Annotated in this window: 110 protein-coding genes, 1 pseudogene and 1 riboswitch (1 of these 112 running past the window's edge); of the genes and pseudogenes, 52 read left to right on the forward strand and 59 right to left on the reverse strand. The window is 51.7% G+C overall.

What is annotated here, in order from left to right; translation table 11 throughout:
- The 3 genes from narH to FDW97_RS05200 form a co-directional block, all read right to left on the reverse strand.
- Nucleotides 1–1,019 (reverse strand): nitrate reductase subunit beta (gene narH / locus FDW97_RS05190; protein ID WP_137350730.1); only part of this gene is annotated, 1,019 nt, incomplete at its 3' end.
- The gene (locus tag FDW97_RS05195) at nucleotides 1,016–4,759 is read right to left on the reverse strand and encodes a nitrate reductase subunit alpha (protein WP_137350731.1); all 3,744 of its coding nucleotides are present in this window, start codon (nucleotides 4,757–4,759) and stop codon (nucleotides 1,016–1,018) included. The genes narH and FDW97_RS05195, both read right to left, overlap by 4 nt.
- 515 nt (nucleotides 4,760–5,274) lie before the next feature.
- Entirely contained in the window at nucleotides 5,275–6,666 is a 1,392-nt protein-coding gene (locus FDW97_RS05200) for a NarK family nitrate/nitrite MFS transporter (RefSeq protein ID WP_085048089.1), read from the reverse strand.
- A 339-nt stretch (nucleotides 6,667–7,005) separates the two neighbouring features.
- On the opposite strand from FDW97_RS05200, the gene narX reads away from it, so the two are divergent.
- The gene (gene narX, locus FDW97_RS05205; protein ID WP_121529127.1) at nucleotides 7,006–8,802 is read left to right on the forward strand and encodes a nitrate/nitrite two-component system sensor histidine kinase NarX; all 1,797 of its coding nucleotides are present in this window, start codon (nucleotides 7,006–7,008) and stop codon (nucleotides 8,800–8,802) included.
- A complete protein-coding gene (gene narL, locus FDW97_RS05210) occupies nucleotides 8,795–9,445 on the forward strand; it encodes a two-component system response regulator NarL (protein WP_038641125.1) in 651 nt (216 codons plus the stop codon). Before narX ends, narL begins: the two co-directional genes overlap by 8 nt.
- A gap of 21 nt (nucleotides 9,446–9,466) precedes the next feature.
- On the opposite strand, the gene FDW97_RS05215 is transcribed toward narL, so the two are convergent.
- The gene (locus FDW97_RS05215) at nucleotides 9,467–10,852 is read right to left on the reverse strand and encodes a YchO/YchP family invasin (protein WP_085048087.1); all 1,386 of its coding nucleotides are present in this window, start codon (nucleotides 10,850–10,852) and stop codon (nucleotides 9,467–9,469) included.
- A 208-nt stretch (nucleotides 10,853–11,060) separates the two neighbouring features.
- Here FDW97_RS05215 and FDW97_RS05220 point away from each other — a divergent pair, with 208 nt between their 5' ends.
- Together FDW97_RS05220 and FDW97_RS05225 are read left to right on the forward strand one after the other, a co-directional pair.
- A complete protein-coding gene (locus FDW97_RS05220; protein ID WP_085048086.1) occupies nucleotides 11,061–11,414 on the forward strand; it encodes a DsrE/DsrF/TusD sulfur relay family protein in 354 nt (117 codons plus the stop codon).
- Between the two features lie 261 nt (nucleotides 11,415–11,675).
- Nucleotides 11,676–11,921 carry a DUF1883 domain-containing protein gene (locus FDW97_RS05225; RefSeq protein ID WP_038641131.1) on the forward strand — a complete coding sequence of 82 codons (246 nt, stop codon included), beginning with the start codon at nucleotides 11,676–11,678 and terminating at the stop codon, nucleotides 11,919–11,921.
- Between the two features lie 54 nt (nucleotides 11,922–11,975).
- Here FDW97_RS05225 and FDW97_RS05230 read toward each other — a convergent pair whose 3' ends face one another.
- Nucleotides 11,976–12,671 (reverse strand): gamma-glutamylcyclotransferase, encoded by a 696-nt coding sequence (locus tag FDW97_RS05230; RefSeq protein WP_038641133.1) that lies wholly within the window; start codon nucleotides 12,669–12,671, stop codon nucleotides 11,976–11,978.
- A gap of 196 nt (nucleotides 12,672–12,867) precedes the next feature.
- The gene (gene chaB / locus FDW97_RS05235) at nucleotides 12,868–13,098 is read right to left on the reverse strand and encodes a putative cation transport regulator ChaB (protein WP_038641135.1); all 231 of its coding nucleotides are present in this window, start codon (nucleotides 13,096–13,098) and stop codon (nucleotides 12,868–12,870) included.
- A 274-nt stretch (nucleotides 13,099–13,372) separates the two neighbouring features.
- Between chaB and chaA the strand changes: the two genes are divergently transcribed.
- Nucleotides 13,373–14,473: a sodium-potassium/proton antiporter ChaA gene (gene chaA / locus FDW97_RS05240; protein ID WP_038641137.1), complete on the forward strand. Its 1,101-nt coding sequence runs from the start codon at nucleotides 13,373–13,375 to the stop codon at nucleotides 14,471–14,473.
- A 55-nt stretch (nucleotides 14,474–14,528) separates the two neighbouring features.
- Here the strand turns inward: chaA and FDW97_RS05245 are convergent, their stop codons facing one another.
- Both FDW97_RS05245 and FDW97_RS05250 read right to left on the reverse strand, forming a co-directional pair.
- Nucleotides 14,529–16,220, reverse strand: coding sequence for an amidohydrolase (locus FDW97_RS05245; RefSeq protein ID WP_137350732.1), 1,692 nt, complete (start codon nucleotides 16,218–16,220; stop codon nucleotides 14,529–14,531).
- A gap of 28 nt (nucleotides 16,221–16,248) precedes the next feature.
- Nucleotides 16,249–16,839, reverse strand: coding sequence for a TetR/AcrR family transcriptional regulator (locus FDW97_RS05250; RefSeq protein ID WP_038641141.1), 591 nt, complete (start codon nucleotides 16,837–16,839; stop codon nucleotides 16,249–16,251).
- A gap of 72 nt (nucleotides 16,840–16,911) precedes the next feature.
- Here FDW97_RS05250 and bdcA point away from each other — a divergent pair, with 72 nt between their 5' ends.
- The gene (gene bdcA / locus FDW97_RS05255; protein WP_137350733.1) at nucleotides 16,912–17,625 is read left to right on the forward strand and encodes an SDR family oxidoreductase; all 714 of its coding nucleotides are present in this window, start codon (nucleotides 16,912–16,914) and stop codon (nucleotides 17,623–17,625) included.
- 46 nt (nucleotides 17,626–17,671) lie between these two features.
- On the opposite strand, the gene kdsA is transcribed toward bdcA, so the two are convergent.
- From kdsA to hemA, 6 genes are read right to left on the reverse strand one after another with little or no spacing between them, the layout of a single operon-like run.
- Entirely contained in the window at nucleotides 17,672–18,526 is an 855-nt protein-coding gene (kdsA, locus tag FDW97_RS05260) for a 3-deoxy-8-phosphooctulonate synthase (RefSeq protein WP_038641145.1), read from the reverse strand.
- Between the two features lie 35 nt (nucleotides 18,527–18,561).
- On the reverse strand, nucleotides 18,562–19,371 hold the full coding sequence (gene sirB1 / locus FDW97_RS05265; protein WP_006684256.1) for an invasion regulator SirB1: 810 nt from the start codon (nucleotides 19,369–19,371) through the stop codon (nucleotides 18,562–18,564).
- 3 nt (nucleotides 19,372–19,374) lie between these two features.
- Nucleotides 19,375–19,767, reverse strand: a complete 393-nt coding sequence (gene sirB2, locus FDW97_RS05270) for an invasion regulator SirB2 (protein ID WP_085048083.1) — start codon at nucleotides 19,765–19,767, stop codon at nucleotides 19,375–19,377.
- On the reverse strand, nucleotides 19,764–20,597 hold the full coding sequence (gene prmC, locus FDW97_RS05275; RefSeq protein WP_085048082.1) for a peptide chain release factor N(5)-glutamine methyltransferase: 834 nt from the start codon (nucleotides 20,595–20,597) through the stop codon (nucleotides 19,764–19,766). Before prmC ends, sirB2 begins: the two co-directional genes overlap by 4 nt.
- Nucleotides 20,597–21,679 carry a peptide chain release factor 1 gene (gene prfA / locus FDW97_RS05280; RefSeq protein ID WP_038641152.1) on the reverse strand — a complete coding sequence of 361 codons (1,083 nt, stop codon included), beginning with the start codon at nucleotides 21,677–21,679 and terminating at the stop codon, nucleotides 20,597–20,599. The genes prmC and prfA overlap by 1 nt, the downstream gene beginning before the upstream one ends.
- A gap of 40 nt (nucleotides 21,680–21,719) precedes the next feature.
- Nucleotides 21,720–22,976, reverse strand: coding sequence for a glutamyl-tRNA reductase (gene hemA / locus FDW97_RS05285; RefSeq protein ID WP_038641154.1), 1,257 nt, complete (start codon nucleotides 22,974–22,976; stop codon nucleotides 21,720–21,722).
- Between the two features lie 211 nt (nucleotides 22,977–23,187).
- Between hemA and lolB the strand changes: the two genes are divergently transcribed.
- The 4 genes from lolB (at nucleotide 23,188) to dauA (ending at nucleotide 27,679) form a co-directional block, all read left to right on the forward strand.
- On the forward strand, nucleotides 23,188–23,811 hold the full coding sequence (gene lolB, locus FDW97_RS05290; protein WP_003020792.1) for a lipoprotein insertase outer membrane protein LolB: 624 nt from the start codon (nucleotides 23,188–23,190) through the stop codon (nucleotides 23,809–23,811).
- Nucleotides 23,808–24,659, forward strand: coding sequence for a 4-(cytidine 5'-diphospho)-2-C-methyl-D-erythritol kinase (gene ispE / locus FDW97_RS05295; protein WP_137350734.1), 852 nt, complete (start codon nucleotides 23,808–23,810; stop codon nucleotides 24,657–24,659). Before lolB ends, ispE begins: the two co-directional genes overlap by 4 nt.
- 265 nt (nucleotides 24,660–24,924) lie before the next feature.
- Nucleotides 24,925–25,872: a ribose-phosphate diphosphokinase gene (gene prs, locus FDW97_RS05300; RefSeq protein ID WP_001518537.1), complete on the forward strand. Its 948-nt coding sequence runs from the start codon at nucleotides 24,925–24,927 to the stop codon at nucleotides 25,870–25,872.
- A gap of 124 nt (nucleotides 25,873–25,996) precedes the next feature.
- The gene (gene dauA / locus FDW97_RS05305; protein ID WP_085048079.1) at nucleotides 25,997–27,679 is read left to right on the forward strand and encodes a C4-dicarboxylic acid transporter DauA; all 1,683 of its coding nucleotides are present in this window, start codon (nucleotides 25,997–25,999) and stop codon (nucleotides 27,677–27,679) included.
- Between the two features lie 77 nt (nucleotides 27,680–27,756).
- Here dauA and FDW97_RS05310 read toward each other — a convergent pair whose 3' ends face one another.
- Nucleotides 27,757–29,220: an aspartate aminotransferase family protein gene (locus FDW97_RS05310; protein WP_137350735.1), complete on the reverse strand. Its 1,464-nt coding sequence runs from the start codon at nucleotides 29,218–29,220 to the stop codon at nucleotides 27,757–27,759.
- A gap of 15 nt (nucleotides 29,221–29,235) precedes the next feature.
- Entirely contained in the window at nucleotides 29,236–30,621 is a 1,386-nt protein-coding gene (locus FDW97_RS05315) for a diaminobutyrate--2-oxoglutarate transaminase (RefSeq protein WP_038641163.1), read from the reverse strand.
- 610 nt (nucleotides 30,622–31,231) lie between these two features.
- Here FDW97_RS05315 and lysC point away from each other — a divergent pair.
- Nucleotides 31,232–32,593: a lysine-sensitive aspartokinase 3 gene (gene lysC, locus FDW97_RS05320; protein ID WP_038641166.1), complete on the forward strand. Its 1,362-nt coding sequence runs from the start codon at nucleotides 31,232–31,234 to the stop codon at nucleotides 32,591–32,593.
- 121 nt (nucleotides 32,594–32,714) lie between these two features.
- Here lysC and ychH read toward each other — a convergent pair whose 3' ends face one another.
- Nucleotides 32,715–32,996, reverse strand: a complete 282-nt coding sequence (gene ychH, locus FDW97_RS05325) for a stress-induced protein YchH (protein WP_003833480.1) — start codon at nucleotides 32,994–32,996, stop codon at nucleotides 32,715–32,717.
- 275 nt (nucleotides 32,997–33,271) lie between these two features.
- Between ychH and pth the strand changes: the two genes are divergently transcribed.
- Entirely contained in the window at nucleotides 33,272–33,856 is a 585-nt protein-coding gene (pth, locus tag FDW97_RS05330; RefSeq protein WP_085048075.1) for an aminoacyl-tRNA hydrolase, read from the forward strand.
- 115 nt (nucleotides 33,857–33,971) lie between these two features.
- On the forward strand, nucleotides 33,972–35,066 hold the full coding sequence (ychF, locus tag FDW97_RS05335) for a redox-regulated ATPase YchF (protein WP_038641169.1): 1,095 nt from the start codon (nucleotides 33,972–33,974) through the stop codon (nucleotides 35,064–35,066).
- Between the two features lie 206 nt (nucleotides 35,067–35,272).
- Here ychF and FDW97_RS05340 read toward each other — a convergent pair whose 3' ends face one another.
- Complete coding sequence (locus tag FDW97_RS05340) at nucleotides 35,273–36,385, reverse strand: hypothetical protein (protein WP_085048074.1); 1,113 nt, start codon at nucleotides 36,383–36,385, stop codon at nucleotides 35,273–35,275.
- Between the two features lie 23 nt (nucleotides 36,386–36,408).
- Nucleotides 36,409–37,719: an MFS transporter gene (locus FDW97_RS05345; RefSeq protein WP_233593108.1), complete on the reverse strand. Its 1,311-nt coding sequence runs from the start codon at nucleotides 37,717–37,719 to the stop codon at nucleotides 36,409–36,411.
- A 367-nt stretch (nucleotides 37,720–38,086) separates the two neighbouring features.
- Between FDW97_RS05345 and FDW97_RS05350 the strand changes: the two genes are divergently transcribed.
- Nucleotides 38,087–39,883 (forward strand): glycoside hydrolase family 2 protein, encoded by a 1,797-nt coding sequence (locus tag FDW97_RS05350; RefSeq protein ID WP_085048073.1) that lies wholly within the window; start codon nucleotides 38,087–38,089, stop codon nucleotides 39,881–39,883.
- A gap of 1 nt (nucleotide 39,884) precedes the next feature.
- On the opposite strand, the gene FDW97_RS05355 is transcribed toward FDW97_RS05350, so the two are convergent.
- The 6 genes from FDW97_RS05355 to ycgZ all read right to left on the reverse strand — a co-directional run bounded on the left by FDW97_RS05355 (nucleotide 39,885) and on the right by ycgZ (nucleotide 43,595).
- Nucleotides 39,885–41,402, reverse strand: a complete 1,518-nt coding sequence (locus FDW97_RS05355; protein ID WP_137350736.1) for a hypothetical protein — start codon at nucleotides 41,400–41,402, stop codon at nucleotides 39,885–39,887.
- Between the two features lie 419 nt (nucleotides 41,403–41,821).
- Entirely contained in the window at nucleotides 41,822–42,373 is a 552-nt protein-coding gene (locus tag FDW97_RS05360; RefSeq protein ID WP_085048071.1) for a LuxR C-terminal-related transcriptional regulator, read from the reverse strand.
- Complete coding sequence (locus tag FDW97_RS05365; protein WP_085048070.1) at nucleotides 42,324–42,617, reverse strand: hypothetical protein; 294 nt, start codon at nucleotides 42,615–42,617, stop codon at nucleotides 42,324–42,326. Before FDW97_RS05365 ends, FDW97_RS05360 begins: the two co-directional genes overlap by 50 nt.
- Before the next feature lie 122 nt (nucleotides 42,618–42,739).
- Nucleotides 42,740–43,006 carry a biofilm/acid-resistance regulator YmgB/AriR gene (locus FDW97_RS05370; RefSeq protein ID WP_038641176.1) on the reverse strand — a complete coding sequence of 89 codons (267 nt, stop codon included), beginning with the start codon at nucleotides 43,004–43,006 and terminating at the stop codon, nucleotides 42,740–42,742.
- Between the two features lie 34 nt (nucleotides 43,007–43,040).
- Nucleotides 43,041–43,313, reverse strand: coding sequence for a hypothetical protein (locus tag FDW97_RS05375; protein ID WP_085048069.1), 273 nt, complete (start codon nucleotides 43,311–43,313; stop codon nucleotides 43,041–43,043).
- 45 nt (nucleotides 43,314–43,358) lie between these two features.
- Nucleotides 43,359–43,595 (reverse strand): regulatory protein YcgZ, encoded by a 237-nt coding sequence (gene ycgZ / locus FDW97_RS05380; protein WP_038641180.1) that lies wholly within the window; start codon nucleotides 43,593–43,595, stop codon nucleotides 43,359–43,361.
- Nucleotides 43,596–43,913: 318 nt separating this feature from the next.
- On the opposite strand from ycgZ, the gene FDW97_RS05385 reads away from it, so the two are divergent.
- The 7 genes from FDW97_RS05385 (at nucleotide 43,914) to FDW97_RS05415 (ending at nucleotide 53,047) form a co-directional block, all read left to right on the forward strand.
- Nucleotides 43,914–45,125, forward strand: coding sequence for a diguanylate phosphodiesterase (locus FDW97_RS05385; protein ID WP_085048068.1), 1,212 nt, complete (start codon nucleotides 43,914–43,916; stop codon nucleotides 45,123–45,125).
- A gap of 221 nt (nucleotides 45,126–45,346) precedes the next feature.
- Complete coding sequence (locus tag FDW97_RS05390) at nucleotides 45,347–46,078, forward strand: MerR family transcriptional regulator (RefSeq protein WP_038641185.1); 732 nt, start codon at nucleotides 45,347–45,349, stop codon at nucleotides 46,076–46,078.
- Between the two features lie 331 nt (nucleotides 46,079–46,409).
- Entirely contained in the window at nucleotides 46,410–47,684 is a 1,275-nt protein-coding gene (locus tag FDW97_RS05395) for a Glu/Leu/Phe/Val dehydrogenase (RefSeq protein ID WP_038641196.1), read from the forward strand.
- A gap of 326 nt (nucleotides 47,685–48,010) precedes the next feature.
- Nucleotides 48,011–49,081 carry a dihydroxyacetone kinase subunit DhaK gene (gene dhaK / locus FDW97_RS05400; protein WP_038641209.1) on the forward strand — a complete coding sequence of 357 codons (1,071 nt, stop codon included), beginning with the start codon at nucleotides 48,011–48,013 and terminating at the stop codon, nucleotides 49,079–49,081.
- Nucleotides 49,082–49,092: 11 nt separating this feature from the next.
- On the forward strand, nucleotides 49,093–49,725 hold the full coding sequence (gene dhaL, locus FDW97_RS05405; RefSeq protein ID WP_038641211.1) for a dihydroxyacetone kinase subunit DhaL: 633 nt from the start codon (nucleotides 49,093–49,095) through the stop codon (nucleotides 49,723–49,725).
- Nucleotides 49,726–49,735: 10 nt separating this feature from the next.
- Nucleotides 49,736–51,166 carry a dihydroxyacetone kinase phosphoryl donor subunit DhaM gene (dhaM, locus tag FDW97_RS05410; protein ID WP_137350737.1) on the forward strand — a complete coding sequence of 477 codons (1,431 nt, stop codon included), beginning with the start codon at nucleotides 49,736–49,738 and terminating at the stop codon, nucleotides 51,164–51,166.
- 168 nt (nucleotides 51,167–51,334) lie between these two features.
- Nucleotides 51,335–53,047 (forward strand): alpha,alpha-trehalase, encoded by a 1,713-nt coding sequence (locus tag FDW97_RS05415; RefSeq protein ID WP_137350738.1) that lies wholly within the window; start codon nucleotides 51,335–51,337, stop codon nucleotides 53,045–53,047.
- Nucleotides 53,048–53,093: 46 nt separating this feature from the next.
- On the opposite strand, the gene FDW97_RS05420 is transcribed toward FDW97_RS05415, so the two are convergent.
- A complete protein-coding gene (locus tag FDW97_RS05420) occupies nucleotides 53,094–53,348 on the reverse strand; it encodes a GlsB/YeaQ/YmgE family stress response membrane protein (protein WP_069324680.1) in 255 nt (84 codons plus the stop codon).
- Between the two features lie 198 nt (nucleotides 53,349–53,546).
- Here FDW97_RS05420 and ycgR point away from each other — a divergent pair, with 198 nt between their 5' ends.
- Complete coding sequence (gene ycgR, locus FDW97_RS05425) at nucleotides 53,547–54,281, forward strand: flagellar brake protein YcgR (protein WP_038641216.1); 735 nt, start codon at nucleotides 53,547–53,549, stop codon at nucleotides 54,279–54,281.
- 11 nt (nucleotides 54,282–54,292) lie between these two features.
- On the opposite strand, the gene emtA is transcribed toward ycgR, so the two are convergent.
- The gene (gene emtA, locus FDW97_RS05430) at nucleotides 54,293–54,904 is read right to left on the reverse strand and encodes a membrane-bound lytic murein transglycosylase EmtA (protein ID WP_016153365.1); all 612 of its coding nucleotides are present in this window, start codon (nucleotides 54,902–54,904) and stop codon (nucleotides 54,293–54,295) included.
- A gap of 98 nt (nucleotides 54,905–55,002) precedes the next feature.
- Here emtA and ldcA point away from each other — a divergent pair, with 98 nt between their 5' ends.
- Together ldcA and FDW97_RS05440 are read left to right on the forward strand one after the other, a co-directional pair.
- Nucleotides 55,003–55,917, forward strand: coding sequence for a muramoyltetrapeptide carboxypeptidase (gene ldcA, locus FDW97_RS05435; protein ID WP_069324682.1), 915 nt, complete (start codon nucleotides 55,003–55,005; stop codon nucleotides 55,915–55,917).
- A gap of 97 nt (nucleotides 55,918–56,014) precedes the next feature.
- Nucleotides 56,015–57,748: a potassium/proton antiporter gene (locus FDW97_RS05440; protein WP_038641221.1), complete on the forward strand. Its 1,734-nt coding sequence runs from the start codon at nucleotides 56,015–56,017 to the stop codon at nucleotides 57,746–57,748.
- Nucleotides 57,749–57,797: 49 nt separating this feature from the next.
- Here the strand turns inward: FDW97_RS05440 and dadX are convergent, their stop codons facing one another.
- Complete coding sequence (gene dadX / locus FDW97_RS05445) at nucleotides 57,798–58,868, reverse strand: catabolic alanine racemase DadX (protein WP_137350739.1); 1,071 nt, start codon at nucleotides 58,866–58,868, stop codon at nucleotides 57,798–57,800.
- A gap of 12 nt (nucleotides 58,869–58,880) precedes the next feature.
- A complete protein-coding gene (locus FDW97_RS05450; protein ID WP_085048063.1) occupies nucleotides 58,881–60,179 on the reverse strand; it encodes a D-amino acid dehydrogenase in 1,299 nt (432 codons plus the stop codon).
- A gap of 322 nt (nucleotides 60,180–60,501) precedes the next feature.
- Between FDW97_RS05450 and FDW97_RS05455 the strand changes: the two genes are divergently transcribed.
- Nucleotides 60,502–62,034, forward strand: a complete 1,533-nt coding sequence (locus tag FDW97_RS05455) for a SpoVR family protein (RefSeq protein ID WP_069324685.1) — start codon at nucleotides 60,502–60,504, stop codon at nucleotides 62,032–62,034.
- A 93-nt stretch (nucleotides 62,035–62,127) separates the two neighbouring features.
- On the opposite strand, the gene fadR is transcribed toward FDW97_RS05455, so the two are convergent.
- Entirely contained in the window at nucleotides 62,128–62,847 is a 720-nt protein-coding gene (gene fadR, locus FDW97_RS05460; protein ID WP_137350740.1) for a fatty acid metabolism transcriptional regulator FadR, read from the reverse strand.
- A gap of 237 nt (nucleotides 62,848–63,084) precedes the next feature.
- Between fadR and nhaB the strand changes: the two genes are divergently transcribed.
- The 3 genes from nhaB to FDW97_RS05475 all read left to right on the forward strand — a co-directional run bounded on the left by nhaB (nucleotide 63,085) and on the right by FDW97_RS05475 (nucleotide 65,754).
- A complete protein-coding gene (nhaB, locus tag FDW97_RS05465) occupies nucleotides 63,085–64,629 on the forward strand; it encodes a Na(+)/H(+) antiporter NhaB (RefSeq protein ID WP_137350741.1) in 1,545 nt (514 codons plus the stop codon).
- 141 nt (nucleotides 64,630–64,770) lie between these two features.
- Nucleotides 64,771–65,301 (forward strand): disulfide bond formation protein DsbB, encoded by a 531-nt coding sequence (dsbB, locus tag FDW97_RS05470; RefSeq protein WP_042307884.1) that lies wholly within the window; start codon nucleotides 64,771–64,773, stop codon nucleotides 65,299–65,301.
- A 111-nt stretch (nucleotides 65,302–65,412) separates the two neighbouring features.
- Nucleotides 65,413–65,754, forward strand: coding sequence for a DUF1971 domain-containing protein (locus FDW97_RS05475; protein WP_003020940.1), 342 nt, complete (start codon nucleotides 65,413–65,415; stop codon nucleotides 65,752–65,754).
- A gap of 29 nt (nucleotides 65,755–65,783) precedes the next feature.
- Here the strand turns inward: FDW97_RS05475 and FDW97_RS05480 are convergent, their stop codons facing one another.
- The 3 genes from FDW97_RS05480 to FDW97_RS05490 all read right to left on the reverse strand — a co-directional run bounded on the left by FDW97_RS05480 (nucleotide 65,784) and on the right by FDW97_RS05490 (nucleotide 67,345).
- Nucleotides 65,784–66,230 (reverse strand): YcgN family cysteine cluster protein, encoded by a 447-nt coding sequence (locus tag FDW97_RS05480; protein ID WP_003020944.1) that lies wholly within the window; start codon nucleotides 66,228–66,230, stop codon nucleotides 65,784–65,786.
- Between the two features lie 92 nt (nucleotides 66,231–66,322).
- Complete coding sequence (locus FDW97_RS05485; protein ID WP_038641240.1) at nucleotides 66,323–66,982, reverse strand: fumarylacetoacetate hydrolase family protein; 660 nt, start codon at nucleotides 66,980–66,982, stop codon at nucleotides 66,323–66,325.
- 69 nt (nucleotides 66,983–67,051) lie between these two features.
- Nucleotides 67,052–67,345 (reverse strand): YcgL domain-containing protein, encoded by a 294-nt coding sequence (locus FDW97_RS05490; RefSeq protein ID WP_038641242.1) that lies wholly within the window; start codon nucleotides 67,343–67,345, stop codon nucleotides 67,052–67,054.
- A gap of 126 nt (nucleotides 67,346–67,471) precedes the next feature.
- Here FDW97_RS05490 and minC point away from each other — a divergent pair, with 126 nt between their 5' ends.
- Genes minC through minE form a run of 3 tightly spaced genes read left to right on the forward strand, consistent with a single transcriptional unit; the run spans nucleotide 67,472 to nucleotide 69,285 of the window.
- On the forward strand, nucleotides 67,472–68,179 hold the full coding sequence (gene minC / locus FDW97_RS05495) for a septum site-determining protein MinC (RefSeq protein WP_038641244.1): 708 nt from the start codon (nucleotides 67,472–67,474) through the stop codon (nucleotides 68,177–68,179).
- A 23-nt stretch (nucleotides 68,180–68,202) separates the two neighbouring features.
- Nucleotides 68,203–69,015: a septum site-determining protein MinD gene (gene minD / locus FDW97_RS05500; protein WP_038641246.1), complete on the forward strand. Its 813-nt coding sequence runs from the start codon at nucleotides 68,203–68,205 to the stop codon at nucleotides 69,013–69,015.
- Between the two features lie 3 nt (nucleotides 69,016–69,018).
- Nucleotides 69,019–69,285, forward strand: a complete 267-nt coding sequence (gene minE / locus FDW97_RS05505) for a cell division topological specificity factor MinE (protein ID WP_003833739.1) — start codon at nucleotides 69,019–69,021, stop codon at nucleotides 69,283–69,285.
- An 86-nt stretch (nucleotides 69,286–69,371) separates the two neighbouring features.
- Here minE and FDW97_RS05510 read toward each other — a convergent pair whose 3' ends face one another.
- The gene (locus FDW97_RS05510) at nucleotides 69,372–70,289 is read right to left on the reverse strand and encodes a LysR family transcriptional regulator (protein ID WP_038641248.1); all 918 of its coding nucleotides are present in this window, start codon (nucleotides 70,287–70,289) and stop codon (nucleotides 69,372–69,374) included.
- A gap of 103 nt (nucleotides 70,290–70,392) precedes the next feature.
- Between FDW97_RS05510 and FDW97_RS05515 the strand changes: the two genes are divergently transcribed.
- Nucleotides 70,393–71,478: a tartrate dehydrogenase gene (locus FDW97_RS05515; RefSeq protein ID WP_137350742.1), complete on the forward strand. Its 1,086-nt coding sequence runs from the start codon at nucleotides 70,393–70,395 to the stop codon at nucleotides 71,476–71,478.
- Nucleotides 71,479–72,048: 570 nt separating this feature from the next.
- Here the strand turns inward: FDW97_RS05515 and rnd are convergent.
- From rnd to FDW97_RS05545, 5 genes and pseudogenes are all read right to left on the reverse strand, one after another.
- On the reverse strand, nucleotides 72,049–73,164 hold the full coding sequence (rnd, locus tag FDW97_RS05525; protein WP_038641255.1) for a ribonuclease D: 1,116 nt from the start codon (nucleotides 73,162–73,164) through the stop codon (nucleotides 72,049–72,051).
- A gap of 84 nt (nucleotides 73,165–73,248) precedes the next feature.
- A complete protein-coding gene (fadD, locus tag FDW97_RS05530) occupies nucleotides 73,249–74,934 on the reverse strand; it encodes a long-chain-fatty-acid--CoA ligase FadD (protein ID WP_123261005.1) in 1,686 nt (561 codons plus the stop codon).
- A gap of 204 nt (nucleotides 74,935–75,138) precedes the next feature.
- The gene (locus FDW97_RS05535) at nucleotides 75,139–75,723 is read right to left on the reverse strand and encodes a Slp family lipoprotein (RefSeq protein WP_038641259.1); all 585 of its coding nucleotides are present in this window, start codon (nucleotides 75,721–75,723) and stop codon (nucleotides 75,139–75,141) included.
- A 95-nt stretch (nucleotides 75,724–75,818) separates the two neighbouring features.
- Nucleotides 75,819–76,514 carry a tRNA (adenosine(37)-N6)-threonylcarbamoyltransferase complex dimerization subunit type 1 TsaB gene (gene tsaB / locus FDW97_RS05540; protein WP_137347822.1) on the reverse strand — a complete coding sequence of 232 codons (696 nt, stop codon included), beginning with the start codon at nucleotides 76,512–76,514 and terminating at the stop codon, nucleotides 75,819–75,821.
- A gap of 58 nt (nucleotides 76,515–76,572) precedes the next feature.
- Nucleotides 76,573–78,461, reverse strand: a pseudogene (locus FDW97_RS05545) (ATP-dependent DNA helicase).
- A 140-nt stretch (nucleotides 78,462–78,601) separates the two neighbouring features.
- Here FDW97_RS05545 and FDW97_RS05550 point away from each other — a divergent pair.
- Nucleotides 78,602–78,946 (forward strand): RidA family protein, encoded by a 345-nt coding sequence (locus FDW97_RS05550; protein WP_042307863.1) that lies wholly within the window; start codon nucleotides 78,602–78,604, stop codon nucleotides 78,944–78,946.
- A 6-nt stretch (nucleotides 78,947–78,952) separates the two neighbouring features.
- Here the strand turns inward: FDW97_RS05550 and FDW97_RS05555 are convergent, their stop codons facing one another.
- Nucleotides 78,953–79,132: a YoaH family protein gene (locus FDW97_RS05555; RefSeq protein ID WP_003020986.1), complete on the reverse strand. Its 180-nt coding sequence runs from the start codon at nucleotides 79,130–79,132 to the stop codon at nucleotides 78,953–78,955.
- An 83-nt stretch (nucleotides 79,133–79,215) separates the two neighbouring features.
- Between FDW97_RS05555 and pabB the strand changes: the two genes are divergently transcribed.
- The 4 genes from pabB to FDW97_RS05575 all read left to right on the forward strand — a co-directional run bounded on the left by pabB (nucleotide 79,216) and on the right by FDW97_RS05575 (nucleotide 84,439).
- Nucleotides 79,216–80,577, forward strand: coding sequence for an aminodeoxychorismate synthase component 1 (gene pabB / locus FDW97_RS05560; RefSeq protein WP_137350743.1), 1,362 nt, complete (start codon nucleotides 79,216–79,218; stop codon nucleotides 80,575–80,577).
- 3 nt (nucleotides 80,578–80,580) lie between these two features.
- Nucleotides 80,581–81,159, forward strand: coding sequence for a CoA pyrophosphatase (locus FDW97_RS05565; protein ID WP_038641269.1), 579 nt, complete (start codon nucleotides 80,581–80,583; stop codon nucleotides 81,157–81,159).
- Between the two features lie 183 nt (nucleotides 81,160–81,342).
- The gene (gene sdaA, locus FDW97_RS05570; RefSeq protein WP_038641271.1) at nucleotides 81,343–82,707 is read left to right on the forward strand and encodes an L-serine ammonia-lyase; all 1,365 of its coding nucleotides are present in this window, start codon (nucleotides 81,343–81,345) and stop codon (nucleotides 82,705–82,707) included.
- A 130-nt stretch (nucleotides 82,708–82,837) separates the two neighbouring features.
- A complete protein-coding gene (locus tag FDW97_RS05575; protein WP_137350744.1) occupies nucleotides 82,838–84,439 on the forward strand; it encodes an EAL domain-containing protein in 1,602 nt (533 codons plus the stop codon).
- A 6-nt stretch (nucleotides 84,440–84,445) separates the two neighbouring features.
- Here FDW97_RS05575 and yoaE read toward each other — a convergent pair whose 3' ends face one another.
- Both yoaE and FDW97_RS23780 read right to left on the reverse strand, forming a co-directional pair.
- A complete protein-coding gene (gene yoaE / locus FDW97_RS05580) occupies nucleotides 84,446–86,005 on the reverse strand; it encodes a CNNM family cation transport protein YoaE (protein WP_038641275.1) in 1,560 nt (519 codons plus the stop codon).
- Entirely contained in the window at nucleotides 85,993–86,202 is a 210-nt protein-coding gene (locus tag FDW97_RS23780; protein ID WP_072014731.1) for a hypothetical protein, read from the reverse strand. Before FDW97_RS23780 ends, yoaE begins: the two co-directional genes overlap by 13 nt.
- Before the next feature lie 262 nt (nucleotides 86,203–86,464).
- On the opposite strand from FDW97_RS23780, the gene manX reads away from it, so the two are divergent.
- The 5 genes from manX to mntP all read left to right on the forward strand — a co-directional run bounded on the left by manX (nucleotide 86,465) and on the right by mntP (nucleotide 90,668).
- Nucleotides 86,465–87,427: a PTS mannose transporter subunit IIAB gene (manX, locus tag FDW97_RS05585; RefSeq protein ID WP_005122176.1), complete on the forward strand. Its 963-nt coding sequence runs from the start codon at nucleotides 86,465–86,467 to the stop codon at nucleotides 87,425–87,427.
- 58 nt (nucleotides 87,428–87,485) lie between these two features.
- Nucleotides 87,486–88,286 carry a PTS mannose/fructose/sorbose transporter subunit IIC gene (locus FDW97_RS05590; RefSeq protein WP_005122174.1) on the forward strand — a complete coding sequence of 267 codons (801 nt, stop codon included), beginning with the start codon at nucleotides 87,486–87,488 and terminating at the stop codon, nucleotides 88,284–88,286.
- A gap of 12 nt (nucleotides 88,287–88,298) precedes the next feature.
- Nucleotides 88,299–89,150, forward strand: coding sequence for a PTS mannose transporter subunit IID (locus FDW97_RS05595; protein ID WP_006684184.1), 852 nt, complete (start codon nucleotides 88,299–88,301; stop codon nucleotides 89,148–89,150).
- A 60-nt stretch (nucleotides 89,151–89,210) separates the two neighbouring features.
- Nucleotides 89,211–89,669, forward strand: a complete 459-nt coding sequence (locus tag FDW97_RS05600) for a DUF986 family protein (protein WP_038641277.1) — start codon at nucleotides 89,211–89,213, stop codon at nucleotides 89,667–89,669.
- Nucleotides 89,670–89,866: 197 nt separating this feature from the next.
- A riboswitch (yybP-ykoY riboswitch) is annotated at nucleotides 89,867–89,971 on the forward strand.
- Nucleotides 89,972–90,101: 130 nt separating this feature from the next.
- Nucleotides 90,102–90,668: a manganese efflux pump MntP gene (gene mntP, locus FDW97_RS05605; RefSeq protein ID WP_038641279.1), complete on the forward strand. Its 567-nt coding sequence runs from the start codon at nucleotides 90,102–90,104 to the stop codon at nucleotides 90,666–90,668.
- Here mntP and rlmA read toward each other — a convergent pair.
- The 6 genes from rlmA to mgrB form a co-directional block, all read right to left on the reverse strand.
- On the reverse strand, nucleotides 90,665–91,474 hold the full coding sequence (rlmA, locus tag FDW97_RS05610; RefSeq protein WP_137350745.1) for a 23S rRNA (guanine(745)-N(1))-methyltransferase: 810 nt from the start codon (nucleotides 91,472–91,474) through the stop codon (nucleotides 90,665–90,667). The genes mntP and rlmA overlap by 4 nt on opposite strands.
- Nucleotides 91,475–91,537: 63 nt before the next feature.
- Nucleotides 91,538–93,283, reverse strand: a complete 1,746-nt coding sequence (ftsI, locus tag FDW97_RS05615; RefSeq protein WP_038641283.1) for a peptidoglycan glycosyltransferase FtsI — start codon at nucleotides 93,281–93,283, stop codon at nucleotides 91,538–91,540.
- Nucleotides 93,284–93,502: 219 nt separating this feature from the next.
- On the reverse strand, nucleotides 93,503–93,712 hold the full coding sequence (cspE, locus tag FDW97_RS05620) for a transcription antiterminator/RNA stability regulator CspE (protein ID WP_001062678.1): 210 nt from the start codon (nucleotides 93,710–93,712) through the stop codon (nucleotides 93,503–93,505).
- 12 nt (nucleotides 93,713–93,724) lie between these two features.
- A complete protein-coding gene (locus tag FDW97_RS05625; RefSeq protein WP_006684179.1) occupies nucleotides 93,725–93,868 on the reverse strand; it encodes a DUF2627 domain-containing protein in 144 nt (47 codons plus the stop codon).
- A gap of 636 nt (nucleotides 93,869–94,504) precedes the next feature.
- On the reverse strand, nucleotides 94,505–94,789 hold the full coding sequence (locus FDW97_RS05630) for a YebO family protein (RefSeq protein ID WP_069324695.1): 285 nt from the start codon (nucleotides 94,787–94,789) through the stop codon (nucleotides 94,505–94,507).
- A gap of 74 nt (nucleotides 94,790–94,863) precedes the next feature.
- Nucleotides 94,864–95,007 (reverse strand): PhoP/PhoQ regulator MgrB, encoded by a 144-nt coding sequence (mgrB, locus tag FDW97_RS05635; RefSeq protein ID WP_038641290.1) that lies wholly within the window; start codon nucleotides 95,005–95,007, stop codon nucleotides 94,864–94,866.
- A gap of 164 nt (nucleotides 95,008–95,171) precedes the next feature.
- Here mgrB and FDW97_RS05640 point away from each other — a divergent pair, with 164 nt between their 5' ends.
- The gene (locus FDW97_RS05640) at nucleotides 95,172–95,411 is read left to right on the forward strand and encodes a YobH family protein (protein ID WP_038641292.1); all 240 of its coding nucleotides are present in this window, start codon (nucleotides 95,172–95,174) and stop codon (nucleotides 95,409–95,411) included.
- 114 nt (nucleotides 95,412–95,525) lie between these two features.
- On the opposite strand, the gene kdgR is transcribed toward FDW97_RS05640, so the two are convergent.
- Nucleotides 95,526–96,317 carry a DNA-binding transcriptional regulator KdgR gene (gene kdgR, locus FDW97_RS05645; protein ID WP_006684175.1) on the reverse strand — a complete coding sequence of 264 codons (792 nt, stop codon included), beginning with the start codon at nucleotides 96,315–96,317 and terminating at the stop codon, nucleotides 95,526–95,528.
- 174 nt (nucleotides 96,318–96,491) lie between these two features.
- On the opposite strand from kdgR, the gene FDW97_RS05650 reads away from it, so the two are divergent.
- Nucleotides 96,492–97,865, forward strand: coding sequence for an MFS transporter (locus FDW97_RS05650; protein WP_137350746.1), 1,374 nt, complete (start codon nucleotides 96,492–96,494; stop codon nucleotides 97,863–97,865).
- Nucleotides 97,866–97,911: 46 nt separating this feature from the next.
- On the opposite strand, the gene htpX is transcribed toward FDW97_RS05650, so the two are convergent.
- The 4 genes from htpX to FDW97_RS05670 form a co-directional block, all read right to left on the reverse strand.
- A complete protein-coding gene (gene htpX / locus FDW97_RS05655) occupies nucleotides 97,912–98,793 on the reverse strand; it encodes a protease HtpX (protein ID WP_003034964.1) in 882 nt (293 codons plus the stop codon).
- A gap of 192 nt (nucleotides 98,794–98,985) precedes the next feature.
- Nucleotides 98,986–101,034, reverse strand: coding sequence for a carboxy terminal-processing peptidase (gene prc / locus FDW97_RS05660; protein WP_069324696.1), 2,049 nt, complete (start codon nucleotides 101,032–101,034; stop codon nucleotides 98,986–98,988).
- 19 nt (nucleotides 101,035–101,053) lie between these two features.
- Entirely contained in the window at nucleotides 101,054–101,740 is a 687-nt protein-coding gene (gene proQ / locus FDW97_RS05665; RefSeq protein ID WP_137350747.1) for an RNA chaperone ProQ, read from the reverse strand.
- A 96-nt stretch (nucleotides 101,741–101,836) separates the two neighbouring features.
- Complete coding sequence (locus FDW97_RS05670; RefSeq protein ID WP_038641301.1) at nucleotides 101,837–102,334, reverse strand: GAF domain-containing protein; 498 nt, start codon at nucleotides 102,332–102,334, stop codon at nucleotides 101,837–101,839.
- A gap of 128 nt (nucleotides 102,335–102,462) precedes the next feature.
- Between FDW97_RS05670 and yebS the strand changes: the two genes are divergently transcribed.
- The 5 genes from yebS to FDW97_RS05695 all read left to right on the forward strand — a co-directional run bounded on the left by yebS (nucleotide 102,463) and on the right by FDW97_RS05695 (nucleotide 108,480).
- On the forward strand, nucleotides 102,463–103,746 hold the full coding sequence (yebS, locus tag FDW97_RS05675; protein ID WP_038641303.1) for a membrane integrity lipid transport subunit YebS: 1,284 nt from the start codon (nucleotides 102,463–102,465) through the stop codon (nucleotides 103,744–103,746).
- A complete protein-coding gene (locus FDW97_RS05680) occupies nucleotides 103,715–106,348 on the forward strand; it encodes a PqiB family protein (RefSeq protein ID WP_137350748.1) in 2,634 nt (877 codons plus the stop codon). Before yebS ends, FDW97_RS05680 begins: the two co-directional genes overlap by 32 nt.
- A gap of 79 nt (nucleotides 106,349–106,427) precedes the next feature.
- Nucleotides 106,428–107,849 carry a 16S rRNA (cytosine(1407)-C(5))-methyltransferase RsmF gene (gene rsmF, locus FDW97_RS05685; RefSeq protein ID WP_121529157.1) on the forward strand — a complete coding sequence of 474 codons (1,422 nt, stop codon included), beginning with the start codon at nucleotides 106,428–106,430 and terminating at the stop codon, nucleotides 107,847–107,849.
- A gap of 100 nt (nucleotides 107,850–107,949) precedes the next feature.
- On the forward strand, nucleotides 107,950–108,186 hold the full coding sequence (locus tag FDW97_RS05690; RefSeq protein WP_029139506.1) for a YebV family protein: 237 nt from the start codon (nucleotides 107,950–107,952) through the stop codon (nucleotides 108,184–108,186).
- 102 nt (nucleotides 108,187–108,288) lie between these two features.
- On the forward strand, nucleotides 108,289–108,480 hold the full coding sequence (locus FDW97_RS05695) for a YebW family protein (RefSeq protein WP_032939629.1): 192 nt from the start codon (nucleotides 108,289–108,291) through the stop codon (nucleotides 108,478–108,480).
- Here FDW97_RS05695 and pphA read toward each other — a convergent pair whose 3' ends face one another.
- From pphA to yobA, 5 genes are all read right to left on the reverse strand, one after another.
- Nucleotides 108,481–109,122 carry a protein-serine/threonine phosphatase gene (gene pphA / locus FDW97_RS05700; RefSeq protein WP_087856062.1) on the reverse strand — a complete coding sequence of 214 codons (642 nt, stop codon included), beginning with the start codon at nucleotides 109,120–109,122 and terminating at the stop codon, nucleotides 108,481–108,483.
- A 73-nt stretch (nucleotides 109,123–109,195) separates the two neighbouring features.
- The gene (locus tag FDW97_RS05705) at nucleotides 109,196–110,476 is read right to left on the reverse strand and encodes a hypothetical protein (protein WP_137350749.1); all 1,281 of its coding nucleotides are present in this window, start codon (nucleotides 110,474–110,476) and stop codon (nucleotides 109,196–109,198) included.
- Nucleotides 110,477–111,057: 581 nt separating this feature from the next.
- Nucleotides 111,058–111,396, reverse strand: a complete 339-nt coding sequence (locus FDW97_RS05710; RefSeq protein WP_121529159.1) for a YebY family protein — start codon at nucleotides 111,394–111,396, stop codon at nucleotides 111,058–111,060.
- 20 nt (nucleotides 111,397–111,416) lie between these two features.
- A complete protein-coding gene (gene copD, locus FDW97_RS05715; protein ID WP_069324700.1) occupies nucleotides 111,417–112,289 on the reverse strand; it encodes a copper homeostasis membrane protein CopD in 873 nt (290 codons plus the stop codon).
- 3 nt (nucleotides 112,290–112,292) lie between these two features.
- Nucleotides 112,293–112,667, reverse strand: a complete 375-nt coding sequence (yobA, locus tag FDW97_RS05720; RefSeq protein ID WP_038641395.1) for a CopC domain-containing protein YobA — start codon at nucleotides 112,665–112,667, stop codon at nucleotides 112,293–112,295.
- Between the two features lie 143 nt (nucleotides 112,668–112,810).
- On the opposite strand from yobA, the gene FDW97_RS05725 reads away from it, so the two are divergent.
- The 3 genes from FDW97_RS05725 to exoX all read left to right on the forward strand — a co-directional run bounded on the left by FDW97_RS05725 (nucleotide 112,811) and on the right by exoX (nucleotide 114,489).
- Nucleotides 112,811–113,041 (forward strand): DNA polymerase III subunit theta, encoded by a 231-nt coding sequence (locus tag FDW97_RS05725; RefSeq protein ID WP_038641397.1) that lies wholly within the window; start codon nucleotides 112,811–112,813, stop codon nucleotides 113,039–113,041.
- A 106-nt stretch (nucleotides 113,042–113,147) separates the two neighbouring features.
- Nucleotides 113,148–113,804: a carbon-nitrogen hydrolase family protein gene (locus FDW97_RS05730; RefSeq protein WP_085048048.1), complete on the forward strand. Its 657-nt coding sequence runs from the start codon at nucleotides 113,148–113,150 to the stop codon at nucleotides 113,802–113,804.
- 22 nt (nucleotides 113,805–113,826) lie between these two features.
- A complete protein-coding gene (gene exoX / locus FDW97_RS05735; protein ID WP_038641401.1) occupies nucleotides 113,827–114,489 on the forward strand; it encodes an exodeoxyribonuclease X in 663 nt (220 codons plus the stop codon).
- On the opposite strand, the gene ptrB is transcribed toward exoX, so the two are convergent.
- Nucleotides 114,471–115,343: the 3' end of an oligopeptidase B gene (ptrB, locus tag FDW97_RS05740; protein ID WP_170973661.1), read on the reverse strand. 1,203 nt of this gene lie beyond the right edge of the window; only the last 873 of its 2,076 coding nucleotides appear in the window; the start codon falls outside the window, past its right edge; the stop codon is at nucleotides 114,471–114,473. The two genes, exoX and ptrB, sit on opposite strands and share 19 nt — an antisense overlap.

Below are 115,343 nucleotides of genomic sequence, written 5' to 3' on the forward strand. Positions count from 1 at the left end.
GCCAGCTTCCAGTCCATTGCCATTTTGTAAACCGGAGACTGTTGTGCAGCATCGATGACGCTCAGTGGAATACCATCTTTTAGCGCCTGTTCAATGACAGCCGGATCGTTCGGATCGAGGAACACGTCCAGTTGACGCTGGTACAGATCTTTTTCGTGCTCAGTGCTGGCCGCGCTTTCGATCGCATCTGCGTCATACAGCAGTACGCCGAGATAACGGATACGGCCAACACAGGTTTCGGAGCAAACGGTCGGTTGACCCGCTTCGATACGCGGGTAGCAGAAAATGCACTTCTCGGACTTCCCGCTCTTCCAGTTGAAGTAAATCTTCTTGTACGGGCAGCCGGTGATGCACATACGCCAGCCGCGGCACTTGTCCTGGTCGATCAGCACGATGCCATCTTCTTCACGCTTGTAGATAGCACCACTCGGGCAGGTCGCCACACACGCCGGGTTAAGGCAGTGCTCGCACAGGCGCGGCAGGTACATCATGAAGGTGTTTTCGAACTGGCCGTACATCGCCTTCTGCATGTTTTCGAAGTTCTGGTCTTTGGCGCGTTTTTCGAATTCGCCGCCCAGAATTTCTTCCCAGTTCGGACCGCTGGTGATTTTGTCCATCCGCTGACCGGTAATCAACGAGCGCGGACGGGCAATCGGCTGCGCTTTGCTGCCTTCCGGCGCGGTGTGCAGATTCTGATAGTCGAAATCAAACGGCTCGTAGTAGTCATCCATACCCGGTAGATGCGGGTTAGCAAAGATTTTACCCAGCAGCAGCGCACGGTTACCCATGCGCGGTTGCAGTTTACCGTTGATTTTACGGATCCAGCCGCCCTTCCATTTTTCCTGATTTTCCCAGTCATTGGGGAAACCGACGCCAGGCTTACTTTCCACGTTATTGAACCAGGCGTACTCCATACCTTCACGGCTGGTCCAGACGTTTTTACAGGTCACTGAACAGGTGTGGCAGCCGATGCACTTATCAAGATTCAGCACCATGCCGACTTGTGAACGAATTTTCATTTTACGCTCTCCTGTACCTGGTCATTGCCTTCGCCATCCAACCAGTTAATGTTCTTCATCTTACGTACAACGACGAACTCATCGCGGTTTGAACCGACGGTGCCGTAGTAGTTAAAGCCGTAGGCCAACTGTGCATAGCCGCCGATCATATGGGTCGGTTTCGGCGTAATACGGGTCACCGAGTTGTGGATCCCGCCGCGCTGCTGGGTGATTTCTGAACCCGGCAGGTTAACAATACGTTCCTGCGCGTGGTACATCATGGTCATCCCGGCCGGCACACGCTGGCTGACAACAGCGCGGGCAGTTAATGCACCGTTGCTGTTGAAGACCTCGATCCAGTCGTTATCTTCGATACCCAGGTCTTTCGCATCCGTTTCACTCATCCAGACGATCGGACCACCGCGTGACAACGTCAGCATCAGCAGGTTGTCGCTGTAGGTGGAGTGGATACCCCATTTCTGGTGCGGCGTCAGGAAGTTGAGCGCTTTTTCCGGGTTACCGTTAGACTTCTCGCCGATCACCGCTTTCACTGAACGGGTATCGATTGGCGGACGGTAAACCAGCAGGCTTTCACCGAAATCACGCATCCACTGGTGATCCTGATACAACTGCTGGCGACCAGACAGCGTACGCCATGGGATCAGCTCATGAACGTTGGTATAACCGGCGTTATAAGACACATGTTCATCTTCCAGGCCTGACCATGTCGGGCTGGAGATAATTTTGCGCGGCTGCGCCTGTATATCGCGGAAACGAATTTTTTCGTCTTCTTTATTCAGCGCCAGATGCGTATGGTCACGACCGGTAAATTCACTCAGCGCAGCCCAGGCTTTAACGGCTACCTGACCGTTAGTTTCCGGCGCCAGGGTGAGGATCATCTCGGCGGCATCAATGGCGGTATTAAGCCAGGGCTGGCCTTTCGCCGGGCCTTCAGCCTTGGTGTAGTTGAGCTTACGCAGCAGATCCATTTCGCTCTGGGTATTCCAAGCAATCCCTTTCCCGCCGTTACCGATTTTTTCCATCAGCGGGCCGATGGAGGTAAAGCGTTCATAGGTTGCCGGATAATCACGCTCTACGGTCATGATGTGCGGCGCGGTAACGCCAGGAATCAGGTCGCACTCACCTTTTTTCCAGTCCTTCACGTCCAGCGGCTGCGCCAGCTCAGCGGCGGAGTCGTGCTGAATCGGCAGCGTAACAACGTCGGTTTCTTTACCGAGGTGGCCCACGCACACTTCAGAGAATTTCTTCGCGATGGCTTTATAGATTTCCCAGTCGCTCTTCGATTCCCAGGCCGGGTCAACGGCGGCAGACAACGGATGAATAAACGGATGCATATCCGAGGTATTCATGTCGTCTTTTTCATACCAGGTTGCGGTCGGCAGCACGATATCGGAATACAGACAGGTACTCGACAGACGGAAGTCCAGCGTCACCACCAGATCCAGCTTGCCGTCCAGTCCGTTGTCCTGCCATTCCACTTCTTCTGGCTTCACGCCGCTCTGCTGGCCGAGATCTTTCCCCTGAATACCGTGTTCAGTACCCAGCAGGTACTTCAGCATGTACTCGTGGCCCTTACCGGAAGATCCGAGCAGGTTGGAACGCCAGATAAACAGGTTACGCGGATGGTTTTTGCCGTTTTCCGGCTGTTCCGCCGCAAAGCGAAGAGAACCGTCTTTCAGGGCGTTAACGGTGTAATCCACCGGCGTCATGCCGGTTTTCTGCGCTTCTTCAGCGATACGCAGCGGGTTAGTCCCTAACTGCGGTGCAGACGGTAACCACCCCATTCGTTCAGCGCGAACGTTGAAGTCAATCAAATGACCGCTATAACGGGATTTGTCTGCCATCGGGGACAGCAATTCCTGTGCGGTAACCGTCTCATAGCGCCATTGGCTGGAGTGGTTATAGAAGTAAGAGGTGCTGTTCATATGACGAGGCGGACGCTGCCAGTCCAGCGCAAACGCCAGCGGCTGCCAGCCGGTTTGCGGGCGCAGTTTTTCCTGCCCGACATAGTGGGCCCAACCACCGCCGCTCTGGCCGATACAGCCGCAGAACACCAGCATATTGATCAGGCCGCGATAGTTCATATCGAGGTGGTACCAGTGGTTCAGACCTGCACCGACGATAATCATCGAACGACCGTGCGTTTTATCGGCGTTATCCGCAAATTCGCGGGCGATGCGCACGATTTGAGCGCGCGATACACCGGTAATTTTCTCTGCCCATGCCGGCGTATACGCTTTCAGGTCATCGTAGCTGGTTGCACAGTTTTCATCGTTCAGACCGCGTTCCAGACCGTAGTTGGCCATGGTCAGATCGTAAACGGTCGTCACCAGCGCGGTAGAACCGTCGGCCAGTTGCAGACGTTTAACCGGCAATTTGTGCAGCAGAATGTTTTCCAGTTCAACTTTATTGAAGTGTTCGGTACCTTCGCCGCCAAAATAGGGGAAGCCGACTTCAGCGATGTCATCCTGGCTACCGAGCAGACTGAGTTGCAGTTCGGTTTCATCGCCCGATGTACCGTCGCGCTGCTCGAGGTTCCATTTACCCTTTTCGCCCCAACGGAAACCAATTGAACCGTTTGGCGCAACCATTTCACCGTTGCTGTTGATAGCGACGGTTTTCCATTCCGGGTTATTTTCCTGGCCCAGAGAGTCAACCAGATCCGCTGCACGCAGCATACGACCAGCAGCATAATAGCCGTCGCGCTCTTCGAGCATCACCAGCATTGGCATGTCAGTATAACGACGAACGTAGTCGGTGAAGTACTGGCTCGGGTTATCGAGGTGGAACTCGCGCAACATGACGTGACCCATCGCCATTGCCATCGCCGCATCGGTCCCCTGCTTCGGCGCCAGCCACAGGTCGCACAGTTTGGCGATTTCCGCGTAGTCCGGCGTAATCGCTACCGTTTTGGTGCCTTTATAGCGAACTTCAGTAAAGAAGTGCGCATCCGGAGTACGGGTCTGCGGGACGTTAGAACCCCATGCAAGAATGTAGCTGGAGTTGTACCAGTCAGCGGATTCAGGGACGTCGGTCTGTTCGCCCCAGGTTTGCGGAGAAGCCGGCGGCAGGTCGCAGTACCAGTCATAGAAGCTCAGGCAGGTACCGCCAATCAGCGACATATAGCGTGCGCCGGATGCGTAAGAAACCATCGACATCGCCGGGATCGGCGAGAAGCCTGCGACGCGGTCAGGACCATAGGTTTTGATGGTGTACACGTTAGAAGCGGCAATCAGTTCATTGACTTCCTGCCAGGAGGAGCGAACGAAGCCGCCACGACCACGCGCTTGTTTGAAGCTTTTTGCTTTGTCGGCGTCTTCGATAATGGATGCCCAGGCATCTACCGGATCGCTGTGCAGTTTTTTGGCTTCACGCCACATCTTCATCAGACGTTTGCGCATCAGCGGGTATTTCAGACGGTTAGCGCTGTAGAGATACCAGGAATAGCTCGCACCACGCGGGCAGCCGCGAGGCTCGTGGTTTGGCATATCTGGACGGGTGCGTGGGTAGTCAGTTTGCTGGGTTTCCCAGGTCACCAGACCATTTTTCACATAGATTTTCCAGCTGCATGAACCGGTGCAGTTTACGCCGTGGGTTGAACGCACGACTTTGTCATGCTGCCAACGCTGGCGATATCCGTCCTCCCAGTCCCTGTTGGTATTGAGAAGCTGGCCGTGCCCATCGGCAAAGGTTTCGCCCTTCTGCTTGAAGTAGCGAAACCGGTCCAGGAATTTACTCATCGGTTTTCTCCTGTAGGAGCCTGACGGCTCTCTGATAAATCGACATTGCTTATTTGCCAGCGAAGGTAACGCTCTGAAAGGGCGTGAGAATTGATAACGATCAAGGCAGACAGGGATGAAAAATGAGGGGTGTTTTTCACATACCCCCTAAGTGGGATATCACTGAATTAATTAAAGCATTGAATTTAAATAACTTTTTAAAATCCACTTATCATGTAAATGTTAAATTCTTTATAAGTGGGTATTAAGGGGTATCCCCCCTGCCAGGCATATTGCGAGCACCGTTCTCACAGGATGTTGTCATGTCACAACACAAGAGTATGTTGTAACTAATAGCAGGCAAAAAAAAGCGCGGTCTAACGCCGCGCAATGGATAATCAACCTACACTTCATCCTTCAAACTGCCTCTGCGTTGGCTGCGCTCGTTCTCCCCAGTCACTTACTACAGTAAGCTCCTGGGGATTTCTCACTTGCCGCCTTGACGCAATTCGAATGATTTTGTGTATACCACTTTTTTACTTTTTAGAATGACGTCCGTACACCGCCCAAGTGATAACCACGCAGGCGACATAGAAGATCACAAAGACTTTCATCGCATCAACAGGTGAGCCCGTTAACGCCAGGGAAGTACCAAATGCTTTGGGGATAAAGAAGCCGCCAATCGCGCCAATGGCAGAGATAAAACCGAGCGCAGCCGCAGTGTCGGTTGCCGCTTCACGCATCGCCTTCTCTTCTGACCCGCCTTCCGCTATCACTCTGTCCATCGTCAGCTTGCGGAAGATAACGGAGATCATCTGGAAGGTTGAACCACTGCCCAGACCGGCCGTCAGGAACAGTGCCAGGAACACCGCGAAGAAAGCGGTAAAGTTGCCCCCTACGCCATTGGTTGGCAGCGTCAGGAACAGCAAGGCACTGAAGAGAGCCATCAGCACGAAGTTCACCAGCGTCACGCGAGTTCCGCCCAGGCGGTCAGAAATTGCACCGCCAGCTGAGCGCGCCAGCGCGCCAATCAGCGGGCCAAAGAAGGCGTAATGCAGGATCTGTACCTCAGGAAACTGCGTTTTTGACAGCATCGCGAAACCGGCTGAGAAGCCGATAAATGACCCGAAGGTTGCCAGATACAACAGGCTCATGATCCACAGGTGCCCGCGCTTTAGCACCGGCAATTGCGCTTTCAGAGACGCTTTTGAGGTTGCCAGTTCGTTCATACCAAACCATGCAGCCAGCGTCAGCACAGCGAGGAACGGAACCCAAATCCATGCGGCGTTTGCCAGATACAACTGCGTGCCATCCGGTTGCTCAACGCCCTGGCTACCAAATGCAGCGAAGATTGACAGTGAGACCACCAGCGGAGCAACCAACTGCATTACGCTGACCCCCATGTTGCCCAGACCACCGTTCAGACCCAGCGCACCGCCCTGCTTTTGTTTTGGAAAGAAGAAGCTGATATTCGCCATGCTTGATGCAAAGTTCGCACCAGCAAAACCGCACAGTAAGGAGATAATAATAAAGGTACTAAATGGCGTGGTGGTATCCTGCACCGCAAAACCTAACCATACGCATGGGACGATCAGGATACCGGTGCTGAATGCCGTCCAGCGGCGTCCACCAAACAGGGGAACCATAAAGGAGTACGGCACACGCAGCAGCGCGCCGGAAACCGACGGCAACGCCGTCAACATGAACAATTGCTCCGTGGTGAAATTAAAGCCGACTTTCGGTAAGTTCACCGCCACGGCGCTAAATAACATCCACACGCAAAACGCCAGCAGCAAGCAAGGGACGGAAATCCACAGGTTACGGCTGGCGATTCGTTGACCACGCTGTTGCCAGAAGACAGGATCTTCCGGCCGCCATTCTGTAATTACAGCTCCAGATGCCCTTTCCGGGGCAGATGAGTGACTCATAGACACCTCTGATACTTGTTTCGATGCCTGCAACCTTAGGGTTTACAGCTGGAGGTAAGTTGATATAAATCAAAGGAAAAGGTGTCATTATTCATGCCTAAAATTTATCATCACCCTAAATGAGTACATTACTTCGGTAAAAAAGATGTGGTTTTTCACGCTTCTGTCGTCTTCTACTCCCCCCGACCCATGACCCCCCCCTTGACTGGCAATTAAGAGGTAGCCCGTTTGAGGTATGGGTATACTCCAGTGTATCGCCGAGAATAACGCCACTGCCTGCAGCAGAACCGTTATTCAAAAGGGTTTCTGTTCTACGAAGACCCGAAGGAACAAGTCACTATGTTTAAACGTTGTCTCTCCCCGCTTACGCTGGTCAACCAGGTGGCGCTGATTGTTTTATTGTCTACTGCCATCGGCGTGGCAGGCATGGCTGTCTCCGGTTGGCTGGTTCAGGGCGTTCAGGGTAGCGCCCATGCAATTAACAAAGCCGGCTCGCTGCGTATGCAGAGTTATCGTCTGCTGGCGGCGGTACCCCTGGAAGCCGACGATCAACCGCTACTGGATGAAATGGAGAAAACGGCGTTTAGTCCAGAGTTAACGCGGGCCGCACAGCGCGATGGACAACAGGCGCAGTTAAAAGCATTACAGGATTACTGGCACACTGAGCTGGCGCCAGGGCTTGCCCACGCGCAAACGCCTGATGCGGTAGCGCAAGATGTAACGCGCTTTGTTGTTGGATTGGATAAGCTGGTTACCGCCTTCGACCATACCACCGAATTACGCATTGAACGCGTCGTCCTGCTACATCGCCTGATGGCGGCATTTATGGCCTTACTGCTGGTCTTCACCATTATCTGGCTACGCGTACGTCTGCTGGAACCATGGAAACAGCTATTGGCGATGGCGCGAGCCGTCAGCCAACGTGATTTTACCCAACGTGCGCATATCAGCGGGCGTAATGAGATGGCGGCTCTGGGCTCGGCGCTGAATAATATGTCGGAAGAGCTGGCTGAAAGTTATGCGGTACTGGAACAGCGGGTGCAAGAGAAAACGGCCGGGCTGGAGCATAAAAATCAGATCCTCTCTTTTCTGTGGCAAGCCAACCGCCGCCTGCATTCTCAGGTGCCGTTGTGCGAACGCCTCTCTCCGGTGCTGAACGGCCTGCAGAATTTGACCCTGCTACATGATATTGAGCTGCGGGTTTATGATCTGGAGGATGAAGATAATCATCAGGAATTTACCTGTCAGTCCAATGTCAGTTGCGATGAGAAAGGATGTCATCTGTGCCCACGCGGTACGTTGCCCGCGATAGACGGTGGTATCACGCTGAAATGGCGGCTGACCGACGCACATACCCAGTATGGTATCCTGCTCGCTACGTTGCCGAACGGACGCCATCTCAGCCACGATCAGCAACAACTGGTCGATACCCTGGTTGAGCAACTGACCGCGACGCTGGCGCTCGACAGACATCAGGAGCGCCAGCAGCAGTTGATCGTGATGGAAGAGCGTGCCACCATTGCGCGCGAACTCCATGATTCTATTGCACAATCGCTTTCATGTATGAAGATGCAGGTTAGCTGTTTGCAGATGCAGGGCGATGCGCTGCCCGAGAATAGCCGCGAACTGCTTAGCCAGATTCGTAATGAACTGAACGCCTCGTGGGCGCAACTGCGTGAGCTGTTAACGACCTTCCGTTTACAGCTCACTGAACCCGGATTGCGACCCGCGCTGGAAGCCAGTTGTCAGGAATACAGCGCCCGCTTTGGTTTTACGGTTAAGCTGGACTATCAGTTGCCGCCACGCCTGGTCCCTTCGCATCAGGCGATTCACTTATTACAAATTGCTCGTGAAGCCCTGAGCAACGCCCTGAAGCACTCCCATGCTGATGAAGTCGTCGTGACGGTGGTGCAAAATGGCAAACAGATCAAACTCACAGTACAAGATAACGGCTGCGGCGTACCGGAAAACGCCGAACGCAGTAACCACTACGGCATGATAATAATGCGCGACCGTGCGCAGAGCTTGCGCGGCGATTGCCGAGTACGCCGTCGTGAGACAGGCGGTACTGAAGTTACTGTCACTTTTATTCCCGAAACAAACTTCACAGAAGTCCAAGGAGATACCCATGAGTAATCTGGAACCGGCAACCATCCTGTTGATCGACGATCATCCGATGCTGCGAACCGGTGTAAAACAGCTTGTCAGCATGGCGCAGGATATCACCGTTGTCGGTGAAGCCAGCAATGGCGAACAGGGTATCGAGCTGGCTGAATCTCTTGATCCCGATCTGATCCTGCTTGATCTCAACATGCCCGGCATGAACGGTCTGGAAACCCTCGACAAGCTGCGTGAAAAGTCCCTGTCTGGCCGCATCGTGGTGTTTAGCGTGTCCAATCATGAAGAAGATGTCGTTACCGCACTGAAACGCGGCGCGGATGGTTACCTGCTGAAAGATATGGAGCCGGAAGATTTACTGAAAGCATTACAACAGGCCGCCGCCGGTGAAATGGTACTGAGCGAAGCCTTAACGCCGGTTCTGGCCGCCAGCCTGCGCGCCAACCGCGCAACGTCCGACCGTGATGTCACCCAGTTGACGCCGCGCGAGCGCGATATTCTCAAGCTTATCGCCCAGGGCCTGCCCAACAAGATGATTGCCCGCCGTCTTGACATCACCGAAAGCACGGTTAAAGTTCATGTGAAGCATATGCTGAAGAAAATGAAGCTCAAATCACGCGTAGAAGCCGCGGTTTGGGTGCATCAGGAACGCATTTTCTGATAACGAAGTCGTGCATCATGGTTAACGAGGATCATTTGCCGAAACGCTGATAAACGGTTCGGTCAGTGATAGCGTGATCTCATTGGAAGAGACACGCTGGCCCAGTTCATCTTCTACCACTACCGACAGCCGCCAGCGGTTTGTCGCCCCTTCTCTACTGTCCCACTTCGGCATAATAATCGTCCAGCCCTGTGCGCTGCGGGTACTGCTGCCAGCGGTTAAGCTCAGCGCCTGAGTATCGCCCTGCCATGCAAGGTGGCGAATCCCATGCAGGCTGCGCACTTGTACCTTCAGCGCCACCGTTTCTCCCGGCTTGAGATCCCAGGGCGGCGTGGCCAAAAATACCGACAGGGTTTTATGCTGCCGATACTCCAGCGTCGGCAAACTATTCCGCTGCGGATCGTCATAACGACTGCCGCGCAGCGAGCGGCTGTTTGCCACTTCGCTGACCATCAGCTGTTTTTTTAACGGAACGCCGAAACGATAATTCAGCGTTAATCCGAGGTTATTCTGACTGACGCCATTTTCACCCTGCTTATGCTGCGCAGTCATCGTAATCAGCGGCACCGGCGTATAGCTCAGCCCGAGGTTCACCGCTACCGGATTGTGATACCCGGTTCCTGAATGAAACAGATCCACCCGGTCGCCAAAATACTGTTCAACGCTGACGCTGGTATTGAGATGTTGATAGAACGGCATCCGCATTTGCGCGGTAAGGTCGTAGCCGCGGGCCATCCGTTGTTCCTGTGTGGTGGAACGATTCTGCCAGGAGGAAAACGGCTGGTAGTAGTTAGCGGATAAACGTAAATACTCGCCCCACGCTTCTGCACCTAAGCCGCCCCGGGGCAGATTTTCATCCAACAGATTGTCATAAAACGTGTTGTAACCCAGTAGCCATCCGTCATGTACCCAGCGCTGCCCAATTCCCGCATTGCTGACTAAGCCCTCATCCTGTTGCGTTAAGCCTAACTGGCTCCAGGTAAGATAGCGCTGATTGTCCTGCCACGGAATAAACCAACTTCCCCGGCTGCCGGTAAAGCTGCCCTCTTTATCAACCTGCAACCCGACGCTGGCATTTCCCCAGGGAGAGAGCCAGGATTCCAGTTGTTGATTCACCTGTTCGCTGACCGTGTCACGTACCTGACCAAACGCGAACTGCTTCGCCTGCTCGCCGGTATCAAGGCCGTTATCGGTCATACTGGCTTCACCGAATGCTTTCACCATTTCGGCGAAATGCTTTTCGCCTGCCCGCGATTCCGGCGCCATACCGAGCTCGGGCAAGCCATCGCTATTGTTATCGAATGGGTTTTCAGCCTGGTGAATAAAAGAGGATTGTGCGCTGGCAGTACCCCCTGCCAGTGGCAAGAGTGCAAATACGGCGAGAGGGAAATAAATAATACGGCTCAAATCGTTAGTTATTTCTTACATCAATTAATCAGGCACACTTAACCTAAACCATAACGTCTTCAGCAATTAATTGCAGCCTTTATCCCCGTTTTCGGGATTTTCTGACCCGAATAATCAGGGGTAGCCACATGCTTTCTTTTCGATATCTGGTACAGGGAGTACCATACACGCCAGGAATTATCCCTCCCATCCGACAACAGGAGTCAAAATGCAAAAGATAGTGATCGTCGCGAACGGTGCGGCCTATGGAAGCGAATCGTTATTTAACAGCCTGCGTCTGGCCATCGCCTTGCGTGAACAAGAAGCCTGTCTCGATCTGCGTCTGTTTTTAATGTCGGATGCGGTTACGGCGGGATTACGCGGTCAGAAACCGGCGGAAGGATACAATATTCAGCAAATGCTGGAGATCCTGACAGCGCAAAACGTTCCGGTAAAACTGTGCAAAACCTGCACTGATGGCCGTGGGATCACCGACCTGCCTTTAATTGATGGCGTCGCCGTGGGCACGATGCCAGAACTGGCGCAATGGACGCTGGATGCAGATAAAGTATTGACCTTCTGACAGCGCCTTACAGGCACGCGCACTGAAAGTGCCGGAAATTTCCGGATTTTATCTTAGATGGGCGCGGTTTCGTTGAACGTTAGCACGCCCTTTCAACCGTCTTGAGGAATTTTGTCACTTTTGTTTAATCGTTATGCCATTTTTTGATCAAAATCAGCATCCTGTTGCTCCCCCTTTGGTGTTATGCAATGAGTGAAATGTGAACAACATCACGCAGCACTTTCGACAGAAAGTACGTTGTTTTCAAGAACGGGGTGAAAAATGGCATTAGTGAAGGCGAGTTTAAAGTTATTTGGTGGCGATACGGTGGTTGTGCGCTGTTCCGAGCGCTGTCACATCCATCTGATGAGCGAGAAAAATCACGTCAAAGACACGCAGTCCGACATCTTAAGCGTGCAGGACCGTGATAACGCATGGTTGACCGTACCTTATACCGGCGTCTGGAACGTGCTGATCGACAGCCACAGTCAGTCGCTTGAGCATTCGATAAGTTTTATTGCAGCGTAATCGTGAAATGCCCGATAAGCACCTGGCTGTCGGGCACACAACACTCCGCCGACGCTATGCAAAACCTGGTCGTATAATCCCTTCCGGCAGGTTCTCTCCCAACAATCGTTTGACCGTAATCACCAGATCGTTAAGACAATCATCCTGCATTCCCAGCTTCACCAGTTCTTGTTCCAGCGAGAACAGATACTGGGCATTAGTGCCTAAAGGTCCGCTGGCCGCAGCGATAAGCGGCGCTATCACCTGCGCGCGTGTATCCGACTCAAACAGCGGATGGCGCGGATCCATAATAAAGACCAGCGCGTTTACCGTCCGTCCGTCATCCAGCGCCAACTGACACCAGGTCGGCAGGTAGCAACCGGTGATCATTTCACGCTTCCACAGCAGAGAAAGCTCTTGCTCCAGCGATGCGTCTGGTAAGCGATAAGCCACACCGGTAGTGCGTCCACCCTCTTTCAGGGCCAGCATCCGTCCCGGCTGACAGGCCGTTCCTCGCCCCGCCGTCAGACGCAGGCAAAATGCACGGTGCCAACCGACCAATGTTCCGGTACAGGACTCTTCAAATTCTAAGGCCGGGTTCCACATCAACGATCCATAACCGAAGATCCACACCGGTCCATCATCTGGTCGGCAAGCAAGCGTGGCGGCCAGTGAGGCTGCCCGTTGTTCCGCTGACCAGAGTAGTGATTCTTCAATAGCGCCAAACGCCGTCTTACAGTCGGCATTCAATAAAAAATCACGCGTTAACACCTTACACCTCCGCCACTGCAGCTTCCCTGCGACAACTTTTTTGACGCCTTCCGGGCATTTTTACTGCTCATTTTGAAACCAATAGCTGGACAATAGGCAATTCACCGCTCGCTTGCAAGCCAGTAACGGCGCGGCGTAGCACGATTCGCTAACGGATGACTCAGGCTAGTTTATAAAGGCATTATAATTGATACCGTTACGTCTTTTTATGCCATTTATCATCATCACCTTTTTGATAATCATTTTTCACCGCCGCCCACGCCACCTTGTGCGCTGTCTCTTCGCGAGTGGCATCATCGCGACGGTCAGATTTATCTTTATACTGTTCCCAGGCGCTGTTAAAGGCTTCTTTATAGATGTCCTGAGCATGGGATGGCAGAACATGCTGTACGCTGTCAGGCAGATCGCTTTTAGATTTATAGGGCATTGTGAACTCCTCTTTTTGGGCTAAACCTTAAGTGTGGTTAACAATGCTGCGATGCGCCAATAATGAACATTTTTAAATTACTTCTTCATCTAACTTTCTGTTAATTAAATACTCTATAAACAAGACATTTGTTTTTGGCCACTTAGAGATGGAAAATAAGCGATGCGGTAAAATTTCGTAAAATGTCACCTACAAAACCGCTTTTTCTGTTATTTTTTACATTCTTTAATACTTTTATAATTATAAATACCTGCAGAGATGGAGAATTAACTTAATGACACAACTACATGAGGCGGTAAAAACCCGCCACAAGGAGACCTCTCTCGTCTTCCCGATTTTGGCACTGGTAGTACTGTTCTTATGGGGGAGCAGTCAGTCACTACCAGTGGTCATCGGTATTAATGCGCTGGCCCTTGTTGGTATATTAAGCAGCGCATTCAGCGTTGTCCGTCATGCGGACGTATTAGCACATCGACTTGGCGAACCCTACGGCTCGCTGATTCTCAGTCTGTCAGTTGTTATTCTTGAAGTCAGTTTAATTTCCGCATTAATGGCGACCGGCGATGCCGCGCCTACGCTAATGCGCGACACGCTGTATTCGATCATTATGATCGTCACCGGCGGTTTAGTCGGTTTTTCATTACTGCTGGGCGGCCGCAAATTTGCCACTCAGTATATGAACCTGTTTGGTATTAAGCAGTATTTAATCGCCCTGTTTCCACTGGCCATTATTGTGCTGGTGTTTCCAATGGCGTTACCGGGAGCCAATTTTACTACTGCGCAGGCGCTACTGGTGGCGCTCATTTCTGCGGCAATGTACGGCGTCTTCTTGTTGATTCAAACAAAAACGCACCAGAGCCTGTTCATTTACGAGCATGAAGATGAGGGTGACGACGACGATCCGCATCACGGTAAGCCGTCAGCGCACAGCAATATATGGCACGCCGCCTGGCTCATCATTCACCTGATCGCTGTTATCGCCGTCACCAAGATGAACGCCAGTCCACTGGAAACCTTGCTGACTGAACTCAATGCGCCCGTGGCATTTACCGGTTTCCTGGTGGCGCTGTTGATCCTCTCGCCTGAAGGGCTGGGGGCGCTGAAAGCGGTGCTGAACAATCAGGTACAGCGGGCGATGAATTTGTTCTTCGGTTCAGTATTAGCCACTATTTCACTCACCGTACCGGTAGTGACGCTGATAGCGTGGGCAACAGGAAATGATTTGGTGTTTGCTTTGGGCGCGCCAGAGATGATTGTCATGGTCTCGTCGCTGGTACTGTGCCACATCTCTTTCTCCACCGGACGAACCAATGTGCTTAACGGCGCCGCGCATCTGGCGCTATTTGTCGCCTATCTGATGACGATATTTGCCTGATAACTAGTTTGGCGGGATCCACGGCCCTTTGCAGGGCCGTTTTCTTTTAGCGCGTTTATTGCTCCGGATAAACCTGTTGGCCATCGACAAACGTTAATAACGATTCCGTTTGATGCAGCTTGTCTGGCGCAATAGCCATAATATCTTGATTCAGCACCGCAAAATCGGCGAACTTACCTGCTTGCAAACTTCCTCTTTGCTGCTCAGCAAAAGCCAGCCAGGCGGCATTTCGGGTATACATTTTTAACGCATCTTCCCGACTTAACTGGCGGGTGTCATGGCGTACTGAGCCGTCGAGCGCTTTACCTGTGACATGATATTCAATGGCATGCCACACTCCCGCAACGCCAATCCGCGTCGCATCTGTACCGCCGGCAACGATTACCCCCTGCTCTAACGCGGGTTGCACTGGCGATGATAGCGCCGCCACCGTTTTACCATTTGCGCGTTCAATGGCGGGAGATTCAAAATATGGCCCCATCTGGACAGAGTAGGCTAAACCGAGTTTCTTCATGCGGGCAATCGTTTCGGGCGTACCGGTATTAAGATGCGCAATAGACCAGCGCAACGGCGCAATATCATGCGATTTAGCCACCTCGCTAATGACATCTAAAATCGCATCCGCACTGTCATCGGTATAAGCATGTATTTCAACGGCAACACCTTCTTTGGCGGCAAGCTGAAGCACCTTTAATTGTTCTTGTTGGGACTCTGCTGGGGATGTGAACCCAGATGACATCCGCACGCCATCATTCATTGCCATCACCAGGCTTTCACCGAAGCCCAGAAAGGCTATTCTGCCGTCATCATGCATTGCCGGGCGAAACGCCAGGCGTTGTTTAAACCATTCCGTTTCATTACCAGGCGGTGCGGATAAACGATATCCAACGCGTATCCTGAGAGGTTGCTGCTGCTGAAGTTTAAAGAAATCACGATAAGCTTGCTCATGCCCGGCAGAAGGATCGATAAACCCGACCACGCCGCGTTTATTTAAATAACGTACAAAGGCGTTAAGGTTCTTTTCCACATCGCCAGTCTGGCTAATCTGGGCGAAAAGCTGGTTAAAACTGCCAATGGTCCCGCGCAATTTCCCCGTTGCCAGCCCTTTATCATCGCGTTCTATCACGATCCCTGCCGGAACATCCGGCTGTGGACTATTAAGTTTTAGGGTCTCGATAGCCTTTTGATTTAACAGCGCATAGTCATAAAGGCTTTGTATATATGCAGGATGATGAGGCAGCGCCTGATTCAGTTCCTGAACCGTCGGATCCCGCTTTTCAGCAAATTGTTCCGGTATCCATGAACCCGCCACCGCTACCCATTGCTCAGCGTCTTTCTTTGCCGCAGATTGCGACAGTTTATTTAACGCATCGGGTAAATTTTTAGTATCAAACCAGTAGGTTTCAAATAAAAATGTCCTTCCCCCCCGAATGCCATGCAGATGCGCATCAATTAACCCCGGAATAACAGTTTGCCCCGTAAGATTAATTTCCTTCGTGTTCGGTCCGGACCATTTTTTCACCGTTTCATTATTACCCACCGCAATAATATGCCGCCCTTTTACCGCCAGCGCCTGCGCATTGGGTTGTTGTTCATCCATGGTAATCAACTTGCCGTTATACAAAATAACGTCGGCCTTGTCCTGAGAATGCGCCAGAAATGAAATTCCTATCAGAATTGCGGCCAACGCTACGTTGCGCATAGCCGGAGGGGGAGTATTAAAGCAAAGTCCCAGTTTACCCATCATATTTATCTACCTTTTCATGTGATGAAAATCAGGAAAGCTGATGCAACACCGCCTGGCTGGCGATGTGTGCGCTGGATAGCAAACGTTCGAGCGTATGCCCACAACGGGCTTTTCCCGACAGACCAAGCATCGTGGTACTGATGTAATCGGTCAGGCTATCAGCCACTTCGGGATGGCGCTGTGCAATAAAGTCATGAATTTTATGTTCTGCAACCGAGTAGAAAGCCCGGGCCACCTGCCGTGCCTGCGGATCGTTGCTATGCGTGCCCTCCAGAACCAAACAACCAGGCGCATGCGGATCAGCGGCATAGCGTCGCGCCGCCTCTTCAAGCAACGCAGCAAGGCTTTCGGCAACCGGTCTGTCAGAACGCAAAATGTCATCAAACGGGATCGCATCAGTTTGTACATAGCGACCAAGCACGCGTTCATAAAGACCGATTTTGTTCCCAAAAGCGGCATAAAAACTGGGGGGCTTGATGTTCAGGGCCTGCGTAACATCCGCTACGCTCACAGCGTCGTATCCATGCGCGTGAAATAAGGGCTGTACTTTGGCAACAGCCAGTTCCGGATCAAAATTACGTGGTCGGCCTGGGGCGCGCGAACATTTTGTAGTGCTCATTACAAATCCATTGACAGAAAACCATGCACCCATTATATATCGATCACTACATAATTGTTCAAGGAGTATCTCATGTCCCCATTTAACGGCAAATCAGTTCTGGTTCTTGGCGGCAGTCGGGGGATTGGCGCGGCTATTGTGCGCCGTTTCGCCGCAGATGGCGCAGCGGTTACCTTTACCTATTCAGGCTCCGCAGACGCTGCAAAAGCGCTTGCGGATGAAACAGGTTCCCACATGACGCAAACCGATAGCGCCGATCGCGATGCCGTCATTAACCGGGTACGGGAAAGCGGCCCGCTGGATGTGTTAGTGGTGAATGCAGGAATTGTGCTGTTCGGCGACCCGCTGGAGCAGGATCCCGATGACGTTGAGCGCCTGTTCCGCATTAATATCCACGCGCCCTGGTACGCGGCAGTAGAGGCGGCACGACAAATGCCTGACGGCGGGCGGATTATCATTATTGGTTCAGTGAACGGCGATCGTATACCAATTGCCGGTATGGCTTCCTACGCGTTAAGCAAGTCTGCTCTGCAAGGCCTGGCAAGAGGGCTGGCCCGTGATTTCGGCGCGCGTGGCATTACAGTCAACGTAGTGCAACCGGGTCCCATTGATACTGACGCTAATCCAGCAGAAGGACCATTGAAAGAGCTGATGCACAGCTTTATGGCACTAAAACGCCACGGTCGACCAGAAGAAGTGGCCGGAATGGTTGCCTGGCTGGCTGGTCCGGAGGCCGGGTTTGTGACGGGAGCTATGCATACAATTGATGGGGCGTTTGGCGCCTGACAGTAATAACAGGCCGGAGACAAGTGCCCCGGCCTGTTCAGTTGTCTTAGTTCTCAGTATCGAGCTCGTCGAAGCTTTTCACCAGGTCATCAATCGCTTTGATCTGCGTGAGGAACTGTTCCAGTTTCGCCAGCGGCAGTGCGGATGGGCCATCGCATTTCGCATTGGCTGGATCCGGATGCGCTTCAATAAACAGACCTGCCAGACCTACCGCCATGCCCGCGCGCGCCAGTTCAGTCACCTGACCACGACGGCCGCCGCTTGCGGCACCAAACGGGTCGCGGCACTGCAGCGCATGGGTGACGTCGAAAATCACCGGCGAATTGCCAGAGACCTTTTTCATCACGCTAAAGCCCAGCATATCCACAACCAGGTTGTCATAACCGAAGTTCGCGCCACGGTCACACAGGATAACCTTATCGTTACCGCCTTCATGGAATTTATCCACGATATTACCCATCTGACCCGGACTTACGAACTGCGGTTTTTTCACGTTGATAACGGCACCGGTTTTCGCCATCGCTTCCACCAGATCGGTCTGGCGAGCGAGGAATGCCGGCAGTTGAATCACATCCACCACGTCAGCAACAGGCTGTGCCTGGCTGGCTTCGTGAACGTCGGTGATCACTTTTACGCCAAAAGTTTGCTTCAGCTCCTGGAAGATTTTCATCCCTTCTTCAAGGCCCGGCCCACGGTAAGAGTGGATGGAAGAACGGTTGGCTTTATCAAAGGAGGCTTTGAACACGTAAGGGATACCCAGTTTTTGAGTAACGGTTACGTAGTGCTCACAAATGCGCATCGCCAGATCGCGGGATTCCAGCACGTTCATTCCGCCAAACAGCACGAACGGCAGGTCATTTGCCACGTTGATGTCGCCAATGCTAACCACTTTTTGTTTCATAGGATCGCCTTAAACGGTAGGTAAAGTGTCATTAATCAATGCAATACAATTTGTTTGTGCGAAATGGTATTAATCTGCGCACGAATCATTTCGCTGATCGGGTCTTCCGGACACTGCTCAACGAAATAACTTAAATCTGTCAGCGCAACATGTTCACACTCCAGTTGCGCATATATCAATCCCCGATCGCGTATTTCATACGGGTCTTCAGGATTAAACTGTAATAATGCTTCACTGGCTCGCAGCGCCAGTTCCATTTGCCGCTCTTCCATCAGCGATGATTTCAATGTGTCGAGCAGTTTGCGGATCACTTCTGCGTTATCCGCTTCATCCAGATCTTCATTGAACAGTTCCGCGACCGGGCTGATGTTCCCCTTCAGCCACACTTCCAGCGTGTGTTCATTTAACGTTTCGCCATTGAACGGATTGATTAGCCACATTTCGCCATCAAGCGATTCAATGCGCAGGATGAGTTGTGTCGGGAAAATCACCGGTACCAGCGGCAGATCAAGTCGGTTGGCAATCCATAATAAGATCGCGCCCAACGACACCGCACTGCCCTGACGATTTTTCAGAACCTGGTCGAGCCATAGTGCATCAGAAAGACGATAGACGCCGTGGGTATCCGTAAACCCCCATTCGCCGTAAAAAAGTGCCAGCAGTTTTTCCAGTTGCTCATCCTGAGACAGGAGCTGGCTAATTTCTTCTTGCGCCAGACTGACCAGACGTTCCAGTTCGTCATAGACAGTTTGTGTTGGAAAATCCAGACGGATAGACTCCGACGCCAGGATCATCCCATCACACAATGGCGCTTTATTAAATTCGAAATCAGCTAACGACCTCATGACTTACCCCAGTAACGGTATTTTTGTGGTGGCGAGTTTAATGATGATGTACAGCACCACCAACGCCAGCGGAAATGCGACTAATCGCGCCTGCTGGCTGCGCGCCCGACGGTAATCGAGCGCAATAAAACCCAAAACGATGTAAATGATAACCCCAAACAGCTTTTCAGTCAGCCATGTCCCTTGTTCGGTGAATGGCAGGATGTGCGTTTTAATCATTAACGCCACGCCGCTGACTAATAAAACGGTATCCACCACCGGCGGCACAATGCGCGTCCAGCGGGCACGGGCTAGACGCGCGTCGGTGTAACGCCACCAAAAACGCAGCGTCAGCAGACTAACGGAAAACGCAATGCTGATGAGATGAACGTTGAGTAACACACTGATGGTACTCATGATGGGATGCGTCCAAGCGTAATTCGCTCGTTGCCGCCATAATCACGGCAGGTTTCAACCGCCAGATAACCCGCGCGCGTAAAGGCATCGCGCACGGCCTCACCCTGCTGCCAGCCATGTTCCAGCAACAGATAGCCGCCGGGCGTTAACACGTGCTGAGACCGATCGATAATATGTACGATATCCGCCAGCCCCCGATCGCCCGCCACCAGCGCCGACAGCGGCTCAAAGCGCACATCGCCCTGCGCCAGATGCGGATCCTGTTCGTCGATGTACGGAGGATTGCTGACAATCATGTCAAACTGCTGCCCCTGCAAAGCGCTAAACCAGTCGCTTTGCAGCACGCGAACATTGCCGATAGCCAGGTGCTGCGTATTACGCATAGCCAGCGCCACGGCATCCGGCATCCGATCAACCGCCGTCACCGCGCAATCCGGACGCTCGGTTGCCAGCGCCAGGGCAATCGCGCCCGTACCGGTCCCCAGATCGAGAATGCGACATGCACAGGCTGGCAGGCGAGCCAGCGCCTGCTCCACCAGACACTCGGTATCCGGACGCGGAATCAGCGTGGCTGGCGATACAAACAGCGGCAGCGACCAAAACTCGCGAACGCCGGTTAAGTGCGCCACGGGTTCGCCCCGCTGACGCCGCTCCAGTAATGTGTCGAGCTGCTGACGCTGCGCCTCGGTTAACAGCGTTTCGCCAAAAGCCAGAATAAAGGTGCGCCCCTTACCGGTAACGAACTCGAGTAAAATCTCGGCGTCACGGCGCGGGCTTTCGCTTGCCGGTAATTGGCTTATCGCTTCACGCAGCCAGTGCTGATAGTCCATCAATCCTGCTCGGACAATGCCGCCAGTTGGTCGGCCTGGTATTCCTGGACAATTGGCTCAATGAGCATATCCAGTTTGCCTTCCATCGCTTCATCCAGACGGTAGAGCGTCAGGTTAATGCGGTGATCGGTCACGCGCCCCTGCGGGAAGTTATAGGTGCGGTTGCGATCGCTGCGATCGCCGCTGCCCAGCAGGTTGCGACGTTCAGAGGCTTCCGCCTGTTGACGCCTTGCCACTTCGGCCGCACGAATGCGCGCCCCCAGCACCGACATCGCTTTCGCTTTGTTTTTATGCTGTGAACGTTCGTCCTGACATTCCACCACGATGCCGGTTGGCAAGTGGGTAATACGGATTGCGGAGTCGGTGGTGTTAACGTGCTGGCCCCCTGCGCCTGATGAGCGGAAGGTATCAATACGCAGATCGGCCGGGTTGATGTCCGGCAGTTCAGCATCCGGCAGTTCCGGCATGACCGCGACCGTACAGGCAGAGGTGTGAATTCGTCCCTGTGATTCCGTCGCCGGTACGCGCTGCACGCGATGACCGCCGGACTCAAATTTCAGTCGGCCATAAACGCCTTCGCCGCTAATCTTGGCAATGACTTCTTTAAATCCGCCATGCTCGCCTTCGCTGGCGCTCATGATCTCAACCCGCCAGCGACGCGCTTCAGCGTAACGGCTGTACATGCGGAACAGATCGCCGGCAAACAGCGCCGCTTCATCACCACCGGTTCCCGCGCGCACTTCAAGGAAGGCGTTACGTTCGTCATCAGGATCTTTCGGTAACAGCAGAACCTGCAGGTGTTGTTCCAGCTGTTCACATTTCTCTTTTGCTTCGCGCAGTTCATCCTGCGCCATTTCACGCATTTCAGGATCGTCGAGCATCATCTGAGCCGTCTCGATATCTTCCTGAACCTGTTGCCAGTCCGTAAAACAGCGCGATACATCGCTTAATTGGGCATATTCGCGCGACAGTGCACGAAAACGTTCCTGGTCTGCGATAGTACCCGCATCGCCGAGCAGCGCCTGAACTTCTTCATGGCGTTCATGCAGGGCTTCCAGTTTGGCAACGATAGAAGGCTTCATAGGCGTAAATGCACCCTGTAAAAATAAGATTGGTGTGCTGCTACTCCAGCCCGAGGCTGTCGCGCAGAATATTCAGGCGTTCACTATCCCCGTCACGGGCGGCCTGTTGAAGTGATTTGGTTGGTGCATGGATTAGGCGGTTAGTCAGTTTCCAGGCCAGATCCTGCATAATGGCTTGCGCATCACCGCCCTGTTGAAGAGCGGCCAACGCTTTGGCGGTCAGTTCATCACGGATCTGTTCTGACTGACTGCGATACTCGCGGATAGTGTCGCTTGCGCCCTGGGCACGCAGCCAGGCCATAAACTCACTGGTTTCCTGCGCTACAATCGTTTCGGCTTCCACAGCAGCCGCTTTGCGCTGCGCCAGGTTATGCGAAATGATGCTTTGCAGATCGTCAACGCTGTACAAGTAGGCGTTGGACAATTTGCCCACTTCCGGCTCGACATCGCGCGGTACGGCGATATCCACCAGCAGCATAGGCTGGTTGCGACGGTTTTTAAGCGCACGCTCTACCATTCCTTTACCGATAATCGGCAGCGGACTGGCGGTTGAACTGATAATAATATCGGCATCCTGCAAGCGGGCGTCGATATCGCTCAATGAAATCACTTCGGCGCCGACTTCATCCGCCAGCACCTGCGCGCGTTCACGCGTACGGTTGGCGATGATCATATTCTTCACTTTGTGTTCGCGCAAATGACGCGCGACCAGCTCGATGGTCTCGCCTGCGCCGACTAACAGCACGGTTACCGTGGAGAGCGATTCAAAGATCTGCCGCGCCAGCGTACAGGCGGCAAAAGCCACGGAAACAGCGCTGGCGCCGATATCGGTTTCGGTACGGACACGTTTAGCGACAGAGAACGATTTCTGGAACATGCGCTCCAGCGCACTGGCGTTCTGGTGGCCTTTCTGCGAATCCGCAAAGGCTTTTTTCACCTGTCCCAAAATCTGCGGCTCGCCGAGCACCAGCGAATCCAGACCACTGGCAACGCGCATCAGATGGCTGACGGCGTCATTGTCCTGGTGCCAGTACAGGCTATTGCGCAGATCTTCTTCATTAAGATTATGGTATTCGCACAACCAGCGAATCAGCGCTTCTTGCAGGTTATCCTGCTCTTCCACGCTGAGGTAAATCTCTGTGCGGTTACATGTCGACAGCACTACCCCGCCCTGCACCATTGGCAGCGCTTGCAGGCTGTCCAGCGCCTGATCGAGCGTATCCGGCGAAAACGTTACGCGTTCTCGCAGCGATACAGGTGCCGTTTTATGGTTAATACCAAGCGCTAAAAGGGTCATGTGAGCGGGAATAGTACCAGCGTTGATAAGGTTAGACTGGGTGCATCATACAGGATGCGTGCGGTCAATAAAAGAGACAGCCCCCTTTTGGAGTAATAGCTTAGCGCACAAATTTAAGCGATTTAAGATAACTTGAACGTAGACGATGTCAGATGGTGGCGCTAGCATTGAGAGTTATAACTGCAACGTATCTCAAGGATTTGTCATCATTATGACCCTGCCTGATTTTCGCCTGATTCGCCTGCTGCCCCTTGCAGCCCTGGTTCTTAGTGCCTGTACCCTCAACGCGCCGAAAGGTCCCGGCAAAAGCCCCGATTCCCCGCAGTGGCGCCAGCACCAGCAGGAAGTACGCGCCCTGAACCAATATCAGACGCGCGGTGCGTTCGCTTATATCTCCGATCAACAGAAAGTGTATGCCCGCTTTTTCTGGCAGCAAACCGGACAGGATCGCTATCGTCTGCTGCTGACCAACCCGTTGGGAAGCACGGAACTGGAACTCAACGCGCAGCCGGGCAACGTTGAACTTGTCGATAACAAAGGTAAGCACTACACCGCCGACGACGCCGAAGAGATGATTGGTAAACTGACCGGCATGCCTATTCCGTTGAATAGCCTGCGCCAGTGGATCCTTGGTCTGCCGGGTGACGCTACCGATTACAAGCTCGACGACCAATATCGTCTGAGTGAAGTGAACTACAGCAAAGACGGTAAAAGCTGGAAAGTGGTCTATAGCGCCTACGACAGCAAAACGCAGCCTGCGATGCCGGCCAATATGGAGCTGTCCGACGGCTCCCAGCGTATTAAGCTGAAAATGGATAACTGGATTGTGAAATGATGAGCCATTGGCCCTCTCCGGCGAAACTGAATCTGTTTTTATACATTACCGGGCAGCGTGCGGACGGTTACCACACGCTGCAGACGTTATTCCAGTTTCTCGATTATGGCGACGAGATTGGCATCAATATGCGCCACGATGGTGAAATTCATCTCTTAACCCCGGTGGAAGGCGTTGCGCATGAAGATAACCTGATCGTGCGCGCGGCGCGTTTGCTGATGAAGACGGCGTCTGCGAGCGATCGCCTGCCCGCAGGAAGCGGCGCGGACATCAGTATCGAAAAACGCCTGCCGATGGGTGGCGGCCTGGGCGGTGGTTCGTCAAATGCGGCCACCGTTCTGGTGGCGCTGAATCATCTCTGGCAGTGCGGGCTTTCGGTTGATGAACTGGCGGCAATCGGCTTGACGCTGGGGGCGGATGTTCCCGTGTTCGTGCGCGGCCACGCGGCCTTTGCCGAAGGCGTGGGAGAAATCCTGACGCCGGTCGAGCCAGAGGAAAAATGGTATCTGGTCGCTCATCCGGGCGTCAGCATTCCAACGCCGGTCATTTTTAACGATCCTGACCTCCCGCGTAACACGCCAAAAAGGTCAATAAAAACGTTACTAAAATGTGAATTCGGCAATGATTGCGAGGTTATCGCAAGAAAACGTTTTCGCGAGGTTGATGCGGCGCTTTCCTGGCTGTTAGAATACGCGCCGTCGCGCCTGACTGGTACAGGGGCCTGTGTCTTTGCTGAATTTGATACAGAGTCTCGTGCTCGCCAGGTGCTTGAGCAAGCCCCGGAATGGCTCAAAGGCTTTGTGGCGAAAGGCGTCAACCTCTCCCCTTTGCATAGAGCGTTACTCTAAATCATTCGGGTTTCAGGAAAATGGCGAGATGACGGAGCGCCTGGCGCATACAACAGTATGTGCTGGTGTGAGGAATTAACGCCAACGCACATGAAACGCGAAGGATGAAGGGTAAACCGGGCAAGCTGAGTTGCGGTGACAACGTCACCCTGTTCCAGACGTTGCATCGCGCTCTTTAATACACCGCATGGAGAGGATACTGCCTGGCCCGCACAGTTTTCGGCAGATTCTTTCCACCAATGGACGCATGCCTGAGGTTCTTCTCGTGCCTGATATGAAGCTTTTTGCTGGTAACGCCACCCCGGAACTAGCACAACGTATTGCCAACCGCCTGTACACTTCACTCGGCGACGCCGCTGTAGGTCGCTTTAGCGACGGCGAAGTCAGCGTACAAATTAATGAAAATGTACGCGGTGGTGATATTTTCATCATCCAGTCCACTTGTGCCCCTACTAACGACAACCTGATGGAATTGGTCGTTATGGTTGATGCGCTGCGCCGTGCTTCCGCAGGCCGTATCACCGCCGTTATTCCTTACTTCGGCTATGCACGTCAGGATCGTCGCGTACGTTCCGCTCGTGTACCGATTACCGCTAAAGTCGTCGCTGATTTCCTGTCCAGCGTTGGCGTTGACCGCGTCCTCACCGTTGACCTGCATGCTGAACAGATCCAGGGCTTCTTTGACGTACCGGTTGATAACGTATTCGGTAGCCCGATCCTGTTAGAAGACATGCTGCAACTGAACCTGGACAACCCGATCGTGGTTTCTCCGGACATCGGTGGCGTCGTGCGTGCCCGTGCTATTGCTAAACTGCTGAACGATACCGATATGGCTATCATCGACAAACGTCGTCCGCGTGCGAACGTTTCTCAGGTGATGCACATCATTGGTGACGTTGCAGGTCGTGACTGCGTACTGGTTGATGACATGATCGATACCGGCGGTACGCTGTGTAAAGCAGCAGAAGCACTGAAAGAACGTGGTGCAAAACGCGTATTTGCTTACGCAACCCACCCGATCTTCTCCGGTAATGCGGCAAACAACCTGCGCAACTCAGTGATTGATGAAGTCGTTGTCTGTGACACTATTCCACTGACTGACGAAATCAAAGCACTGCCAAACGTGCGTACATTGACCCTGTCGGGTATGCTGGCCGAAGCGATTCGTCGTATCAGCAACGAAGAATCCATCTCTGCCATGTTCGAGCATTAATCGAGCCCGGCTCAAAAACCCGCTGCGGCGGGTTTTTTTATCTGTAATACTTATTTGTATGACTTTTGCCTCCTTCACCTGCCATTTAGTTGACAGATGATGCGCTCATGGATGAAACATTATTGTGAACAGATTATTTTCCTCACATGTGATGCCTTTCCGCGCCCTCATCGACGCTTGTTGGAAAGAAAAATATACCGCTTCTCGCTTTACCCGTGACCTGATCGCCGGGATAACCGTGGGGATCATTGCCATTCCTCTGGCAATGGCCCTGGCAATAGGCAGTGGCGTTGCGCCGCAGTACGGTCTGTATACCTCCGCCGTCGCTGGGATTGTTATCGCTCTCACCGGGGGGTCGCGTTTTAGCGTCTCTGGCCCAACCGCCGCCTTCGTGGTGATCCTGTATCCGGTGTCGCAACAGTTTGGGCTGGCAGGCCTGCTGGTTGCCACGCTCATGTCCGGGATATTTCTGATCCTTTTCGGCCTCGCCCGCTTTGGTCGCCTGATCGAATATATTCCCGTGTCGGTTACGTTAGGCTTTACGTCGGGTATTGGTATCACCATCGGTACCATGCAGATTAAAGATTTTCTTGGCCTGCAAATGGCCCATGTACCGGAGCACTACCTGCAAAAAGTTGGTGCGCTGTTTATGGCCTTGCCGACCATCAACTTCGGCGATGCCGCCATTGGCGTTGTAACGCTGGGGATCCTGATTTTCTGGCCTCGTTTGGGGATCCGACTACCGGGCCACCTTCCTGCACTGCTGGCAGGCTGTGCGGTAATGGGAATTGTGAACCTGACCGGTGGTCACGTTGCGACCATCGGTTCCCAGTTCCACTACATTCTGGCTGACGGCTCACAGGGTAACGGTATCCCGCAGTTGCTGCCGCAACTGGTATTACCGTGGAATATGCCGGAGTCAAACTTTACCCTGAGCTGGAGTTCGTTACAGGCGCTGTTACCGGCAGCCTTCTCGATGGCGATGCTGGGGGCGATTGAATCTCTGCTGTGCGCCGTCGTCCTCGACGGGATGACCGGCACCAAGCATAAAGCCAACAGCGAGCTGATTGGTCAGGGGCTGGGTAACATCGTCGCGCCGTTCTTTGGCGGTATCACCGCCACGGCGGCAATTGCCCGTTCTGCGGCCAACGTCCGCGCCGGGGCAACCTCACCCATTTCTGCGGTCATCCACGCGATTCTGGTGATCCTGGCGCTATTGGTTTTAGCGCCGCTGCTTTCCTGGCTACCGCTTTCCGCCATGGCCGCACTGCTGCTGATGGTGGCATGGAACATGAGTGAAGCCCACAAAGTGGTGGATCTGCTGCGCCATGCGCCAAAAGACGACATCATCGTCATGCTGATGTGTATGTCGCTGACGGTGCTGTTCGACATGGTTATCGCCATCAGCGTCGGGATCGTTCTCGCCTCTCTGCTGTTTATGCGCCGTATTGCGCGTATGACGCGTCTGGCGCCGGTCAACGTTGATGTACCAGGCGATGTTCTGGTGCTACGCGTCATCGGCCCGCTGTTCTTTGCCGCAGCGGAGGGATTATTTACCGATCTCGAGTCGCGTATTGCGGGTAAACGCATTGTGGTATTGAAGTGGGACGCAGTCCCGGTGCTGGATGCCGGTGGTCTGGACGCCTTCCAGCGTTTTGTTAAACGTCTGCCGGAAGGTTGCGAATTACGTATCAGTAACCTGGAGTTCCAGCCGCTACGTACTATGGCGCGCGCGGGTATTCAGCCTATACCAGGACGTCTGACGTTCTTCCCGAATAAAGACGCTGCACTCGCAGACATCATCTAACCCGTCGCGGGTCGTCGAAGCGCTACAGATAAAAAAAATGGCTCCCGCGGGAGCCATTTTTATACCAAGCTTAATGCTTACGCTTTCAGCAGTTGCTCAGCCGTCGCCTTCACGCTCGCCAGCAGGACTTTCACATCCTCCAGGCACACGGTCGGGTTCAGCAGCGTCAGCTTCAGGCAGGTGATGCCATCGGCTTCGGTGACGCCGACGTTGGCGCTACCGGAAGCCAGCAGCACGTCGCCGATACGCTGGTTGAGCAGCGCAACAAACGCCAAATCGTCGCTTGCCGGACGGAAGCGGAACAGCACGCTTGCCAGTTGCGGCTCCATCACCAGCTCCAGATGCGGCTGGGTTTTCACAAACTCAGCCACATCGCGGGCCAGCGTGACGCCGTTATCGATAATTTCGGCATACTGCTTTTTACCCAGCGCTTCGAGACCCATCCACAGCTTCAGCGCGTCGAAACGGCGCGTGGTCTGCAGCGACTTCGACACCAGGTTCGGCACGCCGTGCTCTTCATCGAAATCAGAGTTCAGGTACGCCGCCTGGTAGCGCATCAGCTCGTAGTGACGCGCGTCTTTTAACAGGAACGCGCCACAGCTGATGGTCTGGAAGAACTGTTTGTGGAAGTCCAGCGTCACGGAATCTGCCAGTTCAAGACCGTTCAGGAAGTGACGATACTGCTCAGACAGCAGTAACGCCCCGCCCCACGCCGCATCGACGTGCATCCAGATCTGATGCTCTGCCGCCAGCGCCGCGATATCGGCTAACGGATCGATTGCGCCCGCATCGGTCGTCCCGGCCGTGGCGACAATCGCCATCACCTGCTCGCCGTTGGCTTGCGCCTGGGCCAGCTTGTCTTTTAGGTCAGCGAGATCCATACGTGAGAACGCATCGGTCTTCACCTGAGTGACGGAACGGTAGCCCAGCCCCATCAACGCCATGTTTTTCTGCACGGAGAAGTGCGCGGTTTCAGAGCAAAACACTTTGATTTTGCTCAGGTCGCCGGTCAGACCATTCTGCTGAATGGAGTGCCCCTGACGGGCAAAGAACGCGTCGCGCGCCAGCATCAGGCCCATCAGGTTACTCTGGGTGCCGCCGCTGGTGAACACGCCCGCATCACCTGCCGCATAGCCCACCTGCTCACGCAGCCATTCGATCAGTTTGATCTCAATGATCGTGGCCGACGGGCTTTGGTCCCAGGAGTCCATGCTCTGGTTAGTGGCGTTGATCAGCACTTCCGCCGCCTGGCTAATCACCAGGCTTGGGCAGTGCAGGTGCGCCACGCACTGCGCATGGTGAACCAACAGGCTGTCTTTGAGAAAGTATTCAACCGCACGCTCAATAGCGGCCTGGTTGCCCAGGCCCTGAGACGTAAAATTCAGGTTGATACGTTCGCGCAGCTGTTCAACGGTTTTGCCCTGATACATCTCAGGCTGCTTCAACCATTCAACGACCGCTTGCGTACTCTGCTCGATAGCGTCCTGGTAGGCAGCAATGCTCTGCGCCGAGCCGGACAGAATCGGGTTTACGTCTGACATTCGATCCAACTCCGTTTAAACCGGCTTTACGCCAGCGCCCAGCAGGGCGTTTTCGAATTTATCGAGGAACACTTCCAGCTCAGCGTTAGTGATCAGCAGAGATGGCAGCAGGCGCAGTACGCAACCGTTACGGCCGCCACGCTCCAGAATCAGCCCGTTTTCGAAGCATTTTTTCTGCAGCAGCGCAGACAGCTCGCCATCGGCCGGGTAGCAGCCCATGTGATCCTGCGCTTCGTTCGGCTTAACGATTTCCAGACCGATCATCAGACCCAGACCGCGCACCTGGCCAATCACCGGATAGCGTTTCTGCAGGTCAGCCAGTTTGCCTTTCAGCCACTCGCCCTGGGCGGCAACTTTGTCGGCAATCTTGTCGTCTTTAAGGATCTTCAGCGTTGTCAGGCCAGTCGCCATCGCAAGCTGGTTGCCGCGGAAGGTACCGGTATGGTGGCCCGGAGCCCACGCATCGAACTGCTTCTTAATTCCCAGAACCGCCAGTGGCAGACCGCCGCCCACCGCTTTGGACATGACGATGATGTCTGGCTCGATACCCGCATGTTCGAAGGCGAACAGCTTACCGGTACGCGCGAAGCCTGCCTGGACTTCATCGATGATCAGCAGAATGCCGTGTTCCTGAGTGACTTTACGGATGCGCTGTAACCACTCGACCGGCGCCGGGTTCACGCCGCCTTCGCCCTGCACGGCTTCAAGGATCACCGCAGCCGGTTTACGCACGCCGCTTTCAACGTCGTTGATCAGGTTTTCGAAGTAGTAAGTTAATGCTTTCACGCCAGCCTCACCGCCGATACCCAGCGGGCAGCGGTACTGATGTGGATACGGCATAAACTGCACTTCCGCCATCATGTTGCTGACGGCTTCTTTCGGCGACAGGTTGCCGGTTACGGACAGCGCGCCGTGGGTCATCCCGTGGTAGCCGCCGGAGAAGCTGATAATGCTGGAACGACCGGTTACTTTCTTCGCCAGCTTCAGCGCCGCTTCAACGGCATCGGCACCGGACGGCCCGGTGAACTGCAGGCAATACTCTTTGCCCTGGCCCGGTAATAAAGACAGTAAATAAGATGAAAATTCATCTTTTAACGGCGTGGTAAGATCAAGCGTATGTAACGGTAAGCCGCTTGTGATGACACTTTGAATGCTCTGCAGCACTTCAGGATGATTGTGACCGAGCGCCAGGGTACCGGCACCTGCAAGACAATCAAGATATTGATTATTTTCTACGTCAGTAATCCAGACGCCTTGCGCTTTCGCAATCGCTAATGGCAGTTTACGTGGATAGCTGCGGACATTAGATTCAAACTCAGCCTGTCTTGCTAAAAAGGTATCATTGCTCTGCGGTAATGAATTAGCACTTAAAGTATCAATACGGACTTTATCCGTCATCATATCACTCCTACAACCAGGTGTAGATTAACGCCTGATTGAATAAATGGTTATAAGGATTACCTGTAAAAAAGCGCGGCTAATATATGTTGTTTTAGCACAGGACTCAATCATTTATTTTCCAACGTCTTAAATGAGCATTTTTACCTTAAAATTCAAAGCATAAAGCACATCCAACATTAGGAAAACATAAACAAATATAGCTATTTATTTTACAAAATTGTTGCCAGTCGCAACGTATACGATGTTATAAAAACCATGAGGTTTTCATGTTTTTATTATTTTTTACATGTTTTTACCATTAATAATGTACGCGTTTATTCACTACGACATGATTTTTCACTTATTTTTCGATAAATCGAATAAAAAAGTCGATCCCTAAATATAAATCACTTAGTATGGCGCGCTTATTTACAGGCTCTGTAAATAAAGAACTAATGCGCAGCACCCGGTAACGCGTACAGGCGACACGCGTTATCGACAACAGGTATTCCCTGGGTTGTCAGCAGAAATGTTCGCGGGCGGACATTTCGTAAGGAGAACGTGCGTTCCCTTATGCCGAGAATGAAAATTTTCTAGCCATACTTTTATGGCGCCCTGATATGAGATTGTTATGACTCGCATTTATCCACCATCCGTCGTTGCCAAATTTGGCGGCACCAGCGTCGCTGATTTTGATGCGATGAACCGCAGCGCCAGCATTGTTCTTGCTGATCAAGATGTCCGTTTAGTCGTTTTGTCTGCTTCCGCAGGCGTAACAAACTTACTGGTCGAGCTTTCTGAAGGTCTGGAAACACATCAACAATTAGATAAGCTTGAGACGTTACGCGCCATCCAATACAACATTATTTCCCGCCTGAAGCAGCCGTCCGTTATCAGCACGGAAATCGATAATCTTCTCAACAACATACGCCGCCTTGCAGAAGCGGCGACGGTTTCACCGTCCGATGCGCTAAGCGATGAGTTAGTCAGCCACGGCGAACTGATGTCCTCTTTGCTGTTTACTGAAGTATTACGTGAACGGCACGCCGAAGCCGGGTGGTTTGACGCCCGCAGCGTAATGCGTACCAACTCGAACTACGGCTGCGCTGAACCGGATCTCAGCACCCTGCACTACCAGGTGGAGACTCATCTGCGCCCGCGTCTTGAACAGGCTATTATGGTTACCCAGGGATTTATTGGTCGCGACGCAGGCGGGCATACCACAACGCTGGGACGCGGCGGGAGTGATTACACCGCCACGCTACTTGGTGAGGCGCTGCACGCCGCACGTGTGGACATCTGGACTGACGTTGCCGGGATCTACACCACCGATCCGCGCATTGCACCACGGGCCAAACGGATCGACCATATCTCATTTTCCGAGGCCAGCGATATGGCCGCCTACGGTGCGAAGGTTCTTCACCCGGCGACGCTGCTGCCTGCCATGCGGAAAAACATTCCGGTCTTTGTTGGCTCAAGTAAAGATACTTCTGCCGGTGGTACGCTGGTGCACAACACCACCGATAATCCACCGCGTTATCGGGCACTCGCCGTGCGCCGTAAACAGACGCTATTACGATTACACAGTTTGCAGACACAACCGCCCTGTGCTTTTCTGGCGCAGGTATTTGCCATTTTATCCCACCACGCGGTGGCAGTGGATTTGGTCACAACATCAGAAAATTGTATTGCGCTGGCGCTGGACGCCACTCATGCGACATCGGGTGAGGACCATATACTGAGCACGGCATTGTTTACCGCATTGTCCTCCCACTGTCGGGTGGAAGTGGAAACCGGACTGGCATTAGTCACTTTGGTGGGCAATAAACTGACCCAGGCTGCGGGGGTTTGCAAAGACGTTTTTGCCTGGCTCGAAGAGCATACGGTACGCATGATTTGCCACGGCGCATCAAACGATAACCTGTGCATTTTGTTACCGGCCGATGCGGCGGATAGCGCGGTTAAGACGTTACATTATCGATTATTCGAATAACATCTCTGCAAATGCGCAGCGAAGATAAGCGCATTTATCCAGGACAACATGAACAAGCAGAGGACTGGTTTTCAACCAGGACTCTGCCCGCAAACAGTGGCTCTCGCAGCGGAGAGGCTATTTAGTTGTGACGATGATTGGTATCACCGCGACGGCAGCGTTTGTCATAATGACGTACCCACCAGTAACGGTCACTGATTTGTTCGTGCCCGCCGACTCTGGCCCCCGCTAACCAGAGAACTCCACCGACAAAAATACTGAGCACGGCACCATGTGCGAAAAACTGTGGCAGATTAAATTGCGGCAATTGGTTTAAAATAGAGTAACCAACGCCACCCACCATCACCACCAACCCTAAAGCCATGAGCACGTTACCGAGTAACGAAGCGTTTTTGCGTTTCATGTGTCACCTCCGGAACTTTGGGTTGTTACAGGGAATACCCCTAATCCTTATGTGTAAAGTATAGACAACACTGCCGTTCGCAAGTGCGGGAGCGATCACAATTACAAACACCCGCGCAACAAAACTTTACAAATAAGCTACTGAACACACTCAATTTCTAATAGTCCAGTTTCGCAATTATTCAGTTTTCTGAGGATAAGCACGCAGTTTTTTGTCAAGCGCAGCGCCAGACAGTAAACTACACGTCGTTTATAGATACATTCAGGACAAAACACGTGTCGATTAAATTGATTGTCGGTCTGGCAAACCCCGGCGCAGAATATGCGGCAACGCGGCATAACGCCGGTGCTTGGTATGTTGATCTACTGGCAGAGAGACTACGCGCTCCCCTGCGCGATGAGCCGAAATTCTTCGGCTACACCTCCAGGGTTACGCTCGAAGGCGAAGATGTCCGCCTGCTGGTGCCGACCACATTTATGAATCTGAGCGGCAAGGCGGTCGGCGCGATGGCCAGTTTTTATCGCATCAACCCTGATGAAATTTTGGTTGCGCATGACGAACTAGACCTGCCGCCAGGGGTGGCGAAATTTAAGCTTGGCGGTGGTCATGGCGGACATAATGGCCTGAAGGACATCATCAGCAAGTTAGGCAATAACCCTAACTTTCATCGTTTACGCGTTGGAATTGGCCATCCGGGCGATAAAAACAAAGTTGTCGGATTTGTTTTAGGCAAACCGCCTGTTTCTGAACAGAAGTTAATTGATGAAGCGATTGACGAAGCGGTCCGTTGTACCGAGATTTTGTTCAAAGATGGCCTGACTAAAGCAACGAGCCGGTTACATACCTTTAAAGCGCAATAAGCAGCGATGTGCGGCATTTTGCTCGCGTGCTGTGTATAATAGGCAAAGTTATTTACTTTTCTACAATCTGTTTTCCATAACAGATTGAATATCAAAAGATTAAGGTGATTTAAACATGGGATTCAAATGCGGTATCGTCGGTTTGCCAAACGTAGGCAAATCCACCCTGTTCAACGCGCTCACAAAAGCGGGTATTGAAGCGGCAAACTTCCCGTTCTGTACTATCGAGCCGAACACGGGTGTTGTCCCGATGCCCGATCCGCGTCTGGATCAGCTGGCCGAAATCGTCAAACCGCAGCGCATCCTGCCAACCACGATGGAATTCGTTGATATCGCGGGCCTTGTAAAAGGCGCCTCTAAAGGTGAAGGTCTGGGTAACCAGTTCCTGACTAACATCCGCGAAACCGAAGCTATCGGCCACGTGGTGCGCTGCTTTGAGAACGACAACATCATCCACGTTAATAACAAAGTGGATCCGGCTGACGATATTGATGTTATCAATACCGAACTGGCGCTGTCCGATCTGGATACCTGTGAACGCGCTATTCATCGCGTACAGAAAAAAGCCAAAGGCGGCGACAAAGACGCCAAAGCTGAACTGGCTGCCCTGGAAAAATGCCTGCCGCAGTTGGAAAACGCTGGCATGCTGCGCGCGCTGAAAAATCTGACTGACGAAGATAAAGCGGCCATCAAATACCTGAGCTTCCTGACGCTGAAGCCGACCATGTATATCGCCAACGTCAACGAAGACGGTTTTGAAAACAACCCGTACCTCGACAAGGTACGCGAAATCGCCGCTGCTGAAGGTTCCGTGGTGGTAGCTGTTTGCGCCGCCGTTGAAGCCGACATCGCAGAGCTGGACGATGCCGACCGTGAAGAGTTTATGGCCGAGATGGGTCTGGAAGAACCGGGACTGAACCGCGTGATCCGCGCAGGCTATGAGCTGCTGAATCTGCAGACCTATTTCACCGCGGGCGTGAAAGAAGTACGTGCATGGACCATCCCTGTCGGCGCTACCGCTCCGCAGGCGGCCGGTAAAATTCACACCGACTTCGAGAAAGGATTCATCCGTGCACAGACTATCGCGTTTGAAGACTTCATCACCTACAAAGGTGAGCAAGGCGCGAAAGAAGCCGGTAAGATGCGTGCAGAAGGGAAAGATTACATCGTGAAAGATGGCGATGTGATGAACTTCCTGTTCAACGTCTAATTCGTTTCTGTTGTCTCATGCGATCTCAGTGAATCGCATGAAAAATGGAAAACCCCATAAAATCCACGCAATTGCGTGGATTTTTCATTTCAGAGAGTCTCAACTTTTACATTAAAATCTATCAATAACAGTATGACGTGCCCATAGACGCCCCTTGCGGGATGATTTATCTATGGGCCAGAGACACTTAGCTATAGGAAAGAAAATTACAGGGACGGGGCTTTGAAATACCCTATACCAATCGTCTTACGGAAACGCCAGTTCTGCCATTGCGGCCATAATACCTGGGCGATCATCGCAATCGCTATCCAGCGGAACCAGGTCGCAAAAGTATTACTGTAGCCCTGCGGCTCTTTGTAACCCTTCACCCATCCATCGTAACCGCGCTCACCAAGCAGGGTGTCCGGGAACCCTCCATCTGCATTCTGGAAATCCAGTAATGCCACCAACATACGACGCAGCCAGTGTTCAATTTCATCACGACGATGCGGACAGCGCGTATGGCCGTGCGCCAGAATATCGATAATATCGACATCAATACAGCTGCTGCGGATGGCTAAGGGCTGCTCCAGGCAGCGGCTCATTGACTGGTTAAAATTGGGAATATCTTCCTCAAGGGCATAGAACACGTGCAAATTATGCGTTGCACCGCAGAGCGCAAATAGAAGTGCCTCCTGGCTGAACTGCTGCCCGGGTCCCCAGAAACCGGAATAGGGTTCACTCTGCTGGTTATGCCAGAAAATCATATCCTGTAATCGCTGCGCCGCGGGTCCCTGCGGATCGCGTTGCTTTTCAAGCAGCAGGAAGCTGCCAATATTGACGATGTTGTTACCTTCAAGCCACGGATCGCGCATGTCACGTTGAGCCAGCCATGCCCAAAAATACTGAGGATCGAGATACGGTTTTATAAAAGGCAGTTCCAGCCTGTTGAGCTGATCAAGCACTTCCAGCGCCCCCATACAGTAATTCGTCGCGTGAAAACGCATGTACTGGCGCGTTTTATTGGCATCCGGGCCTTTCCATGTTTCGCTCCAGTTTAAGCCCGGCAGTTCGAAATATCCGTCCTCCCGTTGATGGCGCAATATCCAGTCCGCCAGCGCTTTTTTCTCCGGGATGTTATCTCCTAATAACGCGCGCGCCATCGTACCATCATAAGTTCCTGGCAGAAGCATTTGCGGCCATTGTTCAGCCTGGTGTCGTTCGCTCACACGCAATACGCCCGGGGTTGCGTTCTGAAGTTGCATGCTTTTTAACCAAAGCAGACTTTTATCTTTAGCCGCAAGAATACGTTCCTGTAATAAATTATCGGTTAATGACATTTTTTGTACCTGTGAGATCAATATTATTTAAATTTAGCAACCGACATGGTTGGAATTAATACGTGCATAATCAGGAAACCCAGCAGATAGGCAAATCCGCCCATCAGGAAAATAGACCAGTAGCTGCCCGTAGCCTGCAAAATATGTCCTGTCGCTTGGGTAAAGAGAATGGAACCAAGCGAGCCTACCAGGCAGCCGATACCTACCACGGCACCCACCGCTTGTTTAGGAAACATATCCGATACGCTGGTATAAAGATTGACGGACCAACCCTGATGCGCCGCGACGGCAATACCAATTAACGTTACCGCCACCCACAGATTAGAAACGTTGGAGACCAATAAAATCGGGAGCACGCAGATTGCGCATAATAATAAGGTGAACTTACGCGCCTTATTTACTGCTATTCCACGGTTAACCATCCATGCCGGGAGATAGCCTCCTGCAAGACCGCCAAGTGTTGCCAGCACATTGATGAGCACCAACGGCATCGCCATATGGGCCATATCAATATCGCGAGCGTCGTGTAGCCACTTCGGGATCCAGAAGAGGAAGAACCAAAAAATAGGGTCGGTAAGGAATTTACAGACGGCGAATGCCCAGGTTTGCTTATATTTCAGCAGCCCTAACCAGCTTATTTTTTGCGTGGTTTGCGCTGCCGTCTCAGCATCATCATCCTGATGGATCCAGGCCAATTCTTCTTTGTTTACTTTCTTAACTTTCTCCGGTTTTCCATACAGCAGTAGCCAGAAAGCAATCCAGATAAGCCCTACCGCGCCCGTCACGATAAAGGCTTCACGCCAGCCCCACTGTAAGGCTATCCAGGGAATAATGACCGGCGCAAACACATTCCCGACATTAGAGCCAGCGTTAAATATGCCCGTTGCGAATGCGCGCTCTCGTTTGGGAAACCACTCTGCGGTTACCTTCACGGCTGAAGGGAAGTTGGCGCTTTCACCCAGTCCAAGAAAGATGCGTGCGTAAATAAACCCAACAACCGTACCGACCATGCCGTGCGCCATCGCCGCGATACTCCAGAGTGCGAGTGCAATGGGCAAGACCAGGCGGGCGCCATAAACATCAACAATACGTCCGCACAGAAATAAGCCTACCGCATAGGCCGCCTGAAATGCGGTAACAATATTTCCGTACTCAATCTCATTCCAGCCAATATCCTTCTGGAGCATTGGCGCGAGCAAACCTAAAATAGATCTGTCGAGATTATTAATGGTGACGGAAAAAAAGAGTAATGCGCAAATTGTCCATCGATATCGACTGGTTGTCGATCCTGCCTTTACTGCCTCATTACTGACACCGCTTTGCAACTGCCCCATCGTATTTCCTCCGTCACGATAAGATAATGTATCCAAACAGACCCAATACAAATAACTGTTAACTTTTCGCCATTGTAAGTGACCGGGTCAGAGTCCGTGACGGGTTAGAAATGGAATTGAGATCCCCGAAGTTCCCCTCTGAATTTATGTGAGTAATATCGCTCCCCGTAAATGCTAATGTGATAAAGATCACGCTGATAAAATTTATAATGAGATGTCGATCACGTGAAAACACGCTCCATTTTCGACATCCATCACATTTACAGTTTTTTCCCACTTTCGATTCCGTCAGTGATTGAGGAAGCAGCCCTGAGTATGAATTTGAACCGTTATCCTTCAGAAACACCTCATTTAGGAAGGATATCTCATGCTGGAAAAATCGGACCTGGCTGAAAATGCCGTAGAGTGCTTACACAACGAGCAATATGACATTCCGTACAATACGCAGAATTTTAATCACACCAATCTGTTGTTCACCGGGGGGCGTGACAGTGAAAGCCTGAGTGGCGAGTGGCGCTTTACGCTGGATCTCCATGACACCGGGCTAAGACAAAAGTGGCATCTTCTGGAAAAACGCGATCCTGAAACGCGCCGCGATCCTTACGACTACGATCCTTTTGCTGGCAATTCCGTACTGGTTCCGGGATGCTGGCAGATGATGAACGAAAAGTGGTTCTACTTTGAGGGGAGCGCCTGGTATACCCGCGAAATCGATTATATCGAACGGGATGCGGACGAACGTGTTTTCTTGCGCATTGGCGCGGCTAACTACGATTGCAAAGTATTCCTCAACCACCAATTTATTGGCAACCATTATGGTGGCTCCACTCCATTTTGCGCAGAGTTAACCTCCGAAATTCAGCAGGGAAATAATGTGCTGATGATCTGCGTAAATAATACGCGTACCACTGATCGTTTACCCTTACGAAATAACGACTGGTTTAACTATGGCGGGATATACCGTGAAATTGAACTGTATCGCACCCCGCCATCCTATATCCGGGATCTGTTTGTCTATTTAGTGCCTGATGGGAAATATAACCGGATCGCGGTAAAAATTGCCGTGGAAGGAGAAGCGAAGGAGGTTAACTTAACGATCTCAGAGCTGGGTATTGCCGTCATGCTTCCAGTGATTAACGGCGTGGCGAACGCAGAGCTGTCTGCCATGCCGCAGATCTGGTCCCCTGACCGTCCCAAATTATATCGCGTGATAGCATCGCTGGGACGTGACTACGTGAGCGATCGTGTCGGCTTCAGGCAAATAGAGGTCGTGGGGACGGATATTCGTCTGAACGGCCAGTCACTCTATCTTCGCGGCGTTAACTGTCACGAAGACGATCTTCTGTCCGGAAAAATGACCAGTGAAGCAGATATCCGCCGCCGGTTTCACCATGCAAAAGAGCTTAACTGCAACTACCTGAGGCTGGCACATTATCCACATCATGAGATGGCGGCTCGCATAGCGGATGAAGTCGGCTTGTTGCTCTGGGAAGAGATCCCAAACTACTGGGCGATAGATTTTAAAAATCCGGCTACCCAGCGCGATGCACATAATCAGCTGATGGAGCTGATTTATCGCGACCGTAACCGTGCCAGCGTGATTATCTGGTCGGTCGGCAATGAAAACGCGGATACCGATGAACGGCTGGACTTTATGACCATGCTGGTTGACGCCGCTCGTCAGGCCGATCCAAGCCGTTTAATTTCTGCCGCCTGCCTTGTTAACCATGCCAAAATGAAGATTGAAGATCGCCTGGCGGATCATCTCGATATTATCGGCCTTAACGAGTATTACGGCTGGTATGAAGAGAATTTCGACGATCTGATTATGCTGGGAGAAAATTCATCACCCTCTAAACCCGTCGTTATTACCGAAACCGGGGCTGAAGGGGTTATCGGTGATAATGCGCCGACGTCAGGGCCGTTCTCGGAAAACTATATGGCGGAGGTATATCGCAAGCAGACCGAATATTTGCCAAAACTTAATTACGTTCGGGGTTTTACCCCGTGGTTATTGTATGACTACCGGACAGAACGCCGTCAGAATCCCTATCAGAAGGGATTCAATTGCAAGGGCCTTATTACCGCTGACAAGGTAACGCGTAAAAAAGCATTTTATATCCTGCGTGATTTTTACCAACAGCTTAAAAACACTGACGCGTAAGCTATTCATTTTCAGTCAGACTGTCTGCCAGGCTAATCAGCCTGGCAGGATCAAATAGCATCGCCAGATAATGGGGCTGCTGCTGTTCTTCCTTATCCATCCATTCTGAAAGTCGTGTTGCCAGCAGGCGCAGTTCATTAATTTCTTTCGTTAATTCAAATAAAGAAATACCGCTCTGATGACCATAATTGTCTACCATCATTTTCATGGCAACGCTGCGTGAGACGCGGTTAAACATTTCGGTGTACCAAGGGACGCGTTCCCAGACTCGCTTAAACAGCTCCCTCTTCTCGTCGGACATCGCAACAGAATGGATGATTTGATAGAGCCGGTTACGCGAATCCTGGGCAAGGAAAAGAGCGCGCTCTTTTTCAAGTACCAACTGCTGGAATTGCTCACGTCCTCTATCGGGATCGTTTACCGGAAACAGGGTCGACAGGGCATAATCATCTGATTTGCGCACGTGCAGCTGAAGCTGCTTCACGGCCTGGGCATAGCTCTCCGGCACCTGGCTGTAATGATGCAGAACATGCCCCAGAATGTAGGGGGTCTTTCTCATCCATTCGTAGCTGCAGGTGTACAGCTGGTGGAAAAGGTTCACCTCAGCCGTCCCCACTTTATGCTCAAGCATATCCGTCAGCCAGCAGTGAAACGCCTGTTTTTCGGTCATAAAAATTTCGCGGCCAAACATCGCCAGGCCGTGCAAGTTGACAGAATTGACAGAGTTGATCAGCGAACTGTTCGAAATCCATTCCCAGTTAAGCCGCCCCGTTATAGCCTCCAGCTCTTCGCCCGCCATACTTTCTACCCAGCTTAATCGGCCCTGGATTTCTTCCAGCAAATAGCACGGAAGAAGCGTCCAGCCATATTCCAGCCCCCACATGTCAAATTCGATCCACTTTATTCGCCCATCAAGCTGAGTCAGGAGCGGATTATTAACAAACCCAGGGCGATATCCCTGCGCAACCGCCTTTATGGACACCCGCACATCTGGCGGCAGCACCTGCAAGGCATTAACCAATTGCCACGAGGCGGCTTCATCATCCATATAGTCACGTAACACCATTTTTTTTCCGAGGGTACGCAGCGTTTTATAGAGATATGGGAGTATTGAAACCCAGTTGGCTTTATAAGGCTGATGTCGAGGAAGATTAACAATTGCCCCATCAATATCCGGCAATTTTTCCAGAGCCTCATAAAGATCGTGCTGATAAAAATTCTTCCAGAAAATCTCATCCGCATTGCTGTTATCAATTAGCGGATATTCGGGGTATTTTTCCTGGATTTTAGCGCCACGGGGAAGCGCTTCGCCTTGCAGCCAAACCCGAATGCCGGAAGTACGACAATACCGACATAAACGCTGCAAATAAAGTAAATGCTCCTGATGTTCACGAAGCAGATTTTCACGACCATGCTGACAATATTTTGAAGGAGAGACTAACAAAGAAAATAAGTTCTGTTGGTTAATGACCAGTCCGTTAAATTGATCCCGTATCATCACTGCAATAACACTTTGCAAATACGGCCAGTGCCAAATCAGTGACGAGTTTACTTCCAGTAAACGCAACGGAACGGAAGCTTGCATTTAAAAAATTCTCATTATTTATGCCAAGGTGAATGGACATTTTATAGAGAATCCCCTGGTTGCGCTACTCCAGAATCTTTAAAATGCGCCATATGGTGCCGGTTTACTGATGTGGATTTTCTGGGAATCCCTCCGCCCATAGGAGTGTACAGAGTCCAGGCTCTAAGAACCTTCCTGTCATACTTCTTTTAGTAACAGAAATAGCACTTGCTTGTAACCCGTCCCTGGCGGCTCAACTGAAGGCGCAATGAATATGACAAACAGCAGCAGATACTTTGGCTACCGAAACGGGATCGCATACACCGCGTCATTTTGAGAATGCCAAATGCCAAAAATCCACACCTGTAATTTACTCAGGCATGTTCCAGCCAGTGCCTGAATATTGGGGTTTGCAGTATTCCTTGAAAATCAATCAACCCCGAACAACCAAGTTTCTTGATCAGATTTTGCCTGCTCAGGTAAATCGTTTTTAAGTGCAGGTTCAGCAAGCCAGAAATTTCAGAAATAGACCGCCCTTCCCCTAATTGCGTTAAGATGTATTTATCCCGTTCAGTCAGGACGACATTTATTTCAGCTTGCTGGTCGTGTTCAGTATCAATGCTGATAATTTCAGCGATAAATTTTTTGATTGAGGCTACGCCACTGTCTACAGGAAGCCTGTAGAATGAAAGTTCATTGAGGTACTGATACAGATGACCATCAATCAGAAGCACCAGCCGATGCGTCCTGAGATCATAGTTTTGTTTTTTTACAGTGTTGAAGTAGTTGATCGTAAAGAAAACAAGACGCACATTCTTATCTTTATACTCTATATCAGCGAGAATATTCTCCAGACCTTGCCTGATAAAAACATCATCAATCCATAAGTGTGCTTGTCTGGCGTGTTCCTGAACTGTATTCATCATTTATGACCTCTAAAAAATCACAATTAACCTGACGGGGTTCAGAACGAATAGCTGGTTGAAAGTGACTCATAATCTGCTTATAAAGATCGGTTAATATAGCATTCTTCTCATTCTTCAGCTGTGCACTGAGCGCCTGAACAAGAACATCATCACTGACATAACCCATTTTTAACATCACATTACGCTCTAAATTCTTGTATAAAGCGCACTGGAAAATATAATTTTCCGGAATTGAATTAATCATATCAAGCCCATAATAATGTAGTCTAATAATGAGAAGATGCTATGTGTAGTCTTAATTCAAAGTATACAAATACTCAGCACATACTATGGATGCTGGAGCTTCATGATTATATAATAATTTTATTAGACGTCGTCAGCTGTATAGCGCAACACTATTTCCAGTGTTTTTCTGATGATATCAGCCTGAACAACATCTGTTGTCGATTCCAGTGAAGCGATTAGGCTTAAAATGATGTTTTTATTATTAACATTATCGCCAGCTAAAATCACATTTGTTACTGCCTGCCCCAATACAACGGATTCATCTGCTAATAGCTCACCGGCATTACGGAAGTAACTCGACAAAGCCTTATCTGCAATTGCTCTGTGAACATTCATTTCCTGAAGCATAGTCACCTCGCTTGTATAGTATGGAAAATGGTCTCTAATGTAATTTAGGCTTTTTACTGCCACTGAATACACTCTCATCAACAGTTCTTTCCGGTTTGGGGTTCATCCTTGCCGGATTAGAATCTGTGAAATCATGAATTATGCTGTCAATAAGATGTCTACGCCCGGCATCCACTTCACTCGCCTTCATAAGACGTAATTGCTTAATCAATGCGGGTAATGATATTACCGTGTTTATGCGCAAAATCTGTATAACAGCTAAACCTGTAATTTCGTGTTTCAAGCGTTCATGGTCAGTTTTCTTCATAACTACTTCACTACTTTCCCCATTTATATGTTTTAGGGTGTCCCTTTATTCGAAGAGCAGGCCGATTAGGGCATTGTAATGCTTCTGTTCGTCCTCACCAGATGCTTTTTCAAGACGGTTCAAAAGCTTGGCACAGAGTGACTTTCGGCTCAGGTTGCGTCCATCTTTTAGTATCTCAGTGACGATTTCTCCCAATGTTTCCTGCTGTGTAGGAAGATGCGCTTTTGCAAAGTAACGAGAAATTGCGTTTGCGGAATCAGTGAGAACTCTGTGCTGCTGCATATGTTGCTCCTGTAACAAAATGCTGATGAGTATTAAGTTTTATAACAGTAGCAAAGTTGTACCAAAAATGTGTACACGAAGATAAAGCAAATTTTAACATAAAGTGCTATATGATATTTTTCAATGAATTAGAGTGAAAATAAAAAGTACAACACCTCCAGGTACTGTACAGCCTTTGTTTCCCGGGAGCGGTTACGGCGTCTGTACAGCCTTACACGTGTAAATTTATGGTTAAAATAATGTATTGAAAATCAGGACATAACCGCGTTTGTCTGATACTGTCCTTACCTCACCTCATCCCTTAATCCCGGACTGTCCATGCTCACGACCATTATTTACCGTAGCCATCTACGTGATGACGCCCCCCTCTGTGCGATTGAGGATATGGTGATGGCCGCAAATCTGAAAAACAGGCGCTCTGATGTTACAGGGATCTTGCTCTTTAACGGTCAGCATTTTTTCCAGCTGCTCGAAGGCCCAGAGGAGCAAGTGAAGGAGATTTATCGTTGTATCTGTAACGACTCACGGCACTACAATATTGTCGAGCTGATGTGCGATTATGCCCCTGCGCGCCGGTTCGGGAAGGTCGGGATGGAGTTATTTGATTTGCAAAAACATGAACGGGCTGAGGTCTTACAAGCTGTACTGAATCAGGGGACGTCAAAATTCCAGCTCACCTATGATGACCGGGCATTGCAGTTTTTCCGGACATTCGTACTGGCAACAGAAAAATCGACTTATTTTGAAATCCCTGCTGCCGATTTCTGGGATTTTATTACCGATAAAAGTTGTACAACCCTTAATGAAGCAGAGCTCACGTCAAATACCGACTACACCTTTGCCTTTCAACCAATTATCGACCCTATGTCACAACGCGTTATCGCTCTGGAAGCGCTTATTCGTGGTAAAGATGGGGAAACTCCGGCAGCGTACTTTGACAAATTAAGCACGGAAGAGATGTACACCGCGGATCTGGAAAGTAAAAAGACGGCATTTGCCATGGCCAGCGCTCTGAATCTTGGTGAAAAAATGTTGTCAGTCAATCTGTTACCCATGACGCTGGTGAACAGACCCGACGCTGTTAACTTTCTGATTCATGAAATAGCCGCAAATGGACTGGTCCCTGAACAAATCATCGTGGAATTTACCGAGAGCGAAGTCATCTCCCGCTTTGATGCTTTTGCACAGGCGGTAAAATCACTTAAAGCGGCAGGGATTTGTGTGGCAGTTGATCATTTTGGCGCGGGTTATGCTGGGCTTTTACTTCTGTCTCGTTTCCAGCCGGACAGAATAAAGATAAGCCGTGAACTCATTGCTGATGTCCATAAAAGTGGCCCAAGACAGGCCATCATTCAGGCGATCATTAAATGCTGTACTTCACTTGAGATTCAGCTTTCAGCCGTTGGCATTGAAAAACCCGAAGAATGGATGTGGCTTGAATCCGCTGGGATCGAGCTTTTCCAGGGTAACTTATTTGCAGCAGCCTTGCTGAACGGTACCCCTTCTGTGGCATGGCCTGAGAGAAAATAAATCGCCACACAATAAATCATTAATATTCAATGGATTATGAAAGTCATTTGTTACCTCCCCCTTTTCTGAGGTTAAAGCCAGCAATATTCTCACGCGTGATAGTAAAGTAAATCTTAATTTTGCTAGAATGCTCTGTATGTTTTGTACAATTTGATGCATGTTGTACAAAGTGACAGGAACCGCATATCGGTGACGGAGAATCAGGAGTGTTTGGGGGAACTATGGCTTATTACAGCATCGGCGACGTCGCAGAACGTTGCGGGATAAATCCTGTAACCCTTCGGGCATGGCAACGACGCTACGGTTTACTCAAACCTCAACGAAGCGAAGGCGGACACCGACTCTTTGATGAAGAGGATATTCAACGTATTGAAGAAATCAAACGTTGGATTAGCAATGGTACGCCTGTCGGGAAAGTGAAAGCATTACTGGAAACCAGTACCCGCGAAACTGATGATGACTGGAATCAATTGCAGGAAGAGATGATGAGCATTCTGCGGATGGCCAATCCGCCGAAGCTGCGGGCCAAAATGCTCTCTCTTGGCCGCGCGTATCCGGTCGATGCGTTGATTGACCGAGTCTATCTTCCTGTACGCCAGCGACTCATACTTGATCATAATACCTCTCGCATAATGAACAGCATGCTTGACGGCGCGCTGATCGAATATGTTGCGGTACTTCTGTCAGAAACGCGTCGCAAGTCAGGGAAAGATGCCATTCTGATGGCCTGGGATGTTGAAGACAGAACCCGTTTATGGCTTGAGGCCTGGCGCTTATCGCAATCCGGGTGGCATATCGCCATTCTTGCAGAGCCTATTGAAACACCACGTCCTGAGCTATTCCCCGGGCAAACGCTTTTCGTCTGGACCGGTACGGCGCCAACCAGACGACAAAATGAACTGCTGCAACACTGGAATGAGCAGGGATACAAAGTTATTTTCCACGGGCCTTAAGCCGACAGATGCCCAGCTTAATGCAATAAAGCAAACACATTTTATTATCATATTGTTTACTTTTAGAGGTGCGTCATAAATCTGACAAAATGTGTTTTTTGCAAAATGCGCATATTAAATCACTCCAGCCTCGCAAAAAGTCATAAAGACAGCACAAAACAAGCATAGTTATTCATCTTTCAACTAAAGCCCATACTATCCATGCCGATAAGCTGCGTTGGCTGGGGGGGCTACTCCATGAAAAAAATGTTAAATTTAGGTGTATATGGTGAGATTCACTGTATACCACGGCCAAATTAAGAACATATTACTTTTATAACTAAGGTTTATCATGGATAAGTTATCTTACGCTTCAGATAGCAGCACATCTGCCTGGAATACCTACCTGCAACAAATCGAGCGTGTGGCCCCTTACCTGGGCGAACTTTCCCATTGGGTGGATACCCTGCGTCACCCAAAACGCGCGTTGATTGTTGATATCCCGGTACAAATGGATGACGGGACTATCCGTCATTTTGAAGGGTATCGCGTGCAACATAACCTTTCCCGTGGTCCGGGCAAAGGCGGTGTGCGTTTTCATCCTGATGTTGATCTTAATGAAGTGATGGCCCTGTCCGCATGGATGACCATCAAATGCGCAGCATTGAATCTGCCGTACGGCGGTGCCAAAGGTGGTGTGCGCGTCGATCCGTTCTCACTGTCTGAAGGCGAACTGGAGCGTTTGACCCGTCGCTATACCAGCGAAATCGGCATTATTATTGGACCACAGAAAGACATCCCTGCGCCGGATGTGGGTACAAACGGTAAAGTGATGGCCTGGATGATGGATACCTATTCCATGAACCACGGCACCACCGTGACCAGCGTGGTCACCGGTAAACCTATTCACCTCGGGGGCTCGTTAGGCCGTGATAAAGCCACCGGTCGCGGCGTTTTTGTCAGCGGTCTGGAAGTGGCTCGTCGTGCCAATATCGACGTTGAAGGCGCTCGCGTCGCGGTGCAAGGTTTTGGTAACGTCGGCAGTGAAGCCGCCCGTCTTTTCGCGGCAGCTGGCGCACGCGTAGTCGCTATTCAGGATCACACCGCGACGCTGTTTAACGCTACCGGCATCGACATGTCCGCGCTGTCAGCCTGGCAACTGGAGCACAAACAGATTGCTGGTTTCCCGGGGGCTGAAACCATCGCCAGCGAGGCCTTCTGGAGCCTGGAGATGGACATTCTGATCCCTGCCGCGCTCGAAGGTCAGATCACCCGTCACCGCGCTGAAACGCTGACCTGTAAACTGATACTCGAAGGCGCCAACGGTCCAACCTATCCGGATGCCGACGACGTTCTGGCAAGCCGCGGTATTGTGGTTGTTCCTGACGTAGTTTGTAACGCCGGCGGCGTTACCGTCAGCTACTTCGAATGGGTTCAGGACATGGCAAGCTTCTTCTGGAGCGAAGAAGAGATCAACCAACGCATGGATAAAATCATGACCGATGCGATGGTGCACGTGTGGGAAAAAGCCGCCGAGAAATCCTGCTCTCTGCGTACCGCCGCCTATATTGTCGCCTGTGAGCGTATTTTGCTGGCACGTAAAGATCGCGGAATTTATCCGGGCTAAGATTGGATCTTTTCCTGTTCATAAACCACCTGCCTGGCAGGTGGTTTTTTTTCAGCAAAACCCAGCGCGTAATCGCTTTCCCGCCTGATACTGCCCAATCTCACATTTCCGCTGTTTTTTGCGGCCATACGTTTCAATATGGAACATATTGAGATAGCAATGTTCCTTATTGAAACACCACCAACAGCAATTTTCTTTTGCATACCCGTGTGCAAAATTACTTTATCGGCAGCGAGCGGTCGCCGTAGCGTTGTACAAACCGATACCCTACATCAGATGACTGCAGAATTTTGGCAGCATCCAGGACTGTCTGCGGAGCATAAATAATGAAAAAATTGATCAACCGTGTTGAAGACGTACTGAATGAACAACTCGCCGGACTGGCGAAGGCTTACCCCTCCCTGGCGCTGCATCAGGACCCGGTGTACGTCACTCGCGCAGATGCGCCGGTGATGGGCAAAGTGGCGCTCCTTTCCGGCGGCGGCAGCGGACATGAGCCAATGCACTGCGGTTATATTGGGCAGGGCATGCTCGCCGGGGCCTGCCCGGGTGAGATTTTTACCTCACCTACGCCGGATAAAATGTTCGAATGCGCCATGCAAATTGACGGCGGTGAAGGCGTCCTGCTGATCATCAAGAATTACACCGGCGACATTCTTAACTTCGAAACCGCCGCCGAGTTGCTGCACGAAAGCGGTATTAAAGTCACGACCATGGTGGTGGATGACGACGTCGCGGTGAAAGATAGTCTGTATACCGCCGGTCGTCGTGGCGTGGCGAATACCGTATTGATAGAAAAACTGGTCGGCGCGGCAGCCGAACGCGGTGACTCGCTGGAAGCCTGCGCGGCACTCGGGCGTCAACTGAATAACCAGGGACACTCCATTGGGATCGCCATTGGCGCCTGTACCGTTCCGGCCGCCGGGCAACCGTCGTTCACGCTGCAGGATAACGAAATGGAGTTTGGCGTGGGTATCCACGGGGAGCCGGGCATTGACCGCAGAGCCTTCACCTCTCTCGACCAAACCGTAGATGAAATGTTCGACACGCTGCTGGAAAACGGCAACTACAGCCGCACGCTGCGTCATTGGGACAACGTCCAGGGCGCGTGGCAGGAAGGCAAAGAAAGCAAGCGGGCGTTGCAAAGCGGCGATCGCGTCATTGCGCTGGTCAATAATCTCGGTGCGACGCCGTTGTCAGAACTCTTCGGCGTGTATAACCGCCTCGAAAGCCGTTGCCAGGATGCGGGGATCGTCATTGAGCGCAACCTGATCGGCTCTTACTGTACCTCTCTGGATATGACCGGTTTTTCAATCACCCTGTTACAGGTGGATGACGAAACGCTGAATTTATGGGATGCACCGGTTCACACCCCTGCTCTCAACTGGGGTAAATAAGGAGATTCATGATGTCCCTCACCAGAACGCAAATTGTTAACTGGCTCTATCGCTGCGGCGAAATATTCACTACCGAAAGTGATTTTCTCACCGGGCTGGACCGGGAAATCGGCGATGCAGACCACGGTCTGAACATGCATCGTGGCTTTAGTAAAGTGGTCGAAAAACTGCCGTCTATCGCCGATAAAGACATCGGCTTTATTTTAAAAAATACCGGCATGGTATTGCTCTCCAGCGTTGGCGGAGCCAGCGGCCCGCTGTTCGGTACCTTTTTCATCCGCGCCGCCCAGGTCACGCAAGCCCACCAGAGCCTGACGCTGGACGAGTTGTATCAAATGATTCGCGATGGCGCAGAAGGCGTCATTAGCCGTGGTAAAGCTGAGCCTGGCGACAAAACCATGTGCGACGTTTGGTTGCCGGTGGTGGAATCTTTACGTCAGTCCTGCGAGCAAAAGCTAAGCGTACAGGCGGCGCTGGAAGCCGCAAGCCAACAAGCGGAAGCCGCGGCACAAAGCACCATCACCATGCAGGCACGCAAAGGCCGCGCCAGCTACCTTGGTGAACGCAGCATTGGCCATCAGGATCCTGGCGCAACGTCCGTCATGTTTATGATGCAAATGCTGGCTCAGGCGTCCAGAGAGTAAGGATAAAGCGATGGTAAACCTGGTTATTGTGTCTCACAGCGCCCAACTGGGCGAAGGCGTCGGCGCGTTAGCCCGACAAATGTTAATGGGCGATGGCTGTAAACTCGCTATTGCCGCAGGCATTGACGATCCTGAGAATCCCATTGGCACCGATCCGATTAAGGTGATGGAAGCCATCGAGTCCGTGGCCGATACGGATCACGTGTTAGTGATGATGGATATCGGCAGCGCGTTACTGAGTGCGGAAACCGCCCTTGAGCTGCTCGCCCCTGACATCGCCGCGAAAGTCCGTCTGTGCGCCGCCCCGCTGGTTGAAGGCACGCTGGCCGCGACGGTTAGCGCTGCTGCGGGTGCTGATATCGAGCAGGTCATCCGTGATGCCATGCACGCCCTCGACGCCAAATGTGAGCAACTGGGTTTACCTTCGCCCTCGGCAGCAAAGTCCGCTTCTGCCGAACTATCCCCCGACACAGATGCCCGTTCGATTGCCATTGTGGTGAAAAACCCCAACGGTATCCACGTTCGCCCGGCCTCACGGCTGGTATCTACGCTGTCTGGCTTTAACGCCGACATGTGGCTGGAAAAAAACGGCAAGTGCGTCGTTCCTGATAGTCTCAATCAGATAGCCTTGCTGCAAGTGCGTTGTAACGACACGCTGCGCCTGATTGCCAAAGGCGAACAGGCAGAAGATGCCCTGGCCGCATTCAAACAGTTGGCGGCAGAGAATTTTGGCGAATCGCTCGCACCAACGCAGGCGAAAAACGTGGCGACTCAGGTCCCGTCACGGGTAACGGGGACGGTATTTTGTTACACGCCATTCTCACGCGAGATAAGCCCGCAGCCCGCAGCGTCATTGCAGGCTGAGCAGCAGCGATTACAGGCCGCCATCCAGAGCACGCTGAACGATTTAAGCGAGCTAACCGCGCTTGCTGAAGAGAAGTATTCCGCCGATATCGCCGCGATCTTCTCCGGTCACCACACGCTGTTGGACGATCCCGAGCTGTTCGATATGGCGTGCGACGTAATGCGTGAAAAGCAGTGTAGCGCCGCCTGCGCCTGGCAGCAGGTGCTGAGCGAACTCAGCCAGCAGTATTTACAGCTCGACGATCCCTACTTACAGGCGCGATATATCGACATTGAAGATTTACTGTCTCGTTCGCTGCAGCATTTAACAGGAGCGACGCCGCAAATCCCGACGTTCAGTTGTCCGACAATCCTGGTCGCGGACGTCATTTATCCGTCTACGGTGTTGCAACTCGATCCGCTGATCATCAAAGGGATCTGTCTGCGTGCCGGGAGTGAGGCTTCTCACCCCGCGATTATCGCCCGTGAAATGGGACTTTGTTGGATGTGTCAGCTTGGGGAGACCCTCGATAGTATAAAGACGGGAGATACGGTCACTCTTGACTGCGTGGCGCATCGGATAACCCATACAGGTTAATGGCATCAGCACATCCTTTCTCAACAGGGTGTGCATCTTCCTGGCGCGTCGGGAAATGTCTGTTTATTCGCAAAATGGGGAGTCGATCACGCGCAACGGTCGATCCTGAACTAAGGTTTTCTCATGGTAAATGCCGCTGCTTCGGCACACCGCTAAGGAGATTAACCGATGATAACACCAGCAATTCGCCCTTCCGGGCTGCTTTCTGTTGCGATAAAACTGACGTTTGCCAGTACCCTTTTTGCCTGTACCTCTTTTACCGTCAATGCGGAGGACGCGCCAGCAGCGACACCGCAACCACCTGATATTCTGCTCGGCCCTCTGTTTAACGATGTACAGACAGCCAAATTGTTCCCTGACCAGAAAACCTTTGCTGACGCGGTTCCCAATAGCGATCCGTTAATGATCCTCGCCGATTACCGAATGCAAAAGAATCAATCTGGATTCGATTTACGTCATTTTGTCGGAGTGAACTTTACCTTACCAAAAGAGGGTGAAAAATACGTCCCCCCTGCCGGGCAATCGCTGCGCGAGCATATTGATGGTCTGTGGCCGGTGCTAACCCGCTCAACAACAGACGTTGAAAAATGGGACTCGCTGCTGCCGCTCCCGGAGCCATATGTGGTGCCAGGCGGGCGTTTTCGCGAAATATATTATTGGGACAGCTATTTCACCATGCTGGGGCTTGCCGAAAGTAATCACTGGGACAAGGTCTCCGACATGGTGGCAAATTTCGCTTACGAGATTGATGCCTGGGGACACATTCCTAACGGCAACCGTACCTATTATCTGAGCCGTTCTCAACCGCCGTTCTTTGCCTTTATGGTTGAACTGCTGGCGCAGCACGAAGGGGATGATGCGCTGAAAAAATACCTCCCGCAGATGCTCAAAGAGTACACCTACTGGATGGAGGGCGTCGAAACGCTCCAGCCCGGTCAGCAAAATAAGCGCGTGGTCAAGCTGGATGACGGCACCATTTTGAACCGCTACTGGGATGACCGCGATACACCGCGGCCAGAGTCATGGGTGGAGGATATCGCCACCGCTAAAAGTAACCCGAACCGCCCGGCCACCGAAATCTACCGCGACCTGCGCTCCGCCGCCGCGTCCGGCTGGGACTTTAGTTCCCGCTGGATGGATAACCCCAACCAGCTAGGTACCCTGCGTACCACCAGCATTGTGCCGGTCGATCTCAATTCGCTGATGTACAAAATGGAAAAAATGATCGCCCTCGCCAGTAAAGCCGCTGGTGATGATGCCAAAGCTGCTCAATATGACGGTTTTGCCAATGCCCGACAAAAAGGGATCGAAAAGCACCTGTGGAACGACAAAGAAGGTTGGTATGCCGACTACGATCTAAAGAGCCACAAAGTACGTAACCAACTCACTGCCGCCGCCCTGTTCCCACTGTATGTTAATGCAGCGGCAAAAGATCGCGCCAGTAAGGTCGCCGCGGCAACCCAGGCGCATTTGCTGCAGCCCGGCGGTCTAGCTACCACCTCGGTGAAAAGCGGCCAGCAATGGGATGCGCCAAACGGCTGGGCCCCTCTCCAGTGGGTCGCGGCAGCCGGGTTACAGAATTACGGTCAGGATAACGTCGCCATGGACGTAACCTGGCGATTCCTCACCAACGTGCAGCACACTTACGATCGCGAGAAAAAGCTGGTTGAAAAGTATGACGTGAGTACCACTGGCACCGGCGGCGGTGGCGGTGAATATCCGTTGCAGGATGGGTTCGGCTGGACTAACGGCGTAACGCTAAAAATGCTCGACCTGATTTGCGCCAAAGAAAAACCGTGTGACAGCGTCCCCGCATCGCGTCCAGCCCCGGCTGGGACGGCATCAACTGAGCCTCAAAAGCAGACGCAACCAACGCCATAACGAACTTTCTATTCCAAAGAAACGGCCCCCAGAGGGGGCCGCTCACTCAATCTCGTCGCACAAGCCGGAAAACACCCAGCACAACAATCGCGCCGACTACGGCCACCAGGAAGCTGTGGAGATTAAATCCGCTGACATCACCGCCGATACCAAACATTGTTGCCAGCCATCCGCCGACTACAGCGCCGACAATACCGAGAATACAGGTCAGGATAAATCCACCGCCATCGCGCCCCGGCATAATCAGTTTGGCGATAATACCTGCAATCAGACCAAAAACAATCCAGGCAATAATTCCCATTTTCAGGCCCTCTTTCCAGTGAATGTGCGCTCGTTATTCCCGCGCCAGTGCATTAAGTATAGGCAAGCTGTTGGATGACGTTTTTCCACACAGACTTAATTCATTGGCTTTGGCAAAAAATTTCATTCATTTGTCTTAAGTTCCGTCGTTTGATGCCGATAATCCAACGATAAACCAGGCATCCAGGAGTCATTAGGTGTGAGCAACTACAATGAGCAGTTCCTGAAGCAAAATCCGTTAGCGGTGTTAGGCGTTCTCAGGGACTTAAATTCGCAGCAGGTTCCACTGCGTATCTCCTGGTCAGGTGGCCAGTTCATTAGCAAAATACTGGCGGTCACCCCGGACGAACTGATCATGGACTTTGGCAGTCAGGAATATGAAAACCAGGCCGTGCAGCGGGCCAGCCAGATCTCAATTATCGCCGAAACGCAGGGCGCCAAAGTGGAATTCACGCTGCCGCAGCTTAAAAAAGGCGAGTATCAGCGACTACCGGCATTTATCTCAACGCTGCCGCCTTCCCTGTGGTTCATACAGCGTCGGGAGTATTTCCGTATCGGCGCGCCGCTGCATCCTCCCTATCGCTGCGCGGCAAAGATGCCGGACAACAGCATTCTGCATTTTCGCCTGTTCGATTTGTCTCTCGGCGGCATGGGTGGGCTGTTAGAAACGGCAAAACCAGAGGGACTGGTAGAAGGCATGCGCTTCTCACAAGTTGAACTGAATATGGCGCAATGGGGTGTGTATCACGTTGACGCCCAGCTGATTTCCATCAGCGAGCGCGTGGTTATCGACAGCAAAAACGAAACCATTACCACTCCCCGCCTGAGCTTTCGTTTTCTCAACGTCGGCCCGGCGGTGGAGCGGAACTTACAGCGGATTATTTTTTCCCTTGAGCGCGAAGCCCGGGAAAAAGCAAATAAGGTGCGCGGGTAGCATTACATGAACTACATGACATCCAGCGCTTGCTGGAGCTTCCAGATATAGCGCGGAGCCTGCGGCGCCGGATGATTATCAGCCACATGTTCAATAAATTCATCCGGGCTGAGATCGTTGATCTTATTAATGGCTTTTTTTCTGTCGGAGGAGAATGTTCGCAGCAGTGCGCCCGCCCCGTTAGCGTACGACACCACCAGCGCATATTGCATCACCTGAGGATCTTCAATTCCGGCCAGAGGCCCGGTCTCAAGAATACTCAGGTAGGCGGCTCCCATTGAAATATTACGCTCAGGATTTTTCAGCTCGCTGGTCGACGGCTCTCCGCTCCATCCCATACGACGGTAAACATCGCGTCCTGACGTGGACGCTTTTAACTGCATCAGACCAATCGCATTCGATTTACTGACCGCATTCGGGTTTCCGCCAGATTCAATGGCGATGATAGCGGTAATCAATTGTGGGCTGACACCCCAGGCCGCACCGGCTTTTTCACTGATCGGCATCCATTGCATTGCGCGTTTGACCGGAACTTCAGCATTCCATGGCGGATTTTTGTAATCCTGTTTTGAACTACAGCCCGCAAGTAATACAACCAAAAAAGCAAACCATCTCAATTTCACGTCATCTATCCTTATAGCCGGAACCTGTCGCTGAGGTGACAACGACATACCTACGCGGCATGATATACATTTGGTTTTAGTTGTAGCAAGGAAATGCCATGTCCCGGTTTCACTTAATTGCCCCTTCGGGCTACTGTATCAACCAGCAGGCTGCATTACGTGGGCTTGCGCGGCTTACTGAGGCCGGTCACCAGGTCGATAATTCAGCGGTCATTGCGCGCCGCTGCCAGCGTTTTGCGGGCACAGAAGCAGAACGTCTGGCAGATGTGAACTCGCTCGTTAATCTGCACACGCCTGATACTATTGTGATGGCGGTACGCGGCGGCTATGGTGCGAGCCGTTTACTGGAAGGGATCGACTGGCAGGGACTGGCTGCTCGTCAGCAACAAAACCCGCTACTGCTGTGCGGGCACAGCGATTTTACGGCGATTCAGTGCGGTTTGCTGGCGCAGGGCAATGTGATTACCTTCAGCGGCCCAATGCTGGCAGCTAACTTCGGCGCCGAGGAGATGAACGCGTTTACCGAGCACCATTTCTGGCAGGCTTTGCGTCATCCCCAATTTACCCTTGAATGGCAGAGTAACGGCCCGGCGTGTGCGACCGAAGGTACGCTATGGGGCGGAAATCTGGCGATGATCATTTCGCTGATGGGCACACCGTGGATGCCCGCTATCGAAAATGGTGTGTTGGTGCTGGAAGACATTAATGAGCACCCATTCCGTATTGAACGCATGCTGCTGCAGCTATACCATGCGGGAATACTGGCCCGGCAGAACGCCATTATTCTTGGCAGTTTTAGCGGCAGTGCGCCCAATGACTATGACGCCGGTTACAGCCTTGATTCGGTTTGCGCCTTTCTACGCGACAGATTGTCAGTTCCGTTAATCAGCGGTCTTGATTTTGGTCATGAACAACGTACCGTCACCCTGCCTTTGGGTGCCAATGCGGTGCTGAAAAACGATAAAAATGGCGCTCAGCTCACCATAAATGGTCATCCGGTACTTAAATCGTAAAAAAAGCTGCCAACAGGGCTAAGTAAAACGCTGTTTCTGTCGTTATTATGTTAGGGTTTGTTAATACGAAACAGCGTAATTCAGGAGTAAACGAACGTTGGATGCCGCAGCAGTTATTAGCCTTTTTATTTTGGGTTCCGTTCTCGTCACCTGCAGTATCTTACTCAGTTCATTCTCATCACGTCTTGGCATCCCTATTCTGGTGATATTTCTCGCTATCGGGATGTTAGCGGGTGTGGATGGTGTAGGCGGTATTCCTTTTGACAACTACCCATTTGCCTACATGGTGAGCAACCTGGCGCTGGCGGTTATCCTGCTCGACGGCGGCATGCGCACCCAGGCCAGCTCTTTTCGCGTCGCGCTGGGTCCGGCGCTATCGCTGGCGACCGTCGGGGTACTGATTACCTCCGGACTTACCGGCATGATGGCCGCATGGTTGTTTAATCTGGATCTCATTGAGGGACTATTGATTGGCGCGATAGTCGGTTCCACCGATGCGGCGGCGGTCTTTTCCTTACTTGGTGGTAAGGGGCTTAACGAACGTGTCGGCTCCACGCTGGAAATTGAATCCGGGAGTAATGACCCGATGGCGGTATTTTTGACTATCACGCTTATCGCCATGATCCAAAACCACGAGACCGGTTTAAGCTGGATGTTCGCGGTGCATATACTCCAGCAGTTTGGTTTAGGGATTGTGCTGGGTCTGGGCGGCGGCTATCTGCTGCAGCAAATGATTAACCGCATTTCGTTGCCTGCCGGGCTGTATCCGTTACTGGCTTTAAGCGGCGGGATCCTCATTTTTGCCCTGACTACCGCACTGGAAGGCAGCGGTATTCTGGCGGTTTATCTGTGCGGTTTCCTGCTGGGTAATCGCCCGATTCGCAACCGATTTGGTATTCTGCAAAACTTCGATGGTCTGGCCTGGCTGGCGCAAATCGCCATGTTCCTGGTGCTGGGGCTACTGGTCACGCCTTCCGACCTGCTGCCTATCGCGATTCCAGCGCTGATTTTGTCCGCATGGATGATTTTCGTGGCTCGTCCGCTGTCGGTCTTCGCCGGACTGCTGCCGTTCCGTGGCTTCAATCTGCGCGAGCGTATTTTTATCAGTTGGGTGGGCTTGCGCGGCGCGGTGCCGATCATCCTTGCCGTCTTCCCGATGATGGCCGGCCTGGAAAATGCGCGTCTGTTCTTTAATGTGGCGTTCTTCGTGGTTCTGATCTCCCTGCTGTTTCAGGGAACGTCACTTTCCTGGGCGGCTAAAAAGGCCAAAGTGGTGGTTCCCCCGGTCGGCTGGCCCGTTTCGCGTATTGGTCTGGATATTCACCCGGATAACCCCTGGGAGCAGTTTGTTTATCAGCTCAGCGCGGATAAGTGGTGTGTGGGAGCCGCATTGCGCGACCTGCATATGCCGGAAGAAACGCGAATTGCCGCCCTGTTTCGTGACAATGTATTGTTTCATCCGTCGGGCAGCACGCGCCTGCGTGAAGGTGACGTGTTGTGCGTCATTGGTCGCGAGCGCGATCTCCCCGCTCTCGGCAAGCTATTCAGCCAGTCGCCGCCGGTATCGTTAGACCAGCGCTTCTTTGGGGATTTTATTCTCGAAGCCAGCGCAAAATATGCCGACGTGGCGCTGATATATGGCCTCGACGATGGCACAGAGTATCGCGATAAACAGCAAACGCTGGGTGAAATCGTTCAGCACCTGTTAGGCGCCGCGCCGGTCGTCGGTGACCAGGTTGAATTTGCTGGCATGATCTGGACGGTGGCCGAGAAAGAAGATAATGCGGTGCTGAAGGTTGGTGTTCGCGTTGCTGAAGATGAGGATGAGTGACGTAGCTGTTTTTGCCGGGTGGGAGCTGCGCCTACCCGGCATACAAAAGTTACACCGTCACAACCGGTACGCGCAGCGCCAGCGAACACATCAGTTCGTAGCCCACCGTACCCGCAGCAGCGGCCACATCGTCAATTTTAATCTCTTTGCCCCACAGCTCTACCGGCGTGCCGATCCCCGCCTGAGGACATGGCGTCAGGTCAACCGCCAACATATCCATTGAGACCGTTCCGACCGTTTTGGTGCGTACACCATCTACCAGCACTGGCGTGCCGCTCGGCGCATGGCGCGGATAACCATCTGCATACCCGGTCGCCACAATGCCGATGCGTTGCTCCCCGCTGGCGGTGTAACGCCCGCCGTAACCGACCCGATCGCCGGCTTTCAGCGTTTGTATGCCGATAATTTCGCTGCTTAACGTCATCACAGGTTTCAGGCCCGTATTGGCGATGTCTCGCCACTGTCCAGACGGCGATGCTCCGTACAAAATGATGCCCGGACGAACCCAGTCATAATGCGCTTCTGGATGCCACAGCGTCGCAGCCGAATTGGACAGTGACCGTCTGCACTCCAGCCCTTCTGTCGCCTGCGTAATACGTGTCATCGCTTCCTGAATGCCATCCGGGTGTTCTGCATCAGCGAAGTGCGACATCAGCGTCATTTCACCGACATTGGGCATGGCCCGCAGCTGTTGCCAGACCGTGGAAACTCTGTCTGGTAAGAAACCCAGCCGGTTCATGCCGCTGTTCACCTTCAGATAAACATCGAGCGGTGCGTTCAGGCGCGCATTCTGCAATGCTTTTAGCTGCCAGTTACTGTGCACACACGTTGTCAGACGATATTTGTCATATATCGTCAGGTCGTCGGCGTGGAAAAACCCCTCCAGCATTAATATCGGGCCTTTCCATCCCCGCTCGCGCAGGGTTATCGCCTCTTCAAGATTGAGCATGGCAAAACCGTCGGTTGTGCCCAGCGCATTCCATACTCGTTCAATGCCATGTCCGTAAGCATTGGCTTTCACTACCGACCAGACGCGGGCGTCCGGTGCGGCCTGGCGAGTAATGGCCAGATTTTGTTTCAACGCCTGCAGGTCAATGCTGGCCAGTATCGGGCGGGTCATCTCTCATCCTTATCAGTTATGTGCGCCGTGTAAATGCCGTGGCCGAGAGGGGGTAAACCCCGGGCTGTAACGCGCCACGCTCAAATCGTCGTAAGGAATGGCTGGGGTACGACCAGATAAAATATCGCTCAGCAGCTGGCCGGATCCACAGGCCATGGTCCAGCCCAGTGTGCCATGACCCGTATTAAGCAGCAGATTTTTAAAGCGGGTTCGTCCCACGACCGGCGTACCGTCCGGGGTCATCGGACGCAGTCCGGTCCAGAATGTAGCCTGCTCCACATGACCGCCGCGCGGGAAAAGATCGCGTACAACCATCTCCAGCGTTTCGCGGCGAGGCTGCAGCAATTCGGTATTGAAGCCAACAATCTCCGCCATGCCGCCAACGCGAATACGGTTATCAAAGCGGGTTATGGCGATCTTGTAGGTTTCATCAAGGATAGTAGAAACCGGGGCCCCATCATCCTGCGCCACCGGAATGGTCAAGGAATAACCTTTAAGCGGATAGACCGGAATATCAACAATACCTTTGAGCATCGCCGTGGAGTAAGAGCCAAACGCCATCACATAAGCATCGGCTTTAATAATTTCATCCCCACACTGGACGCCATATATTTGCTCCCCCTCGCTGAGTAGCTTATCGACCGGGGTGTTAAAGCGGAACGTGACGCCCGCTTGCTCGGCCATCTGCGCCAGGCGCTGGGTAAACAGCTGGCAATCACCGGTTTCGTCATTTGGTAAACGCAAGCCGCCGGTCAGCTTATGCGCCACTTCCGCCAACGCCGGTTCAACTTCCGCCAGGCGGTTTGCTTCCAGCAACTGATATGGCACGCCCGCATCTTCGAGCACGGCGATATCGCGGGTGGCGTTCTCATACTGTTGAGCAGTACGGAACAGCTGTAACGTTCCGCCCTGACGTCCTTCATACTCAATGCCGGTAGAGGCGCGCAGCGCTTTCAGGCAATCACGGCTGTATTCCGCCAGCCGTACCATGCGTCCTTTGTTTTCCATGTAGTGACTGGTGTCGCAGTTACGCAGCATTTGCCACATCCATTTTAACTGGAACTGAGTCCCGTCGAGACGGACGGCCAACGGGGCATGGCGCTGAAACATCCATTTAATTGCTTTAAGCGGTACGCCGGGCGCCGCCCATGGTGCTGCATACCCTGGAGAGATTTGTCCGGCGTTTGCCGCACTGGTTTCCAGTGCCGGACCGGGCTCACGATCAATGACGGTGACATCATGTCCAGCCTGACTTAAGTACCAGGCGCTGGTCACGCCAACGACACCACTTCCCAGTATGACAACTCGCATAGCCACTCCGTTAACAGTAAAAGAACAATCATCTAATTACATCTTGATAACTCAGTTGAAAATATTATTCAACATATGGCTTTTTTATGGTGACTTATCTCACATATAGCAGTGATTGCTGGGAACTCCCGGCTTTGGAATCTCATGCTGTGCGTTATTTTTATCCAGCATAAAATTTTGCGGACATGTCTTTTTTCTACGCTTCGCTAACGTGAAATCGCAAAGAAAAAATTTCTGCCGCAACACGTTTTTTAACACCATGATCTATGCTTGAAATGAGGTACTCCACACAGAGAGTGCCGCCAACAATGAGGGTGCGCGAATGGCTACGATTGATTCCATGAACAAGGACAGCACACGGTTAAGCGATGGACCCGACTGGACGTTTGATCTGCTGGATGTCTATCTGGCGGAAATAGACCGCGTGGCGAAACTCTACAGACTGGATACCTACCCGCACCAAATCGAGGTGATCACCTCCGAACAGATGATGGATGCCTACTCCAGCGTCGGGATGCCAATCAACTATCCGCACTGGTCGTTTGGTAAGAAGTTTATTGAAACCGAGCGCTTGTATAAGCATGGTCAGCAGGGGCTGGCCTATGAAATCGTCATTAACTCCAATCCGTGTATCGCATATCTGATGGAAGAGAACACCATCACCATGCAGGCGCTGGTGATGGCGCATGCCTGCTACGGACATAACTCTTTCTTCAAAAATAACTACCTGTTCCGTAGCTGGACGGATGCCAGCTCCATTGTCGACTATCTGATCTTCGCGCGAAACTACATTACCCAGTGTGAAGAGCGTTACGGTGTGGATGAAGTCGAAAAGCTCCTCGACTCCTGCCATGCGCTGATGAACTACGGCGTGGACCGTTACAAACGACCGCAAAAAATCTCGCTGCAGGAAGAGAAAGCCCGGCAGAAAAGCCGTGAAGAGTATCTACAAAGCCAGGTGAATATGCTGTGGCGCACGCTGCCGAAGAAAGAGGAAGAGAAAACCATTTCCGAAGCGCGGCGATATCCTTCCGAGCCACAAGAAAACCTGCTCTATTTTATGGAAAAAAACGCGCCGCTACTGGAGTCCTGGCAGCGTGAGGTCTTACGCATCGTGCGCAAGGTCAGCCAGTATTTTTATCCGCAGAAACAGACGCAGGTGATGAATGAAGGCTGGGCCACCTTCTGGCATTACACCATCCTTAACCACCTTTATGATGAAGGTAAAGTTACCGAGCGTTTTATGCTGGAGTTTCTGCATAGCCATACCAACGTGGTTTTCCAGCCGCCGTACAATAGTCCGTGGTATAGCGGGATAAACCCTTACGCGCTGGGCTTTGCGATGTTCCAGGATATCAAGCGTATCTGTCAGTCCCCCACCGAGGAAGACAGGTACTGGTTCCCGGATATTGCCGGTTCCGACTGGTTGGAAACGCTGCATTTTGCGATGCGCGATTTTAAAGATGAGAGTTTTATCAGTCAGTTCCTGTCACCAAAAGTGATGCGCGATTTCCGCCTGTTCACCGTGCTGGATGACGATCGCCACAATTACCTGGAGATTTCCGCTATCCATAATGAGGAAGGATATCGTGAAATTCGTAGCCGACTGTCGTCGCAATATAACCTCAGCAACCTGGAGCCGAATATTCAAGTCTGGAATGTCGATCTGCGCGGCGACCGTTCGCTCACCTTGCGTTATATTCCGCATAACCGTGCCCCGCTGGATAAGGGACGCAAAGAGGTACTGAAACATGTGCACCGGTTATGGGGTTTTGACGTGATGCTGGAGCAGCAGAATGAAGATGGCAGCGTGGAGCTGCTGGAGCGTTGCCCGCCGAGGATGAACGGTCTGTAAATCTTATTGCCGGAGGCGGTGTAAACACCTTATCCGGCCTGCGCATTCGAGGCCGGATAACACGCTTTAGCGTCGCCATCCGGCATTGCGTAATTAGCGTCCCTGAATAGCTAAATCGCCCGGCAGGTTTTTCTGCATACGATGCCAAATCTCGCCGCTGTCGTGACCATAGCGGCGCACCGTTTCATAAACCTGCTCATGAGCGCCCTGCTCACACAGTTCTGACAGCTTACGATAGAAGCTCAGCGCCAGACCACGCGCTTCTGGATTAGCAAAATAATGACGACCAATACGGGTATATAACCCTTTCATTCCGTTGAGGATCAGACCGTATATGGGGTTACCGGACGCAAATGCCAGACCGCGAAAAATGTTGTAGTCCAGCTCGGCGAACGCATCAGCGTGGTCTGCTACCTGATTTGCTGTCGCCAACACCTCCTGCGCTTTGTCAGGATGCTGGCGAAACGCGGTGCGGATAAAGATGGTTGAAATGTTGGTGCGCACAGACAGCAGATTATCGATCAACTGCGGTACGCTCTCGTGATCGAGGCGCGCCAGCGTTTCAAGAATATTCAACCCGGAGGTTTCCCAGAAGTTATTCACCTTCGTCGGTTTGCCGTGTTGAATGGTCAACCAGCCGTCCCGCGCCAGACGCTGTAATACTTCGCGCAACGTAGTACGTGTCACTCCGATCAGTTCAGAGAGTTCACGTTCAGCGGGCAAAATAGTGCCAGGTGGGAAGCGGTTATTCCAGATACTCTCAATGATGTACTCTTCCGCGAACCCCGCCGGGCTTTGCGCCTTAATGACCATAGTAATAATTCCATTACACAGCAAAACATAGTTACAGTTATCATACCAGACGGGTTTCATAGCTGATAGCTGACGAAATGAAGAAAAAGTGGATCAAGGCTTCATTTTCCAGATAACGCTGATACTCACTCCCCCCTTGCCATTCACGTGAAGAGCTTGCCTGCGCACCCTCCTCCCGCTAAGCTTTGCGGTCAAACATAAAAACATCATTTCATTTTTAAAGGTAGGGAAATCACCATGGAGCTATCATGGAGCCGCGCGATGTGGCGGAATTTTTTAGGTCAGTCGCCAGACTGGTATAAACTTGCACTGCTCATCTTCTTAGTCGCTAACCCGATTATTTTTTTCATCAATCCCTTTATTGCAGGCTGGTTGTTGGTGGCCGAGTTCATTTTTACGCTGGCAATGGCGCTAAAATGTTATCCGCTGCTGCCGGGCGGGCTGTTGGCAATCGAAGCTGTCATCATTGGCATGACCAGCGCCGCGCATGTGCGTGAAGAAGTTGCCGCCAACCTTGAGGTGTTACTGCTGCTGATGTTTATGGTGGCAGGCATCTACTTTATGAAGCAACTGCTGTTGTTTATTTTCACCCGTCTTCTGCTCAGCATTCGTTCCAAGTCACTGCTGTCGCTCTCCTTTTGCATTGCTGCCGCCTTCCTGTCCGCGTTTCTTGACGCGTTGACCGTCGTTGCCGTGGTAATAAGCGTAGCGGTCGGTTTTTATGGCATCTACCATCGCGTGGCCTCTTCCCGTGGGGAAGATAACAATATGCTCGATGACAGCCATATCGATCAGCACAACAAGGTCGTTCTGGAGCAGTTCCGTGGTTTTCTGCGTAGCCTGATGATGCACGCAGGCGTCGGTACGGCGTTAGGCGGCGTAATGACCATGGTTGGTGAACCGCAAAACCTGATTATCGCCAAAGCAGCTGGCTGGCACTTTGGCGACTTCTTCCTGCGCATGTCACCGGTCACCGTTCCGGTGCTGATTTGCGGTCTGCTAACCTGCGTGGTGGTCGAGAAATTACGTTGGTTTGGCTATGGCGAAACGCTGCCGGAGACCGTCCGCGATGTCCTGCAAAAATTTGACGATCAGAGCCGTCAGCAGCGAACCCGCCAGGACAAGATCAAACTGATTATCCAGGCGATTATCGGCGTCTGGCTGGTGGTCGCCCTGGCACTGCATCTGGCGGAAGTGGGATTAATTGGTCTGTCAGTGATTATTCTGGCAACGTCGTTAACCGGCGTTACCGACGAACATGCTATAGGCAAAGCCTTTACCGAGTCGCTGCCCTTCACCGCCCTGCTGACCGTGTTCTTCTCTGTTGTTGCGGTGATCATCGATCAGCAGCTCTTTTCGCCGATTATTCAGTTCGTTTTACAAGCCTCTGAACACGCGCAATTAACGCTGTTCTATCTGTTTAATGGTCTGCTGTCGTCTATTTCTGATAACGTCTTTGTCGGCACTATCTACATCAACGAAGCCAAAGCGGCCCTGGAACAGGGGACTATCAGCCTTAATCAGTATGAACTGTTAGCGGTGGCGATTAACACCGGGACCAACTTGCCTTCCGTGGCCACACCAAACGGGCAGGCGGCGTTCCTGTTTCTGCTGACTTCCGCCCTGGCACCATTGATTCGCCTCTCTTATGGTCGCATGGTATGGATGGCTCTGCCTTATACCCTTGTCCTGACGCTCGTCGGGTTGCTTTGCGTGGAGTTCACACTTGTTCCAATGACCGAATGGATGACCCAGTCGGGCTGGTTAGCTACACTTTCATAACAATTAGCCGGGCAAATCACTGCCCGGTTTGACTTTTTGCATGATAATTATCCGATTACGCAAATTTTCAATTCCCGCTAGTGGCGCATAAAGTGAATTGGTTTAAACTGCGGTCTCTACGCATGTTGCAGGGAAATTATTATGTTGCGATTTTTAAACCAGTGTTCCCGTGGTCGTGGAGCGTGGTTATTGTTGGCGTTTACCGCCTTTGCGCTGGAACTCGTTGCGTTGTGGTTCCAGCACGTCATGCTGCTAAAACCTTGCGTGTTGTGTATTTATGAACGTAGCGCATTATTTGGCGTGATGGGTGCGGGACTGGTGGGGGCTATCGCGCCAAAAACACCGCTGCGCTATGTGGCAATGGTTATCTGGATTTACAGTGCCTGGCGCGGTCTTCAGTTAGCATATGAACACACCATGATTCAGCTTCACCCGTCACCATTTATGACCTGTGATTTTGCCGCGCGCTTTCCGAGCTGGTTACCGCTGGATAAATGGCTGCCGCAGGTGTTTGTGGCATCGGGCGACTGCGCTGAGCGTCAGTGGTCGTTTTTAACCCTCGAAATGCCGCAGTGGCTGCTCGGGATCTTCGCCGCATATCTTGTTGTGGCGATACTGGTCGTCATAGCACAACCGTTTAAACCGAAAAAACGTGACCTTTTCGGTCGCTAACAGAGACGCTCCTTCGGGAGCGTTTTTTTTTGGCTTAAATTCATTGCCTGCTGGCATCCATAAGATGTATATTAAATACATCTTATGGATGCCACACGAAGGAGATGTCTTATGTCCCATTTACGCATCCCGGCAAACTGGAAAGTTAAACGCTCTACTCCCTTCTTTACGAAAGACAATGTTCCTGCGGCACTGCTCTCCCACCACAACACCGCTGCGGGGGTATTTGGACAGCTCTGCGTGATGGAAGGCACAGTAACGTATTATGGCTTTGCCAATGAAGACGCAAAAGAACCCGAAGTGAAAGTAGTGATTAATGCCGGCCAGTTCGCAACCAGCCCACCACAATACTGGCATCGCGTTGAATTAAGTGACGATGCGCAATTCAACATCAATTTCTGGGTTGAAGATGACAACCATGGAGATGAGATGTATCAGGCGAAAAAATCTTAACCCTTAACGCCTGCTAATCGATGGGCGGCTCAGTCCGCCCATGAAGGTTTGTTCAGGATATGATCCTGCCAGTCGCGCACTTCTGATTCTTTTACCGCAATATGACGTACCGAAATACGTTCGCCATGCATTGCCGCTTTCGACCCGGTCAGCAACGGATGCCATTCTGGCAACCCTTTTCCTTCCGCCAGCAGACGATAGGCGCAGGTCATCGGCAACCATTCAAAGGTAGGCAGATTATCACGCGTGAGTTTGATGCAGTCCGGCTCGTATTCGAATCGACGTTCGTAGTTACGGCACTGGCAGGTTTTAATATTGAGCTGCTTACAGGCGACGTTGGTAAAATAGATTTCGTCAGTGTCTTCATCCATCAGCTTATGCAGGCAGCATTGACCACACCCATCACATAATGACTCCCACTCGGCATCGGTCATTTCATCAAGGGTTTTACTTTGCCAGAAAGGTATGTCGCTCATCAGGGTATCCGCTATTGTAATAAAGCTGCACCTTATAACCAGTCTGGCACGCTGATGCAAGTTTTGCCGCCCGAAAAGGCGGCAAGCAGAGACTACAGCACGCGGGTGGTCAGTGTTTGTCCATGGAAACTGATAGCCAGTTCATCACCACTACTTAACGGTCCAACCCCTGCTGGCGTACCCGTCAGCACCACATCGCCCGCTTTGAGCGTAAAGAAACGGCTCATGTAGGCAATCAAAGGAACAATGGGATGGATCATATCTGCCGTCGAGCCGTGCTGACGCGTTTCGCCGTTTACCGTCAAGCCGAGCATTGTATCCTGCGGATCACCATCAAATTCCGCCACCGGGATAAATCCTGACAGCGGGCATGAGTTATCAAAGCCCTTGGCTTTTTCCCACGGCTGACCGGCTTTCTTCATTTTGCCCTGAATATCGCGCAGGGTTAGATCCAGCGCTACGCCATAGCCAGCGATGGCTTTACGCACATGTTCTTCTGTCGCCTGGCGTAAGGTTGCGCCAATCAGTACCGCCAGCTCAACCTCATGGTGAACCGACCCCATATCGGATGGGATCGCCAGCGGCTGGCGCAAATCACACAGCGCAGTTTCCGGTTTGATAAACAGTACCGGCTCTTCCGGGGTGGTTCCCCCCATCTCTTTTATATGGTTGGCATAGTTACTGCCTACGCAAACCACCTTACTCACCGGATAATCCAGCAGAGCACCATGCCAGTTGTGATGTTGATACATTACTTTCCCCTAACGTAGTCATAGATTTCAGGTACTGCATCGATGGAACGTGCTGCTGCCGGATGCAGTTTAACGTTTAGCGTCTGATGTATTTTGTTTGGCCGCTGCCAGATGCTGTTTGAGCAAATCTTCTGGCGGTGGCGGTATTTGTAAATAATAGCCCTGCTCGATTAGCGCCTGTTTTACTTTTTCAAGATCGGCATTAACCAGTTTTTTTCGACCATCAAGCGGCAACATCATTGCCAGCGTTGGCTGACCAAATCCTTTCATCAGTTCTTCAGGGACTCGCGAGAAATCGTCTTTTTTTTCGACATATAAATAAGTCTGGTCACGTTTGCTGCTTCGGTAGATCACACAAAACATATCTTTTACTCTGAATTCACGGAATGGTGGCTTGCCTCAATATAATACTGACTATAACATGCCTTATAGTCTTCGGAATATCACCCCGCGCTGGGGATGATAAATAGCAAATTGAGTAAGGCCAGGATGTCAAACACGCCAATCGAGCTTAAAGGCAGTAGCTTCACCTTATCAGTGGTTCATTTACATGAAGCAGAACCCGAGGTTATTCGTCAGGCGTTGGAAGACAAAATCGCGCAGGCCCCTGCATTTTTAAAACATGCGCCCGTAGTGGTTAACGTGAGTGGTCTTGAAAGCCCGGTAAACTGGTCGGCGCTGCAGGAAGTTGTCGCGTCTACCGGCTTGCGCATTATCGGCGTTAGCGGATGCAAAGACGCTCGATTAAAGGCTGAAATTGACGAAATGGGACTTCCTTTACTGACTGAAGGTAAAGAAAAAGCGCTTCGTCCCGCGCCTGTTGAGGCTCCAGTTCCCGTCCCGCCGCCGCAAAACGTTACTCCCATCACAAAAACACGATTAATAAATGTACCGGTTCGTTCCGGTCAGCGCATTTATGCTCCACAATGTGATCTGATTGTTACAAGCCACGTCAGTGCGGGCGCAGAGCTTATCGCTGATGGCAATATTCATGTTTATGGGATGATGAGAGGTCGAGCGCTGGCAGGCGCAAGCGGTGACCGGGAAGCGCAAATTTTTTGTACCCATCTGACGGCAGAACTGGTGTCTATCGCAGGTGTTTATTGGCTGAGTGATAAAATCCCAGCAGAATTTTATGGCAAAGCGGCACGCCTGCAATTAGCAGAGAACGCTTTGACAGTTCAACCGTTGAATTGATCCCTTTTTAACAAGGAATTTCTATGGCACGCATTATTGTTGTTACTTCGGGTAAAGGGGGCGTTGGCAAAACCACCTCCAGCGCGGCCATCGCTACAGGTTTGGCCCAGAAGGGAAAGAAAACTGTCGTTATTGATTTTGATATCGGCCTGCGTAATCTTGATCTGATTATGGGTTGTGAACGCCGCGTCGTTTACGACTTCGTCAACGTTATTCAGGGCGATGCGTCGTTAAATCAGGCGTTAATCAAAGATAAGCGTACCGAGAATCTCTTTATTCTTCCGGCCTCACAGACCCGCGATAAAGACGCGCTGACGCGTGAAGGCGTCGCAAAAGTTCTGGACGATCTGAAAGCAATGGACTTTGACTTCATCGTCTGCGATTCCCCGGCGGGTATCGAAACCGGCGCGCTGATGGCCCTGTATTTTGCTGATGAAGCCATTATCACCACAAACCCGGAAGTCTCTTCTGTACGCGACTCAGACCGTATTCTGGGTATTCTGGCGTCGAAATCCCGCCGCGCAGAAAACGGTGAAGAGCCGATTAAAGAGCATCTGTTGCTTACGCGCTACAACCCTGGCCGCGTAAATAAAGGTGACATGCTGAGCATGGAAGACGTACTGGAAATTCTGCGAATCAAGCTGGTTGGCGTGATTCCTGAAGATCAGTCAGTCCTGCGCGCGTCTAACCAGGGTGAGCCGGTTATTCTCGACATCAATGCTGATGCCGGTAAAGCCTATGCTGATACCGTAGACCGTCTGTTGGGAGAAGAACGTCCTTTCCGCTTCATTGAAGAAGAGAAGAAAGGTTTCCTCAAACGCCTGTTCGGAGGATAAGTTATGGCATTACTGGATTTTTTTCTCTCGCGGAAAAAGAGCACAGCGAACATCGCTAAAGAGCGACTGCAGATTATTGTTGCGGAACGTCGTCGTAGTGACGCCGAGCCACATTATTTACCGCAGCTAAGGAAGGATATTCTCGACGTTATCTGTAAGTATGTACAAATTGATCCAGAAATGGTCACCGTACAGCTTGAACAAAAAGACGGCGATATTTCGATCCTCGAGCTGAACGTAACATTACCTGAAGCAGAAGAGTCTAAATAACCTTTTGTGTAAATGCGTCATGGTTGCAAAAAAGGCAGATTATTCTGCCTTTTTTAATTTTCGTCCTTTGCCAATCTGCAACACCTTTATTCCAACGTAAACTTCGGGTAGTTTTCGGCAAAATAGCGGCGCAAATACTCAACGGTAATACGGATTTTTGCCGACGTCGCCAGGCGTGAAACATAAACCGCCCAAATATTTGCTGGTTGATAATACTCAGGCAATATGTGTATCAGATGTCCGCTGGCAATGTTGCCACAGACATCCCACCACGAACGCAGAGCAATTCCCTGGCCGTCAAGACACCATTGATGCACCACTTCGCCATGATTAGATGACAAAGGCCCGGTCACTTTAATTGAGTGAGTCCCCTCTTTATTGCGCATTTGCCAGATACCAAACGGATGGTCACGCTCTTTAATGACCAGACAGGGAAAAGTAGAGAGATCGTTCAGTTGCTTCGGCATTCCATGCTGCGCCACAAACTCCGGCGAGGCGCAAAGAATGCGATAGTTAGTCGCCAGTTTACGGGCAATCAGATTAGGTGCGATATCATCCCCGATACGAATATCGAGATCGACGCCCTCATTCACCAGGTCCACCAGACGGTCTTCAACATCGAATCTCAGCTCCAGCTGTGGGTACTCTTTCGCCAGCGCAGACAACGCAGGAGCCACCACCCGGCGGCCAAAACCAAAACTGCTGATAATACGTAACATCCCTTGCGGGATCTGCCTGACATCGGACAGCTCGTCCATCATCTGATCGACATCATGCAGGATCCGCTGCGCCCATTCGTATATCCGCTCCCCCTCTTCCGTTATGGTCACCCGCCGTGTTGTCCGGTGTAATAGCACCACGTTCAGCGTCTGCTCCAGGAGGGCTACACGCTTACTGATATAAGCCGGTGATACGCCCAACTCTTCGGCAACGGCGGCAAAACCCGCGCGGCGCGCAACCAGCATAAAGACGCGCAAATCATTTAACAGCGGCAGATTATTCATGATCTGTGTTTTATGTTTCACCAGTTAGGGGGATTAACTATCGTTCAGTCAATTATAGGATGAGGGGAAAGTCAATTTTGATGGCGTACAAGTGAGAGCTGCTATGAAGAAAACCTATCGTATTGCCGCTATCCCCGGAGATGGCATTGGTAAAGAAGTCCTGCCTGAAGGCATTCATGTGTTACAGGCAGCCGCCGAACGCTGGGGCCTGTCGCTTAGCTTTGAACAAATAGAGTGGGCCAGTTGCGAATACTACGCCCAACACGGCAAGATGATGCCGGATGACTGGCGTGAACAGCTGCAATCCTTCGATGCGATCTATTTTGGTGCCGTGGGCTGGCCGGACACCGTCCCGGACCACATTTCACTATGGGGTTCGCTGCTTAAGTTTCGCCGCGAATTCGATCAGTACGTTAACCTGCGCCCGGTGCGGCTGTTTCCCGGCGTCCCTTGTCCGCTGGCGGGCAAACAGCCGGGAGACATTGATTTCTACGTCGTGCGTGAGAACACCGAGGGGGAGTACTCTTCCCTCGGCGGACGTGTGAGCGAAGGTACCGAACACGAGATGGTGATCCAGGAGTCGGTTTTCACCCGTCGTGGTGTCGACCGTATATTGCGTTACGCCTTTGAACTGGCGCAAAGCCGCCCGCGCAAAACGCTAACCTCAGCGACTAAATCAAACGGTCTTGCCATCAGTATGCCCTACTGGGACGAGCGCGTCGAAGCGATGGCGGCCAACTATCCAGAGATCCGCTGGGATAAACAGCATATTGATATTCTCTGCGCCCGCTTTGTGATGCAGCCGGAACGTTTTGACGTCGTGGTCGCTTCCAATCTGTTTGGCGATATTCTCTCCGATCTCGGTCCGGCCTGTACCGGTACAATTGGCATTGCGCCATCTGCCAACCTAAACCCGGAACGCACCTTCCCGTCCCTGTTCGAGCCGGTACACGGTTCAGCCCCCGATATCTACGGTAAAAATATCGCTAACCCAATCGCGACAATCTGGGCTGGCGCGATGATGCTCGACTTCCTTGGTCACGGTGATGCCAACTATAAGGCCGCCCACGACGGCATTCTGGCGGCAATTGAGCAAGTTATTGCCAGCGGCCCGAAAACGCCAGATATGAAAGGTAACGCCACCACACAGCAGGTTGGTGAGGCCATTAGTCGGGCATTGCGCCTTTAAGCTTCGTGCCATTAAAAACGGGAGCACCCGGCTCTAATACCGATCAGTTAAGCATGTATGGAGAACATGTGATTCTTACTCAGGATTCCGTTCACCTCAGCGCTGTCATTTCTTGAAACGCAGTTACCCGTGAACGGGCAAGGGAGGCTCACCGCCTCCTCCCTTGCAACCCAGGCTCCCGGCGGGATTGTAAAGGGCGTGGCGGAGAACGCCCTTTATACGCTCACAGGAATCAGTGTCTCAGAGAAACGATGAACATGAGGTGAACGGATTCCGTTCACCTCAGCGCTGTCATTTCTTGAAACGCAGTTACCCGTGAACGGGCAAGGGAGGCTCACCGCCTCCTCCCTTGCAACCCAGGCTCCCGGCGGGATTGTAAAGGGCGTGGCGGAGAACGCCCTTTATACGCTCACAGGAATCAGTGTCTCAGAGAAACGATGAACATGAGGTGAACGGAACCCTTTCTCTGATATTGCATGTTCATTACTTCCGCTAATACTGGTTGATGCTTTCTGATACTGAGACGCTAACTGACTAGCATTAAAGCACCCGGCTCCCTTTTTAGCTTGCTTACTGCGGATACTCCAACAGCAGCGCGTTAAGACGCTCAGCCATCAGTTCGCCACGCCAGCCGGAAATCAGCTCAGGCAGGGATTGCTGCGGCTTTAATTTCCAGTGCCAGTTGAGCAATTGGTTGATCTGGCGGCGTGAAGCCAGCAGCTCGACGCTGAGATTTTGCTCCGCACTGACTTCGGCAACCAGCGCCTTAATGGCTTTGAACGCCTTGCGGTAGCCTGGCATATCCATCAAATTCAGTAGCGGTTGCGGCAGCGACGCCTCCGGTAAAGCCTGCGCTTTCTCGACAAGGGAAATCAGCGTCTTGCCGTGGAAGCGAATTTCGCTGCCGGAAAGCCCCAGGCTGTCCAGTTCGCCCAGACTACCCGGCATATAACGCGCCACCGCCCATAAGTGTTCCTCACGCACCACGAAGTTTACCGCCAGATCGCGCTCGCGCGCTTTACGCAGTCGCCAGTCGGCAAGCAGTTGCAGACAGGCCAACTGACGGGTACGCAGTTGCCAGGCATTGGTGATCTCGCGCCAGGCATCCTCGGGCGCCAGAATCTCCTGGCGACGCTGCTGCATTAAGCGACATTCGTCCAGCGCGGCGGGCAGCCAGCCGCTGGCTTCGGTTTCAGCCATCAGCGTTGTGGTGATCGGTAACAAATACCAGACGTCAGCCGCCGCGTATTCACACTGACGCTCGGTCAGCGGCCTGGCCAGCCAGTCGGTACGGGATTCGCTTTTGTCCAGGGCTATGCCAGTAAACTCTTCCACCATCGCGGCAAACCCCCACGACAGCGGGCGACCGCAAAAAGCGGCCAGGATTTGTGTGTCAATCAACGGCTGAGGGAGTTCACCAAAGGCATTGAGAAACACCTCCAGATCTTCACTACCGGCATGCAGAAACTTGGTTATCGCCGTATCACGTAAAATATCGCGTAGTGGCGACCAGTCAGTGATCCCCTGTGGGTCAATCAGAGCAACGTGTTTGCCATCAAACAGCTGGATCAACCCCAACTGCGGATAATAGGTACGCGTGCGAACAAATTCGGTATCCAGGGCTATCGCCGGAAATTCACGGACGGCTTCGCACAGCGTGGCCAACGCGTCGTCCGTAGTGATCATTTGATAATTCAAATCGTGCTCTCTTAGGTTTACGCCAAAAAAAACGCCGGATTACCCGGCGTTTTCTGCTGGCTGACTTAACGCTCAGCCTTTATTGTCCACTTTGGCACGTGCTTCGTCACGTAATTCTCGTCGCAAAATCTTTCCAACGTTAGATTTTGGCAACTCATCACGAAACTCCACCAGCTTCGGTACTTTATAGCCCGTCAGATGGCGACGACAAAAAGTGACCAGCGCCTCTTCGGTTAACGAGGCATCTTTCTTCACCACGAAGATTTTCACCGCCTCACCGCTGCTGCCCGATGGAACGCCAACCGCAGCGACTTCCTGTACGCCAGAATGTTGCATCACCACGTCTTCAATTTCATTCGGATAAACGTTAAAGCCGGACACCAGGATCATATCTTTCTTACGATCGACAATCCGCAGGAAGCCTTCATCATCCATCACCGCAATATCGCCAGTGTGCAACCAGCCGTCTTTGACGATTTCATCAGTCGCATCCGGTCGCTGCCAGTAACCCAGCATCACCTGCGGACCTTTCACGCACAGTTCGCCCGGCTCTCCCGGCGGCACTTCGTTATCGTCGTCATCCACCAGCTTGACCTCGGTGGAAGGAACCGGTAAACCGATACTGCCGCTGTGGTAGTCGATATCGTGAGGGTTAACACTCACCAGCGGAGCGCACTCCGTCAGGCCATAGCCTTCCAGCAGATACTGACCCGTCAGCTTCACCCAACGCTCGGCCACAGCCTGTTGAACCGGCATGCCGCCGCCTGCCGAAAGATGTAGCGAGGAAAAATCCAGTTGCTGGAACTCTTTGTTATTCAGCAGCGCGTTAAACAGCGTGTTGACGCCAGTCATTGCGGTGAAGGGGTATTTCGCCAGCTCTTTGACCAGTCCCGGAATATCGCGCGGATTAGTAATCAGCAGGTTTTGACCGCCCAGCTCAATAAACAGCAGGCAGTTCATTGTCAGCGCGAAAATGTGATACAGCGGTAAGGCCGTTACCACCAGCTCTTTACCCGGATGCAGCAACGGTCCGTAGGTGGCGTTAACCTGCTCAAGGTTAGCCAGCATGTTGCGGTGCGTGAGCATCGCGCCTTTCGCCACACCGGTTGTCCCACCGGTATATTGCAGAAACGCCAAATCTTCCGACACCACTTCAGGCTTCACATACTGCATGCGATAACCGTTTTGCAGCGCACTGCGAAACGAGATGGCATCCGGCAGGTGATATTTTGGCACCAGGCGCTTAATGTACTTCACGACAAAGTTAACCAGCGTCCCTTTGGCGGTAGAAAGTTGATCGCCCATACGCGTCAGGATCACGTGTTGCACCGACGTTTTATCGACCACCTTCTCCAGCGTGTGAGCAAAGTTAGACACGATGACAATCGCCGACGCGCCGCTGTCATTGAGCTGGTGTTCCAGCTCGCGAGGCGTGTACAGGGGGTTCACGTTCACGACGATCATGCCAGCACGTAAAATCCCAAACAGGGCGACCGGATATTGCAGCAGGTTCGGCATCATCAGCGCGACGCGATCGCCCTTTTTCAGCCCGAGCCCTTGTTGCAAATAGGCCGCAAACGCCCGGCTGCGCTCTTCAAGCTTGCGGAAGGTCATCACCTCCCCCATGTTTACAAACGCGGGCTGATCGGCATAGCGCCTTACTGAGTGTTCAAAGAGTTCCACCAGGGATTGATAACGGTCAGGATTGATCTCCGCAGGGACACCAGCGGGATAACGGTTAAGCCAAACCTTTTTCAATACATCACCTCTAAAATGCATATTCGTCGTCATCACAACCCCAGGCAACAAACAAACTGTTAACATAATATTAACTCAGCGTACCAGTTTGTTTATTACACAACGACAAGGTTGCGAAGCACGTCACTATTTATTTTTCTTATATCCACATTAATGCAGAAACAGCGGACGAGCCGCTGTTTCTTTTACTAATAAAACAAAGAGTTACTCAGTTACTATGGTCTGAACCTGTGCCGGACCGGGATTGTACCATCCCCATCCGCCGTAGCCACCGTAAGGCCAGCCACGCGCGCCGTAGAACCAGGGGTCGATCGGCTGAGGCGGCATAACAATCTGCTGAGTAATATGCCAGCGTTTATAACCGGTTACCTGCATCAGCATGAATTTATACGGCGTACTGCCAATTTTTCCGTCCACTGTTCCGCTAATCGGACCGACGACGGTAACCAGTTGACCACGAAAATCCACCGGGTCGAGAAAGCCGTTTACATCGGCAAAAATTCGTCCGCGAGAGGCTTCGCCCAGCACGGGGCGCGCCCCGCTATCGAGAGGAACCGTGGCAATTTCCAGACGGGATTTCCCCTGCTGGTTCTGAATATCCACCACTTTGCCGCCGAAACGCGCTTCCTGTCCGACATAAAGCTGCGGCGCATTCATCACCCGCACCAGATCCTGCTGTGGCGTAGGGCTTGAGCCTTTAATCGCATCCGGGATGGTAACGCAGCCGCTTAGCATTAACGCCAATACGCCCGCCAACACACCTTTCACTACCTGCTTTTGCACCGCCATATTGCGACTCCCTCTTCTTAGCGCCTGCCCCGGAAAATTCACCGATGCGGGTCACTGACGACTGCGCGAATTAACCGGGGATGTACTACTAAGATTCATTCTTTACCGGGAAGTTTCTTCCACGCCACGGTGTTACGTAAATAAACCGGTTCAGCATGTTCAACGGCCACAGTCTTACCGGCAGCCAGCAATTGCGTGGCGACAGGCAGCATGTCTTCAGCCGCCGGCAGCAGAACACCGCCATCGCTCAGCGTCAGGCCGCTGTCTTTACCCAGTTCAGGCCAGGCAGGCCAGCCAGTTCCGACAGTGACCCATTCGCCAGACAGTTGCAGCAAGCGTTCATGTACTTGTTCAGGCGTTAACACGGCTTCGGTTTCTTCACCGCGCCAGATGCCATTTTCATCACGCTGGTATTCGGCCCAGTAAACCTCGCCCATTCGCGCATCAATCGCCGCCAGCACGCGGGTGGCGCCAGACTTACGCCAGGCCCCCTGTGCCATGGTCGCCAGGGTAGAGACGCCGATCATCGGCAAATTCGCACCTAACGCCAACCCCTGAGCAATGCCAATCCCGATACGTACGCCGGTGAAACTGCCTGGGCCGCGACCAAACGCCAGGGCGTCGATATCGGATAAGGCTAATTCGCCAGCGGCCAGGATCTCCTGGACCATCGGTAAAATTCGTTGGGTATGTTCTCGTGGGCAAAGCTCGAAATGAGCTTTGATAGTACCGTCATTCCACAGGGCAACAGAGCACGCCTCTGTGGCGGTATCGATAGCCAGAATTCGCATGGGTGTTTGTGATCAGATCAATAAATTTGGCGCGCATCTTACCACACTCCGTAACAAATTACTCAGTCGATGGTATGGCAAGAAAACGGACAGCACGCGCAATGTCACGCGTGCGCGGCGCAGGCGGAAGACTCGCCAGGAAGGTAGCGCCGTAGGGTCGCATCACCAGGCGGTTGTCGCAAATGACCAGCACGCCGCGATCGTCTGCGTCACGAATCAGTCGTCCTACCCCCTGTTTCAGGGTGATTACCGCATCCGGGAGTTGAACCTCGTCGAAGGGATCGCCGCCGCGCAGGCGACAGTCTTCCATCCGGGCTTTTAACAGCGGGTCATCCGGCGAAGTGAACGGCAGTTTATCGATAATGACCAGCGACAGCGTATCGCCACGCACGTCTACCCCTTCCCAGAAGCTGCTGGTAGCAACCAGTAACGCATTACCTGCGCTGACAAACTGCTGTAACAGTTGTCCTTTACTGGTTTCGCCCTGCAACAGGACCGGCAGCGTCATGGTGGCGCGGAATTGTTCTGCCAGATCGCGCATCATCGCGTGTGAGGTACACAGCATAAAGCAGCGACCGTTGTTTGCTTCAATAATGGGACGCAGCATTGACGCTAACTGGCGCGCGGCTCCCGGCTGGTTGGTTTGCGGGAGATTACGCGGCACGCAGAGCAGCGCCTGACGCGTGTAATCAAAAGGACTCGGCAATAGCATCGACTCGGCGTCATCTATGCCCAGCCGGGCGGTGAAATGATGAAGATCATCATTTACCGACAGCGTCGCGGAGGTAAAAATCCAACAGCCCGGCTTTTGTTCCATCACTTCTTTGAATTTATCCGCCACGGTAAGCGGCGTCAGCGCAAGAGTGAAATGGCGGGAGGTGCATTCATACCAATAGCTGAAGCCTGGCTGGTTAATCTCTTTCAGGCGCTTCAAACGGGCGCGATAAAGCGTGGCGCGCTCAAACGCAGCATCCAACAACGCCGAACGTCCAAGAGACAGTTTCGCCACGTCGTAACACAGCTCCAGCGTGTCATCGAGCAACAAAAACGCGCGCTGTACACGCTGGTCAGCCAGCAGTTCGCGCAGATTGCCGCGATAGCCCGGCTCGCCAAGTTGCAGGCGGAAGTCCTGCGCGCTTTGCGCCAGGCGATCGGCGCACTTCTGCAACTGCTGAGTGTCTTTCAGCTCGGTGCGATAGGCAATGGTGATGTCTTTCGCCAGGTCTAACAACTGACGACTGGAGAGCGATTGACCAAAGTACTGGCTGGCGATATCCGGTAACTGATGCGCTTCATCGAAGATCATCACTTCAGCTTCGGGGATCAGTTCGCCAAACCCGCTCTCTTTCACCACCATATCAGCGAGAAACAGATGGTGGTTGACCACAACCACATCTGCCTCCATCGCTTTTTTACGCGCTTTAACGACAAAACACTCTTTGTACAGCGGGCAGTCGCTGCCCAGACAATTGTCGTTGGTGCTGGTGACCAGCGGCCAGGCCTGAGAATCTTCCGCCACGCTGACGCAGGTACTGATGTCGCCATCAAGGGTTTGATTTGACCAGGAGCGCAGCAGAATGACGTCGCTTAAGGTTTGTACCGGCAGGGCGCAAGGCGTTCCAGACACAGATAGTTGGAGCGCCCTTTCAGCAGCGCCAGTTTGCCGGTGAATTCCAGCGCCTTTGCGACGGTCGGGAGATCGCGGCTATAAAGCTGATCCTGCAACGCTTTCGAACCGGTAGAGACGATGACTTTTTTACCCGCACGCAACGCAGGTGCCAGATAAGCGTAGGTTTTACCCGTTCCGGTTCCGGCTTCTACAACAAGCGGCTGTGATTTTTCAATGGCATGGCTAACGGCGAAGGCCATCTGCCGCTGTGGTTCACGCGGTTTAAAACCCGGTATCGCTTTAGCCAACTGACCGTCTGCTGCAAAATCGTCCGTCACACTGCCCCCTGTTCATTTGAACAGGGATTATGTCAGGCCAGCGGGTCTTTCGCCAGTTGAAGAGGTGACGTAGGCACAACATTATGGCAGTCTTGGCGCAACCTGAAGCCATTATGAAAAACGTAAATGAGGAATGATTTATGACAATTGTGCGCATTGATGCCGAAGCGCGTTGGTCCGACGTGGTTATCCATAACAACACGTTGTATTACACTGGTGTACCGGAAAACCTGGATGCAGACGCCTTTGAACAAACGGCGAATACGCTGGCGCAAATTGACGCAGTTCTGGAAAAACAGGGCAGCAACAAGTCACGTATTCTTGATGCCACCCTTTTTCTGGCAGATAAAAGTGACTTTGCCGCGATGAACAAAGCCTGGGACGCGTGGGTCGTTGCCGGTCACGCGCCGGTACGTTGTACGGTCCAGGCCGGGTTGATGAACCCGAAATACAAAGTAGAGATCAAGATTATCGCTGCGGTGTAAGCGACGTTACTCGTCTTCATCTTCGAAACGCGCCACGATCCGCTCGCCGGTATGGCTGGCGCGTAACTCTTCAGCAACCAGAGCAATCGCTTGTCCGCTGCTCATCCCTTGCGACATCAGTTCCTGAATACGCTCGACCGCTTTTTGCTGCTGCTCATGACTGAGTGAAGGTAAACCTGCAAACATTGTTAACTCCTGCTAAATTGTCTGCGCTAATTATTTCATGCTACCGGGCGGTTAGCCAGTAGAGTAGCAACGAGTCAGGACAGATGAAGACGTTATCTCCCGCAGTAATCACATTACCCTGGCGTCAGGACGCCGCTGAACGCTATTTTTCGACCTTAAGCCATCTCCCCTGGGCGATGCTGTTGCATTCGGGTCATGCTGACCATCCACATAACCGTTTTGATATTCTGGTGGCGGATCCCGTCGCCACGCTGGTTACGCGCGCGGAAGAAACCGTTGTCTATGACGGACACGCAACTGTACGCACGCTTGATGACCCAATGACGGTATTACATTCAGCGCTCAGCGCACGGGGGATTCACCCGAGCTATCACCCCAATCTGCCGTTTCAGGGCGGCGCGTTAGGTCTGTTTGGCTACGATCTTGGCAGAAGATTTGAATCGCTGCCCACGATTGCCACGCGCGATATTGCCCTGCCGGATATGGCCGTCGGCATTTACGACTGGGCGCTGATTGTCGATCATCAGCTGCAGACCGTATCCCTGCTCAGCCATACCGATGTCGAAGCGCGGCTGCAATGGATCAACGCGCAACAATCCTCAAAACGTGAGCCATTTATATTAACCTCGGCGTGGCAGTCCAATATGAGCCGTGCCCAGTACGGCGAAAAATTTCGCCAGGTCCAGAGTTATCTGCACAGCGGCGACTGTTATCAGGTCAATCTTGCTCAACGTTTTCAGGCGCATTATCAGGGCGATGAGTGGCAGGCATTTGTACGACTCAATCACGCTAATCGTGCGCCGTTTAGCGCGTTCATTCGTCTTGAGGAAGGCGCAATCCTCAGCCTTTCACCCGAACGGTTTATTCTGTTGGAAAACCAGCACATCCAGACGCGTCCTATTAAAGGGACGTTGCCAAGACGTGAAGAGGCTGATGCCGATCGTGAGCAGGCCCAACTGCTGGCGAACTCACCGAAGGATCGTGCGGAAAACCTGATGATCGTCGATTTAATGCGCAATGACATCGGTCGCGTTGCCGTGCCGGGTTCGGTACAGGTTCCGGAGCTGTTTGTAGTCGAGCCGTTCCCTGCCGTTCATCATTTAGTCAGCACCATTACCGCACGTTTGCCGGAATCTCTGCACGCTACCGACCTGCTGCGCGCCGCCTTCCCCGGCGGTTCCATTACCGGCGCGCCGAAAGTGCGGGCGATGGAAATTATAGATGAGCTGGAGCCGCACCGACGTAATGCCTGGTGTGGCAGCATTGGTTACCTGAGCTTTTGCGGCAATATGGACACCAGCATCACCATTCGCACACTGACGGCCACAAACGGACACATTTATTGTTCCGCCGGCGGCGGCATTGTGGCGGACAGTCAGGAAGACGCGGAGTATCAGGAAACATTTGATAAAGTGAATCGTATTTTGCACCAACTGGAGAACTGACACGTGGAATACAGCAGCCTGACGCTTGATGATTTTTTATCGCGCTTCCAACTCCTGCGCCCGCAGGTCAACCATGCCGCGTTAAACCAGCGCCAGGCAGCCGTGCTGATCCCCGTCGTCCGCCGACCACAGCCGGGGCTGCTGCTAACCCAGCGATCCGTTCATCTACGCAAACATGCCGGCCAGGTCGCCTTTCCCGGCGGCGCGGTGGACAGCACCGATGCCTCGTTGATCGCCGCAGCCCTTCGCGAGGCGCATGAAGAAGTGGCCATTCCGCCGTCATGCGTTGAAGTGATCGGGGTCCTGCCGCCGGTCGACAGCGTCACCGGTTTTCAGGTTACCCCGGTCGTCGGCATTATCCCGCCTAATCTGCCGTATCGCGCCAGTGAAGATGAGGTTTCCGCGGTGTTTGAAATGCCGCTGGCGCAGGCGTTACATTTGGGACGTTACCATCCGCTCGATATTTATCGTCGCGGTGATTCTCATCGCGTGTGGCTTTCGTGGTATGAGCAATATTTCGTCTGGGGAATGACCGCCGGGATAATTCGTGAGCTGGCTCTGCAAATTGGCGTCAAGCCCTGACTATACTTATCTTTACGCACGCCATAGACAACTTGAAACTCAGGTCACAACATTAGTAAAACCGCGGTTATCTATTAGTTTAATTCATGTGAATAGTTAAGCCGATCGCCGCGTTCCCTCTTACACTATGCGCAGTTATAACATCGTTACTGGAAAGCCCAGTCGCCCTGTAGGAGTATTATCGTGATTAGTCTATTCGACATGTTTAAGGTGGGGATTGGTCCCTCATCTTCCCATACCGTAGGGCCTATGAAGGCGGGTAAACAGTTCGTCGATGACCTGGTCGAAAAAGGATTACTGGACAGCGTTACTCGTGTTGCCGTCGACGTGTATGGTTCACTGTCGCTCACGGGTAAAGGTCACCACACCGATATCGCCATTATTATGGGTCTGGCGGGCAACGAGCCTGCTACCGTAAACATTGACAGCATTCCCGGATTTATCCGCGATGTAGAAGCGCGTGGACGCCTGCTGCTTGCACAGGGTCAGCACGAAGTGGATTTCCCGCAGAATGATGGAATGCGTTTTCATAACGGCAACCTGCCGCTGCATGAAAACGGCATGCAGATCCATGCGTATAATGGCGAAACCGTCATTTACAGCAAAACGTACTACTCAATCGGCGGTGGGTTCATCGTTGATGAAGAACATTTTGGTCAGGATACCGCCAATGAGGTCAGCGTACCTTATCCGTTCAAATCCGCCACTGAAATGCTGGAATACTGCAACAGCACCGGCCTGTCCCTCTCTGGCATGGTGATGCAGAACGAACTTGCTCTGCACAGCAAAAAAGAGATTGAAGAGTACTTTGGCAACGTCTGGCAAACCATGCAGGCCTGTATCGATCGTGGGATGAACACCGAAGGCGTCCTGCCTGGGCCGCTGCGCGTTCCGCGTCGCGCCTCTGCCCTGCGTCGTATGTTGGTCTCCAGCGACAAGCTCTCCAACGATCCGATGAACGTGATCGACTGGGTGAACATGTTTGCGCTGGCCGTTAACGAAGAAAACGCCGCGGGTGGTCGCGTTGTCACAGCGCCAACTAACGGTGCCTGCGGTATCGTGCCTGCGGTCCTGGCCTATTACGATCATTTCATTGAGTCCGTCAGCCCGGATATCTACACCCGTTATTTCCTGGCGGCCGGCGCGATTGGCGCGCTGTACAAAATGAACGCATCTATCTCCGGTGCTGAAGTCGGCTGTCAGGGTGAAGTTGGCGTGGCTTGTTCTATGGCGGCTGCCGGTCTGGCTGAGCTACTGGGTGCAAGTCCTGAACAGGTGTGTGTTGCGGCAGAAATCGGTATGGAGCATAACCTCGGTTTAACCTGTGACCCGGTTGCCGGTCAGGTACAGGTTCCGTGCATCGAACGTAACGCCATTGCTTCCGTAAAAGCTATCAATGCCGCACGCATGGCAATGCGCCGAACCAGTGCGCCACGCGTTTCACTGGATAAAGTCATTGAGACCATGTACGAAACGGGTAAAGACATGAACGCCAAATACCGCGAAACGTCCCGTGGTGGTCTGGCAATCAAAGTTCAGTGTGACTAATACTTAATTTTCGCCCATCTGCGACGGATGGGCGAATTTATCTCCCCTTCCTCGTCTACTGTAATTTTCCCCACTACACTTGCTCTGTTGCTTTTGGCTTTTGTGACCAACGGCTTATCGGGCGGCCCGCATGCATACAGCACAACGGATCATTAAAAACTATCGCCGGAATCGCTTATTTGTTTGCACCCTATGTGCCCTGGTAACGCTTATCCTCACGTTAACGGTCCGATTTATTTCGGAGCGTAATTTAAATCATCGAAATACCGTAACCTTTGCCAACCACGCGGTTGAAGAGTTGGATCACGTGCTTTTGCCCCTTCAGGCCGGACGAGATGTGCTGTTGCCGTTGATTGGTCTCCCCTGTTCAGTCGCGCGTTTACCGTTGAGCAAGCATGCTGCCAGGCTGCAAACGGTACGCTCTGTCAACCTGGTTAAAGATGGGATTCTGTATTGCTCCAGCATTTTTGGTTATCGCAATGAGCCTGTTCGTCAACTGGAGCCTGAATTACCAAGCCAGGAGTCGCTACTGCTGTTATCAACCGACCATTCGATAATTAAAGGCAGTCCGATTCTGACACAATGGTATCCATCCTCTGCCGATGGTGAAGATGGCGTGCTGGAAATCGTCAACATTGAGTTATTATCATCCATGTTGCTTGAGCCACAACTGCCGCAGATCACCCATGCCAGCTTAAGCGTCGGCAATCGCCATCTGCTCTACGGACAAGGTGTTGTCGATACGCTACCTGAACTAAAGAATGAAAAACGCTACCAGCTCTCATCACAGCATTTCCCGTTTACTATCAGCGTTACCGGTCCGGGTGCCAGTGAACTGGCGATTAAACATCTGCCAACACAACTGCCGCTGGCGGTGATCCTCAGTCTGTTAGTGGGGTACCTGGCGTGGCTGGCAACCGCCAACAGAATGAGTTTCTCCTGGGAGATAAATCTGGCCCTTGCCGCCCGGGAATTCGAGCTGTTCTGCCAGCCACTGCTCAATGCGCAAACGCAGCAATGCATGGGGGTGGAAATCCTGTTACGCTGGAATAATCCGCGTCAGGGTTGGATCTCTCCCGAAGTGTTTATTCCCATCGCCGAGGAGCACAACCTGATCGTGCCCCTGACGCGTCATGTCATCGCAGAAACCATTCAGCAACGACACGTCTTCCCCATGAGCAGTCAGTTTCATATCGGGATCAATGTCGCCGCCAGCCATTTTCGCCACGGCACGCTGTTAAAAGATCTCAACCAGTATTGGTTTAGCCAGCATCCCATTCAGCAGTTAGTCATCGAACTTACCGAACGTGATGCGTTACTGGATGTGGATTATCGGGTTGTACGCGAGCTAAATCGCCTTGGCGTAAAACTGGCGATTGACGATTTTGGCACTGGCAACAGCTCGCTCTCCTGGCTGGAAAAACTCCGCCCGGATGTACTAAAAATTGATAAATCATTTACTTCTGCGATCGGTACCGATGCCGTGAACTCAACCGTTACAGACATCATCATCGCGCTGGGAAAAAGACTGAATATCGAACTGGTGGCGGAAGGGGTTGAAACGCAAGCGCAGGCACAGCATTTGCGCCGGCACGGTGTACATTTATTGCAAGGTTTTCTGTATGCGAAGCCAATGCCGCTACGCGATTTTCCAAAATGGCTGGCGGGCAGCACGCCGCCGCCCACCCGGCATAACGGGCGACATAGTATGCCCGTTATGCCATTTCGCTAAACCCGATTACTCGTCTTCGTCGTGAGCAGGTTGTTCTTTAACAATGCGAACTAAATCCACACGATAGTCATTCGCTTCGACAATCGTAATACTCAGCGGCGCAACCTCGATAACATCGCCGACGCGTGGAATATGACCGTTAGCCGCGATGACTAAACCTGCCACCGTCGCGATATCTTCGTCTTCATCCACCAGCGTATCCACGTCCAGCGCCTGCTGCAATGCATGCAGGTCGGTTCCGCCTTTCACCAACCAGCCGCCTGCATCAGCAATAATTTCAGGCGTTTCATCGGCATCGGGGAACTCACCGGCGATAGCTTCTAATACGTCCAGCGGTGTAACCAGCCCCTGCACGACACCAAATTCGTTAGTAACGATCACGAAACTGCCGCGGGCACGACGCAGAACGCCCAACAGATTGATCGGGTCCAGCGTTTCCGGGACCACAATAGCCGGAGAGGCTGAGGCAATCGCCGCCACATCCACACCCTCTTCCAGCGCCACCAGCAGTTCTTTGGCACGGACGATACCGATAATTTCGTCCAGCTCACCGCGACATACCGGGAACAGGCTGTGCGGTGACGAAAGCAATTGCTCGCGAATTTCCGCTACGCTCAGGTCCGCATCAACCCAGCTAATCTCGCCACGAGGCGTCATAATGCCACGTAATGAACGCGAGGCCAGGGAGAGTACGCCGTTGATCATATAGCGTTCTTCTTCCACAAATGCGCCTTCCGGAACGGGCACAGGTACCGGATTGTCGGATTCCATCTGCGCGCTGGCCTGACGTTTACCGCCCATCAGACGCAGGATTGCATCCGCAGTCCGCGCACGCAGCGGCAGGGTCGACTGGTGGCGAATAAAGTTACGACGGGCAATCTGGTTAAACAACTCGATAATGATCGAGAAGCCAATCGCCGCATACAGATAACCTTTCGGAATGTGGAAGCCAAACCCTTCGGCAACCAGACTCAGACCAATCATCAACAGGAAGCTCAGACACAGCACCACCACCGTCGGATGTTGGTTCACAAATCGCGTCAACGGCTTGGAAGCCAGCAGCATCACGGCCATAGCTATCACGACCGCCGCCATCATGACCGGCAGATGGTTGACCATACCGACCGCAGTAATCACCGCATCCAGCGAGAACACCGCATCAAGGATGACAATTTGCGTCACCACAACCCAAAAGCTCGCATAGCCTTTCGTCTGCCCGGTATCATGTTCACGGTTTTCCAGTCGCTCATGCAGCTCTGTTGTTGCCTTGAACAAGAGGAAGATACCGCCCAGCAGCATAATCAGATCGCGCCCCGAGAACGCATAGTCCATTACCGTAAACAGCGGCTTTGTCAGCGTCACCATCCACGAAATCACGGACAACAAGCCCAGACGCATAATCAGTGCCAGTGATAAACCGATTAAACGCGCTTTATCTCGCTGTTTCGGCGGCAGCTTATCAGCCAGGATCGCAATGAAGACCAGGTTATCAATACCCAGAACAATTTCGAGAACGACAAGCGTGAGCAAACCCACCCAAATCTGCGGGTCCATTAATAATTCCATGACAAGCTCCTGCTTAAGGAATGACCAAACTGCGCGCTGAGGATCTCAGGCGTTAAAGCATTATGCAGAGAAAATTTGTGGCAAAAAGTGCCAATCTGACAGGCGCAAAGCGGCCTGAGGGTGAAATGACGTCGGTGACGATCCATATGGTGGGCTACTGCCCTATACTCCTGAGTAATTAAACAGATACTAAACATAACAGAGACAACTGGTTTTTAGCAAAGATTTACCTTCCTTTGCAATAAGTTGTTTCGGAGATATTTTACCCTTCGAAATTTCTTTTCATCGGAAGTTAAATTACGGATCTTCATCACATAAAATATTTTTTTCGATATCTAAAATAATTCACGAAAATCATAGGTTTTTCTTTGTAACCCTTATCTGAATCGATTCGATTGCGGACGACGATTCAAATACATCTTTACGTTGATGTGTTAACGATAATAAAGGAGGTAGCAAGTGACCATTGCTATTGTAATAGGCACACATGGTTGGGCTGCAGAGCAGTTACTTAAGACAGCAGAGATGCTGTTAGGCGAGCAGGAAAACGTCGGCTGGATCGATTTCGTTCCAGGCGAAAATGCCGAAACGCTGATCGAAAAGTACAACGCTCAGTTGGCAAAACTCGATACCAGTAAAGGCGTGCTGTTTCTCGTTGACACATGGGGAGGCAGCCCGTTTAACGCTGCGAGCCGCATTGTCGTCGATAAAGAGCATTACGAAGTTATCGCCGGTGTGAACATTCCCATGCTGGTTGAAACCTTCATGGCGCGTGATGACAACCCGAGCTTTGATGAATTAGTGGCACTGGCCGTTGAAACCGGTAGCGAAGGCGTGAAAGCGTTGAAAGCGAAACCGGTGGAAAAAGCCGCTCCTGCCCCCGTTGCGGCACCAAAAGCAGCAGCACCGGCGAAACCGATGGGCCCGAACGATTATATGCAGATCGGTCTGGCGCGTATCGATGACCGTTTAATTCATGGTCAGGTAGCCACTCGCTGGACCAAAGAAACCAACGTAACGCGCATTATTGTCGTCAGCGATGAAGTTGCCGCCGATACCGTGCGTAAAACGCTGCTGACTCAGGTAGCACCTCCGGGTGTGACGGCGCATGTGGTTGATGTCGCGAAAATGATCCGCGTCTACAACAACCCGAAATATGCAGGCGAGCGTGTGATGCTGTTGTTCACCAACCCGACCGATGTGGAACGTATCGTTGAAGGTGGTGTGAAAATTACCTCTGTAAACATTGGCGGTATGGCTTTCCGTCAGGGTAAAACACAGGTAAACAACGCAATTTCTGTTGATGAAAAAGACATCGAAGCCTTCAAAAAACTCAACGAACGCGGTATTGAGCTCGAAGCGCGTAAAGTTTCGACCGATCAGAAACTGAAAATGATGGATTTGATTGCCAAGGCGAAATAATTCCCTGGCATTTACTTAGTTTTCACACTTAAGTCTGTATAGCAATAGGAGAAGTACAATGGAGATTACCACTCTTCAGATTGTGCTGGTGTTCATCGTCGCATGTATCGCGGGTATGGAGTCGGTACTCGATGAATTTCAGTTCCACCGTCCGTTGGTGGCCTGTACGCTTATTGGCGCCGTTCTCGGGGATATGAAAACCGGTATTATCATCGGTGGTACCCTGGAAATGATCGCCCTGGGCTGGATGAACATCGGTGCTGCGGTTGCACCAGATGCCGCACTGGCGTCAATTATCTCTACCGTTCTGGTTATCGCGGGTCACCAAAGTATTGGTGCCGGTATCGCGCTGGCTATCCCGCTGGCAGCAGCAGGCCAGGTTCTGACCATCATCGTTCGTACTATCACCGTAGCATTCCAGCACGCAGCAGATAAGGCGGCCGAAAACGGCAACCTGACGGCGCTCTCCTGGCTGCACGTGTCCTCACTGTTCCTGCAGGCTATGCGTATCGCTATCCCGGCGGTAATCGTGGCGATTTCTGTAGGTACCAGTGAAGTTCAGAGCATGCTCAACGCCATTCCGGAAGTCGTCACCGGCGGCCTGAACATCGCAGGCGGTATGATCGTAGTGGTTGGTTATGCGATGGTCATCAATATGATGCGCGCGGGCTACCTGATGCCGTTCTTCTACCTCGGCTTCGTCACCGCGGCATTTACTAACTTCAACCTGGTTGCTCTGGGTGTGATTGGCGCAGTGATGGCAATCCTCTACATTCAGCTGAGCCCGAAATATAACCGCGTCGCCGGTGCGCCAGTTCAGGCAGCTGGTAACAACGATCTTGATAACGAACTGGACTAGCAGGTGAGCGAAATGGTTGATATGACTAAAACTACCACCGAGAAAAAACTCACTCCGAGTGACATTCGTGGCGTGTTCATTCGTTCTAACCTGTTTCAGGGTTCATGGAACTTCGAACGTATGCAGGCGCTGGGTTTTTGTTTCTCCATGGTACCGGCTATCCGCCGTTTGTACCCGGAAAACAACGATGCACGTAAGCAGGCTATTAAGCGTCACCTGGAATTCTTTAACACCCATCCGTACGTAGCCGCACCTGTGCTGGGCGTTACGCTGGCGATGGAAGAGCAGCGTGCCAACGGCGCAGAGATTGACGATGGTGCTATCAACGGTATCAAAGTTGGTCTGATGGGACCGCTGGCAGGCGTCGGCGACCCAATCTTCTGGGGTACGGTACGTCCGGTATTTGCTGCGCTTGGCGCTGGAATCGCGATGAGCGGCAGCCTGCTTGGACCACTGTTGTTCTTCATCCTGTTTAACCTGGTGCGTCTGGCAACCCGTTACTACGGTGTGGCATACGGCTACCGTAAAGGGGTCGATATCGTTAAAGATATGGGCGGCGGCTTCCTGCAGAAACTGACTGAGGGGGCGTCAATCCTCGGCCTGTTTGTCATGGGGGCATTGGTTAACAAGTGGACGCACGTGAATATCCCGTTGGTGGTCTCCACTATCACCGGTCAGGATGGTCAGACTCGCGTCACCACCGTGCAGACTATCCTTGACCAGCTGATGCCGGGCCTGGTTCCTCTGCTGCTGACTTTCGCTTGTATGTGGCTGCTGCGTAAGAAAGTGAACCCGCTGTGGATTATCGTTGGCTTCTTCATCATCGGTATCGCGGGCTACGCTGTCGGCCTGCTTGGCCTGTAAGACTGTTGTACACCACCGGGGGCTTGCCCCCGGTTTTTCTATTCAGAGGATTGAGGATTCATGACTATCACGGACCTGGTGCTGGTTCTTTTTATCTTTTCGCTGCTGGCGTATGCCATTTACGATCAGTTCATCATGCCCCGCCGTAATGGCCTTACTCTGCTGACGGTCGCCCTGCTTCCTCGCAGCCGTGTTGACAGTGTTATCTTCATTGGCCTGGTAGCTATTCTTATTTACAACAACGTCACCAGCCACGGGGCGCAATTCACCACGTGGTTATTATGCGCACTGATATTGATGGGGTTGTATCTGTTCTGGATCCGTACGCCGAAAATCATCTTCAAGCAAAAAGGGTTTTTCTTTGCCAACGTCTGGATTGAATATAACCGCATTAAAGAGATGAATTTATCAGAGGACGGCGTGCTGGTGATGCAATTAGAACAGCGGAGATTGCTGGTTCGCGTACGAAATATAGACGATCTTGAAAAAATATATAAACTTCTCATTTCAAATCAGTAAATTAGAAAGATAGCCTGAACTATGTTTTTTATATATTTTTGAAAACAAAACATAGCTAAGGCTATATTACAACGTCCGTAATGTTATTTATTTTAACGTTCTGTTTATAAATAAATCTAAATGAAAATCGTTTTCAATTAGAAGTCAAATATTATTTCCCTGTTTCTTGTTTTATATTCTCAATATATGTTAAGGTTGCGCCCGTCGTTGGGGAGTAGCCGATTTCCAGACTCCGGAAATGTACGTGTCAACATACTCGTTGAAAAACGTGGCGCGTACGGACTGAACATACAGCTTCAGTCAGGCGAGACCATAGGCACATCAACTGCAATGCATACCTGAATGGCACGATATATTTCGTGATTTTAATCTGTGTGCATGGTTACTGGGGGCAGTGATGTGTTTTATGGATACCCCGGTCAGGACGCTGTTATGAATCTCACCGCTACTGTACTTCTCGCTTTCGGCATGTCGATGGATGCTTTCGCTGCATCAATTGGCAAAGGCGCCACCCTGCATAAACCCAAATTTTCTGAAGCTCTGCGCACCGGTCTCATTTTCGGCGCAGTTGAAACCCTGACGCCGCTGATTGGCTGGGGTATGGGCATGCTGGCAAGCAAATTCGTGCTGGAGTGGAACCACTGGATCGCTTTCATTCTGCTGATTTTCTTAGGTGGGCGAATGATAATCGAAGGTTTTCGCGACAACGGTGATGAAGATGAAGAACCGCCGCGCCGCCACGGATTCTGGCTGCTGGTCACCACCGCTATCGCCACCAGTCTCGACGCGATGGCCGTCGGGGTGGGTCTGGCGTTCCTGCAGGTTAACATCATTGCGACTGCGCTGGCCATCGGCTGCGCCACGTTGATGATGTCCACGCTCGGCATGATGATCGGTCGTTTTATTGGTCCGATGCTGGGCAAACGAGCTGAAATCCTGGGCGGGGTGGTACTGATTGGTATCGGCGCCCAGATCCTCTGGGCGCACTTCCACGGTTAATTCTGGCGCTGCCAGATGTGAATACTAAAATCTGTCTGGCAGTCAAACATCGTTTTTCCTGCCAGCGTTTCCCACACTTCCGGTTTTGCCCGCCAGGCGAACGGCGTCATTTGCAGTAATGCAACGGCCTCGCTGCCCTGGAGCTGCATCTGATAGCCCAGCGCAATACTTTGCTGCAGAACAAAACCTTCCAGTTGTTCGGTATGTGGCGCATGCAAACGCACCTCATCATAAATCAGCCCTTTCAGCTCCATTAAATGACGCGGCCCAGGCGTGGCGGTGATTACCCATCCTCCCGGTTTCACCACGCGAGCCAGCTCTTGCGCTTTACAGGGCGCGTAGATCCTGATGATGGCATCCATGGACGCATCGGCAAACGGCAGACGATGGCTGGAAGCCACGCAAAAGGTGACCTGCGGATAACGACGGGCTGCGGCCTTAATCGCCACTTTAGAAACGTCGAGGCCAACGGTCTTGCCGCCAGTCAGCGTATCGGCAAAGGCATGGGTGTAATACCCTTCTCCACAGCCGATATCCAGAATCGCCGCGTTCTCTGAACTCAGCGTCTGCGCAAGCACATTCACAATCGCGTCACGCAGCGGTTGATAGTGTCCGGCATCAAGAAACGCCCGGCGCGCCTGTATCATCTCAGCGCTGTCACCCGGATCGCGCGACCGCTTATGCTGAACCGGCAGTAAGTTGACATACCCTTCTTTCGCCACATCAAACTGGTGCCGCTCAGGGCAAATAAAACTGTTTTTCGTTTGAGTAAGAGGCTGGTGGCAAAGAGGACAGGAAAACGACATGACAACTCCGGCAGGTGATTTGAGGGCGCAAGTGTAACGCGAATTGCGCCCCGGGAAAATAACTTACAGCGTCGGCGAGGATACGCTGTCGCCATGCATCACCAGCAGGTGATCGGAGTCGGCAGGCATGCCGTCTGGTTTAACATTTTCCAGGCGTAAGACATCGCCCATTATCTGGCTGAATACCGGCGCGGAGACGGCGCCCCCATAGTAAGCACCGTTTTGTGGATTATTAATAACCACGACTAAGGCGAATTTCGGGTCGCTCGCTGGCGCAACGCCTGCCGTATAGGCCACGTATTTATCAACATATTTACCATCATCGCCAATTTTTTTCGCCGTCCCGGTCTTCACCGCAACCCGATAATCCCTGACCGCGGCCTTAGTTCCCCCACCGCCGGGTAACGCGACGCTTTCCATCATATGTTCAACCTGATGAACCAGCGCCTCCGGCATCACCCGCGTCCCTATTACCGGCGGATCAATACGCGTGATAGAAAGGGGGCGATAGATGCCAAAGCTACCGATGGTGGCATAGACATGCGCCAACTGGAGTGGCGTCACCATGAGTCCATAACCGAATGCAAAGGTCGCGCGATCCAAATCGCTCCAGTAGCGGCGCTGAGGCATTAAACCACTGCTTTCGCCGGTTAATCCCAATCCGGTTGGATCGCCAAAGCCAAAACGCTTATAGGTATCCAGCAATTTCTGCACCGGCATAGCTAACGACAGGTGTGATACGCCCGTATCGCTTGATTTCTGCAAAATGCCGGTCAGCGACAGCTCCGGGTAAAATCCGACGTCACGAATACGATGTCCGTCGACATTAAAAGGATGGGTATCAATTACGCTGTCCGGTTGCACAATCCCCTGCTGGAGCGCGGTCATAATCACCAGTGGCTTAACGGTCGAGCCGGGTTCAAAGGTGTCGCTAATGGCACGGTTACGAAAATCATCCAGTACCGCGCCGTCTCGATTATTGGGGTTAAAGTCGGGGAAGCTTGCCATGGAGAGAATTTCGCCGGTGTCAATATTAACCAGTACCGCGGCCCCGGATTCCGCTTTATTCCATGTAACGGCATTGTCCAGCGCGTCTTCGGTGACCGTCTGCAAACGCTCATCAATACTGAGTTGTAACTCATGTGCAGGCACCGGCATCACTTCGGTGATATTTTCGATGACATGGCCAAATTTGTCTTTACGGACCAGGCGGGAGCCGGGTTTGCCCATCAACTGGCTATTGAAGCTTTTCTCCAGGCCTTCAATACCCTGGCCATCGATATTGGTGAAACCAATGAGATTAGCCGCAACATGTCCGGCGGGATAAAAGCGGCGTGATTCTTCACGCAGATTGATCCCCGGAAGATTAAGGTTATCGATCCATTCAGCCTGCTGAGGAGAGATCTGGCGGGCCAGATAAATAAAGCGTCCCGCAGGATTACTGTTAACACGCTCAGCCAGAGAACTGAGCGAAATGTTCAGAGTCTTTGCTAACGCCTGCCAACGTTCGTTGTAGCCCACGCCTCCCTTGCTGATAATGGTTTTAGGGTCTGCCCAGACGGCATTCACCGGGACACTTACCGCCAGCGGTCGCCCTTCTCTGTCGGTAATCATTCCGCGTGGCGAGGCAATGGTAACCTCGCGTAACGAACGCATATCTTCCTGTTTTACCAAAGTTGTCGGCGTGACAATTTGTAGCCACGCCACACGACCCAGCAGCAATCCCAGGCTTAATAATATCGCCACACAAAGCAGGGCAAAACGTACGGGAGTAAAATTGCGCGCATCTATGTCGTTTTTCTTTTTCACCTGGACTCCCGCATGATAGTTTTTCAGGTGTCTGATTTAACGAGAAATGCCGCGAGAATGCGGGGAAAACTATGCTACGAACATCACGCCTTTGCAACAAAGCGCTAATGGATGGGCTTTCAGAAATATTTTGACGTAATTTGAATTAAAAAGCCCCGCATAAGCGAGGCTTTATATCTGAGATGGTTGCGCAAGAGCGCATCAAATCAGTGGTGTCGATCAGATAGCTGTTACGTTTACAGCAGCCGGACCTTTCTGGCCGTCCTGAATTTCGAACTCAACGTTCTGGCCTTCAGCCAGAGTTTTGAAGCCGTTACCCTGGATAGCGGAGAAGTGTACGAACACGTCTTTGCTGCCATCAGCCGGAGTAATGAAGCCAAAACCTTTAGACTCGTTGAACCACTTAACTTGACCTTTAATCTTTGCCATTTGCAAAATTCCTTAGAGTATTTTCTTCGCCCGCGGGCATAACATAGATAAAACTGAGACATTACTGCTTGAGGCACTAATATAAGGTTCGGCAGAGAAGCGGTATTCAACGTCAACGTGTTTACTCAGGACTTCTTTACTGAAAATGCCACACATAAACAGAACTGTACCTCGTTTAACCCAAAACGTGTTATCACATACAACGTAAATAATGGCAAGCCATTTTTAAACGTGTCTCGATCGGTCGCACAAATCCTGTTGTTCATCAAACAACCACTGCACAGTTATGCGCCAGACCGAGCAGAGTTATATTCTCACTTCTCTCCCCTTGCCCCGTCAGGCTTGCACCGTCACAGGGACATTTCAACCATAGCTCAATAGCTTCGGTTGTTCCAGGTTATCTGTCACAGGGGCTGGTGGATATCATTTTTTATGCTTAGTAATGCATAAAATGTCACAAGCGTAAAAATGAGATCCGCCTTCTGGTTTTGCACTAAAATAATGAAAGAATGATGACAATGCACAAAAAAAGTAAGAGAAACGTTTCGCTGTAAATAAGACGATCGCTATCACAAAAATGACATAATCATATTTTTAACGTATGGGAAAATATATTTAGATCAGACCGTACGTAAGATATTAATTGGTTAGAGTATCTGAAAATACTCAGGTGACAGGCGACGCCGAACGCTAATTACGCGGCGAGAGCAGAAGAAAATGATCTGACATGTTGACGACAGGATGAGGTATCTGCGAACCGCATCAGCAGACCTTCACCCTGCCATACTGTTTTTAGCGCTCAGCTACCAGGCGGATGATGTCGTCATCTTCATCCTTCGCAGCAACCGCTGCAGGTTCTGCCGTTTTTTCGGGTTCGTTAGCTTCACAAAGGCGACGGAGCAATGCGTTCTGTCTTTTTTGCTGGTCTAACAATGCTTCAAGCAGTTCTATCTGCTCGTTAGTACGCGAACTTGCCCGATTGACGAAAAACCACAACACAAGCCCAACAACCAAAACCACCACCGATACCGCTAAAGACGCAAAACTCAACGCGCCAGAATTCAAAACTTCGTTCATTTCACCACCTCAATGTAGACAGCGTAGTTTACCACTGCCGCACAAGAAGGTAATCAACTGTTGTAAAAATGCGCTTACCAGGGAATAAATTTATTGATGGCACAAATACCGCTGAAAAATTGTACGTCCTGATCGCACATGATGTTAAACACCTGCGCCCACATCAATATGCATACCAGCACGATAACAATCAGTACCACCCAGCGTATTTTTTTCACTCCAGCTCCACTCTTCAACTCTACATCTTATGACTATAAATTATCATGCGTTACCTAAACCCAGCGTTAACTGTAACGGCATTCCATCTTTTTAGGAATGATTGACTTGTTTCATCCCGTGTACAGGCTAATCTACTAATAACGAGAAAAGATAAGAGGTTGTAATGCGTCTGATTATCCGCGCTATTGTGTTGTTAGCTCTGGTTTGGATCGGTTTATTACTCAGCGGCTATGGCATTTTGATTGGAAGTAAAGAGAATGCGGCCGGTCTGGGTCTGCAATGCCAATATCTGACCGCTCGCGGGACCAGCACTGCACAATATGTCCACTCAAACAGCGGCCTTATTGGCCTTTCAGATTGCCCTGTATTGCGGAAAAGTACTGTCGTTATCGATAACGGTTAAGATAGCGGCAATACATTCTCAATGCTATTTGCGCAAAACAGCGTTAATTTTATTCATTAAAAAACCCCAGGTACGCAATACCTGGGGTTTTACACTTAGCGCTATTGCTGCGGATTAGAACGGATAGTCGTTATAGCCCATTTGTTCAGAAATCTTACGCGCTGCCGTATGCAGCATCGCCACATATTCGTGTAAACGCTCTTCGGAAAAGCGCAGCGTCGGGAATGAGATACTCAAACCCGCAATCACCACACCAAAACGGTCAAACACTGGAACACCGATGCAGCGCAGGCCTTCTTCCTGCTCTTCGTTATCTTCGCCGTATCCCTGTTCACGTACTTTATCTAACAATACCAGCAATTCATCAGTATTTGTGATAGTACGGTCGGTGCTGCGTTTATACTCGATGCCGTCAAGAATTTCCTTCACTTCATCGCGGTCACGCCATGCCAGAAGAACTTTACCGATAGCCGTGCTGTACAATGGGTTACGACGACCGACGCGGGAATACATACGCAGATTGTACATGGAGTCGATTTTATGAATGTAGACGATGCTGTCTTCATCCAGCGCACCAAGGTGTACGGTCTCTTTGGTCAAACGTGAAAGTTCACGCATCTGGATGTCAGCACTACGGATCAGATCAACGTTTTGTAACGCGCGCGCACCCAGTTCGAATAATTTCAGGGTCAGGGAGTATTTCTCTGACTCCCCTTCTTGTGCCACATAACCCAGCGTTTTCATGGTCTGCAAAAAGCGATAAACGGTGCTTTTCGACATCATGACGCGTTGCGACAGCTCGGTAATACCAATTTCGCGCTCTTCACCCAGCGCCTGCAGGATGCCAAAAACTTTCAGCACGGAAGATACAGAATCAGGTTGTTTATCCAGATCTGCGATTGCCATTTATCACCTCATTACGAGTGTTTTATAAAAATCAGAACCGGTTTTTATTATAATTTCACGGACCTGCCCTCGCAATCGCTCTTTGCTTACTTAGTTACAAATCTGCGACCTAACGCCTGTATATCAATGCTAAGATTATTATTCTCATCATAATTCCCGATAAAATGACCCCTTATGGAAAAAATTCAGGCTGATGGCCTGCCATTGCCCCAGCGATATGGTGCAATTTTAACCATTGTTATTGGCATCTCTATGGCAGTACTCGACGGCGCAATAGCTAACGTGGCACTTCCGACGATTGCTACCGACCTTCAGGCGTCACCCGCCAGTTCAATCTGGATCGTTAACGCCTATCAAATCGCCATTGTCGTTTCACTGCTGTCACTCTCATTTTTGGGTGATATGTTTGGCTATCGACGCATTTATAAATGTGGTCTCGTCGTATTCCTGCTTGCCTCGCTGTTCTGTGCTTTATCAGACTCGCTACAAATGTTAACTCTGGCCCGCGTGGCTCAGGGGTTTGGCGGCGCGGCGCTGATGAGTGTAAATACAGCATTAATTAGACTTATTTATCCCCAGCGTCAGCTTGGTCGGGGGATGGGAATTAACTCCTTCATCGTGGCGGTATCCTCAGCGGCAGGCCCCACCATTGCCGCGGCGATCCTCTCTGTCTCGTCATGGAAATGGCTGTTTCTGATTAACGTCCCGCTGGGAATAATTGCCCTGCTGCTGGCTATGCGCTTTTTGCCACCTAATTCGTCCCGCAGCAATAAACCACGCTTTGACCTGCCAAGTGCGGTAATGAATGCCTTAACGTTTGGCTTGTTAATTACCGCGCTCAGTGGATTTGCGCAAGGGCAGTCGCTAAAATTGATTGGCACCGAGCTTGTGGCGCTTATCGTGGTCGGTTTTTTCTTTATCCGCCGCCAGTTGGCGTTGCCGGTACCGTTATTACCGGTTGACCTGCTGCGTATTCCGCTGTTTTCACTCTCGATTTGCACGTCAATCTGTTCATTTAGCGCGCAAATGCTGGCGATGGTTTCTCTGCCCTTCTTTCTTCAAACCGTGCTCGGTCGTAGCGAAGTCGAAACGGGCCTGCTATTGACCCCATGGCCGCTGGCAACCATGGTGATGGCGCCGCTGGCCGGATATCTTATCGAACGCGTCCACGCGGGCCTGTTAGGTGCACTGGGTATGGCCGTGATGGCAAGCGGATTATTTGCCCTGGTGTTACTTCCCTCTGCGCCCTCCGATATTAATATCATCTGGCCGATGATATTGTGCGGCGCGGGTTTTGGTCTATTTCAGTCACCGAATAACCACACCATCATCACCTCCGCACCGCGTGAACGCAGCGGCGGGGCGAGCGGGATGCTGGGGACTGCGCGCTTGTTAGGGCAAAGTACCGGCGCGGCACTGGTGGCGTTAATGCTCAATCAGTTTGGTGACAACGGAACACATATGTCGCTGATAACTGCGGGTGTACTGGCAACGGCTGCCGCCATAGTGAGCGGCTTACGTATCACGCAGCCGCGCGTTCAGGCATAAAAAAAGCGCGTCTGACGACGCGCTTTTTCTTCCAGACTTCTTCGGGTTACTTCAGGTATTCCCCACTACGCAGCGCTTCAATACGCTTATCCAACGGCGGGTGAGTCATAAACAGCTCACTCAACGATTTGGATTTACCGTTGATACAGAACGCCATCATGCTGGTGGCTTCCTGCGGTTCATAGCTTGTTTTCAGACGCTGCAACGCGGCGATCATCTTCTCACGGCCGACCAGTTTGGCAGAACCGGCATCCGCATGGAATTCACGGTGGCGTGAGAACCACATGGTAATAATGCTGGCCAGAATACCAAACACCAGTTCCAGCACCGTCGCCACCGCAAAGTAGATTAATGGGTTACCGTTGCTGCCCTCGCCCTCATCGCGGTTACCGCCCATAAATCCGGCGGCAATTTGCGCCAGAATACGGGAGATAAAGATAACGAAGGTGTTGACCACCCCCTGAATGAGGGTCATGGTCACCATATCGCCATTAGCAATGTGGCTGATCTCGTGCGCGATAACTGCTTCGGCTTCGTCCGGGCTCATGTTTTGCAACAGGCCAGTACTCACAGCCACCAGCGAAGCATCCCGGCGAGCACCGGTAGCAAACGCGTTAATATCTGGCGCATGGTAGATTGCAACCTGCGGCATAGCGATACCCGCCTGACGGGCCTGATTCGCTACCGTATTCATCAGCCAGCGTTCTCTTTCATTACGGGGCTGTTCGATCACTTCCCCGCCAACGGACTTTAACGCCATCCATTTGGACATCAGCAGCGAAATGAAGGAACCACCAAAACCAAACAGCAGTGCCATGATCAACAAGCCTTGAACGCTGCTTGACTGAATCCCTGTCAGGCTCAATACCAGCCCGAAAACGACCATCACAGCCAGGTTCGTCAGCAGGAAGAGCGCGATTCGCATCATAATTTTCTTTTAACCTCAATTTAACAAAACGCACTATGCGATTACCCATATCGTATGGGTCTTATGGCTATTTTCAAGCATCCATAGGTGCTAAGTCACCAGAAAGACACAACTTTACATTTTATCGTATCAGACTGACGTCTTCATGCGGTTGTTAAAAAAACAGGCACAATTTCTTGTGCCTGTTGGAGGTTATTGACTGGTTGCGGGCTGTTCCGCTGGCTTCTCTTTTTCAAGATGCGCCAGGTCGAGCGCGATTTTTACCGTTTCATCCAGATACGGATCCGGCTCCTGGTAATCTTTCGGCAGATCGTCCAGTTTCTTCAACAACGGTTTGCCTTCACGCTTAAACCGGTCGTTGATGCGCGCCAGACGCAGTGCATCATCTTCGTTATTCTCTTTCTCACGCTGAGCGTAATTCAGAGAAGCAATGCTGCGCTTATCCTTCATCGCATTAAATCGCGCAATGTCCTTCATGATGTACTGGAACTCAGGATCGTTCGCAATACGTGCATTGTGCTCTTTTAGCAATTCAGGTCCAAATGGCGTCAGGTTATCAGACTTTGTATAGGTTGCCGCATCAATGCTATCCCACGGCAGTGCGTTATCTTCAAACTTTTCACCGGTTTCAGTTTCTTCATTACCTGTCGGCATGATGATATCCGGCGTAACACCCTTACGCTGCGTACTGCCACCATTTACACGGTAGAATTTCTGGATCGTGTACTGAACGGAACCCAGCGCTGGCCATTCCGGACGCAGCATCTGATCATAAATACGGTTCAGAGAACGATACTGCTGTACGGTGCCCTTCCCAAAGGTCGGTTCACCGACGATCAGCGCACGCCCATAATCCTGCATTGCCGCGGCAAAAATTTCCGATGCCGAGGCACTGAAGCGATCGACTAACACCACCAGCGGACCTTTGTAATACACAACACCGTCGGTATCGCTGTCTTCACGCACTTTGCCGTTATTGTCACGAACCTGAACCACCGGGCCGGAAGGAATGAACAGACCAGAAAGCGAGACCGCTTCGGTCAGTGCGCCACCACCGTTAGTACGCAGATCGATAATCACGCTGCTGACATTCTGTTTTTCCAGTTTCTGCAGCTGAACTTTTACGTCATCCGTCAGGCCAACATAGAAACCAGGAATATCCAGTACGCCGACCTTTTCTTTGCCAACGGTTTTCACAGACATTTTAACCGCGCGGTCTTCGAGACGAATGCGTTCACGCGTTAGCGTGACAATGCGCGTCTTGGTGCCTTTACCAGCAGGCAGGATTTCGAGGCGAACTTTGCTGCCTTTAGGTCCTTTGATCAGCGCCACAACATCATCCAGACGCCAGCCAATCACATCGACCATGCCTTTTCCGGTCTGGCCCACGCCGACAATACGGTCGCCAACGCTTATCGCTTTGCTCTTGGCTGCCGGGCCGCCTGCCACCATGGAGTTAATGACGGTGTAGTCATCATCCATTTGCAGAACTGCGCCAATACCTTCCAGAGACAAGCTCATTTCAGTATTAAACTGTTCTGTGTTGCGCGGAGAAAGATAGTTAGTATGCGGGTCTATTTCACGAGCAAAAGCCGTCATCGCCAGTGAGAACACATCTTCACTGTTCGTCTGCGCCAGGCGGCGAATGGCAAATTTATAGCGACGTGTCAGCGTTTCGCGAATTTCCGCATCGGTTTTACCGGTCAGCTTCAGACTGAGTTCGTCAAATTTTACTTTGCCGTCCCACAGCGCATTGAGCTCTGCTTCGCTCTTCGGCCACGGAGCTTTGCTCCGGTCGAGGTTAAAGGTGTCAGTCCCGGTAAAATCCATTGGACGCGCCAGCACGCTTAGCGCGTACTGATATCGTTCAAATCGGCGTTTTTGCGCCAGATTATAAAGATCGTAAAAGACATCCAGCTTGCCCGTGCGCAGTTCATCGCCGAGGACAGTTTTCTTTTTTGCATACTGTTCGATATCGCTCGCCAACAGCACGTTATGGCTGTAGTCGAGCAGATTCAGATAGCGGTCAAAAATTTTTGCCGAAAACGCCTGATCCAGATCGAACTGGCGATAGTGTGAACGTGTAAAACGTGAAGTTACACGTTCACTCACCGTCGCATGCTGGGTTTCTTCCTTTAAAACGGGGATTTGATCGGCACGCGTGATGTCTTCTACAGCAAGTGCCTGGCCTGCTAATGCAAGCAGACCAGCTAACGCAGTAAGCCTAAAAAAAGTGTTCATGCCAGGCCTGGCCTCCGTTTCAGAACACCAGGTGTTCTGCGCGTACAATCAAAGACATACCCGAATTCAGCTGTACACGGACGCCATCTTTGGTGATTTCTAATACGGTGGCATCCATCGCATTATTACCTGCTTTCACCTTCAAGGACTGCCCTACCGTCAGCACTGAAATATCAGATACCGGGATATGCTGTTCTTCACGAGGAGCACGCGGTGCTTTTGCTGCTGGTTTTTCAGCGCGAGGTTTACGTTCAGCCCCTTCTTTACGACGCGGAGCAGGACGCGGCTTACGCTCGCGACGCGGTGCGTCTTCTTTTTCGCCGGCAGCAGCGGCCGCTTCGCGTTTTTTCGCCTGTTGCTCTGCACGTTGCGCCTGAACGCGAGCTTTAGCTTCTTCCAGCTGTTTGCGAGCATGTTCAACATGTTGCTCATCCAACTCACCACATGGGTTGCCGTCGAGATCAACACGCGTTGCGCCCAATTTAACGCCATACAGATAGCGCCAGCTTGAAGTATAGAGACGTAAGGCAGAACGGAGCTGTGTCTTGCTGAGGTTCATTTCGCCCTCAACACGCTCTACCAAATCCTGAAAAATGCCAATTTTCAGTGGGCGCGCTTCGCCTTCAGCACTAAAACACTGCGGGAAGCGTTCGGCCAGAAACGCGATGACTTCTTTACTGCTATTCAACTTAGGTTGATTTTCCATGAAATTTCCTGATTACAACGGACGTAGCCAACAAGCGCAGGCATGAACAGGCGACATTATAATGACGTCATCAGTAATTGCTACGTTATCCGTTGATTATCCTGCGACGCTCGCAAAGAATTTTTTGTAATCCGTCGTTGCAAGCACGGTTTCAAGCTGTGCCACAAGCGTACGCAGCCCCTGTTCGTCTTCTTCAGTGAAGCGACCAAACGCAGTGCTATCAATATCCAGCACGCCGATTATCTGATTTTCAACGGTGACAGGCAGAACGATTTCCGCGTTGCTGGCGGCATCGCATGCGATGTGCCCGTCAAACGCGTGCACGTCTTCGATACGCTGCACCTGATTGCGCGCCACCGCGGTACCGCATACACCACGCCCTACCGGGATCCGCACACAGGCAATTTTGCCCTGGAAAGGGCCAAGTACCAGAGTCTCGCCCTCAAGCAGGTAAAAACCGGCCCAGTTTACTTGTGCAAGACGCTCGTACAACAATGCGCTGGTATTTGCCAGCGTTGCCAGAAAACTGGTTTCACCTGCCATTAATGCCTGAAAATCACGGTTCAGATCCGTGTATAGCTCTGATTTGTTCATTATGTAATCACTTAGTTGTCTTACTTAAAACTGCAGCCTACTAAAATAAACATTAAATGCGTTAATGCTCAAGATCATTCCCGTCATGAGTTAAGATAACATTACTTCAACATTTTGATACGCGATACATGGCCCTTACGACATCACGCATCACGCCAACTAAAAAAATAGCCATCAGGTCTATCGGCGAGGCACTACCGCGTGCACATTATCATCGTTGTCCTGAATGCGACCTGATATTTAGCTTGCCTAAAATGCGCTCGCACCAAAGCGCATTCTGCCCACGCTGTCAGGCAAAAATCCGTGACGGACGCGACTGGTCCTTAACGCGGCTGGCAGCAATGGCAGTCACCATGTTGCTGCTGATGCCCTTCGCCTGGGGAGAGCCGCTGTTACATATTTTTTTGCTCGGTGTACGCATTGACGCCAATGTGATGCAGGGTATCTGGCAAATGACCCGCCAGGGTGACCCACTCACCGCATCTTTCGTGCTATTTTGCGTTGCGGGCGCGCCGATTATTCTCGTTACCTCAATCGCTTATCTGTGGTTTGGTAATATTCTCGGGATGAACCTGCGTCCGGTGCTACTGATGCTGGAAAGGCTCAAAGAGTGGGTGATGCTCGATATCTATCTTGTGGGTATCGGCGTCGCGTCAATTAAAGTTCAGGACTATGCTTATTTGCAACCTGGGGTGGGACTGTTTGCTTTTATTGCGCTGGTGATCCTCAGTATTTTGACGTTATCGCACCTCAACGTAGAACAGCTTTGGGACCGTTTTTACCCACAAAGGCCTGCTCGTCGGCCCGATGAAAAGCTTCGCGTTTGCCTTGGTTGCCACTTTACAGGGTATCCGGACGCCCGCGGCCGCTGCCCTCGTTGCCACATACCGTTGCGCTGGCGCAGAAATCAAAGTATTCAAAAATGTTGGGCTGCTCTGCTGGCCTCGATTGTCCTGCTGCTGCCTGCGAACCTCCTGCCTATCTCGATTATTTATGTCAATGGCTCCCGGCAGGAAGACACGATCATGTCAGGCATACTGTCTCTGGCGAACAGTAATATCGGCGTGGCGGCGATCGTGTTTATTGCCAGTATTCTGGTGCCATTCACCAAAGTGATTGTGATGTTTACGTTGCTCATCAGCATTCATTTTAAATGTGAGCAAGGATTGCGTACCCGCATCAAACTACTGCGCATAGTGACCTGGATTGGTCGCTGGTCAATGCTGGATCTTTTTGTTATCGCTTTAACCATGTCGCTGATTAATCGCGATCAGATACTTGCTTTTACTATGGGACCGGCTGCGTTTTATTTCGGCGCAGCGGTAATATTGACTATTCTTGCAGTGGAATGGCTGGACAGCCGCTTACTTTGGGATGCACATGAGTCAGGAAACGCCCGCTTCGCAGACTGAAGCGCAGATTAAAACAAAACGTCGTATCTCCCCGTTCTGGCTGCTGCCGTTCATCGCATTGATGATTGCAGGATGGCTTATCTGGGGAAGCTATGAAGATCGCGGTAATACCGTAACCATTGACTTTATGTCGGCGGACGGCATTGTGCCTGGCCGTACCCCTGTTCGCTATCAGGGCGTCGAAGTGGGCACGGTGCAGGACATCAACCTCAGCAAAGACCTGCGTAAAATTGAAGTCCGCGTCAGCATCAAATCAAATATGAAAGATGCACTGCGCAAAGATACCCAGTTCTGGCTGGTCACGCCGAAAGCGTCACTGGCGGGGGTTTCCGGCCTGGATGCGTTAGTTGGCGGCAACTATATCGGCATGATGCCCGGAACCGGCGAGCCAGAGGATCATTTCGTCGCGCTTGATACGCAGCCGAAATACCGTCTGAACAATGGCGATTTGATGCTGCACCTGCGGGCCCCCGACCTCGGTTCGCTTAATAGCGGCTCGCTGGTTTATTTCCGCAAAATCCCGGTAGGTCGGGTCTATGACTACACCATTAATCCAAATAATCAGGGCGTAACCATCGACGTGCTGATTGAACGTCGCTTTACCAATCTGGTGAAAAAAGGCAGTCGTTTCTGGAACGTATCAGGGGTAGACGCGGATGTCAGCCTCAGCGGCGCCAAAGTGAAACTGGAGAGTCTGGCTGCGCTGGTAAATGGCGCCATTGCCTTTGACTCACCGGAAGATTCGCAACCCGCCGTTGCCGACGACACGTTTGGTTTGTATCAGGATCTCGCACACAGCCAGCGCGGCGTGATCGTTAAGCTCGACTTACCCAGCGGCGACGGACTGAAAGCAGGCTCAACTTCGCTGATGTATCAAGGATTAGAAGTCGGTCAACTGACCAAACTGGATTTAAATCCGGGCGGGAAAGTCACCGGCGAGATGACGGTCGATCCCAGCGTCGTCACGCTATTGCGCGACAACACGCGTATTGAATTACACAGCCCTAAATTATCATTAAGCGATGCGAATCTCAGTTCGCTGCTGACGGGCAAAACATTCGAACTGATACCTGGCGAGGGCGAGCCGCGTAACCAGTTTGCGGTGATTCCTGCAGAGCAATCATTGCTACACGATCCGGGCGTCATGACGCTGACGCTGACCGCGCCGGAAAGTTACGGTATTGATGCCGGCCAACCGCTGATTCTTCACGGCGTACAGGTCGGTCAGGTGATTGAGCGCACGCTCTCCAGCAAAGGCGTTTCGTTTACCGTCGCCATCGAACCGCAGCATCGCGAGCTGGTGCAAGGCGACAGTAAGTTTGTGGTCAACAGTCGGGTCGATGTCAAAGTTGGGCTTGATGGCGTGGAGTTTCTTGGCGCCAGCGCCAGTGAGTGGATCAGCGGCGGCATTCGTATTTTGCCTGGTACAAAAGGTGAAATGAAAAAAAGCTACCCGCTGTATGCCAACCTGGAAAAGGCGATTGAGAACAGCCTGAGCGATCTGCCAACCACCACGGTCAGCCTGAGTGCCGAGACGCTGCCCGATGTGCAGGCCGGTTCGGTGGTCTTATATCGTAAATTCGAAGTCGGTGAAGTGATTAGCGTTCGTCCACGCGCCGATGCGTTTGATATCGATCTGCATATCAAACCGGAATATCGCAACCTGCTGACCAGCAACAGTGTGTTCTGGGCCGAGGGCGGCGCCAAGGTTCAGCTTAACGGCAGCGGTTTAACCGTTCAGGCTTCTCCCCTGTCGCGAGCGATTAAAGGCGCAATTAGCTTCGATAACCTGAGCGGCGCCAGCGCCAGCCAACGCAAAGGCGACAAGCGGATTCTGTATGCGTCAGAAACCGCTGCGCGTGCGGTGGGCGGCCAGATAACCCTGCACGCTTTCGATGCCGGTAAACTGGCGGCCGGGATGCCGATTCGCTATCTGGGAATTGATATTGGCCAGATCCAGACGCTTGAGCTGATCACTGCCCGTAACGAAGTTCAGGCCAAAGCGGTACTGTATCCGGAGTACGTACAGACCTTTGCGCGTAGCGGCACACGCTTCTCCGTAATTACCCCGCAAATCTCAGCAGCCGGCGTGGAGCATTTAGATACCATCTTACAGCCGTATATCAACGTTGAACCTGGCCGCGGTAACCCGCGCCGTGATTTTGAGCTGCAGGAAGCTACTATCACCGACTCTCGTTACCTCGATGGTCTGAGTATTGTGGTGGAAGCACCGGAAGCGGGTTCATTAAACATCGGTACGCCAGTTCTGTTCAGAGGTATTGAGGTGGGGACCGTCACCGGGTTGACGCTCGGCTCCCTTTCCGATCGCGTGATGATCGCTATGCGCATCAGCCAGCGCTATCAGCATCTGGTGCGTAACAACTCTGTATTCTGGCTGGCATCCGGCTACAGTCTCGACTTCGGCCTGACTGGCGGCGTCGTGAAGACCGGTACCTTTAATCAGTTCATTCGCGGTGGGATCGCCTTTGCAACCCCGCCGGGTACGCCACTGGCCCCGAAAGCACAGGCTGGTAAACACTTCCTGTTGCAGGAAAGCGAACCGAAAGAGTGGCGTGAATGGGGAACCGCCCTGCCACGATAATCTCTCCCTTTGCTCCGGCGTACTCGCGCCGGAGCACTTATGCTACACTGCGCACCTGTTTTTTTGCCGGTGGTACCAAGTGGCTTATTTTCCCGACGCGTTTCTGACACAAATGCGTGAAGCAATGCCTTCCACGCTCTCATTCGATGATTTTCTCGCTGCCTGCCAGCGTCCGCTGCGCCGTAGCATCCGCGTCAATACGCTGAAAATCTCTGTTGCCGATTTCCTCACTCTGACAGCGCCATATAACTGGTCGCTCACCCCTGTTCCATGGTGTGCTGAAGGCTTCTGGATTGAACGCGATGATGAAACGTCACTGCCGCTCGGCAGCACCGCAGAACATTTAAGCGGCCTGTTTTATATTCAGGAAGCCAGCTCAATGTTGCCAGTCGCCGCGCTGTTTGCCGATGGCAATACCCCGGAACGCGTAATGGATGTCGCGGCAGCTCCCGGCTCCAAAACCACGCAAATTGCCGCCAAAATGAATAATCAGGGAGTGATTCTGGCGAATGAGTTTTCCGCCAGTCGCGTCAAAGTCCTGCATGCCAATATCAGCCGCTGCGGTATCAACAATGTCGCCCTGACCCATTTTGACGGGCGGGTATTCGGCGCGGCATTACCAGAAACATTCGATGCCATATTGCTGGATGCTCCATGTTCCGGCGAAGGCGTGGTACGTAAAGATCCCGATGCGCTGAAAAACTGGTCCATAGAAAGTAATCTGGAAATTGCCGCAACCCAGCGTGAGCTCCTCGACAGCGCATTTCACGCTCTGCGTCCCGGCGGCACATTGGTTTATTCAACCTGTACGCTGAACCGTGACGAAAACGAAGCCATTATGCAGTGGTTGATTGAAACCTACCCGGATGCCGTTGAATTTTTACCGTTGGGCGATTTATTCCCGGAGGCTGAACACGCCCTGACGCCGGAAGGATTCCTGCATGTGTTCCCGCAGATCTACGATTGTGAAGGATTCTTCGTCGCGCGTTTGCGCAAAACGGCCGCCATTCCTGCGCTACCCTCACCGAAATATAAAGTGGGCAACTTCCCGTTCAGCCCGCTGAAAGGACGTGAATCCGCGCTTGTTGCTCAGGCCGCTAACGCCTGCGGATTACAATGGGCAGACAATTTACGCCTGTGGCAGCGCGATAAAGAGATCTGGTTATTTCCGACAGAGATTGAACCCCTGATTGGCAAAGTTCGTTTTTCCCGCCTCGGGGTTAAACTGGCTGAAACCCACAACAAAGGGTATCGTTGGCAGCATGAAGCCGTCATCGCCCTCGCCGATCCAGGCCACAGCCATGCGTTCGAACTGAGCCTTGCCGAAGCGGAAGAGTGGTATCGCGGTAGAGATGTTTACCCGCAAACTTCACCCGCAACTGACGACGTGTTAGTTACGTTCCAGCATCAGCCGATCGGCCTGGCAAAACGTATTGGATCGCGATTGAAAAATAGCTATCCACGCGAGCTTGTCCGGGATGGCAAACTCTTTACAGGATAACGCACGTTTTGACTGGCGCTTTTGCTAACGTTGACTACGCTGAAAAATGGACGACCTAACTGGTCGTACCACAATCAGCAGATAAACGGAGAGCACGATGATGAAAACCAGTGTGCGCATTGGCGCTTTTGAAATCGACGACGCCGAGTTGCATGGCGAATCGCCGGGGGACCGAACGTTAACCATTCCATGTAAATCCGATCCGGATTTATGTATGCAACTGGACGCCTGGGATGCCGACACCAGCGTCCCGGCCCTTCTGAATGGAGAGCATTCTGTTCTGTTTCGCGAGCACTACGATCGTAAGTCAGATGCCTGGATCATGCGCCTTGCCTGATTCAAAAAGAACCCGTCGCCAGACGGGTTATTTCCTGGCTAATTTCCCTCATCTATCAACATCTTCTACACTAGAGGTATGGCTTTACCATTAGAGGATGGAATGTTCACGCTGGTTCTTTTTGTGTGCTACCTTGACGGCGGTTGTGAAGATATCGTGGTTGATGTCTACAAAACTGAGCAGCAATGCCTTGTATCGATGGACGATCAGCGCATTCGTAACGGCGGATGTTTGCCTGCGGACGATTATATCGACAGCTTCTGGCGTCCGGCCCAGGAATACAGTGATTTCTGATTATTGCAGTTGCACCAGCGTTAATTCGCCGCCAAATACCGCACCGGTATCAATATAGTGCAGATTGTCGCGATCCAACCGATGCCGCAGCGGCGTATGTCCAAACCAAAAGTGATCCGCGCCGCGTATGCCGTTACCATTGTTCATCAACCGCGCACGATCCCACAGTACCCGCTGTAAATCGACCTCTTTTTGCCACTGGTAATCATCATCCGGGTAATCAGCATGAGCAACAACGTGTATACCACTCCGGCAGCGTAGTTCCAGAATCCAGGGTAACTTTCGGCACGCTTCCAGTGCTAACCTCGCCGCGGGCTGATCCGCGTGAGCAAACCACGCGCCGCCGTTCATAAACCACGACAGTTGCTCCCCCGTCGCCAGTGCATCCAACGCCATCTGCTCATGATTGCCCCTGACTGCCACAATCCAGCTTTTACGCATCAGGCGCAGGCAACGGAGACTGTCAGGGCCACGGTCGATAACATCGCCCACTGAAACCAACAGATCCTGCCAGGGATCAAAATGGCACTGGCGCAGTTTAGCCATCAATAAAGAGAAGCAACCGTGGAGATCCCCAACGACCCAGACGTGTCGCCAGTTTGTTGCTGCGATCCGCTGGTAGATATTGTCAGGCTGTCCCATTTGACCTCCTGCATACAAATATTACCCTTCACTTAATTAAACCATAGCAGCAAAATTCCGAACGATGCTGGTGTCACGACCATATGTGATCAGCCCGCCTAACAGGCACCTGGGCAACAGCTTCCAGCTCTTCTTCCAGTTCTGTAACAATAGATTGCAGGTCATAAGTGGGTGCATTTCGCGTGCTGGCTCTTTCTTCTCTTTTATGTTTGCTAGTTATTTTTATATAAAAATCAATAACCTCAGGTATGTCTGCTGTGATTTTTTTCACGTCATTATCATGGTAAAAGAGCAGTGGCGGCCCACCCTGGGTATTAAATGCAACGGCCTTTAATGGTGTCAGCTCCATAGCTTCAATAAATCCTTTATCACAGCTTAAAATTCCAGGGAAAAAATACCGTTGATTATTTCCGGTATTGAAGGTAATAGCTTGTTCTAAATATCTACAATGAGTAAGGTCCCATGCCATCCCATGTAAAGCTGGCCACATATTTTTTGATTTTTTATGTATCTTGTTAAAAAATCTAAATTGAGTTCCTCTTTTAAAGAACTCACTTGCAAGAATCAGCTCTCTTGTGGCCAGAAAACCGACTTTGTTGTGTGCAAAAATTAACAGATCGATAAGTTTATTCTTTAGCGATCTGGCGGGTGACTTGATTTGGATGATACTCATCATAAGAAGGTAAGCGTATATACTATCATGTCGATCTCGTAGCGCACGCCTGAACTCAGAATCCTTGTGTTTAGCAAGCATAGAATTAAAATGCCTGTCAGTTTTAAGAAAAAGCTCACTTTGTGATATTTTTGATGTCAATTTCCCGGTATTTCCCGTTTTGATGAAATCTACATCCTTTATAAACTCGTAACCTAACAATTTATCAAATATTTTATGATGGTTTTCTTTTACATCTAAATTGTTAAGATTCTCCAGTTCATACAATACAGAATCTACCTGAGTATTTTTATGGGAAATAAAATTGAATATTTCTTCAATGTCATCATCTAAACCTGAGACCTTTCCGTTAATATAAGGCCGCAAATAACTTAATGCCTGGCTATCAAGGGATATTGAGTAGTCTATTTTAAAAGTAGAGCAGCGTTTATCACTAAACATTTCTTCTATCGTTTGAGGATCCATGACGAACACGTTTTCATCATTGAATAAAGAACGAATAGATGCTCCGTTTTCGAATTTTTTGTTAGTTTGAAAGCCCGGATATGGACCTTTAGGAGACGAAAATACAAATTTATATTCAGGTATTAACTGATAGACATTAGTGTAGAGATTTAATGAGGAAGAGAGATCGTCTGCATTACCAATTTCCATCACCAGCCATTCTTTAAACTTATCCATTTCTTCTGTCTCTTTACTGTGAGTCTAAGTCCCGAGTCAGTGGTGAGAACTTCACCTATTGATGAAGAAGTATACCGCTATCGGTACAAGCGAGTCCAAACGTCTGTGGAAACAAGAACCCACTGAAAACACTGACACATAAGTCATGCACACTCCTGGATACGAGGAAAAACAGCGCCCATCCCTGTTCTTTTTCTCTGCAAATACACTGTGAATGTTAAAAACTGTGTGGTATAACGAAGCAATCCCAAATACTGATATGTGGACAAATTTCGGAAATTTTTGGACATGACGTTCTAACTTATTGAAATGAAATCCGCATAAAAAGAGACCGAATACGATTCCTGTATTCGGTCCAGGGAAATGGCTCTTGGGAGAGAGCCGTGCGCTAAAAGTTGGCATTAATGCAGGCTAAGTTACCCTGCCATTTAAGAATAGATGACAGCGCCAGGTTTTCCAGTCCGCGACTAAAGTGACCGGAAAAAAAGGCAGTCTGTTACACGACCAAATGTAAAAACCGCAAGTTCTCCTGTGAGTTCCTGCGGTTTTTTTATTGGAAATCAGAACGCTACATCTGACAATTAACAGAGTTTTTCTGCACGCTCAACAAACGGCGCCAGGCTCATTTTTTCACCCGGTTTCGTCGGGTCATCAATCTGGATAATCTCAATCGGCTTCGCCGTGGTTTTACCGCTCGCAACCTGTTCTCTGGCAACATCATTCAACGGATATTGCACCAGCGTGCTGGGATTGATGACATACAGCGCGTGACCTGCACGGCAGGTCAGCATCACCTCTTCCCGATTAAACGCCCACTTATCTTTGCCAACCTCAAAACGGCTGACGGTGATGACCTGTGGCGCTGCCAACGCGGCCCCTGAACTTGCCAGTAGTAGTAAAGAGAAAATGATTTTTTTCATGCGTTTTGCCAGTCCATCAATCAAAAAGGTTCGAGGGTTGCAAACAGGCTGACAATCGCCAGCACAACGGCCCCTATTCCCCATTCCAGTTTTGTCATCCAAATGAAATAGAGCGTCACACAGCCATTATCCTGCTGCATGCGTGGTACCAGAACATACCGATTCGCCAGGGCAATCGCTACCATTAGCATGACAAGGGCACCTTTTAACAAAAGCAGTTGCCCATAAGCCATGTGCCAGGAGCCGGAAACACCGACAATAAACAGGGCATTCATAATCCCGGTAAGTAAAACCCCGGCCACGAAGAGATGCCCATAGCGGGAGAAACGCATCATCGTTCCGATCGCTTGTTCCCGCCAGCGGCCCTGCGCCATTCTCATACAGTAAAGTACGGGCAGCAACCCGCCAAACCAGGCGGCGGCACATATCAGATGTAAGGCATGGTTAACCTGTTGGATAGCCCCAGCGACGCCAGTATGCAGCGTTGCATGTCCAACACCTGCCAGCAAAATAAACTGAGCAATCGTCAGCATCAAGAGCAGCCGCGACATGCTGCGCGGCACAACGATGGTCACCACCAACGTGACCATCGCGAGGATAATCTGCCATAGCCAGACGCCGCCAAATTGCGTCTGCAGAACGGCGCCCCAAACGTCTGTAGAGACGACATCCCGCCATCCTGAGCCCATTAAGCCCCCCTGGATCGCCAGCATTAGCGTCGCGCTGATAAAACTCCACGTCGCGGCATGGCGTTGCAGACGTAAAAAACGACGCATCATTAAACGGCGAACCGAAACGGGAGCCAGCCATGCGCCGTAAAGCGCACAACCAAACACCAGCATCAACGCGGTAAAATGAATAAATCGCAGGGCAACCCAGGTAAATGCCAGCATCGGTTATTTCACGCTAAAGGTATATTGTCCCTTTGTCTTGTGACCATCCACGGATACAACGTGCCAGTCCACCGTATATTTTCCGGCCTCCAGCGTTTGAGCGAGCGGAATAATCAGTTGCGTTTTGTCCTGATCGCTGCGGGTCGCTTTGCCCGTCTTGATTGATTCCTTTTGTGGACCTGTCAACGTTGCGCCGCTGAACGCAGGTTCGACGCCCTCAGAAAAATTCAGCGTCAGCGCCTGGGGAGAAGCGGTGACTTCCGCATTCGCCGCCGGACTTTGTTTTGTCAGGTGTGCATGCGCCAATGCAGCGGGTGTTGCGAGGAGGCTGGCGAGTACGATGAGAGTATTACGTAGCGAAGATGCAGATGAAGCCATTTCAACTATTCCTTTTTGTTATGTCTAATCTATAGAGAATAACCTTCTACAATGATCGAGTCGAGAATCATCAATTGTGTCTTGCCATTAATGCGCACTCTTAGTAACTTTGCGCGCCGGAAGACAGAGAAAAGGAGCAGCCTATGAACATCAATCTGGCCAAACTTGAGCAAGCCGAAATGGATAAGGTCAATGTTGACCTGGCCGCGGCGGGTGTCGCATTTAAAGAACGCTACAATATGCCGATCGTTGCCGAAGTGGTTGAACGTGAACAGCCCGAACATTTACGCGACTGGTTTCGTGAAAGACTCATCGCGCATCGCCTGGCATCCGTCTCCCTTTCACGCTTACCGTACGAGCCGAAAGTTAAATAAAACTTATATTACGTTACGATTCCTTACATGATGCCTGCTACAGTATAAGTATATTCTTAATCTATACTTTAAAGATGGTTGTAGACACTATGAAAAGGAAATCATTATGTCACACTGGAAAATCGCAGCAGCACAATACGAACCCCTTCACGCGTCAGTGACCGAAAACGTTGCCCATCACCTGCAATTCATTCAGGCAGCCGCACAATGCCAATGTGAATTGCTGGTCTTCCCCGCCCTCTCCTTGTTGGGCTGCGTTGATGAGAATGACTCCCTCCCAGCGCCACCTGATGAAGCGTTGCTGGAACCGCTGGCGCATGCCGCAGCGACTTACCGCATGACAATTATCGCGGGATTGCCGGTAGAGCATAACAATCGTTTTGTGAAAGGCATTGCGCTTTTCTCTCCCTGGATGACATCACCATTAACGTTTCATCAGAGCCACGGGGCCTGTATTGCCAGACAGCGCAATGCCATCAGCGTTGTGGATAGTCAGCCAGAAGGTATTGATATCGATCCTGCTTTTTCGTTATTCACCAGTAGCCAGTCCGTCAGCGAGCCAGAACTCCTCTCATCCACATCTCAGCTACAAAGTTTCTCGCATAAATTTGCCATCGCGGTATTAATGGCCAATGCACGCGGGAGCAGCGCGTTATGGGACGAGCGAGGTCGATTGATTGTACGCGCCGACAGCGGTTCTTTGCTCTTAACCGGTCAACGCACGCCACGGGGTTGGCAAGGTGATATCATTCCATTACGCTAGTCGTTTTGGTCGGGAGCATGGCATGTTGCGCATAATAGATACAGAAACCTGTGGTCTGCAGGGAGGCATTGTTGAGATTGCTTCTGTCGATGTGGTTGATGGAAAGATAGTTAACCCAATGAGCCACCTGGTGCGCCCTGACCGCCCCATTAGCCCCCAGGCGATGGCTATTCATCGCATTACTGAAGCGATGGTAGCCGATAAGCCATGGATTGAAGATATCATTCCGCACTATTACGGTAGCGAGTGGTATGTGGCGCACAACGCAAGTTTCGACCGCCGCGTATTGCCAGAGATGCCCGGAGAGTGGATCTGCACCATGAAGCTCTCCCGTCGATTGTGGCCAGGAATCAAATACAGCAATATGGCGCTGTACAAATCACGTAAGCTGAACGTTCAGACGCCTGCAGGCCTGCATCACCACCGCGCTCTGTACGATTGCTACATCACTGCGGCTTTGCTGATCGACATCATGCAGACTTCAGGCTGGACCGCAGAGCAGATGGTCGACATTACCGGCCGCCCTGCATTACTCACTACTTTCACATTTGGTAAGTACCGTGGAAAACCGGTATCAGAGGTGGCAGAACGCGATCCGGGCTATCTGCGTTGGTTATTTAATAACCTCGACAGTATGAGCCCGGAGCTGCGATTAACGCTAAAGCACTATCTGGATAACATCTGATCTGAAGCTTGCCCAGACAGTGTTCCCTGTGCCAGCCCAATCAAAAACGCGTACTCCAGGGCCACGCCTTCGTAAGATTTAAAACGCCCGGACTTACCGCCGTGCCCGGAATCCATATCCGTGCACAGTAACAGCAAGCGATCGTCCGTTTTCAGCTCACGCAATTTTGCCACCCACTTTGCCGGTTCCCAGTATTGCACCTGGGAGTCGTGTAATCCCGTCGTGACCAGCAAATGCGGATAATCCTGCGCGGTGACGTTGTCATAGGGGCTGTAGCTTTTCATATACGCATAGTACTGCGGATCCTGCGGATTACCCCATTCCTCAAATTCACCGGTGGTGAGTGGAATTGACTCATCCAGCATCGTGGTCACCACATCGACAAACGGCACCTGAGCAATCACGCCATGGAACAACTCCGGGCGCTCGTTGATGGCGACACCCATTAACATTCCGCCAGCGCTTCCCCCCATGCCGTAACATAACGATGGCGCGCCATAGCCCATTTTTAGCAGCGCATCGCAGACGTCGAGGTAATCATTAAAGGTATTTTTCTTGTGCAGAAACTTACCGTCTTCGTACCATTGCTGACCCAATTCACCGCCGCCACGTACATGGGCAATGGCATAAACAAAGCCGCGATCCAATAAGCTTAAACAGCTGCTACTGAAATCAGCATCCATACTGGCGCCATACGAACCATAGCCGTAAACCAGTAATGGGTTTTTCCCTTTCAGGAAATACTTTTGATGATAAACCAGTGAGACCGGAACCTCGGTACCATCGCGCGCGGTGATCCAGACATGTTCGCTGCGGTAATTCGCCGCATCAAATCCGGGGACCTCCGTCTGCTT

Source organism: Citrobacter sp. wls708, from assembly GCF_005281255.1.
GTDB lineage: Bacteria > Pseudomonadota > Gammaproteobacteria > Enterobacterales > Enterobacteriaceae > Citrobacter > Citrobacter werkmanii.

Excerpts from the sequence above, each read along its gene's own strand:
- FDW97_RS05515 (WP_137350742.1), top strand. The coding sequence starts at position 70,393 with ATGAAGAAAACCTATCGTATTGCCGCTATCCCCGGAGATGGCATTGGT.
- lysC (WP_038641166.1), top strand. The coding sequence starts at position 31,232 with ATGACTCGCATTTATCCACCATCCGTCGTTGCCAAATTTGGCGGCACC.
- kdgR (WP_006684175.1), bottom strand. The coding sequence starts at position 96,317 with ATGGCAATCGCAGATCTGGATAAACAACCTGATTCTGTATCTTCCGTG.
- ycgZ (WP_038641180.1), bottom strand. The coding sequence starts at position 43,595 with ATGCAGCAGCACAGAGTTCTCACTGATTCCGCAAACGCAATTTCTCGT.
- copD (WP_069324700.1), bottom strand. The coding sequence starts at position 112,289 with ATGCTGGCATTTACCTGGGTTGCCCTGCGATTTATTCATTTTACCGCG.
- FDW97_RS05485 (WP_038641240.1), bottom strand. The coding sequence starts at position 66,982 with ATGTATCAACATCACAACTGGCATGGTGCTCTGCTGGATTATCCGGTG.
- prfA (WP_038641152.1), bottom strand. The coding sequence starts at position 21,679 with ATGAAGCCTTCTATCGTTGCCAAACTGGAAGCCCTGCATGAACGCCAT.
- FDW97_RS05340 (WP_085048074.1), bottom strand. The coding sequence starts at position 36,385 with ATGTCATTAACCGATAATTTATTACAGGAACGTATTCTTGCGGCTAAA.
- FDW97_RS05415 (WP_137350738.1), top strand. The coding sequence starts at position 51,335 with ATGATAACACCAGCAATTCGCCCTTCCGGGCTGCTTTCTGTTGCGATA.
- bdcA (WP_137350733.1), top strand. The coding sequence starts at position 16,912 with ATGTCCCCATTTAACGGCAAATCAGTTCTGGTTCTTGGCGGCAGTCGG.
- sirB2 (WP_085048083.1), bottom strand. The coding sequence starts at position 19,767 with ATGAGTACCATCAGTGTGTTACTCAACGTTCATCTCATCAGCATTGCG.
- dhaM (WP_137350737.1), top strand. The coding sequence starts at position 49,736 with ATGGTAAACCTGGTTATTGTGTCTCACAGCGCCCAACTGGGCGAAGGC.
- minE (WP_003833739.1), top strand. The coding sequence starts at position 69,019 with ATGGCATTACTGGATTTTTTTCTCTCGCGGAAAAAGAGCACAGCGAAC.
- narX (WP_121529127.1), top strand. The coding sequence starts at position 7,006 with ATGTTTAAACGTTGTCTCTCCCCGCTTACGCTGGTCAACCAGGTGGCG.
- chaB (WP_038641135.1), bottom strand. The coding sequence starts at position 13,098 with ATGCCCTATAAATCTAAAAGCGATCTGCCTGACAGCGTACAGCATGTT.
- FDW97_RS05450 (WP_085048063.1), bottom strand. The coding sequence starts at position 60,179 with ATGCGAGTTGTCATACTGGGAAGTGGTGTCGTTGGCGTGACCAGCGCC.
- FDW97_RS23780 (WP_072014731.1), bottom strand. The coding sequence starts at position 86,202 with ATGTTTAGTATCTGTTTAATTACTCAGGAGTATAGGGCAGTAGCCCAC.
- FDW97_RS05490 (WP_038641242.1), bottom strand. The coding sequence starts at position 67,345 with ATGTTTTGTGTGATCTACCGAAGCAGCAAACGTGACCAGACTTATTTA.
- ychF (WP_038641169.1), top strand. The coding sequence starts at position 33,972 with ATGGGATTCAAATGCGGTATCGTCGGTTTGCCAAACGTAGGCAAATCC.
- proQ (WP_137350747.1), bottom strand. The coding sequence starts at position 101,740 with ATGGAAAATCAACCTAAGTTGAATAGCAGTAAAGAAGTCATCGCGTTT.
- dhaK (WP_038641209.1), top strand. The coding sequence starts at position 48,011 with ATGAAAAAATTGATCAACCGTGTTGAAGACGTACTGAATGAACAACTC.
- FDW97_RS05705 (WP_137350749.1), bottom strand. The coding sequence starts at position 110,476 with ATGGATAAGTTTAAAGAATGGCTGGTGATGGAAATTGGTAATGCAGAC.
- ispE (WP_137350734.1), top strand. The coding sequence starts at position 23,808 with ATGATGAGCCATTGGCCCTCTCCGGCGAAACTGAATCTGTTTTTATAC.
- FDW97_RS05625 (WP_006684179.1), bottom strand. The coding sequence starts at position 93,868 with ATGTGTGGCATTTTCAGTAAAGAAGTCCTGAGTAAACACGTTGACGTT.
- FDW97_RS05480 (WP_003020944.1), bottom strand. The coding sequence starts at position 66,230 with ATGAGCGACATACCTTTCTGGCAAAGTAAAACCCTTGATGAAATGACC.
- kdsA (WP_038641145.1), bottom strand. The coding sequence starts at position 18,526 with ATGAAACAAAAAGTGGTTAGCATTGGCGACATCAACGTGGCAAATGAC.
- sirB1 (WP_006684256.1), bottom strand. The coding sequence starts at position 19,371 with ATGAGGTCGTTAGCTGATTTCGAATTTAATAAAGCGCCATTGTGTGAT.
- dsbB (WP_042307884.1), top strand. The coding sequence starts at position 64,771 with ATGTTGCGATTTTTAAACCAGTGTTCCCGTGGTCGTGGAGCGTGGTTA.
- FDW97_RS05375 (WP_085048069.1), bottom strand. The coding sequence starts at position 43,313 with ATGAAGAAAACTGACCATGAACGCTTGAAACACGAAATTACAGGTTTA.
- FDW97_RS05345 (WP_233593108.1), bottom strand. The coding sequence starts at position 37,719 with ATGGGGCAGTTGCAAAGCGGTGTCAGTAATGAGGCAGTAAAGGCAGGA.
- htpX (WP_003034964.1), bottom strand. The coding sequence starts at position 98,793 with ATGATGCGAATCGCGCTCTTCCTGCTGACGAACCTGGCTGTGATGGTC.
- FDW97_RS05630 (WP_069324695.1), bottom strand. The coding sequence starts at position 94,789 with ATGAACGAAGTTTTGAATTCTGGCGCGTTGAGTTTTGCGTCTTTAGCG.
- FDW97_RS05395 (WP_038641196.1), top strand. The coding sequence starts at position 46,410 with ATGGATAAGTTATCTTACGCTTCAGATAGCAGCACATCTGCCTGGAAT.
- FDW97_RS05695 (WP_032939629.1), top strand. The coding sequence starts at position 108,289 with ATGTTCACGCTGGTTCTTTTTGTGTGCTACCTTGACGGCGGTTGTGAA.
- FDW97_RS05590 (WP_005122174.1), top strand. The coding sequence starts at position 87,486 with ATGGAGATTACCACTCTTCAGATTGTGCTGGTGTTCATCGTCGCATGT.
- FDW97_RS05680 (WP_137350748.1), top strand. The coding sequence starts at position 103,715 with ATGAGTCAGGAAACGCCCGCTTCGCAGACTGAAGCGCAGATTAAAACA.
- FDW97_RS05365 (WP_085048070.1), bottom strand. The coding sequence starts at position 42,617 with ATGATTAATTCAATTCCGGAAAATTATATTTTCCAGTGCGCTTTATAC.
- FDW97_RS05200 (WP_085048089.1), bottom strand. The coding sequence starts at position 6,666 with ATGAGTCACTCATCTGCCCCGGAAAGGGCATCTGGAGCTGTAATTACA.
- FDW97_RS05710 (WP_121529159.1), bottom strand. The coding sequence starts at position 111,396 with ATGAAAAAAATCATTTTCTCTTTACTACTACTGGCAAGTTCAGGGGCC.
- pphA (WP_087856062.1), bottom strand. The coding sequence starts at position 109,122 with ATGGGACAGCCTGACAATATCTACCAGCGGATCGCAGCAACAAACTGG.
- yoaE (WP_038641275.1), bottom strand. The coding sequence starts at position 86,005 with ATGGAATTATTAATGGACCCGCAGATTTGGGTGGGTTTGCTCACGCTT.
- FDW97_RS05250 (WP_038641141.1), bottom strand. The coding sequence starts at position 16,839 with ATGAGCACTACAAAATGTTCGCGCGCCCCAGGCCGACCACGTAATTTT.
- chaA (WP_038641137.1), top strand. The coding sequence starts at position 13,373 with ATGACACAACTACATGAGGCGGTAAAAACCCGCCACAAGGAGACCTCT.
- FDW97_RS05535 (WP_038641259.1), bottom strand. The coding sequence starts at position 75,723 with ATGGCGGTGCAAAAGCAGGTAGTGAAAGGTGTGTTGGCGGGCGTATTG.
- FDW97_RS05690 (WP_029139506.1), top strand. The coding sequence starts at position 107,950 with ATGAAAACCAGTGTGCGCATTGGCGCTTTTGAAATCGACGACGCCGAG.
- exoX (WP_038641401.1), top strand. The coding sequence starts at position 113,827 with ATGTTGCGCATAATAGATACAGAAACCTGTGGTCTGCAGGGAGGCATT.
- FDW97_RS05370 (WP_038641176.1), bottom strand. The coding sequence starts at position 43,006 with ATGCTTCAGGAAATGAATGTTCACAGAGCAATTGCAGATAAGGCTTTG.
- FDW97_RS05510 (WP_038641248.1), bottom strand. The coding sequence starts at position 70,289 with ATGAATAATCTGCCGCTGTTAAATGATTTGCGCGTCTTTATGCTGGTT.
- FDW97_RS05220 (WP_085048086.1), top strand. The coding sequence starts at position 11,061 with ATGCAAAAGATAGTGATCGTCGCGAACGGTGCGGCCTATGGAAGCGAA.
- FDW97_RS05385 (WP_085048068.1), top strand. The coding sequence starts at position 43,914 with ATGCTCACGACCATTATTTACCGTAGCCATCTACGTGATGACGCCCCC.
- nhaB (WP_137350741.1), top strand. The coding sequence starts at position 63,085 with ATGGAGCTATCATGGAGCCGCGCGATGTGGCGGAATTTTTTAGGTCAG.
- FDW97_RS05650 (WP_137350746.1), top strand. The coding sequence starts at position 96,492 with ATGGAAAAAATTCAGGCTGATGGCCTGCCATTGCCCCAGCGATATGGT.
- rlmA (WP_137350745.1), bottom strand. The coding sequence starts at position 91,474 with ATGTCGTTTTCCTGTCCTCTTTGCCACCAGCCTCTTACTCAAACGAAA.
- mntP (WP_038641279.1), top strand. The coding sequence starts at position 90,102 with ATGAATCTCACCGCTACTGTACTTCTCGCTTTCGGCATGTCGATGGAT.
- FDW97_RS05310 (WP_137350735.1), bottom strand. The coding sequence starts at position 29,220 with ATGTCAGACGTAAACCCGATTCTGTCCGGCTCGGCGCAGAGCATTGCT.
- FDW97_RS05225 (WP_038641131.1), top strand. The coding sequence starts at position 11,676 with ATGGCATTAGTGAAGGCGAGTTTAAAGTTATTTGGTGGCGATACGGTG.
- FDW97_RS05350 (WP_085048073.1), top strand. The coding sequence starts at position 38,087 with ATGCTGGAAAAATCGGACCTGGCTGAAAATGCCGTAGAGTGCTTACAC.
- yobA (WP_038641395.1), bottom strand. The coding sequence starts at position 112,667 with ATGGCTTCATCTGCATCTTCGCTACGTAATACTCTCATCGTACTCGCC.
- FDW97_RS05725 (WP_038641397.1), top strand. The coding sequence starts at position 112,811 with ATGAACATCAATCTGGCCAAACTTGAGCAAGCCGAAATGGATAAGGTC.
- FDW97_RS05730 (WP_085048048.1), top strand. The coding sequence starts at position 113,148 with ATGTCACACTGGAAAATCGCAGCAGCACAATACGAACCCCTTCACGCG.
- narL (WP_038641125.1), top strand. The coding sequence starts at position 8,795 with ATGAGTAATCTGGAACCGGCAACCATCCTGTTGATCGACGATCATCCG.
- ldcA (WP_069324682.1), top strand. The coding sequence starts at position 55,003 with ATGTCCCGGTTTCACTTAATTGCCCCTTCGGGCTACTGTATCAACCAG.
- FDW97_RS05555 (WP_003020986.1), bottom strand. The coding sequence starts at position 79,132 with ATGTTTGCAGGTTTACCTTCACTCAGTCATGAGCAGCAGCAAAAAGCG.
- prmC (WP_085048082.1), bottom strand. The coding sequence starts at position 20,597 with ATGGACTATCAGCACTGGCTGCGTGAAGCGATAAGCCAATTACCGGCA.
- tsaB (WP_137347822.1), bottom strand. The coding sequence starts at position 76,514 with ATGCGAATTCTGGCTATCGATACCGCCACAGAGGCGTGCTCTGTTGCC.
- FDW97_RS05670 (WP_038641301.1), bottom strand. The coding sequence starts at position 102,334 with ATGAACAAATCAGAGCTATACACGGATCTGAACCGTGATTTTCAGGCA.
- FDW97_RS05595 (WP_006684184.1), top strand. The coding sequence starts at position 88,299 with ATGGTTGATATGACTAAAACTACCACCGAGAAAAAACTCACTCCGAGT.
- FDW97_RS05360 (WP_085048071.1), bottom strand. The coding sequence starts at position 42,373 with ATGATGAATACAGTTCAGGAACACGCCAGACAAGCACACTTATGGATT.
- cspE (WP_001062678.1), bottom strand. The coding sequence starts at position 93,712 with ATGGCAAAGATTAAAGGTCAAGTTAAGTGGTTCAACGAGTCTAAAGGT.
- rnd (WP_038641255.1), bottom strand. The coding sequence starts at position 73,164 with ATGATCACTACGGACGACGCGTTGGCCACGCTGTGCGAAGCCGTCCGT.
- hemA (WP_038641154.1), bottom strand. The coding sequence starts at position 22,976 with ATGACCCTTTTAGCGCTTGGTATTAACCATAAAACGGCACCTGTATCG.
- FDW97_RS05600 (WP_038641277.1), top strand. The coding sequence starts at position 89,211 with ATGACTATCACGGACCTGGTGCTGGTTCTTTTTATCTTTTCGCTGCTG.
- prc (WP_069324696.1), bottom strand. The coding sequence starts at position 101,034 with ATGAACACTTTTTTTAGGCTTACTGCGTTAGCTGGTCTGCTTGCATTA.
- FDW97_RS05420 (WP_069324680.1), bottom strand. The coding sequence starts at position 53,348 with ATGGGAATTATTGCCTGGATTGTTTTTGGTCTGATTGCAGGTATTATC.
- dhaL (WP_038641211.1), top strand. The coding sequence starts at position 49,093 with ATGTCCCTCACCAGAACGCAAATTGTTAACTGGCTCTATCGCTGCGGC.
- minC (WP_038641244.1), top strand. The coding sequence starts at position 67,472 with ATGTCAAACACGCCAATCGAGCTTAAAGGCAGTAGCTTCACCTTATCA.
- FDW97_RS05455 (WP_069324685.1), top strand. The coding sequence starts at position 60,502 with ATGGCTACGATTGATTCCATGAACAAGGACAGCACACGGTTAAGCGAT.
- FDW97_RS05640 (WP_038641292.1), top strand. The coding sequence starts at position 95,172 with ATGCGTCTGATTATCCGCGCTATTGTGTTGTTAGCTCTGGTTTGGATC.
- FDW97_RS05575 (WP_137350744.1), top strand. The coding sequence starts at position 82,838 with ATGCATACAGCACAACGGATCATTAAAAACTATCGCCGGAATCGCTTA.
- FDW97_RS05550 (WP_042307863.1), top strand. The coding sequence starts at position 78,602 with ATGACAATTGTGCGCATTGATGCCGAAGCGCGTTGGTCCGACGTGGTT.
- FDW97_RS05195 (WP_137350731.1), bottom strand. The coding sequence starts at position 4,759 with ATGAGTAAATTCCTGGACCGGTTTCGCTACTTCAAGCAGAAGGGCGAA.
- FDW97_RS05390 (WP_038641185.1), top strand. The coding sequence starts at position 45,347 with ATGGCTTATTACAGCATCGGCGACGTCGCAGAACGTTGCGGGATAAAT.
- ychH (WP_003833480.1), bottom strand. The coding sequence starts at position 32,996 with ATGAAACGCAAAAACGCTTCGTTACTCGGTAACGTGCTCATGGCTTTA.
- FDW97_RS05475 (WP_003020940.1), top strand. The coding sequence starts at position 65,413 with ATGTCCCATTTACGCATCCCGGCAAACTGGAAAGTTAAACGCTCTACT.
- minD (WP_038641246.1), top strand. The coding sequence starts at position 68,203 with ATGGCACGCATTATTGTTGTTACTTCGGGTAAAGGGGGCGTTGGCAAA.
- dadX (WP_137350739.1), bottom strand. The coding sequence starts at position 58,868 with ATGACCCGCCCGATACTGGCCAGCATTGACCTGCAGGCGTTGAAACAA.
- lolB (WP_003020792.1), top strand. The coding sequence starts at position 23,188 with ATGACCCTGCCTGATTTTCGCCTGATTCGCCTGCTGCCCCTTGCAGCC.
- pabB (WP_137350743.1), top strand. The coding sequence starts at position 79,216 with ATGAAGACGTTATCTCCCGCAGTAATCACATTACCCTGGCGTCAGGAC.
- FDW97_RS05315 (WP_038641163.1), bottom strand. The coding sequence starts at position 30,621 with ATGATGACGGATAAAGTCCGTATTGATACTTTAAGTGCTAATTCATTA.
- FDW97_RS05245 (WP_137350732.1), bottom strand. The coding sequence starts at position 16,220 with ATGATGGGTAAACTGGGACTTTGCTTTAATACTCCCCCTCCGGCTATG.
- fadR (WP_137350740.1), bottom strand. The coding sequence starts at position 62,847 with ATGGTCATTAAGGCGCAAAGCCCGGCGGGGTTCGCGGAAGAGTACATC.
- yebS (WP_038641303.1), top strand. The coding sequence starts at position 102,463 with ATGGCCCTTACGACATCACGCATCACGCCAACTAAAAAAATAGCCATC.